This window comes from Nocardia sp. NPDC050713 (assembly GCF_040654315.1).
Lineage (GTDB): Bacteria > Actinomycetota > Actinomycetes > Mycobacteriales > Mycobacteriaceae > Nocardia.
Genome location: NZ_JBFAHS010000018.1, coordinates 76,107 through 189,850, shown reverse-complemented (window position 1 = coordinate 189,850; position 113,744 = coordinate 76,107). Strand labels below are relative to the sequence as shown.

At 68.4% G+C, this 113,744-nt stretch carries 100 protein-coding genes, 5 tRNA genes, 1 other RNA gene and 2 pseudogenes (2 of these 108 cut by a window edge); 60 read left to right on the top strand and 48 right to left on the bottom strand.

From position 1 onward, the window contains the following. A protein-coding gene (locus AB0H49_RS28750; RefSeq protein ID WP_357255890.1) for a cysteine desulfurase-like protein crosses the window boundary here: on the top strand, positions 1–804 show its 3' portion. Its footprint begins 399 nt before the window's first position; the window shows 804 of its 1,203 coding nt (coding positions 400–1,203); its start codon lies off the left edge, out of view; it ends in the stop codon at positions 802–804. A 7-nt stretch (positions 805–811) separates the two neighbouring features. Here AB0H49_RS28750 and AB0H49_RS28745 read toward each other — a convergent pair whose 3' ends face one another. Beyond that, entirely contained in the window at positions 812–1,816 is a 1,005-nt protein-coding gene (locus AB0H49_RS28745) for an NAD(P)H-quinone oxidoreductase (RefSeq protein ID WP_357255888.1), read from the bottom strand. 88 nt (positions 1,817–1,904) lie between these two features. Here AB0H49_RS28745 and AB0H49_RS28740 point away from each other — a divergent pair, with 88 nt between their 5' ends. From AB0H49_RS28740 to AB0H49_RS28730, 3 genes are all read left to right on the top strand, one after another. Beyond that, positions 1,905–3,080 (top strand): alpha-hydroxy-acid oxidizing protein, encoded by a 1,176-nt coding sequence (locus tag AB0H49_RS28740; protein ID WP_357255886.1) that lies wholly within the window; start codon positions 1,905–1,907, stop codon positions 3,078–3,080. 123 nt (positions 3,081–3,203) lie between these two features. Further along, the gene (locus tag AB0H49_RS28735) at positions 3,204–3,614 is read left to right on the top strand and encodes a MarR family transcriptional regulator (protein WP_354998987.1); all 411 of its coding nucleotides are present in this window, start codon (positions 3,204–3,206) and stop codon (positions 3,612–3,614) included. 24 nt (positions 3,615–3,638) lie between these two features. Continuing rightward, positions 3,639–3,726: transfer RNA gene (locus tag AB0H49_RS28730), tRNA-Ser, on the top strand. A 12-nt stretch (positions 3,727–3,738) separates the two neighbouring features. On the opposite strand, the gene AB0H49_RS28725 is transcribed toward AB0H49_RS28730, so the two are convergent. The 5 genes from AB0H49_RS28725 to AB0H49_RS28705 all read right to left on the bottom strand — a co-directional run bounded on the left by AB0H49_RS28725 (position 3,739) and on the right by AB0H49_RS28705 (position 7,609). Then, the gene (locus AB0H49_RS28725) at positions 3,739–4,962 is read right to left on the bottom strand and encodes a site-specific integrase (RefSeq protein WP_357255884.1); all 1,224 of its coding nucleotides are present in this window, start codon (positions 4,960–4,962) and stop codon (positions 3,739–3,741) included. After that, entirely contained in the window at positions 4,959–5,135 is a 177-nt protein-coding gene (locus tag AB0H49_RS28720) for an excisionase (protein WP_357255882.1), read from the bottom strand. Before AB0H49_RS28720 ends, AB0H49_RS28725 begins: the two co-directional genes overlap by 4 nt. A gap of 13 nt (positions 5,136–5,148) precedes the next feature. Next, entirely contained in the window at positions 5,149–6,825 is a 1,677-nt protein-coding gene (locus AB0H49_RS28715; RefSeq protein ID WP_357255880.1) for a replication initiator, read from the bottom strand. A 65-nt stretch (positions 6,826–6,890) separates the two neighbouring features. Next, positions 6,891–7,241 (bottom strand): helix-turn-helix transcriptional regulator, encoded by a 351-nt coding sequence (locus AB0H49_RS28710; protein WP_357255878.1) that lies wholly within the window; start codon positions 7,239–7,241, stop codon positions 6,891–6,893. Positions 7,242–7,243: 2 nt separating this feature from the next. Next, positions 7,244–7,609, bottom strand: coding sequence for a hypothetical protein (locus AB0H49_RS28705; RefSeq protein ID WP_357255876.1), 366 nt, complete (start codon positions 7,607–7,609; stop codon positions 7,244–7,246). A gap of 257 nt (positions 7,610–7,866) precedes the next feature. On the opposite strand from AB0H49_RS28705, the gene AB0H49_RS28700 reads away from it, so the two are divergent. Then, positions 7,867–8,616, top strand: a complete 750-nt coding sequence (locus AB0H49_RS28700) for a GntR family transcriptional regulator (protein WP_357255874.1) — start codon at positions 7,867–7,869, stop codon at positions 8,614–8,616. Between the two features lie 1,111 nt (positions 8,617–9,727). Here AB0H49_RS28700 and AB0H49_RS28695 read toward each other — a convergent pair. Continuing rightward, complete coding sequence (locus tag AB0H49_RS28695) at positions 9,728–10,552, bottom strand: phosphatase PAP2 family protein (protein ID WP_357255872.1); 825 nt, start codon at positions 10,550–10,552, stop codon at positions 9,728–9,730. Positions 10,553–10,693: 141 nt separating this feature from the next. Continuing rightward, the gene (locus AB0H49_RS28690) at positions 10,694–11,770 is read right to left on the bottom strand and encodes a nitric oxide synthase oxygenase (RefSeq protein WP_354998986.1); all 1,077 of its coding nucleotides are present in this window, start codon (positions 11,768–11,770) and stop codon (positions 10,694–10,696) included. Positions 11,771–12,248: 478 nt separating this feature from the next. Between AB0H49_RS28690 and AB0H49_RS28685 the strand changes: the two genes are divergently transcribed. After that, the gene (locus tag AB0H49_RS28685) at positions 12,249–13,301 is read left to right on the top strand and encodes an alpha/beta hydrolase family protein (protein WP_354998104.1); all 1,053 of its coding nucleotides are present in this window, start codon (positions 12,249–12,251) and stop codon (positions 13,299–13,301) included. A gap of 65 nt (positions 13,302–13,366) precedes the next feature. Here AB0H49_RS28685 and hisC read toward each other — a convergent pair whose 3' ends face one another. Next, the gene (gene hisC / locus AB0H49_RS28680; protein WP_354998103.1) at positions 13,367–14,443 is read right to left on the bottom strand and encodes a histidinol-phosphate transaminase; all 1,077 of its coding nucleotides are present in this window, start codon (positions 14,441–14,443) and stop codon (positions 13,367–13,369) included. A gap of 168 nt (positions 14,444–14,611) precedes the next feature. Between hisC and AB0H49_RS28675 the strand changes: the two genes are divergently transcribed. The 5 genes from AB0H49_RS28675 to AB0H49_RS28655 all read left to right on the top strand — a co-directional run bounded on the left by AB0H49_RS28675 (position 14,612) and on the right by AB0H49_RS28655 (position 20,234). Further along, a complete protein-coding gene (locus tag AB0H49_RS28675) occupies positions 14,612–15,328 on the top strand; it encodes a dienelactone hydrolase family protein (protein WP_354998102.1) in 717 nt (238 codons plus the stop codon). A 91-nt stretch (positions 15,329–15,419) separates the two neighbouring features. Continuing rightward, positions 15,420–15,509: transfer RNA gene (locus AB0H49_RS28670), tRNA-Ser, on the top strand. A 36-nt stretch (positions 15,510–15,545) separates the two neighbouring features. Beyond that, positions 15,546–15,618 (top strand) — tRNA-Arg (locus AB0H49_RS28665). Positions 15,619–16,038: 420 nt separating this feature from the next. Beyond that, entirely contained in the window at positions 16,039–17,445 is a 1,407-nt protein-coding gene (locus tag AB0H49_RS28660) for a hypothetical protein (protein ID WP_357255870.1), read from the top strand. Between the two features lie 2 nt (positions 17,446–17,447). Beyond that, entirely contained in the window at positions 17,448–20,234 is a 2,787-nt protein-coding gene (locus AB0H49_RS28655; protein ID WP_357255868.1) for a CHAT domain-containing protein, read from the top strand. Between the two features lie 6 nt (positions 20,235–20,240). On the opposite strand, the gene AB0H49_RS28650 is transcribed toward AB0H49_RS28655, so the two are convergent. The 5 genes from AB0H49_RS28650 to dcm all read right to left on the bottom strand — a co-directional run bounded on the left by AB0H49_RS28650 (position 20,241) and on the right by dcm (position 24,078). Continuing rightward, positions 20,241–20,969, bottom strand: a complete 729-nt coding sequence (locus tag AB0H49_RS28650; protein WP_354998099.1) for a maleylpyruvate isomerase family mycothiol-dependent enzyme — start codon at positions 20,967–20,969, stop codon at positions 20,241–20,243. A 60-nt stretch (positions 20,970–21,029) separates the two neighbouring features. Continuing rightward, a complete protein-coding gene (locus tag AB0H49_RS28645; protein WP_357255866.1) occupies positions 21,030–21,449 on the bottom strand; it encodes a RidA family protein in 420 nt (139 codons plus the stop codon). A 74-nt stretch (positions 21,450–21,523) separates the two neighbouring features. Next, positions 21,524–22,234, bottom strand: a complete 711-nt coding sequence (locus tag AB0H49_RS28640) for a DUF998 domain-containing protein (RefSeq protein ID WP_357255864.1) — start codon at positions 22,232–22,234, stop codon at positions 21,524–21,526. A 265-nt stretch (positions 22,235–22,499) separates the two neighbouring features. After that, on the bottom strand, positions 22,500–22,919 hold the full coding sequence (locus AB0H49_RS28635) for a very short patch repair endonuclease (protein WP_357255862.1): 420 nt from the start codon (positions 22,917–22,919) through the stop codon (positions 22,500–22,502). Between the two features lie 4 nt (positions 22,920–22,923). Then, a complete protein-coding gene (gene dcm, locus AB0H49_RS28630; protein ID WP_354998095.1) occupies positions 22,924–24,078 on the bottom strand; it encodes a DNA (cytosine-5-)-methyltransferase in 1,155 nt (384 codons plus the stop codon). A 303-nt stretch (positions 24,079–24,381) separates the two neighbouring features. Between dcm and AB0H49_RS28625 the strand changes: the two genes are divergently transcribed. Next, positions 24,382–25,632 (top strand): KasA/KasB family beta-ketoacyl-ACP synthase, encoded by a 1,251-nt coding sequence (locus AB0H49_RS28625; RefSeq protein ID WP_354998094.1) that lies wholly within the window; start codon positions 24,382–24,384, stop codon positions 25,630–25,632. A 141-nt stretch (positions 25,633–25,773) separates the two neighbouring features. After that, positions 25,774–27,690, top strand: a complete 1,917-nt coding sequence (gene fadD32 / locus AB0H49_RS28620; RefSeq protein WP_357255911.1) for a long-chain-fatty-acid--AMP ligase FadD32 — start codon at positions 25,774–25,776, stop codon at positions 27,688–27,690. Between the two features lie 4 nt (positions 27,691–27,694). Here the strand turns inward: fadD32 and AB0H49_RS28615 are convergent, their stop codons facing one another. Further along, positions 27,695–27,973 (bottom strand): antibiotic biosynthesis monooxygenase family protein, encoded by a 279-nt coding sequence (locus AB0H49_RS28615; protein WP_357255859.1) that lies wholly within the window; start codon positions 27,971–27,973, stop codon positions 27,695–27,697. A 156-nt stretch (positions 27,974–28,129) separates the two neighbouring features. Between AB0H49_RS28615 and AB0H49_RS28610 the strand changes: the two genes are divergently transcribed. From AB0H49_RS28610 to AB0H49_RS28600, 3 genes are all read left to right on the top strand, one after another. Then, positions 28,130–30,064: an ABC transporter ATP-binding protein gene (locus tag AB0H49_RS28610; protein WP_357255857.1), complete on the top strand. Its 1,935-nt coding sequence runs from the start codon at positions 28,130–28,132 to the stop codon at positions 30,062–30,064. Beyond that, positions 30,061–31,974 carry an ABC transporter ATP-binding protein gene (locus AB0H49_RS28605; RefSeq protein WP_357255855.1) on the top strand — a complete coding sequence of 638 codons (1,914 nt, stop codon included), beginning with the start codon at positions 30,061–30,063 and terminating at the stop codon, positions 31,972–31,974. The genes AB0H49_RS28610 and AB0H49_RS28605 overlap by 4 nt, the downstream gene beginning before the upstream one ends. A 103-nt stretch (positions 31,975–32,077) precedes the next feature. After that, a complete protein-coding gene (locus tag AB0H49_RS28600; protein ID WP_354998090.1) occupies positions 32,078–32,683 on the top strand; it encodes a putative glycolipid-binding domain-containing protein in 606 nt (201 codons plus the stop codon). A gap of 184 nt (positions 32,684–32,867) precedes the next feature. On the opposite strand, the gene AB0H49_RS28595 is transcribed toward AB0H49_RS28600, so the two are convergent. After that, positions 32,868–33,821, bottom strand: coding sequence for a prephenate dehydrogenase (locus AB0H49_RS28595; protein WP_357255853.1), 954 nt, complete (start codon positions 33,819–33,821; stop codon positions 32,868–32,870). A 58-nt stretch (positions 33,822–33,879) separates the two neighbouring features. Here AB0H49_RS28595 and AB0H49_RS28590 point away from each other — a divergent pair, with 58 nt between their 5' ends. The 5 genes from AB0H49_RS28590 to AB0H49_RS28570 all read left to right on the top strand — a co-directional run bounded on the left by AB0H49_RS28590 (position 33,880) and on the right by AB0H49_RS28570 (position 35,835). After that, complete coding sequence (locus tag AB0H49_RS28590; protein ID WP_354998088.1) at positions 33,880–34,419, top strand: tRNA adenosine deaminase-associated protein; 540 nt, start codon at positions 33,880–33,882, stop codon at positions 34,417–34,419. A 13-nt stretch (positions 34,420–34,432) separates the two neighbouring features. Continuing rightward, the gene (locus AB0H49_RS28585) at positions 34,433–34,909 is read left to right on the top strand and encodes a nucleoside deaminase (RefSeq protein WP_354998087.1); all 477 of its coding nucleotides are present in this window, start codon (positions 34,433–34,435) and stop codon (positions 34,907–34,909) included. A 66-nt stretch (positions 34,910–34,975) separates the two neighbouring features. Next, positions 34,976–35,066: transfer RNA gene (locus tag AB0H49_RS28580), tRNA-Ser, on the top strand. Positions 35,067–35,200: 134 nt separating this feature from the next. Continuing rightward, positions 35,201–35,461, top strand: coding sequence for a hypothetical protein (locus AB0H49_RS28575; protein ID WP_354998086.1), 261 nt, complete (start codon positions 35,201–35,203; stop codon positions 35,459–35,461). Next, positions 35,458–35,835 carry a PIN domain-containing protein gene (locus AB0H49_RS28570; protein WP_357255850.1) on the top strand — a complete coding sequence of 126 codons (378 nt, stop codon included), beginning with the start codon at positions 35,458–35,460 and terminating at the stop codon, positions 35,833–35,835. Before AB0H49_RS28575 ends, AB0H49_RS28570 begins: the two co-directional genes overlap by 4 nt. Positions 35,836–35,928: 93 nt before the next feature. Here the strand turns inward: AB0H49_RS28570 and AB0H49_RS28565 are convergent, their stop codons facing one another. Then, entirely contained in the window at positions 35,929–36,105 is a 177-nt protein-coding gene (locus AB0H49_RS28565; protein ID WP_357255848.1) for a hypothetical protein, read from the bottom strand. Positions 36,106–36,300: 195 nt separating this feature from the next. Between AB0H49_RS28565 and AB0H49_RS28560 the strand changes: the two genes are divergently transcribed. Further along, positions 36,301–36,501, top strand: coding sequence for a hypothetical protein (locus tag AB0H49_RS28560; RefSeq protein WP_067789709.1), 201 nt, complete (start codon positions 36,301–36,303; stop codon positions 36,499–36,501). A 146-nt stretch (positions 36,502–36,647) separates the two neighbouring features. On the opposite strand, the gene AB0H49_RS28555 is transcribed toward AB0H49_RS28560, so the two are convergent. Continuing rightward, positions 36,648–37,604, bottom strand: a complete 957-nt coding sequence (locus tag AB0H49_RS28555; protein WP_357255846.1) for an NADP-dependent oxidoreductase — start codon at positions 37,602–37,604, stop codon at positions 36,648–36,650. Positions 37,605–37,710: 106 nt separating this feature from the next. Here AB0H49_RS28555 and AB0H49_RS28550 point away from each other — a divergent pair, with 106 nt between their 5' ends. Further along, positions 37,711–38,685 (top strand): helix-turn-helix domain-containing protein, encoded by a 975-nt coding sequence (locus AB0H49_RS28550; RefSeq protein WP_357255844.1) that lies wholly within the window; start codon positions 37,711–37,713, stop codon positions 38,683–38,685. An 81-nt stretch (positions 38,686–38,766) separates the two neighbouring features. On the opposite strand, the pseudogene AB0H49_RS28545 reads toward AB0H49_RS28550, so the two are convergent. Beyond that, positions 38,767–39,156: pseudogene (locus tag AB0H49_RS28545) on the bottom strand (EamA family transporter); the annotation flags it as partial. 640 nt (positions 39,157–39,796) lie between these two features. Between AB0H49_RS28545 and AB0H49_RS28540 the strand changes: the two are divergent. Beyond that, positions 39,797–40,042, top strand: coding sequence for a hypothetical protein (locus tag AB0H49_RS28540; RefSeq protein WP_357255842.1), 246 nt, complete (start codon positions 39,797–39,799; stop codon positions 40,040–40,042). Between the two features lie 94 nt (positions 40,043–40,136). Here the strand turns inward: AB0H49_RS28540 and AB0H49_RS28535 are convergent, their stop codons facing one another. Further along, on the bottom strand, positions 40,137–42,434 hold the full coding sequence (locus tag AB0H49_RS28535) for an MMPL family transporter (RefSeq protein WP_357255840.1): 2,298 nt from the start codon (positions 42,432–42,434) through the stop codon (positions 40,137–40,139). 229 nt (positions 42,435–42,663) lie between these two features. After that, positions 42,664–44,961 carry an MMPL family transporter gene (locus tag AB0H49_RS28530; RefSeq protein WP_354998079.1) on the bottom strand — a complete coding sequence of 766 codons (2,298 nt, stop codon included), beginning with the start codon at positions 44,959–44,961 and terminating at the stop codon, positions 42,664–42,666. Between the two features lie 203 nt (positions 44,962–45,164). On the opposite strand from AB0H49_RS28530, the gene AB0H49_RS28525 reads away from it, so the two are divergent. The 4 genes from AB0H49_RS28525 to AB0H49_RS28510 all read left to right on the top strand — a co-directional run bounded on the left by AB0H49_RS28525 (position 45,165) and on the right by AB0H49_RS28510 (position 49,971). After that, the gene (locus AB0H49_RS28525; protein WP_354998078.1) at positions 45,165–45,758 is read left to right on the top strand and encodes a TetR/AcrR family transcriptional regulator; all 594 of its coding nucleotides are present in this window, start codon (positions 45,165–45,167) and stop codon (positions 45,756–45,758) included. Between the two features lie 36 nt (positions 45,759–45,794). Continuing rightward, positions 45,795–46,253 (top strand): Rrf2 family transcriptional regulator, encoded by a 459-nt coding sequence (locus tag AB0H49_RS28520; RefSeq protein ID WP_357255837.1) that lies wholly within the window; start codon positions 45,795–45,797, stop codon positions 46,251–46,253. Positions 46,254–46,321: 68 nt separating this feature from the next. Further along, positions 46,322–48,055 carry an ABC transporter ATP-binding protein gene (locus AB0H49_RS28515; protein WP_357255835.1) on the top strand — a complete coding sequence of 578 codons (1,734 nt, stop codon included), beginning with the start codon at positions 46,322–46,324 and terminating at the stop codon, positions 48,053–48,055. Next, the gene (locus AB0H49_RS28510; RefSeq protein ID WP_357255833.1) at positions 48,052–49,971 is read left to right on the top strand and encodes an ABC transporter ATP-binding protein; all 1,920 of its coding nucleotides are present in this window, start codon (positions 48,052–48,054) and stop codon (positions 49,969–49,971) included. The genes AB0H49_RS28515 and AB0H49_RS28510 overlap by 4 nt, the downstream gene beginning before the upstream one ends. Before the next feature lie 4 nt (positions 49,972–49,975). Here AB0H49_RS28510 and AB0H49_RS28505 read toward each other — a convergent pair whose 3' ends face one another. Continuing rightward, on the bottom strand, positions 49,976–50,608 hold the full coding sequence (locus tag AB0H49_RS28505; RefSeq protein WP_357255831.1) for a helix-turn-helix domain-containing protein: 633 nt from the start codon (positions 50,606–50,608) through the stop codon (positions 49,976–49,978). A gap of 98 nt (positions 50,609–50,706) precedes the next feature. On the opposite strand from AB0H49_RS28505, the gene tgt reads away from it, so the two are divergent. After that, positions 50,707–51,960: a tRNA guanosine(34) transglycosylase Tgt gene (gene tgt, locus AB0H49_RS28500; RefSeq protein WP_357255829.1), complete on the top strand. Its 1,254-nt coding sequence runs from the start codon at positions 50,707–50,709 to the stop codon at positions 51,958–51,960. A gap of 428 nt (positions 51,961–52,388) precedes the next feature. On the opposite strand, the gene AB0H49_RS28495 is transcribed toward tgt, so the two are convergent. Next, positions 52,389–53,171 carry a queuosine precursor transporter gene (locus AB0H49_RS28495; protein ID WP_354998072.1) on the bottom strand — a complete coding sequence of 261 codons (783 nt, stop codon included), beginning with the start codon at positions 53,169–53,171 and terminating at the stop codon, positions 52,389–52,391. A gap of 83 nt (positions 53,172–53,254) precedes the next feature. Here AB0H49_RS28495 and AB0H49_RS28490 point away from each other — a divergent pair, with 83 nt between their 5' ends. Next, positions 53,255–53,809, top strand: a complete 555-nt coding sequence (locus tag AB0H49_RS28490) for a DUF4190 domain-containing protein (protein WP_357255827.1) — start codon at positions 53,255–53,257, stop codon at positions 53,807–53,809. 82 nt (positions 53,810–53,891) lie between these two features. Here AB0H49_RS28490 and AB0H49_RS28485 read toward each other — a convergent pair whose 3' ends face one another. From AB0H49_RS28485 to AB0H49_RS28475, 3 genes are read right to left on the bottom strand one after another with little or no spacing between them, the layout of a single operon-like run. Then, the gene (locus tag AB0H49_RS28485) at positions 53,892–54,632 is read right to left on the bottom strand and encodes an RDD family protein (RefSeq protein WP_354998070.1); all 741 of its coding nucleotides are present in this window, start codon (positions 54,630–54,632) and stop codon (positions 53,892–53,894) included. 47 nt (positions 54,633–54,679) lie between these two features. After that, complete coding sequence (gene gluQRS / locus AB0H49_RS28480) at positions 54,680–55,627, bottom strand: tRNA glutamyl-Q(34) synthetase GluQRS (protein WP_357255825.1); 948 nt, start codon at positions 55,625–55,627, stop codon at positions 54,680–54,682. Between the two features lie 24 nt (positions 55,628–55,651). Further along, positions 55,652–56,197, bottom strand: a complete 546-nt coding sequence (locus tag AB0H49_RS28475) for a DUF309 domain-containing protein (RefSeq protein WP_354998068.1) — start codon at positions 56,195–56,197, stop codon at positions 55,652–55,654. A gap of 423 nt (positions 56,198–56,620) precedes the next feature. On the opposite strand from AB0H49_RS28475, the gene AB0H49_RS28470 reads away from it, so the two are divergent. Continuing rightward, positions 56,621–56,830: a DUF397 domain-containing protein gene (locus AB0H49_RS28470; RefSeq protein WP_357255823.1), complete on the top strand. Its 210-nt coding sequence runs from the start codon at positions 56,621–56,623 to the stop codon at positions 56,828–56,830. Positions 56,831–56,911: 81 nt separating this feature from the next. Here AB0H49_RS28470 and AB0H49_RS28465 read toward each other — a convergent pair whose 3' ends face one another. Continuing rightward, on the bottom strand, positions 56,912–58,558 hold the full coding sequence (locus AB0H49_RS28465) for a cytochrome bc complex cytochrome b subunit (protein WP_354998066.1): 1,647 nt from the start codon (positions 58,556–58,558) through the stop codon (positions 56,912–56,914). Positions 58,559–58,662: 104 nt separating this feature from the next. On the opposite strand from AB0H49_RS28465, the gene AB0H49_RS28460 reads away from it, so the two are divergent. Next, positions 58,663–60,183, top strand: coding sequence for a wax ester/triacylglycerol synthase domain-containing protein (locus tag AB0H49_RS28460; protein WP_357255909.1), 1,521 nt, complete (start codon positions 58,663–58,665; stop codon positions 60,181–60,183). Positions 60,184–60,352: 169 nt separating this feature from the next. Here AB0H49_RS28460 and AB0H49_RS28455 read toward each other — a convergent pair whose 3' ends face one another. Continuing rightward, positions 60,353–60,805 carry a hypothetical protein gene (locus tag AB0H49_RS28455; RefSeq protein WP_357255821.1) on the bottom strand — a complete coding sequence of 151 codons (453 nt, stop codon included), beginning with the start codon at positions 60,803–60,805 and terminating at the stop codon, positions 60,353–60,355. A gap of 162 nt (positions 60,806–60,967) precedes the next feature. Here AB0H49_RS28455 and AB0H49_RS28450 point away from each other — a divergent pair, with 162 nt between their 5' ends. The 4 genes from AB0H49_RS28450 to AB0H49_RS28435 all read left to right on the top strand — a co-directional run bounded on the left by AB0H49_RS28450 (position 60,968) and on the right by AB0H49_RS28435 (position 64,392). Further along, a complete protein-coding gene (locus AB0H49_RS28450) occupies positions 60,968–61,306 on the top strand; it encodes a type II toxin-antitoxin system RelE/ParE family toxin (RefSeq protein ID WP_354998063.1) in 339 nt (112 codons plus the stop codon). Continuing rightward, complete coding sequence (locus AB0H49_RS28445; protein ID WP_354998062.1) at positions 61,306–61,587, top strand: XRE family transcriptional regulator; 282 nt, start codon at positions 61,306–61,308, stop codon at positions 61,585–61,587. The genes AB0H49_RS28450 and AB0H49_RS28445 overlap by 1 nt, the downstream gene beginning before the upstream one ends. Before the next feature lie 133 nt (positions 61,588–61,720). Next, a complete protein-coding gene (locus AB0H49_RS28440) occupies positions 61,721–63,949 on the top strand; it encodes a hypothetical protein (RefSeq protein WP_357255818.1) in 2,229 nt (742 codons plus the stop codon). Further along, the gene (locus tag AB0H49_RS28435) at positions 63,946–64,392 is read left to right on the top strand and encodes a GtrA family protein (protein WP_354998060.1); all 447 of its coding nucleotides are present in this window, start codon (positions 63,946–63,948) and stop codon (positions 64,390–64,392) included. The genes AB0H49_RS28440 and AB0H49_RS28435 overlap by 4 nt, the downstream gene beginning before the upstream one ends. 37 nt (positions 64,393–64,429) lie before the next feature. Here AB0H49_RS28435 and AB0H49_RS28430 read toward each other — a convergent pair whose 3' ends face one another. Continuing rightward, positions 64,430–65,110, bottom strand: coding sequence for a hypothetical protein (locus tag AB0H49_RS28430; protein ID WP_357255816.1), 681 nt, complete (start codon positions 65,108–65,110; stop codon positions 64,430–64,432). A gap of 190 nt (positions 65,111–65,300) precedes the next feature. On the opposite strand from AB0H49_RS28430, the gene AB0H49_RS28425 reads away from it, so the two are divergent. The 3 genes from AB0H49_RS28425 (at position 65,301) to AB0H49_RS28415 (ending at position 68,554) form a co-directional block, all read left to right on the top strand. Further along, positions 65,301–66,137 carry an NAD(P)H-binding protein gene (locus AB0H49_RS28425; protein ID WP_357255814.1) on the top strand — a complete coding sequence of 279 codons (837 nt, stop codon included), beginning with the start codon at positions 65,301–65,303 and terminating at the stop codon, positions 66,135–66,137. 202 nt (positions 66,138–66,339) lie between these two features. Beyond that, a complete protein-coding gene (locus AB0H49_RS28420; protein ID WP_357255812.1) occupies positions 66,340–67,359 on the top strand; it encodes an alpha/beta hydrolase family protein in 1,020 nt (339 codons plus the stop codon). A gap of 529 nt (positions 67,360–67,888) precedes the next feature. Next, entirely contained in the window at positions 67,889–68,554 is a 666-nt protein-coding gene (locus AB0H49_RS28415) for a hypothetical protein (RefSeq protein ID WP_357255810.1), read from the top strand. Between the two features lie 335 nt (positions 68,555–68,889). Here AB0H49_RS28415 and AB0H49_RS28410 read toward each other — a convergent pair whose 3' ends face one another. From AB0H49_RS28410 to AB0H49_RS28395, 4 genes are read right to left on the bottom strand one after another with little or no spacing between them, the layout of a single operon-like run. Further along, positions 68,890–69,603, bottom strand: coding sequence for a HEAT repeat domain-containing protein (locus AB0H49_RS28410; protein WP_357255808.1), 714 nt, complete (start codon positions 69,601–69,603; stop codon positions 68,890–68,892). Then, the gene (locus AB0H49_RS28405; RefSeq protein ID WP_357255806.1) at positions 69,593–70,939 is read right to left on the bottom strand and encodes a putative toxin; all 1,347 of its coding nucleotides are present in this window, start codon (positions 70,937–70,939) and stop codon (positions 69,593–69,595) included. The genes AB0H49_RS28410 and AB0H49_RS28405 overlap by 11 nt, the downstream gene beginning before the upstream one ends. Positions 70,940–70,954: 15 nt before the next feature. Next, on the bottom strand, positions 70,955–71,242 hold the full coding sequence (locus AB0H49_RS28400) for a WXG100 family type VII secretion target (protein WP_357255804.1): 288 nt from the start codon (positions 71,240–71,242) through the stop codon (positions 70,955–70,957). Further along, positions 71,239–71,550, bottom strand: a complete 312-nt coding sequence (locus AB0H49_RS28395; RefSeq protein ID WP_357255802.1) for a WXG100 family type VII secretion target — start codon at positions 71,548–71,550, stop codon at positions 71,239–71,241. The genes AB0H49_RS28400 and AB0H49_RS28395 overlap by 4 nt, the downstream gene beginning before the upstream one ends. Before the next feature lie 63 nt (positions 71,551–71,613). Here AB0H49_RS28395 and AB0H49_RS28390 point away from each other — a divergent pair, with 63 nt between their 5' ends. Then, positions 71,614–72,042, top strand: coding sequence for a hypothetical protein (locus AB0H49_RS28390; protein WP_357255800.1), 429 nt, complete (start codon positions 71,614–71,616; stop codon positions 72,040–72,042). A 367-nt stretch (positions 72,043–72,409) separates the two neighbouring features. Here AB0H49_RS28390 and AB0H49_RS28385 read toward each other — a convergent pair. Continuing rightward, positions 72,410–72,497: transfer RNA gene (locus AB0H49_RS28385), tRNA-Ser, on the bottom strand. Positions 72,498–72,670: 173 nt separating this feature from the next. Here AB0H49_RS28385 and ffs point away from each other — a divergent pair. Further along, positions 72,671–72,765: signal recognition particle sRNA small type (ffs, locus tag AB0H49_RS28380), an RNA gene on the top strand. A gap of 222 nt (positions 72,766–72,987) precedes the next feature. Continuing rightward, entirely contained in the window at positions 72,988–74,277 is a 1,290-nt protein-coding gene (locus tag AB0H49_RS28375; protein ID WP_354998056.1) for an aminotransferase class I/II-fold pyridoxal phosphate-dependent enzyme, read from the top strand. A gap of 103 nt (positions 74,278–74,380) precedes the next feature. On the opposite strand, the gene AB0H49_RS28370 is transcribed toward AB0H49_RS28375, so the two are convergent. After that, on the bottom strand, positions 74,381–75,187 hold the full coding sequence (locus AB0H49_RS28370; RefSeq protein WP_357255798.1) for a methyltransferase domain-containing protein: 807 nt from the start codon (positions 75,185–75,187) through the stop codon (positions 74,381–74,383). Positions 75,188–75,325: 138 nt separating this feature from the next. Here AB0H49_RS28370 and AB0H49_RS28365 point away from each other — a divergent pair, with 138 nt between their 5' ends. The 3 genes from AB0H49_RS28365 to AB0H49_RS28355 all read left to right on the top strand — a co-directional run bounded on the left by AB0H49_RS28365 (position 75,326) and on the right by AB0H49_RS28355 (position 78,384). Then, entirely contained in the window at positions 75,326–75,910 is a 585-nt protein-coding gene (locus AB0H49_RS28365) for an HhH-GPD-type base excision DNA repair protein (protein ID WP_354998055.1), read from the top strand. 118 nt (positions 75,911–76,028) lie between these two features. After that, positions 76,029–76,745, top strand: a complete 717-nt coding sequence (locus AB0H49_RS28360; protein WP_357255796.1) for a hypothetical protein — start codon at positions 76,029–76,031, stop codon at positions 76,743–76,745. A 370-nt stretch (positions 76,746–77,115) separates the two neighbouring features. Then, positions 77,116–78,384 (top strand): ROK family protein, encoded by a 1,269-nt coding sequence (locus AB0H49_RS28355; protein WP_354998053.1) that lies wholly within the window; start codon positions 77,116–77,118, stop codon positions 78,382–78,384. A 185-nt stretch (positions 78,385–78,569) separates the two neighbouring features. Here the strand turns inward: AB0H49_RS28355 and AB0H49_RS28350 are convergent, their stop codons facing one another. Further along, positions 78,570–80,195, bottom strand: a complete 1,626-nt coding sequence (locus AB0H49_RS28350) for a DUF2207 domain-containing protein (protein WP_357255794.1) — start codon at positions 80,193–80,195, stop codon at positions 78,570–78,572. A gap of 341 nt (positions 80,196–80,536) precedes the next feature. Between AB0H49_RS28350 and AB0H49_RS28345 the strand changes: the two genes are divergently transcribed. Together AB0H49_RS28345 and AB0H49_RS28340 are read left to right on the top strand one after the other, a co-directional pair. Further along, the gene (locus AB0H49_RS28345; RefSeq protein WP_354998051.1) at positions 80,537–81,457 is read left to right on the top strand and encodes a neutral zinc metallopeptidase; all 921 of its coding nucleotides are present in this window, start codon (positions 80,537–80,539) and stop codon (positions 81,455–81,457) included. A 1-nt stretch (position 81,458) separates the two neighbouring features. Further along, positions 81,459–82,646: a neutral zinc metallopeptidase gene (locus AB0H49_RS28340; RefSeq protein ID WP_357255792.1), complete on the top strand. Its 1,188-nt coding sequence runs from the start codon at positions 81,459–81,461 to the stop codon at positions 82,644–82,646. A 140-nt stretch (positions 82,647–82,786) separates the two neighbouring features. Here AB0H49_RS28340 and AB0H49_RS28335 read toward each other — a convergent pair whose 3' ends face one another. From AB0H49_RS28335 to AB0H49_RS28320, 4 genes are all read right to left on the bottom strand, one after another. Beyond that, the gene (locus AB0H49_RS28335) at positions 82,787–84,088 is read right to left on the bottom strand and encodes an ammonium transporter (protein WP_354998049.1); all 1,302 of its coding nucleotides are present in this window, start codon (positions 84,086–84,088) and stop codon (positions 82,787–82,789) included. A 51-nt stretch (positions 84,089–84,139) separates the two neighbouring features. Then, entirely contained in the window at positions 84,140–84,829 is a 690-nt protein-coding gene (locus AB0H49_RS28330) for a TetR/AcrR family transcriptional regulator (RefSeq protein ID WP_354998048.1), read from the bottom strand. Beyond that, entirely contained in the window at positions 84,826–87,075 is a 2,250-nt protein-coding gene (locus tag AB0H49_RS28325; RefSeq protein ID WP_357255789.1) for an MMPL family transporter, read from the bottom strand. The genes AB0H49_RS28330 and AB0H49_RS28325 overlap by 4 nt, the downstream gene beginning before the upstream one ends. A gap of 120 nt (positions 87,076–87,195) precedes the next feature. Then, positions 87,196–88,020, bottom strand: coding sequence for a hypothetical protein (locus tag AB0H49_RS28320; RefSeq protein WP_354998046.1), 825 nt, complete (start codon positions 88,018–88,020; stop codon positions 87,196–87,198). 491 nt (positions 88,021–88,511) lie between these two features. Between AB0H49_RS28320 and AB0H49_RS28315 the strand changes: the two genes are divergently transcribed. The 4 genes from AB0H49_RS28315 (at position 88,512) to AB0H49_RS28300 (ending at position 96,392) form a co-directional block, all read left to right on the top strand. Beyond that, positions 88,512–91,442, top strand: coding sequence for a DNA polymerase III subunit gamma and tau (locus AB0H49_RS28315; RefSeq protein WP_357255787.1), 2,931 nt, complete (start codon positions 88,512–88,514; stop codon positions 91,440–91,442). A 334-nt stretch (positions 91,443–91,776) separates the two neighbouring features. Continuing rightward, on the top strand, positions 91,777–92,991 hold the full coding sequence (locus tag AB0H49_RS28310) for an acetyl-CoA C-acetyltransferase (protein WP_354998044.1): 1,215 nt from the start codon (positions 91,777–91,779) through the stop codon (positions 92,989–92,991). Between the two features lie 37 nt (positions 92,992–93,028). Continuing rightward, entirely contained in the window at positions 93,029–95,179 is a 2,151-nt protein-coding gene (locus AB0H49_RS28305; RefSeq protein WP_357255785.1) for a 3-hydroxyacyl-CoA dehydrogenase NAD-binding domain-containing protein, read from the top strand. A gap of 142 nt (positions 95,180–95,321) precedes the next feature. Then, the gene (locus tag AB0H49_RS28300; protein WP_357255907.1) at positions 95,322–96,392 is read left to right on the top strand and encodes an esterase-like activity of phytase family protein; all 1,071 of its coding nucleotides are present in this window, start codon (positions 95,322–95,324) and stop codon (positions 96,390–96,392) included. Between the two features lie 18 nt (positions 96,393–96,410). Here the strand turns inward: AB0H49_RS28300 and AB0H49_RS28295 are convergent, their stop codons facing one another. Next, the gene (locus AB0H49_RS28295) at positions 96,411–96,872 is read right to left on the bottom strand and encodes a MarR family transcriptional regulator (protein WP_357255783.1); all 462 of its coding nucleotides are present in this window, start codon (positions 96,870–96,872) and stop codon (positions 96,411–96,413) included. A gap of 252 nt (positions 96,873–97,124) precedes the next feature. On the opposite strand from AB0H49_RS28295, the gene AB0H49_RS28290 reads away from it, so the two are divergent. Beyond that, complete coding sequence (locus tag AB0H49_RS28290; RefSeq protein WP_354998041.1) at positions 97,125–100,724, top strand: protein kinase; 3,600 nt, start codon at positions 97,125–97,127, stop codon at positions 100,722–100,724. An 18-nt stretch (positions 100,725–100,742) separates the two neighbouring features. Here AB0H49_RS28290 and AB0H49_RS28285 read toward each other — a convergent pair whose 3' ends face one another. Together AB0H49_RS28285 and AB0H49_RS28280 are read right to left on the bottom strand one after the other, a co-directional pair. After that, positions 100,743–102,059, bottom strand: coding sequence for a class I SAM-dependent methyltransferase (locus AB0H49_RS28285; RefSeq protein ID WP_357255781.1), 1,317 nt, complete (start codon positions 102,057–102,059; stop codon positions 100,743–100,745). Next, the gene (locus tag AB0H49_RS28280; RefSeq protein ID WP_354998982.1) at positions 102,056–103,495 is read right to left on the bottom strand and encodes an FAD-binding oxidoreductase; all 1,440 of its coding nucleotides are present in this window, start codon (positions 103,493–103,495) and stop codon (positions 102,056–102,058) included. The genes AB0H49_RS28285 and AB0H49_RS28280 overlap by 4 nt, the downstream gene beginning before the upstream one ends. Positions 103,496–103,720: 225 nt before the next feature. Between AB0H49_RS28280 and AB0H49_RS28275 the strand changes: the two genes are divergently transcribed. Continuing rightward, positions 103,721–104,155 (top strand): SRPBCC family protein, encoded by a 435-nt coding sequence (locus AB0H49_RS28275; RefSeq protein ID WP_354998039.1) that lies wholly within the window; start codon positions 103,721–103,723, stop codon positions 104,153–104,155. Between the two features lie 81 nt (positions 104,156–104,236). On the opposite strand, the gene AB0H49_RS28270 is transcribed toward AB0H49_RS28275, so the two are convergent. The 3 genes from AB0H49_RS28270 to AB0H49_RS28260 all read right to left on the bottom strand — a co-directional run bounded on the left by AB0H49_RS28270 (position 104,237) and on the right by AB0H49_RS28260 (position 106,122). After that, positions 104,237–104,587: a VOC family protein gene (locus AB0H49_RS28270; RefSeq protein WP_354998038.1), complete on the bottom strand. Its 351-nt coding sequence runs from the start codon at positions 104,585–104,587 to the stop codon at positions 104,237–104,239. Positions 104,588–104,593: 6 nt separating this feature from the next. Beyond that, positions 104,594–105,421, bottom strand: a complete 828-nt coding sequence (locus tag AB0H49_RS28265) for a MerR family transcriptional regulator (protein WP_357255778.1) — start codon at positions 105,419–105,421, stop codon at positions 104,594–104,596. Positions 105,422–105,543: 122 nt separating this feature from the next. After that, positions 105,544–106,122, bottom strand: coding sequence for a hypothetical protein (locus AB0H49_RS28260; RefSeq protein WP_354998036.1), 579 nt, complete (start codon positions 106,120–106,122; stop codon positions 105,544–105,546). Between the two features lie 130 nt (positions 106,123–106,252). On the opposite strand from AB0H49_RS28260, the gene AB0H49_RS28255 reads away from it, so the two are divergent. From AB0H49_RS28255 to AB0H49_RS28245, 3 genes are all read left to right on the top strand, one after another. Next, positions 106,253–106,594: a YbaB/EbfC family nucleoid-associated protein gene (locus AB0H49_RS28255; RefSeq protein WP_354998035.1), complete on the top strand. Its 342-nt coding sequence runs from the start codon at positions 106,253–106,255 to the stop codon at positions 106,592–106,594. Between the two features lie 15 nt (positions 106,595–106,609). Beyond that, on the top strand, positions 106,610–107,218 hold the full coding sequence (gene recR / locus AB0H49_RS28250; RefSeq protein WP_354998034.1) for a recombination mediator RecR: 609 nt from the start codon (positions 106,610–106,612) through the stop codon (positions 107,216–107,218). 121 nt (positions 107,219–107,339) lie between these two features. Then, entirely contained in the window at positions 107,340–107,960 is a 621-nt protein-coding gene (locus AB0H49_RS28245; RefSeq protein WP_354998033.1) for a LysE family translocator, read from the top strand. A gap of 3 nt (positions 107,961–107,963) precedes the next feature. Here AB0H49_RS28245 and AB0H49_RS28240 read toward each other — a convergent pair whose 3' ends face one another. Then, positions 107,964–108,608, bottom strand: coding sequence for a hypothetical protein (locus AB0H49_RS28240; RefSeq protein ID WP_357255775.1), 645 nt, complete (start codon positions 108,606–108,608; stop codon positions 107,964–107,966). Positions 108,609–108,713: 105 nt separating this feature from the next. On the opposite strand from AB0H49_RS28240, the gene AB0H49_RS28235 reads away from it, so the two are divergent. After that, the gene (locus AB0H49_RS28235) at positions 108,714–108,968 is read left to right on the top strand and encodes a hypothetical protein (protein ID WP_357255773.1); all 255 of its coding nucleotides are present in this window, start codon (positions 108,714–108,716) and stop codon (positions 108,966–108,968) included. 64 nt (positions 108,969–109,032) lie between these two features. Here the strand turns inward: AB0H49_RS28235 and AB0H49_RS28230 are convergent, their stop codons facing one another. Further along, positions 109,033–109,239 (bottom strand): hypothetical protein, encoded by a 207-nt coding sequence (locus tag AB0H49_RS28230; RefSeq protein ID WP_357255771.1) that lies wholly within the window; start codon positions 109,237–109,239, stop codon positions 109,033–109,035. Between the two features lie 382 nt (positions 109,240–109,621). Between AB0H49_RS28230 and AB0H49_RS28225 the strand changes: the two are divergent. The 3 genes and pseudogenes from AB0H49_RS28225 to AB0H49_RS28215 all read left to right on the top strand — a co-directional run. After that, positions 109,622–111,406 (top strand): annotated as a pseudogene (locus tag AB0H49_RS28225) (circularly permuted type 2 ATP-grasp protein); the annotation flags it as partial. Next, on the top strand, positions 111,389–113,002 hold the full coding sequence (locus tag AB0H49_RS28220; RefSeq protein WP_357255905.1) for an alpha-E domain-containing protein: 1,614 nt from the start codon (positions 111,389–111,391) through the stop codon (positions 113,000–113,002). The pseudogene AB0H49_RS28225 and the gene AB0H49_RS28220, both read left to right, overlap by 18 nt. Then, positions 112,999–113,744: the 5' portion of a transglutaminase family protein gene (locus tag AB0H49_RS28215; RefSeq protein ID WP_357255769.1), read on the top strand. 169 nt of this gene lie beyond the right edge of the window; 746 of the gene's 915 nt are visible here — the first part of the coding sequence; the start codon lies at positions 112,999–113,001; its stop codon lies beyond the right edge, outside the window. The genes AB0H49_RS28220 and AB0H49_RS28215 overlap by 4 nt, the downstream gene beginning before the upstream one ends.

The window sequence follows — 113,744 nt, the reverse complement described above, 5'->3', positions numbered from 1 at the left end:
CGCTGGGCCGAGGTCGAGATCGAGACCTGCGAGATGCCGTCCTGGCAGTTCGAGGAGCTGATCGGGCCGACGGCACGACTGGTGGCGCTCACCGCGGCCTCGCCCATCGTCGGCTCCGCGCCCGCCGTGCGGGTGGCGGCCGACCGCGTGCACGAGGTGGGCGGTCTGCTCGTCGCCGACGCGTTCGGCGCGGCGCCGTACGCTCTCATCGATATCGACGAACTCAACGCCGACGTGGTCGCGCTGAGCGCGCCCGCGTGGGGCGGGCCGCAGATCGGCGCGCTGGTGTTCCGCGATCCCGCGTTCCTGGACCGGATTCCGTCGATGTCGTTGAATCCGTACGCGAAAGGCGCCGAACGGCTCGAGGTCGGCGGGCACCAGTACGCGCTGCTGGCGGGTCTCACCACGTCGATCGACTTCTTGGCCGGTCTCGACGAGCGGGCCACGGGCACCCGCCGCGAGCGGCTGGAAATCTCCATCACCTCGCTGCAGGACTACCACGACCAGCTGTTCGAGCACCTGATGGACGTGCTGGACAAGATCCCGAACCTGACCGTGATCGGCCGCGCCTCCACCCGCATCCCGACCGTCAGCTTCACCATGGCCGGGATGCAGGCGGAGAAGATCGCCGCCAAACTGGCCGACGCCCGTATCGGCACGCTCAGCGGCGTGCACGGCGGAAGCAGGCTGCTCGACGCGCTCGGCGTCAACGACGAGGGCGGCGCCGTGACCGTCGGACTCGCGCCCTACACAACCAAATTCGAGATCGATCAGCTCGGCCGCGCGCTCGGCGCGCTGGAGTGAGGCGGGATCAGCTCGCGTCCACCCGCAGGACGACCTTGCCGAACGTGTCGGCGGCGTCCAGCATCCGATGCGCCTCGGCGGCCTCCGCGATCGGCAGTTCGGCGTGGATCACCGGCACGATGGTGCCGTCGGCGATCAGCGGCCAGACGTGCCCGCGCACCTCGGCGATGATCTCGGCCTTGCTTCCCGCGCCAGTGGCCGGGCGGTTGCGCACGTTGGTCGCGTGCACCGAACCCCATTTCGACAGCAGCGCGCCCAGGTTCAGCTCGCCCTTCACCCCGCCCTGCATGCCGATCACCACCAGGTGGCCGTGCTCGGCCAGCGCCTCGACATTGCGGGACAGGTAGGCCGCGCCCATGTTGTCGAGGATGATGTCGGCGCCCGGCCCGTTCGCGCCGGACCGCTCGGCGCGGACCGCGGCGACGAAATCGTCCTCGCGATAGTTGATCAGCACGCTCGCGCCGAGTTCGGCGCAGCGCGCGAGCTTCTCGGCCGAGCCCGCGGTGACCGCCACCCGCGCGCCCTTGTGCACCGCCAGCTGGATGGCGTGCGTGCCGATGCCACTGCCGCCGCCGTGGATCAGCACCAGCTGACCCGCGCGCAGACCGGCCGTCATCACCAGGTTCGACCACACTGTCGCCGCCACTTCGGGAAGCGCCGCCGCCGCGGCGAGGTCCAAACCGTCCGGCACCGGAAGGACCTGTCCCGCCGGGACGACCACGCGCTCGGCATAGCCGCCGCCGGACAGCAGCGCGCACACCCGGTCGCCGACCCGCCAGTCCCGCACACCCTCGCCGACCTCGGCGACGACGCCCGAGCACTCCAAACCGATGATCTCGCTGGCGCCCGCGGGCGGGTTGTAGCGGCCTTGGCGCTGGAGCAGATCCGCGCGGTTCACCCCCGCGGCCACCACGTCGATCAGCACCTCGCCGTGACCGGGCACAGGGTCTGGGGCCTTGCCCCAGGTGAGTACTTCCGGTCCGCCGAATTCGGTCAACTCGATCGCGCGCATCAACCCATAGTGCCCGCCGACCGCTCGACGAACCACCGATCGGCCGAGGACCCTGCGGGAACGGACACAACGGACTAGCGTTCCCCGCGTGAGCAGCTTCATCGACTTCCAGAACGAGATCTACCTGGGCGGATTGGGCGGCATCGTGCCCGAATTGCCCATGACGGCCGCGGGTTTGGAAAGACGCGCGAAGGAAGTCCTCGGACCTGCCGAGTACGCCTACGTCGCGGGCAGCGCGTCGGCGGAACGCACCGCGGCGGCCAACCGCGCCGCCTTCGACAGGTACCGGATCATTCCCCGCATGCTGCGCGGCACCACCGGTCCCGGCGCGCGCGATCTCTCCGTGGAAGTGCTCGGCACCCGGCTGGCCGCGCCCGTGCTGACCGCGCCGATCGGCGTTCTCGAACTGATGCACGAGGGCGGCGAGGTGATCGTCGCCGAGGTCACGAAGGAACTCGGGATCGGGTCGGTGCTGTCCACCGCGGCCTCGTCCACCATCGAGGAGGTCGGCGCGGCGGCGGGCGAATGGTGGTATCAGCTCTACTGGCCGAACGATCCCGAGCTGGCGCGGTCCTTCGTGCAGCGGGCCGAGCGCGCCGGGGCGAAGGCCATCGTGGTCACCGTCGACACCCCGACCCTCGGCTGGCGGCCGCAGGATCTGGAGCTCGCGCACCTACCGTTCCTGCACGGCAAGGGCATCGCCAACTATCTGTCCGACCCGGTGTTCCGCGCGAAGCTGCCGACGCCGCCCGAGGAGAGCGAGGACGCCATGCGAATCGCGATCCTCACCTGGGTCGGGTTGTTCGGCAACCACAATCTGCGCGCCGCCGACCTCGCCCACCTGCGCGAATGGACCGATCTGCCGATCGCAGTGAAGGGCATCCTGCATCCCGACGACGCTCGCCTCGTGGTGGACGCTGGTGCCGACGCGGTGGTGGTGAGCAACCACGGCGGCCGACAGGTCGACGGCTCGATCGCGGCGCTCGACGCGCTGCCCGCGGTCGTCGCGTCCGTCGGTGACCGCGCCGACGTGCTGTTCGACTCCGGCGTGCGCAGCGGCTCCGACGTGCTGATCGCGCTCGCGCTCGGCGCCAAGGCGGTGCTGTACGGGCGGCCGTACGCGTACGGTCTCGGCATCGCGGGCCGCGACGGCGCCCGGCACGCGCTGCGGCTGCTGCTCGCCGACCTGGACTCGGCGCTCGGGTTGTCCGGATGCGCGAACGTCGCCGACCTGAATCGCGGCACGATCGCCGCCGTCCGGTGAACAGAACCGGGGTTTGCCCAGTTCAGGGCCGCTTAGAATAGGGCGGTGGAACCCGAACCAAGCGGTCGCACGGCCGAGCCCCGCTGGCTGAGCCCGACGGAGCAGCAAGCATGGCGCTCCTACATGGACGGCCATCAGCGGCTGATGACGGCGCTGAACAAGCAGTTGCAGCGCGACAGCGATCTCAGTCTCGCCGAATACCGAATCCTGGTGCTGCTCTCCGAAGCGCCGGGCCGCGCGCTGCGCATGAGCGAACTCGCCGACGGTGTGCTTTCCTCCCGCAGCAGGCTCACCCACCAGATCCGGCGCATGGAAGCGCAGCACATGGTGCGCCGCAACACTTGCGAAGAGGACGGCCGCGGCGTCGTCGCCGAGCTCACCGACGAGGGCATGCGCCGCCTCGAAGCGGCCGCCCCCGGCCACGTCGAAGCCGTCCGCACCGACTTCATCGACCTGCTCGTCCCCGAACACCTCGCCGTCGTCGGCGAGGTGTTCGCCCGCATCGACAAGATAATCGGCGAGCGAGCCGATTGAGCCGTCCGTTAGGATCGTGGGCCTGGAGACGTGGCAGAGCGGCCGAATGCACTCGCCTTGAAAGCGAGCGTCGCGAGAGCGACCGGGGGTTCAAATCCCTCCGTCTCCGCCACGGACGCCCAGGTCATGCTGTTGGCCTGCGGCGTCGCCGATTTCGAATCGGTCGAACACCCGCCGTCTTGTCACGACTTGTCACAACCGCGTTCAACGTCCGGGCCGCTTCGGCCAGCGCGTCGGGCTGGCTGTGGACGTAAGTCCGCATCGTGAACGCGGCGTCGCAGTGCCCGAGCCATGCCGACACGACCGCAATCGGCACGTTCTGGAGGTGCAGCAGAGTACCGCAGGTGTGCCGGGCATCGTGCAAACGGACGTGACGCACTTCGGCGGATTCACAGACCCGGTGCCATTCTCGCGACAACCTGCCCGGGTGCACCGGGTATCCGGCTTCGTCGCACACCACGTACTTGCCCGGCCCGTAGCAAGTGCCCAGCTCCAGCCGTTCCGCCGCCTGGGCAGCCTTGGCGCGTTTCAGTGCGTCCACGATCACCGGCGTGAGTGGCAAGGTTCGCTTCGACTTTTCTGTCTTGGTCTCCTTCTCGATGACCTCACCGTCGACCTGAATACGAGTGTTCGTGATGGTCACCGTTCCGGCGCTGAAATCCACGTCGCTCCAACGCAATCCGGCGATCTCCCCACGTCGGAGCCCGGATAGCGCCAGGTGCCATGCGTGCCCATCGCGGAGCCGATCCGCGACCGCCAGCACCTTCCGCACGTCGGCCGCGTCGTAGGTGTCCATCTCCTTCCGCGATCCCGGTACCCGATCAACCAGGTTCGCGACATTGCGCGCCAAACGGCCCTGCCCCATCTGCGAGTCGAGCACCTTGCCGACAATCCGCAGCATCGGGTTTACGGTCTGGGCATTCCACGTCTTGCAGGGCCGTCCGTGCGCGTAGACGAATTCGCCGTCTTGCAGATCGCTCACGAGGTTGTCGAGGTGAGCCTTGGACAATTGCTGAATAGGCAGCGGGCCATGGCGATCACGGAGTGGCTGGAGGGCATGGCGGTAGGCCGCTTTCGTGCTCGTACCGATCCGTTTGCCGTCGAGCCACTCCGCGCACGCCTGTTCGATCGTGACCACCGACCGAGCAACGTAGGTGCCACGTGACACCGCCGAACTCACTTCGGCCAGCGCATCGCGGGCTTCCTTTTCCGTGCGGTAGCGCTTGCGTGTCTGCCGACGTTTCCCAGTCACCGGATCGGTACCAGCCTCGGCGGTCACCTCATAGCGAATCGCGCCGCTCTTGAGCGTGATTTTCTCGATCTGCGGCGGCAGCTGCCTTCTACTCATGCCGCAGCCTGGTCGAGCCCGGAGATGTAGTCCGAGACGGCCTGCTCGGTGACGAAGCGACGACGACCGATCTTGACCGACCGCAACGCGCCGGAGCCGATCAGCTCGTAGTACTTGCTGTGCCCGATCGGGATCAGCTTGCGAACCTCGGCCTCGTTGAGCAATTTGGACATGGCGGATTCCTCCCTATGCTGCCATCTGAGTGTGCGAATCATGTTGCACTGCAACGGTTTCACGTGAAACGGAGTCGTCACCCGGTGGCCCTTCGTCACGCGCGAGCATGGCCGTCTCGTACTCGGCGCGTTGACTGATCTTGAGCGCGACCAACGCCATGATCAGGTGTGACCGAGGGGGCGCGTCCCGGTCACCCGGACCGACCGGAGTGATCCGCAGGTGTGAGGTATCGGGCGGGAAGATGCCGAGCGCGGCCAGTTTCTCGCGGACGAATTCCATGCGTTCGGCTTTGTGGTCGGGCAGGGTCTTGCCGCTCCATTTGCGGGAGTTGCCGCACCGTTTGCCCGGGACGCCGATCAGGTCACGGCGATGGTTCTTGCCCCGGCAACGACCCGGTTGGGTCTTGTCCGTGGCTCCCTTGGGGACGATGCCGTAGCGCAGCCACACCGCGCACGTCTTCGAACACGGGGTGCGTTGCAGTTCGGCGTGCAACCGGTCGTAATGGCGGTTGACCCGTGGACTGTCGGACTCCAGGATTTCGCCGACCGACTTGGTGAGGTACTTCGTCAGGTAGGCCACCTTGCGATCCATTTCCGGTGTCCCGGCGAGGATCTGAACCGGTTTGGACTCGGCCCCGAACTTCATGGTGTGGGCCGGTTCCAGGTCGTCCACCGAGTCGATGACCGTCATCGCGTCATCCCACCCCGTCAACGCCCGCCTGGTCCTCGGGTCCACGAAGGTGCCCGCCCGGTGATCCCAGACCGGCATGTGACCGTCGGTGTACACCTCGTTCTCGGGGTCGAAGTGCGGCCACCAGATGTTGCGGTAGGTCGCCGCGGTCACCGCGTAGAGCAGCTTGGTCGGGATCGAACCCCGGATAGCCAGATGGATGTGTGGCGCGCCGCGTTTCTGCGGCTCGACACTGGCCCAGTACTGCACGTCCCAGCCGACCGCGCGGCGAAGGTTGATGATCCAGTGATCGAACAACGTCTTCATGTGCATGATGTCTCGAGCAGCACCGGCATAGTCGTAGGACTCCGGATCGACCGGCGACCCATCCGAGACCCACGCACCGCGCTTGTCCTTGCCACCCTCGGGGTCCCACACCCGATTGATCCGGCCGTAGGACGGCATGGTCAGGGTCCAGAACGTCGAGGGCCGATACTTGCCGTTCGCATACGCCGTGCCGATCGTGGTCCGCGCAACCTTCTTACGCGGCAGGTCCGGCAGATCATCCCGCCGACGAGTCGACTTCGCCCGACGACGAGGTGCCGGGTCCAACAACGGGAGACGGCCCCGCACACCGAGCTCCCGCAACTCGACATCCAGATCGGCCACCAGGGTCTTGACCGCTTCGGCGAGTTCGTGATCACCCTCCCGGCGTGCGTCGTGGTAGTTGCTGAACAACTCGGCACGAGCCGCCAACACCTCCGCCTGGCCGCGAGTCACCACCGGTTCCGGCTGCACCGGCTCGTGCTCGGCACACCACCCCTCCCGCAGCTGGGTCACCCGCACGTACTTGTTTGCCTTCGCGCACGCCGGGCAGGTCGTCGCCACGGTCGCCTTGCACGGAGCACCGACGTAGGAGACACGACCAGTCTTCGGGTCAAAGGCCCGCATCGGCACCACCCGAGCGCACACGCCCTGTTCCTCGGCCACCGATTCGGCGATATCGCGAAGATCCGGCATCGCGCGACGCTCAGCAGCGGTCTGACGATTCGGCGCAACGGCACCGACCGGAGCGGAGGCGGCCGTCACGCCGTCACCCCCAGCACCTCACTGGCCTTCTCCAGCGCTTCCAGACGCCCGGTCAGCCGGTCCAGACGAGCAGCCACGATCAGCAACCGGTCCAGTACCTCGGACAGCGGCACACCCGCGCCCACCAAAGCAGCCGCAGCGGGCACCGCGCCATCGAGCGGCCACAGCTCGGCCATCGAGCGGCCCACCGCCGAGGCCACCGCATGACGGGTCACCGGATGCGGACGACGCCCCTGTGACACCCACCGCTGCACGGTCTTCGCATCCACACACACCCGCTCGGCCAGCAGTGCCGGAGTCATCCCGGCATTCAGAATCGCCTCACGCAGAACAGCATTCGCAGCCATGATCAGTGCCCCGCGTAGTAGACCTGGCCAGACCGCGACACCACAGTCGGGGCCGGAACGTTCGTCCGCCGCACCCGCTCCGGGCGAAGCTCGATCACCTCGGCCGCCACCTCCTGAGCCCCCGGCTCGATCAGGCCACCGAAGCAGTTGCAGCGCGTGACAGCCGTCTCCCGATCGCGGTGACCGTTCACGTACTCGCTGCCACCGCAGCGCCTGCACACCTCCCACACCGTGCCCGCGTGCATCTCGATGCACCGCGCCGACGTGCAGTTCTGCGTCAAGCAGTACAGGCACCAACCCGCCAAGTTCAGACGCGACGGACGAACGGCAAAGGACGGAAGTTGCTGGGAACGCTCTACACTGGACATGCTTCAGGGCTCCAATCCCATCGAGGCACTGACCGAGGTAGGTAGCCGCCTAGCCTCGGTGTCTGAAGCTCCCCGGTGACTGCGAATCATCGGGGAGCTTTTTCGATCCCCCACGTCGTGCCTGCGAAGCACTCCGTGTGTCTTTAGGTCTTCCTGAAGACCGTATGTCTAGTAGAGCACTGAGGTCGATGGAGGTCAAGTCTTCCTGAAGACTTATAATCAAATCCGGACGCCACCAGCGACAGACAGGGCACCCCGTGGACGGAACCAGCGCATTCGCACCGAAGTACCGGCGCATCGCGGAGGAAATCCGCCACCAGATCGATACCGGAGATCTTCGCCCAGGCCAGCAGCTACCAACGGAAACCGAACTGACCGAACGCTTTCGGGTGAGTCTCCCAACCGTCCGGCAGGCGTTGGGAGTGCTTCGGTCAGAGGGGCTGATCGAGTCGCGCCATGGCATCGGCTCCTTCGTCAAGGAGACTGACCGACTCCAGCGGCCGGGGTGGCGGCACTACGGACGAGCACGTGCGGATCAGAAGTTGCTCACCCCGCACCTGCGGCACGACATCGTGTTCGCGGGAATCGAGCCAGTGCCCACCCATGTGGCCGACCTCTTCCCGCCCGGCACCACACAGGTTGTGACGCGTCGCCGACACCTGTTCGATAAGGAGACCGGACGCCCCGAGGAAATCGGCGCGAGCTACATCCCTACGAGCTTCGCCGCGGGGACCTACATCGAGGAGCCGACAGTGGTTCCGAAGGCACTGTTTTTGTGCATTGAAGAGCTGTCGGGGAAGCGATACGCGAAGGCAGTCGATCGGCTCATCGCACGACTCGCGACGGCCGACGAACTGGCGATCCTTGAGCTTGCCAACGGCGCACCGGTGGTCCACGTCGTCCACTGCGCGAAGGCCGAGGACGGAACGGTTCTCGAAGTTGCCGAGTCGATTTGGCCCGCCGAGCGCACCGTCATCGTGAACGAATACCCAATCACGACTGACTGACCGTAGCGCTCACCAAGCGACAGCGGCCCCTGATTCGCTGGCCGTCACTGTGCGCGGGTTGTTGCTGAATTTCGCTATATAGAGTCAAGGCGCAGCAGCGGCGCGTGCCGCGCCGCCAGGGCGACATGGACTCTCACCCAGCGCACACAGCATCAGCCCGGAGCGTGGACGGGCGCACAGCTGCCCGAGTCTGAATTGCTGAACGAATCCGGCGAGCCCGATCCGGCTGGCCTCATGCCCGAGTCGGCAGGCGCCGGCGGGCCCCGATTCCGCTACGGAGGTACTGCCGCACGAGCTTCGCTCGCTTGCCTCATAGACCATCTGCCGCGCACCGAGCCGTGGTCATTCCCAGCCGATCCGATCTCAACCTCAAGCCCCGGTCCTACTCACTCGCTGACCGGCTGACCTGCGTGGATGAATTGCTGAATGAAATCCGGCGGCAGCCTTGGGAGTGGAGCGACCTTCGGCCGCTTGGCCCTGGACTGTGTTGGCCTGCATTGTGTTCACGCGCCCCTCCAGCGTCAAGGGTGGGCCGTTGGCCCATCAGCGAAGCTGACGCCCGTTGGGCGCCCTTGACCCTGGAGCCTCTACGCGCGAAGGGCAGGCCCTATAGGGCAGGCGGGTAGCCCGCCCCCGATGTGTGCAGGCCACCACAGACCAGCGCCAGTGATGGCACCCAGCGATGTCACGGAATCTGTCACATGTCACGCAGACGACCCCGGACATGACGAAACCCCCACGGAAGCTTTTCGCACTTCGCGTAGAGGAACGGACGTCAGCGAACTACCCGCAGACACCAAGATTTCGACTTGAAAGCGAGCGTCGCGAGAGCGACCGGGGGTTCAAATCCCTCCGTCTCCGCTCCGCTCATGGGTGGCCCATGCCCACGGAAAGCGTGGGCCTGGTTCGCTTCGCGATGTTTTGTGGGGGTGCAACCCCCACGCCCCGCCCGGCGGGCTTCGCCCCCGGACCCCCAGCTTGTGGTTGGGCTGAGCATGATTCGGATACTTGGCTCAGGGATGCGGAGACTCGAGTCGTCGAGCTGTCCGCTCAGGGCGAGGATCTTCCTTTCTCAGCTGGTGCCACGGCTGTCGCCTGCTCGAGCGCGGCGCTAGCTCGCGACTCGGAGGGTGTCGCGGGGTTGGGCCGATGGTGCCCAGGTCGATGCGGCGGGCAGGATTATGCGGTGCGCCACCGCGATTCCGGCTAGCAGCAGCACCGCGATGATGGCGTCGAGCCAGTAGTGGTTGCCGGTGCCGATCACGATGACGGTGGTGAGGGCGGGGTGGGCGAGGGCGAGCCAGCGCCAGCGGGTGCGGGTCGCGGCGATCATGGCGACGGCGAGCAGCAGGGCCCAGCCGACGTGGAGGGAGGGCATGGCGGCGAATTGGTTCGACATGCCGTCGGAATGTGATGGGCCGTAGACGGATTGACCGTGCAGGGCGGCGAGGTCGACGAATCCGCGTTCCGGCAGCATGCGTGGTGGGGCGAGTGGCAGCAGGACGTGCAGCAGCAGGCCCGTGCCGGTCAGCCCGACCATGAGGTTGCGCGTCAACCGGTAGTGCTGGGGGCGGAAGATCCACAGCCACACGATCACACCGACGGCGACGGTGAAGTGCGCTGTCGCGTAATAGAAGTTGGCCGAGAAGGCCAGCGGATCCCAACGTAGAAACGGCGCCTGCACGGTGGTCTCCGCCATCATCCCGAGCCGGTCTTCGACAGCGAGGAGATCGTGCGCGTTGCCGAAGGCGCGCGCGGTGTCGTCCGCCGTGATCAGCCGCCCGAACCGATAACCGAGATAGAGCACGGTGATCAGCGCCAGCTGCCGGATCGCCTCCCCGCCGCGGCCGTGCACCGCCGCCCGCCACCGTTCGAGCGTTCCGGCGACCGAAGCCCCGAGTTCCAGCCGCGGACCGGGAAAACCGACAGCCACCATCGCCCGTGGCCTCCTTCGCCATTGAACAAAACGCCCGAAACGTTTAACCGGAGGTACATACTCCGTTTACCGTAACAGCGTCTGCGCGTTGGCAAACCGGTCTGTGACCCGAGGAACAGCTCGGGTCGGACCGGCGGGGCCTCAGGTGGTTTCGCGGCGGACGAAGTTGGGGCGCAAGTTGTCGTCGGGCGGGTCGAAGTAGCGGTGGAAGGTCGGGGTGAGGCCGGCGGAGATCGGCGGGTTGATCCAGCTCCAATCGGTGGGGCAGGCGCGGCCCGCCGCCTGCTCCTTCGCCACGTGGTCGCAGAACTGTTTCGCGACGGTGTGATGGTCGACGATGTGCACGCCTGACTTGCGATAACTGTGCAGCACAGCGCGATTCAGTTCGACGAGGGCCTGGTCGCGCCAGAGGGTGCGCGGATGCGAGGTGTCCAGGCCCATCATGTCGGCGATCAGCGGGAGCATGTTGTAGCGGTTGGTGTCGCTGAGATTGCGCGCGCCGATCTCGGCGCCGACGTACCAGCCGTTGAACGGCGCGAACGGGTAGGTCACGCCGCCGATCTCCAGATTCATGTTGGAAACAGCGGGCACCGCATGCCATTTCAAGCCGAGCCCGGCGAACCAGTCGAAGTCGGGATGCTCGATGTGCACCTCGCGGGCCAGCTCCCTCGGCACGTCGAACCACCTGATCGGTTCGTCGGGCGTGCTGATCAGCACCGGCAGGATGTCGAACGGCGTGCCCGCGCCGCGCCAGCCGAGCTTCCTGGCGAACTCGGTGATCGCGACATTGGCGGCGTCGCCGGTGACCGTCCCGTCGCCGTTGCGGTAGCCCGCGTAGCGCAGCAACTGCGGACTGACGATGCGGTACTCGCGCCCGTCACCCTGTCGCGGCGGACCGACGGTGATCATGGACTGCACCGCGCCGCCGTTGGTCGCCATGTGCAGGTGCTGCCAGCACACCTCGGCCAGGTCGCGCGCCGAGCGCACCCGCCGCGCGTCGAGCAGTTTCAGTGAGCGCCAATGCTTTCGGCCGACACAGCGGGCGTGATTGCGCCAAGCCAGCTTGGCCCCGATCAAAATCTCCTCGGCGGTCTGTAGGTAAGTGCCGGTCTGGCGCAGCTGTTCCAGCGCGGTGCGGCGGCGCTGCGCGCAGAGGTGGGCGAGTTCGGGTTGTCGGTAGAAGTCGTCGCACTCGCGCAGGCGACGGGCCAGCGCCATATCCAAAGGCGCGGTGTCGGCGGTGGTTTCGAGCGGCGGTACGGGCAATACGTGGTTCACGATCTTTTCTCCGGTCGGGCATCAGGTACTGCGGCGAAACAGACGGACACAACGATCGAGCAGAGAATTCGCGCGCGGGGGCGCGTCGGACACACCCGTCTGGTCGGTGGCGCGCGGTCCGGCGTTAGCAAGACTCGCCGAATTAGCCTCTGCGTAGCCGGAAAACCGATCGGGCGGTGTGGACGCGGGCGCGCGGAAGGCCGACCTCTGCCGGGGTCACGGCTGTGTGCGGTCATCGCGGTCCCCATCGACGCCTGAAGAATCGCCCGAGTGGGAGCGTAAGGCCGGTGTGCTGGCGGTGTGCCCGAATTCGAAACAATCGTGAACGCCCGGATCGCGAAAGTGGCGCTCGTCACAAATCTTTCGAATGTGGGCAGGGACTCGAGATGGCGGCCCCCGTTCTGGCACCATGGCAAGCATGCTGTCTCGGCGTTGGGCGCGGCGACGGCTCGCAGTCGTCGCCATGAGCGCCGCATTGCTCATCGGTGCTTTCGGCGCAGGCGCGCCTCTCTCGATGGCCGCGCCCGACAAGCCGAGCACCGGCTCCTCCGACGGACCCGCTCCGGCCGAGCCCACCACAGCGGCGCCCGCCACGCCCGCGATCGAGCGCATCGAACCGATCACCGACCGCCGGGTGCGTGTATTCGTGAAGTCGCCCGCGATGAGCCGCACCGTGCAGGTGCAGGTGCTGCTGCCGCGTGACCAGAGCCGCAGCAGGCCAACCGTCTACATGCTGGACGGGCGCAGCGCCGAACCCGACACCAACAATTGGATCGAGCTCGGCAAGGCCGACCGGTTCTTCGAAGACAAAGACGTGAACGTGGTGCTCACCGTCGGCGGCCCGGCCAGCTTCTACACCGACTGGCAGCGGCCCGACCCGGTGCTCGGCACCAACCAGTGGGAGACCTTCCTGACCAGGGAACTCCCGCCGCTCATCGACGCGGAGTTCGACGGCAACGGGCGCAACGCGATCATGGGCGTCTCGATGGGCGCCGAGGCCGCGATGATGCTCTCCTTCCGCAGGCCGGAGCTCTACCGCGCCGTGGCCGCGCACAGCGGCTGCTTCTCCACGGGCACCGATATGGGCCAGGCCCAGGCGCGCGCCGTGGTGGCCACCTATCAGGGCGAGCCGGACAACATGTTCGGCGACGAGAACGACCCGGACTGGCTCGCCCACGACGTGCTGCTGCACGCGGAAGCGCTGCGCGGCAAGGCGATCTACCTGTCCGTCGGCAGCGGTCTACCGGGCAAGTACGACGCGCCGGGCAACCCGGACCTGGTCAGCACCATCGCCTTCGGCGGACCGCTGGAGGCGGCGACCAACGCGTGCACCCGCAGGCTGGTCGACCGGTTCACCTCGCTCCGGATTCCGGTAACCGCGAATTTCCGTGCCACCGGGACGCATTCGTGGCCGTACTGGGGCGACGAGCTCGCCACGTCATGGTCGACGATCTACCCCGCGATCCGCTGACGCGGCGCGGGGGTTCGCCGGTCTGACGCGCCGCAGTTCGCGGAATCGGTCCGGGCCCGCCGCTGTCAGAGAAAGCGGGCCAGGACGCCGGGATCGGTGGCGAAGGCGAGGAACTGGTCGTTCTCGTGCGAGTCGCCGACGGTGACCCGCACGCCGTCGGCGCCGTACGGCCGCACCAGCACGCCCGCTTCCGCGCTCGCCTCGCCGAACTCCGCGCTGCGCGCGCCCAGCGGCAGCCAGACGAAGTTCGTCTCGCTCGGCGGCACCGAGTAGCCCGCCGCGAGCAGCGCCGCCCGCATCCGGTCGCGCTCCAGGACCACCGCGTCGGTGCGGTCCAGCAGCTCGAGGCGCGCCTCCAGCGAGGCGATCGCGGCGGCCTGCGCCACCCGGTTCACGCTGAACGGGATGTGCACCTTCATCAGCGCCGCGATCACCTCCGGATCGCCGACCGCGTAGCCGACCCGCAGGCCCGCCAGACCGTACGCCTTCGAGAAGGTGCGCAGCACAACCACATTCGGCCGGGTGCGGCCCAGCTCGACGCCGTCCGGGCGGTCCTGCGGTGTGAGGCGCAGGTACTCGTAGTACGCCTCGTCCAGCACGACGAGCACGTGCGAGGGGACCGCGTCCAGGAAGCGGATCAGCGCCTCGCGGCCGTGCGCGGTGCCGGTCGGGTTGTTCGGGTTGCAGACGAAGATCAGCCGGGTGCGCTCGGTCACCGCGGCCGCCATCGCGTCCAGATCGTGCGTGAGCTCCGGCGTCAGCGGCACCTGCACGGCCGTCGCGTTGCCCACCTGGGTGACGATCGGATACGCCTCGAACGAGCGCCAGGCGAACAGCACCTCGTCGGTCGGTGCGGCGCAGGTGATCTGAACCAGCTCCTGGCACAGCGCGACGCTGCCGCAGCCCACCGCCACGTGCGCGGGCGTGACCCCGAGGAACTCGGCGAGCGCGGCGCGCAGGTCGGCCGCCTGATTGTCCGGGTACCGGTGCGCGAGCTCCGCGGCCTCGGCGATCGCCTTCGCCGCCGCGGGGAGCGGCGGCAGCGTGGTCTCGTTGCTGGCCAGCTTGACCGCGCCCGGGTGGCTGCGGCCGGGGGTGTAGGCCGGGATGGCGGAGAGGTCGGGACGGATGCGCGGTGTCACCCCTCCACCCTAATCGGCGACAGCAGGGAGTCCGGTCCCCACCTGAGGTCCGCCCACGAGCCGATTCCCCAGGCCGGAATCGCCCCTTCCGTACCGGAAAAGTTGCGGGTAATGGCTGCTCACGTGCAAATTCTCGCGAAGAACAGCGGCTCGCCCTACGCTGGTTTCATGTCGGGCATTTATGACGATATCGCCCCGCTACGCGGTGGCGACGACCTCGAGCAGCGCCCCACCGAAGGCAGCCGGGTGCCCATCACCGTGATCGAACCGGAGGGCAACTCGCGCGGCGGAATCGTGGTGCTGCACGAATCCCGGGAGTTCAGCGGCGCACTGCTGGAGTTCATGCGGGCGCTGGCGACCGAGGGTTGGACGGTCGTCGCGCCCAATCTCTTCCACCGGGCCAACGGCGAGGAGCCCCCGCACGAGGTTTTCGGCGACGAGCTCTTCGAAGATTTCGACGCCTGCTTCGACTGGCTGACCAGGCGCGGCGTCTTCCCCGACTGCATCGGCGTGCTCGGCTTCGACCACGCGGGCACCGCCGCCTTCCTTGTCGCCACCAACCGCCCGATCGGCGCCGCGGTCAGCATCGCCGCCGCGGGCATCACCGAACCGCTCACCGACGAGGCCGATGCCCTCTTGCGCGTCGCCCCCAACCTCCAGGCCCCCTGGCTCGGTCTGTTCGGCTCCGACGACCCGGCCACCCCGCCCGCCGACGTCGACCGGCTGCGCGACGCCGCCGCCCGCGCCTCCGTAGCCAGCCTGGTGGTCTCCTACCCCGGTCTGCACCACCGCGCCGACAACCCCGGCGCCGATGACGACGACAACGCCACCGCCATCGCTTCCCAAACCAGGATCTTCGACTGGTTCGACAGCAACTTACGCTGATAACCAGGCGTTTTGTTATCTGGTCGTTGGGTCATGTAACCTTCATGCTCGGCGGTTCGAAAGGACCGGTGCCCTCGAAGAGAAGGCTCCAGGAGGCGTGCCAGAGCGGCCGAATGGGACTCACTGCTAATGAGTTGTCCCTTCACGGGGACCGGAGGTTCAAATCCTCTCGCCTCCGCCACACCCGGTTCGCCGGGTGACAACTGAACAAAGCTATGCGCCCGTAGCTCAACGGATAGAGCATCTGACTACGGATCAGAAGGTTAGGGGTTCGAATCCCTTCGGGCGCACTCTTCAGAAGGCCTCTCCTTTGTACAAGGAGAGGCCTTCTCGCATTTCCGGCTAGGCCGATCGACGATGATGTCACGCCAGGCGGGAGGCTTGGGGGCGGGATTGCGCGGTCAGCGGGCCGTGATGGTCGCGCGCCGGTACGGGTCTCCGTCGCGGCCGACCGGTGGGTATGCGTAGTGGATATCCGAGAACGCGGGTAGCGGAGTACGCGTGCCCGAGGGGTGGGGGTGCGGGAGTCTTGGGGAGGCGGGCCGGGCGTGGGGATCGGGTCCTGGGCCGGTATCCACCGGTGACGCCCTGGCGCCCGCGCACACCGTCTGACCACGGCTTTCGAGTAGTCGAGTACTCGTGATCGCGCCCGCGAAACGCGCGACCATGAAGATCGAACTCTTCCGCAGACGATCGGACGGAGGCCAGTCATGCGGGACGTGGTCGTGTTGATCCCCGGAATCGGCGGTTCCGTGCTGGCCCGCGACGGCAAGGAGCTGTGGGCTCCCACGCCGGGCGCGGTCCTGCGCGGAGTGTTGTCCCTCGGACGCAGTATCAAGAAGCTGCGGCTGGACGGCGACGATCCCGCCGCCGCCGACGTGGACGGCGTCGTCGCGACGCGGGTCGTGCCGGATCTGCACATCGTGCCCGGTCTGGATTGGAAGATCGACGGCTACACCCGGTTCCGCAACCAGCTGGTCGAGCGGTTCGGGGCGGTCGAGGGCGAGAACTACTTCGAGTTCCCCTACGACTGGCGGCGCGACAACCGGGCGGCCGCGGCGAAACTCGCCAGGTCGGCGCACGACTGGCTGCGGAACTGGCGGGAGAAGTCCGGCGCCGCCGACGCGAAACTGGTCCTGATCGGGCACTCGATGGGCGGCATCGTCTCGCGGCTCTACCTGGAGCAGCTCGACGGATGGAAGGACACCCGCAGGTTGATCACCTTCGGCACGCCCTATTCCGGGTCGATCAACGCCCTCGACTTCCTCGCGAACGGGTTCCGCAAGAGCTGGGGACCGTTCGACGTCGACCTCTCCGACCTGCTGCGCTCGTTCACCTCGGCGTATCAGCTGCTGCCGTCGTACCGCTGCGTGGCAGGGCCGGACGGCAAGTGGCTGAATCTCGACGACGCCAGCCTGGATTGGAGTGGCACCGGCGTGGACGCCGCCCGGCTGCGGGATGCCGTCGAGCTGCACCGCGGCTTGCGCAAGCAGGTCGACGACCGGATCGCCGAAACCGGACCCGGTTACGAGATCCGGCCGGTCATCGGCGACTTCCAGCCGACGCGGTGGGCCGCGCGACTCACCGACGGCCGGATCGAGGTGCTGTGGGCGCGCAAGGCCGCGGGCGAGGACGGCGGCGACGGCACGGTCCCGAAGGTGTCCGCGATCCCGCACGAGCTGATGGACGGCTGGCGCAATGCCTCGTTCGTGAGCCAGAAGCACGGGTCGTTGCAGAACGACGATCCGGTACTCGACCATGTGGGCGGCGTGCTGCGTACCGCCGAATTCGGTGGCGTCGACGTCTTCCCCGCCGTCAAGGACCCGGTCGCGCTCGAGGTGGAGGACGTCACCACCGACGAGCCGATGGTCGTTCGCGCGAAAACGGTCGACCCTGCGGCGGCCTTGGTCGCGACGGTGAAGGATCTCGGCCGTGGCCTGTCCAGCAGGTATCCGCTGACCGAGGCGTCCGACGGTTGGCGACAGGTCACCCTGGCCAGCCTGCCCCCCGGTGACTACCGGATCACAGTGTCCGCCGACACCGTCCATCCGGTGACCGATCTGGTGAGCGTGGTAGACCTCGACGAGGTCGCCCGCAGTGCGGAAGGGCCGGGATAGCGATGCCGTCGGACCCCGCGCAGGCCTTCCACCGATTCGACATCAGTGTGCTGGATGCCGGTGGGCGCGTGTGGGTCTCGGCGTCCTCGCCCCAGGGCGCGGTGTATGCCGTGCCGCGCCCGCCGCCCACCTGGACCCTGCCGGACGGTTTCGAAGCGCCGTCCGAGTGGCTCAACGCGGTCGTGCGCAATGCCTGTTCCGGCGTCGAATCGACCGCCGTCGACATCGGGCGTGTCCTGACGCGACTGATCTTCGAAGTACCCGAGATCGACAATCTGTTCGCGCGAACCCGAGGCGCCGCCAGGCACGCCGGGGCGCAGGTGCTCGTCCGCGTCCAATCGGCGCCGCAGCACGTCAACGCCTGGCCGTGGGAGCTGCTGCTCGATCCGGAGGACGGCATCGCCGGAGGGGTCGACTTCCTCGGCTGCGCTCGGGATACGCACATCCTGCGGCTCGGGCGCTTCCGCACCTACCCGGTTCAGCAAGCGCCGGACCCGATCGAGGCGCCGTTGAACGTCCTGATCGTCATGTCGAGCCCGATGCCGAAGGTCGGTGAGCAGAACCGGGAGGCGCTGTTCGACCTGTACGCGGCGAAGCGCGCCTTGCTCGACGGGCTGCAACCGCTCGTGCGGCAGGGCAGACTGAACATCGTCGTCGAGGACCGTCCGTCGACCGAGCGAATCCGGCAGACCATTCGCCGCCAAGCCGACGGGTTCCAGATATTCCACTACCTCGGGCATGCCGCGCCGAACGGCTTCAAACTCGAAGACGCCAGCGGCCGTGGCCGTTTCGTGCACAACGCGGAACTCTGCAAAATTCTCTCCGAACTACCCGACCTGCGGCTGGCGGTCTTCGCGGGATGCGAGACCGCGCGGGCCCCCGCCGCTGCCGCGGACGACGACTGGCGCGGTCAGATGTCCACCGCCGATTACTTCGTGCGCGACGTCTGCCCGATGGTCATCGGCATGCAGACGGTGCTGCCGTTCGGCACCGAGAAGATCTTCACCAGTTCTTTCTACGAATCGCTCGCTGCCGGGCACACGGTGGCGACGGCGCTGCGCCTGGCCAGACAGGCGATCGCGACCGACGAGTTCTCCGGTGGGGCACTGCTGAACTGGGTGGTGCCGACGCTGCACGTCGGCGCCAACGAGCCGGGCGCGCTGATCGACAAGCGCACCCGCGGCAGGCCGATCGTGTTGCGGCCGCGCGTCTACCGCCCGTTCGGCATCGCGCAGGGCGACCCGAGGTTCATCTCGCGCCTGACCGAGCTGCGCCAAGCCATCGACGTGCTGGGCGGAAAGACGCCCGCCCGGCTATTGCACGTCAAAGGTGTCGCGGGCAGCGGTAAATCGGCGTTCGTGGACCGCGTGCTCGATGATCTCGACGACGAGGTGGTCCGGGTGTTCGTCGCCGCTCGCTGGCTGCTCGACGAGTCCAAGTGCAGGCGCCGGGATCACAACCCGGTCGGGATACTGCACGACGCCGTGGCGGCCGCGATGACGGACAGCGGCATGAAGCTGCCACGCGGCAGTCTGGCGAAGGACCCGATCGATCTGTGGGGAAACCTGCTCGGCAAGCTCGAGCACACACGCTTCGTGCTCGCCGTCGACGAGGCGGAACTGCTCGCGGGCGACGAGCGCGGCGCCGCCGCGTTGCGCGCGCTGAGTGACCTGCTGGACCGCCGCCTGCCCGCCAGGGTCGCGATCACCTCGACCAACGGCGTCGCCGGGCTGACCGACCGCCCCGACATGCCGTCGCGGACCAGGGAAATACGGCTGGACCTGCTGGCCTGGCCCGAGGTGTGGCAGTGGATCCGCAGCAATCAGCCGATCCTCGTCCGCTTCGGACCCGCCGTCCTCTCGCGCCTGTACGCCGATCTGTCGCGCCTCGAACAGTGGGACCAGCTCGCCGACCGAGTGCGGGCACTCGCCACACCTCCGTCGGCGGAAGCGCTCGCGGCCCTCGCACGCGAGAACGTCGAGGAGGTAACCGCACCGGTGGACGCGCAGGACCTGTTCACAGCGGCGACGGACCCGGGCAGGACGAAGCGCCCGCTGCGGCTCGCGCTGGCCGGGGCGGCGTCGGACACCGCCGGTGAGCTCGCGCGCACGATCACCCAGTTCGCCGGAGAACGCGGCGTCGCCGGGCGGGCGGTGCTGTTCGGAACCGGCGACAGCGCGGCCGTATTCGCCGAAGTGGTTCCCCTCGACGGCGTGACGGATCGAGATCGGTTCGCCCAGCAGGCGTGCGCGGACATCGTCGTGGTGGACGACGTCTCGGACGCGGCGATGCTGCACGGCCGGGACCACCTCGTCGTCGGTACCGCGGCCTCGGGGGTCGAGCACGCCGCGGGTGCTGCTCGGCGGCGCCTGTTGATCGCGGGTTCCGTCGACCATGCCGGGCCGGTCGATGTCGTCGTCGACCCCGTGCAGCCCGGCACGTCGGCAGAGATCGAAGCGGCCATCGCGGCGCTGATCGTCTGGGCGACAGCCCGCACGCTCGACGCCGTCCACGTCCGAACCCTGTTGCTGGAGACCGCCGAGAAGACGCGGCTCGCGGACGGGCGGGTCGTGCGACGGCTGAATGTGGCAACGGCGCTGGACACGCTGCGCAAACGCGACATCGTCGAAACGATCGGATCGGACAAGCTCGACCTGCCGCAGGTACTCGCCAGGACGGGCGCCCGATCGGATCAGGCCATCTCCTTGGTCGACAAGCTGGTCGAGAACGGCACGCTGGTCAAGACCGTCAACGATGGCGTCGAGTGGTTCACTCGGCCGGATCGGTGACGCCGCTCAGCGCCAGGCGGGGAGTTCCGGCAGCGGGCCGGACAGATCCCGGCCGGGGGAGCGGCCGGTGAGCCAGGCGAGCAGGGAGGCGGCCGGGCCGAGGACGGTGTGGGTAGGGGCGCCGGGGGTGAGGGAGGTGGTGAAGTCGAGGTCGGTGGCTTGGATGTCGAAAGGTGGGATGTCGGGGGTGAGGAGGTTGGCGATGTCGCCTGCGACGCGGGGTAGGGCGCGGGTGACGAAGGAGGCGGGCCAGTCGGCGGGACTGTAGGGGGCGGCGAGGTCTACGTGGTGGATTTCGACTTCGAGCAGCCGCATCCACGGGATTTCGGCCGCGGGGATGGCGCGGCCCTGGCGGGTGCGGACGGTGGCGGTCCAGGCTTCCGGCGGCGCTGTCGTGGCGAGGGCCGACCAGCGGTCGGCGGCGGCTTCGATGTCGCGAAGTTGTTCGGCGATCGGCCGCGGCGCGCCCGCGTCGATGTCGAACTCGCGCAGGAACGGGCTCGCGTATTGCGGTGTCTCGATGCCGGTGCGTGCCCAGATCAGGAGGTTGAGCAGGCTGTCGGCGTTGCGCGCGAGGTGGGCGAGCACGTGCCCGCGAGTCCACCCCGGCAGCAGCGAGGGGTCGATGACATCGCCGTCGCCCAGACCGCGTGCGGTGTCGAGCAACCGGGCGGTCGCGTCGGCGACCTGGTCGAGCAGTTCGTGCGGCGTGGGATCCTGCGCGTCGCTGGTCACGCTCTCGACCTTAGTGGGCGCGGCCGGGCGAGGTCCGTCGAACCGCGCACGGCCGCAGGACTACTCGGCGACGAGCCGGTCGAGGCGCTGATCGGTGACGACCGCGTCGGCTTCGATCTCGACCAGCAGGGCAGGCGTGATCAGGGCCTGCACTTGGTACATCGACGCGGCGGGCCGGATCGATCCGAACACTTCGGCGTGCGCGGCGGCGACCTCCGGCCACCGCGCGATGTCGGTGACGAAGATCCGCGTGCGGACGACGTCGGCCAGCCGCGCTCCGGCCTGGTCGAGCGCAACGGCGATGCGGCGCAGGGTTTCTTTGGTCTGCTCGCCGATGTCGTCGCCTCCGACGGCGGTCCCGCCCGGTCCCGCCGCGGTGGTCCCGCTGACCGCGACGAAGTCGCCGACGCGCACCGCCCGCGAGTAGCCGACGACGTCTTCGAACTCGGATTCCGAGGAGATGTTCACGCGCTCTGCCATGACGACAGCATGCTTCAGGACCAACCGGGGTTGCCACCATTGATTTCGAACAGCCCCCCAGCCACGCGAACCCGTCAAGGTCCGCCGACCGGTTCGGCCCACTCCCTGCCCTCGACGACCACCGCGACGGCCAGCGTGAGCAACCACAGCGACATCGACCCCACCTGGATCCGCTGGGCGATGCCGAGCGCGTAGTCGCCGGACAGGTTGTCGGCCACCAGCATCCACACCGTCGCCGCGGACCCGGCGACCAGCGCGACAACCCCGAACTCGCGCAGGATCCGCCAGCGGTGATAGCGGAAGGCCGCCAGGCTGAACGCGAAGACCGAGACCGCGATCGAGGTGACCGCGAGCGTGCTGGTCAGCGCGTGCGGCTGGTGCAGCTGCGGGAACAGCCCGTCCTGCTCGCCGCAACCCGGCTCGCCCGGGGTGCAGTCGCGCAGCGGGAGCAGCACGTCGGCGATGGTCGCCGCGCCGAAGCAAGCCAGCGCCACCCAGCCCACGGTGGTCAGCCTGCGCCGAGGGAAGATCAGCAGCGCGGCGAGCGCTGCGGGGATGAGCAGCGCGCCGACGATCTTGTCCGCCGTACCGAACACCTCGCGGTAGGGCTTGCCTTCGGCGTCGAGCTCGCTGAGGAAGGAGTTCACCGGGTCGGCGTCGATGGGCAGCACGAACTCCAGCACCCAGGACGAGTAGCAGAGCCCGGCGATCGCGATCGCGGCGGCGATCACCCAGGACGCGATCTGCGCGCGTCGTTCGGCGATCCTGCTCCCGTCGTCGGTCACCCTGCCCATTGTCGGCGAACCGTTCGGTGCGGAGTCCGAGGCGAAAGATGCGTGTTTCCCGCGGTTCGCACGACTTCGACACGCGGTGCACAGGCTACTGTCAGGTTGTCCGGCAAGTCTGGAGTGGAAGCGAGGAGGTTTCCATGATCGGATACGCGACAGCCGCAGCAGGTTTGGCGATGATGGCGACGATGGTGCTGTCGGGTTATCTCGCCGCCAACGCGCCGCGCACGCTGGTGCGCGTGCGCCACCGGTAACCCCTGCGTCAGCCGGGTTTCCGGCCCAGCGCGGCCTGCACTCGATCGGCCGCCGCGGCCGGGTTCTCGTGTTCCCAGATCCGCACCACCTGCCATCCGGCGGCGTGCAGGGTCGCGTCGGTGGCGCGATCGCGGGCGACATTGCCCGCGAGCTTGGTCGCCCACCATTCGGCGTTGTTCTTCGGATAGGTCGCGTGCTCAGGGCAGCTGTGCCAGAAGCATCCGTCGACGTACACCGCGACCTTGCGCCGCGGAAAGACCACGTCGGCGCGGCGGCGTTGGCCGCGAAGGGGCGCACGGTCCACGAAATAGCGCAGCCCCCGCCGGTGCAGTTCGCGGCGCAGGGCCAGTTCCGGCGCGGTCCCGCTGCGCCGCTGCCTGGCCAGCCGGGCGCTGGTCGCGGCATCGGTGCGTGGGCGTTCGATCATCGACTCAGGCCGCCCAGCCGCCCATGCGGTCCAGGTGGTTCTCCACGTCGGTGAGGAAACCGTCGGGGAACCGCAGCGAGCCCATGCCCGCCCGCCTCAGGAATCCCGCGGTGGCGCGCGCGGAGAGCAGGCGCGAATCGGTGAGGAAGTTCTTCAGGTCCTCGTACGGCTCGTGCACCGGCCAGGTGGACACCGGCACGCGGTAGGCCGTTCCGCCCCGGCCCCACGCCGCCGTCGGCCACGGCTGACCGGTCAGCAGGACCCGATCGTGCGGAATCGGATCCAGCGGCGCGGCGAGTCGCGCGCCGACCCAGGCCGCCATCCGCACGCTCACCGCGTTGCCGATCAGTTTCCAGCGGTGTCCATGCCGGATGCCGCGGACCGTGGTGGCGGGCGCGGTCCAGTCGGCGGCGAAGCCCTGCAACCGTTCTCCGTCGACCAGGCCGGGTGTCACGATCTCGCCCGACGGCAGTCGCACGGCGGGCGGGCTCGCGATGCCCAGCGCCGACCCGCCTTTCAGGGTGGGCACCGCGTTCACCGCCCAGCCGAGCCCGCGCACGCCCTCGGTCCAGTAGAACCCGCAGGGGTCGCTGTCCGCGTCACCGAGGTCGAGCGGTCCCGCGTCGTCGCCGAAGAGCACGCGGCGCGGATCTTCGGTGCGCGAGGCCAGCATCAGCACGCGCTGGCGGCGCTGCGGCAGGCCGAAAGCGCGCGCGTCGACGACGCGGTATGCCCAGGTGTAGCCGAGCTCGTCCAACGCCTCGGTGATGTGCCGCATGGCCGCACCGCGGCCCAATTGCAGCATGAACGGGACGTTCTCGATCAGCAGCCAGCGCGGCCCGCGCTTGCGGCGCACCAGACGGAACACCTCGTCGACCAGGCCCGAGCGCTGGCCGGTGATGCCCGCGGTGCGGCCCGCTTGCGAGAGGTCCTGGCAGGGAAACCCGGCCGCTACGAGTTCGGTGCCCGCGGGAATGCCGCGCAGCCGGGTGATGTCGGAATGCAGCGGGACGTCGGTGAAGTGCGCGGCGAGCACCGCCTGAGCGCCCGCGTCGATTTCGCAGAGCAACTCGGAACGCCAGCCGTGCTCGGCGAGACCGAGCTCGAGCCCGCCGATCCCGGCGAACAGCCCGACCATCCGCCCGCCCGTCACAGTCATCCCTTCTCGCGATTCCACGACGGGCGCCAACACGTCCGCGCTCCGTGTCCCGCACAGCACGTTACTCGAGCCCGTCCGCGCGGACCACCGGCAGGACCGCCGGTACGCGTCGACTCGGCGGTCGCGGCCACCGTGTCGATTCGCGCGTCTTGCTGCGGATTAGCTCGGCCTCCTCGATAATCCCAATCGGCCGAATCTAGATCACGGCTGCTTCTCCTGCTCTTCCGCTTGGCCTTCCGACGCCGACGGCGTCGGCGCGCAGTTCCCGGAACACCCATGCGAACGCCAGGAAAGTGAGTCCTGATGCAGTCTCCGTCCACCAAGCGTGGCAACTTCCCCGATGTCGTGGTGACCAGCCTCGCGGCGACCACTTCGATCGCGGGTGATGTCGACTCCACCTGGAAGGGGTTGTTGAACGGCGAGAGCGGCATAGATGTCCTCGAGGATCCGTTCATCGACCAGTTCGAGTTGCCGGTGCGTATCGGCGGGCACCTGAAGGTGGCCCCCGATACCGCCCTGTCCCCCGACGAGGTCCGCATGCTGGCGTACGTGGAGCAGATGGCCACCGTGCTCGCCCGCGAGGTCTGGCGCAACGCGGGCAGTCCCGAGGTGGATCGGGATCGGCTCGGCGTCTCCGTCGGCACCGGCCTCGGCGGGGCGGAGGCCATGATCGACCAGCGCGACAAGTTGCACAACGGCGGCTACCGCAAGGTCTCGCCGCTGGCGGTGCAGTGGATCATGCCGAACGGCCCGGCCGCGTGCGTCGGCATCGAAGTCGGTGCGCGGGCGGGGGTCTGCACACCGGTCTCGGCGTGCTCGTCCGGCTCGGAGGCGATCGCCAACGCCTGGAAGATGATCGTGATGGGCGACGCGGACATGGTCGTCACCGGTGGCGTGGAGGGCTCCATCCAGGCGCTTCCGATCGCGGCCTTCACCATGATGCGGGCGATGAGCACCCGCAACGACGATCCGAAGGCGGCCTCGCGGCCGTTCGACGTGGACCGCGACGGATTCGTCTTCGGCGAGGCGGGGGCGATGATGGTGCTGGAGACCGAGGAACACGCCAAGGCCCGCGGCGCGACCATCCACGCCCGGCTGCTCGGCGCGGGCGTCACCTCCGACGGCTTCCACCTCGTCGCTCCCGACCCGGAGGGCACCGGCGCCGCGCGCGCCATGACCAGGGCGCTGCACACCGCCGGTCTGACGAAAAGCGATGTCGCGCATATCAACGCGCACGCCACCGCGACCCCGATCGGCGACACCGCCGAGGCGCTGGCGATCGGCAAGGCGGTCGGCTCGCACGCGTCGGTCTACGCGCCGAAATCCGCGCTCGGCCATTCGATCGGCGCGGTCGGCGCGCTGGAGTCGGTGCTCACCGTGCTGAGCGTGCGCGACGGCATCGTCCCGCCGACGCTGAATCTGGAGAACCAGGACCCCGAGGTCGACCTGGACGTCGTCAAGGGCGGCGCGCGGCATGGCCGCATCGACTACGCGATCAACAACTCGTTCGGTTTCGGTGGGCACAACGTGGCGATCGCGTTCGGAAGGTACTGAGGCAAGGGGAAGGCAGCGGGTGATACTCGTGCCGCATGACTGCGATCCGCAGACCTGCTAGCCTTCCCGACGCTCCGCTGTCGATCTGTGTTCGGTGTCACCGCGCGATTTCGCGCAGTGCGTTGGAAAAGGATGGCGATGATCCCCGAGACTTTCGGCGAATATCTGGACGAGCAGGGCAACATCACGATCCTGGGTGACAAGACTCTGATCGACTTCGTCGACCAGCACACCACCGCGAACCCGGACGGTCTCGCGTACCGGTTCATCGACTACTCGCGCGAGCGCGACGGTGAGTACCAGGACCTGACCTGGAGCCAGTTCAGCGTGCGGCTGCGCGCGGTGGCGGCCCGGCTGCAACAGGTGGCGCAGGCGGGCGACCGGGTCGCGATCCTTGCGCCGCAAGGTCTGGACTACGTGATCTCGCTGTTCGCCGCGGTGTACGCGGGCGCGATCGCGGTGCCGCTGTTCGACCCGGAGGAGCAGGGGCACACCGACCGGCTGAACGCGGTGCTCGCCGACTGCGCTCCCGCGGTGATCCTCACCGTCTCCACGGCGGCCGCGGGTGTGCGGAACTTCTTCCGGCACCTGCCCGCCGTGCAGCGGCCGCGCATCATCGCCGTGGACGCGATCCCGGACGGCGTCGGCACCAGTTGGGTGCGCCCGGACATCGACATCGACAGCGTCGCCTACCTCCAGTACACCTCCGGCTCCACCAGGACGCCCGCGGGCGTGGAGATCACCCACCGCGCGGTGGGCACCAACTTGCTACAGATGATCGACGCCATCGGCGTGAGCGAGAACTCGCGCGGGGTCACCTGGCTGCCGTTGTTCCACGACATGGGCCTGCTGTGCGTGATCCTGCCGACCGTCGGCGGCGGGTTCATCACGATCATGTCCCCGAGCGCGTTCGTGCGCCGTCCCTCCCGCTGGATCAAGGAGCTGGCCGCGGTCTCCGACGGCGCCGGAACATTCGCCGCCGCCCCGAATTTCGCGTTCGAGCACGCCGCGGCGCGCGGTCTGCCGAAACCGGGCGAGGAACTGGACCTGTCGAACGTCATCGGGCTGATCAACGGCAGCGAGCCGGTCTCGGTGACGTCGATGAAGAAGTTCAACGACGCGTTCGCCCCCTACGGCCTGTCCAAGACCGCGATCAAGCCCTGCTACGGCATGGCGGAGGCGACCCTGTTCGTCTCGGCGACCAGGGCGCAGGACGAGGCCAAGGTGGTCTACGTGGATCGCGGCGAACTGAACGCGGGTCGGATGGTGCAGGTCGAGCCCGGCGCCGACAACGCCATCGCGCAGGTGTCGTGCGGCTATGTGTCGCTGTCGCAGTGGGCCGCGATCGTCGATCCCGAGACCGGCGTCGAGCGGGCCGACGGCGAGGTCGGCGAGATCTGGTTGCACGGCAACAATATGGGCATCGGCTACTGGGGCAGGCCGGAGGAATCCGCCGCGACCTTCCGCAACCGGCTGCACCGGCGGCCGGAGGGCAGCCGCGCGGAAGGCGCCGCGGCGGACGCGAACTGGATGCGCACCGGCGATTTCGGCGCCTACTTCGACGGCGAACTCTTCATCACCGGCCGCGTCAAGGACCTGGTGATCGTGGACGGCCGCAACCACTACCCGCAGGACCTCGAGTACTCGGCGCAGGAAGCGAGCGACGCGCTGCGCCCCGGCTTCGTGGCCGCGTTCTCGGTTCCCGCGAACCAGTTGCCCTCCGAGTGCTTCGAACAGGGCGGCGCGGCAAGCGGTTTCGACGCCGAGGACACCTCCGAGCAGTTGGTCGTCGTCGCCGAACGCGGCACCGGCGCGGCCAAGGCGGAGGCGGGCCCGATCGCCGACGCGGTGCGCGGCGCGATCGCGCAGCGGCACGGCGTGACGGTCCGCGACCTGCTGCTGGTGCCCGCGGGCTCGATTCCGCGCACCTCCAGCGGCAAGATCGCCCGGCGCGCCTGCCGCGCCGCCTATCTGGAAGGCACGCTGCGCGGCGGTTACCGGCAGCAGTCGTTCCCCGACGCGGTGGAGCGGGAACCCGAGGGCGCGGGAATTCGCTGATCCGCTACAGGCGGGTCTCGGTGGTGTAGTCGAACTCGCGCACGTCCGCGCCGACGATCCGGGTCTCCAGCCCGTCCGAGGGGCCTTCGCCGCGAAAGCGTTCGGCGTCGGCGCGGGTCGACCACCGCTCGTACACGTTGACCCGATCGGGCTCCAGCAGATCCGCGCCGAGACAGAAGTCGAGGCACCCCTCGGCCGCCCGCGCTTGTTCGACGACCACCCGGCAGCGCGCCAGGTAGTCGTCGCGATCGGTGACCCGTAGATATCCGGCGACGATCAGCATTCCCGCAGCTTAGACCGGCTGCGGGAATGCGGTGTGCGAAAAAATCGGTTGGCCGGAGCGAGCCTTGATGCGACCCTGAGATGTCGGATGCCGGTGCGAACATCGCCGGGCGGCCGATTCTCGGACACCGCGATCCACGAACCACGAGGGGGAGCCTTGTCAGTCACGCTGGAGTTGCCGTCGGCCGAATCGGACGCGGACAGACCCGAGCGGCCCGCCGCTACGACGCCGGGCCGCCTGCATTCCCTGCGGCGCTTCGCGCCATACCTGCGCCCGCACCGGGCCGCCCTGATCGGGGCGACCACACTGGCGGTGCTCGCGACGCTGACCGCGGTCGTCATTCCGCTGCTGATCGCGCGCATCATCGACGGACCCATCGCGCACCGCGATCTCGGCGGTGCTGTCGTGCCGGTGCTGCTGGTGCTGCTGCTCGGTCTGCTGGAGGCGTTCGGTATCTGGGGTCGGCGGTGGCTGGTCTCCAAGCCCGCGACGGCATTCGAGATCACGTTGCGCGCCAAGATCTTCCGCAAGCTGCAAGCGTTGGCGATCGGTCGCCACGATGCCTGGGAGTCGGGTCAGCTGCTCTCCCGCGCCGTCGACGACCTGGCCACCATGCGCCGGTTCGTCGCGTTCGCCGGGCCGTTCCTGGTGATCCACATCGTGGTGATCCCGGTCGGTCTGCTCGTGCTGTGCGCGCTGAGCTGGCGTGTCGGCCTGATCTTCGGCCTCATCGCGATTCCGTTGGTGTTCGTCGCGACCAACTTCGAGCGGCGCTACGCGGTGGCCTCCCGGCGCTCGCAGGACCAGTCCGGTGACCTGGCGACCACCGCGGAGGAATCCGTGCAGGGCGTGCGCGTCCTCAAGGCGTTCGGCCGCGGCCTGTTCTTCGGTTCACGGTTCACCACCCAGTCGCGCGAGCTGCAACAGACCGAACTCGCGAAGGTGCGCCTCGACGCCAAGCTCTGGTCGGCCATGATGGGCATGCCCCAGCTCGCCATCGCCTTCGCGCTCGGCTACGGCGGTTACGCGGTGGCGCACGGCACCATGACGCTCGGCACGCTGGTCGCGGCCATCACGCTGGCAACTTTTCTACAGTGGCCGATCATCTGGACCGGCTTCCTGCTCGCCGAGCTGAACGACGCGCGCACCGCGGCCGACCGCTACTGGGAGATCATCGACACCCCGATCGACATCACCGATCCCGCCGACCCGGTGCGTTTGCCCGAGCGCGTCGCGGGTGAACTGACTTTGGACAATGTGCGTTTCGCGTTCCCGCGCGGCGAAGACGAGGGCGAGGACGCGACGCCGGACGCGGAACGCGAAGTGCTGCGCGGCGTCTCGCTGACGGTGCGGCCGGGTGAAACCGTGGCGCTGGTCGGCGCGACGGGCAGCGGAAAGACCGCGCTGCTCAACCTGATTCCGCGGCTCTACGACGTGACCGGCGGCGCGATCACCATCGACGGCATCGATATCGCCGCGATGCGGGTCGCGGACCTGCGCTCGCTGGTGACGGTGGCGTTCGAGGACCCGGTGCTGTTCTCGGCGAGCGTGCGCGAGAACGTCGCGCTCGGCGATCCGGAGGCCACCGACGCGGACGTGCGCCGTGCGCTCGACGTCGCCCAGGCAACGGAATTCGTGGACAAGCTGCCGTGGGGTCTCGACACCAGGATCGGCGAACAGGGCCTGAGCCTGTCCGGCGGCCAGCGGCAACGGCTGGCCCTGGCCCGCGCGGTGCTCGGCCGCGACGGCGCCGGTGACCGCGGCAGGATCATGGTGCTCGACGACCCGCTGTCGGCGCTGGACGTGGAGACCGAGGAACGGGTGCAGGAGCGGCTGCGCACCGTGCTGGCGGGCGCGACCACGCTGCTCGTCGCGCACCGGCCCTCCACCGCGGCGCTGGCCGATCGGGTCGCGCTGCTCGCCGAGGGTCGCATCGTCGCCGAGGGCAGCCACGATCACCTGCTGCGCACCAGTGCCCGCTATCGCGAACTGATGGGAGGCGTGTCCGTGAGCGAGCGTCAGCGAGTGAACCATCAATACAGCGCGCCGTCGCGCACGACGCAGCCGAGCGCCAGCGAGGTGGAGTCGTGAACGCGACCGAGACGGCCTCGAAAGACGCCGCGAGCGAGCCGGATTCGGGGGCGCGCGACGAGGTCGCCGACTGGCGCGGTATCGCCAGCGAGGACAAAGAGGTCACCGAGACCGGAAACCTGGTGCTGGCCGGGCGGTCCCGGCGGCTGCTGCTCGATCTGGTGCGCCCGTACCGCAGGCTCGCGGTGCTCGCGCTGGTGCTGATCGTGGTCGACAACGCGGCCACCGTGTCGGCGCCGCTGTTCATCGCCTACGGGCTCGACACCGGCATCGCCGAAGGCGCCGAAGGCAATTGGACGCCGCTGACACTCACCGTCGCGGGCTACCTCGGCGTGCTCGGCATCAGCGTGCTCACCACCTTCACCTTCCTGCGGGTCTCGGGCAAGCTCAGCCAGAGCGTGCTGTTCGACCTGCGGGTGCGGCTTTTCGAGCACATGCAGCGGCTGAGCGTGAGCTTCCACGAGAAGTACACCTCGGGCAAGGCGGTCGCCCGGCTCACCGGTGACATCGAAACCCTCCAGGAGCTGCTGGAGAGCGCGCTGAACCAGGCGCTCAGCGCGATCCTCTCGGTGGTCACCATCGCGGTGCTGCTCGTGTACCTGGACCAGACGCTCGCGGCGATCGTGCTCGTCGGTTTCGTGCCGCTCGCGCTGGTCACCAGGTGGGCGCAGCGCAGGCAGCGCGCGGGTTACCGGCGCACCCGCGGCGCCATCGCCAAGGTCGTCGTGCAGTTCGTCGAGTCCATGGGCGGTATGCGCGCGGTGCAGGCGTTCCGCCGCGAGCAGCGCAACGAGGCGGTGCTCGCCGCCGAGGACGCGGAGTACCGGACCGCGACCACCGCCGCCATGCGCGGCATGGGCGACTACGCCGGACTCACCCGGCTGCTCGGCAACCTCACCACGGTGATCGTCATCGTGGTCGGCGCGTGGCAGGTGATCGAGGGCAATCTCGCCGTCGGCGTGCTCGCTGCCTACCTGCTGTACCTCAACGAGTTCTACGGTCCGCTGGACGAACTCGCCCAGGTGTTCAACTCCTACCAGTCCGCCGCGGCGGCGCTGGAGAAGATCTCCGGCGTGCTGGAGGAGGAGCCATCGGTGCCGGAACCGAAGGATCCGGCGCCGATGGGCAAGGCCGCGGGCGCGGTGCGGATGGACGGTGTGTGGTTCGGCTACGACTCCGCGCCCGGCCCGGAAGCGCTCGACGCGGAGACGTCGCCGGGGCGCGGGCCGGTGCTCCCCGAGTTCTCGCTGGAGATTCCGGCCGGGCAGGTCATCGCGCTGGTCGGTGCGACGGGCGCGGGCAAGTCGACCCTGGCCAAGCTGCTGACCAGGTTCTACGACCCGTCCGGCGGCACGGTCACGCTGGACGGGATCGACCTGCGCCGCATCTCCGACGCGGACCTGCGGCGCAATGTCGTGATGGTCACCCAGGAGTCCTACCTGTTCTCCGGCTCGGTGGCCGACAACATCCGGCTCGGCAAGCCGGAGGCCACCGACGCCGAGGTGCACGCGGCGGCCCGCGCGGTCGGGCTGTACGACTTCGTGGTGAAGCTGCCCGAGGGGTTCGACACCGACGTTCGCAAGCGCGGCGGCAGGCTCTCCGCTGGTCAGCGGCAGTTGGTCGCGTTCGCGCGGGTCTTCCTCGCCGATCCGGCGGTCATCGTGCTCGACGAGGCCACCTCCAGTCTCGACATCCCCAGCGAACGGTTGGTGCAGCGGGCGCTGGAGACGGTCTTGCGGGACCGGACCGCCGTGATCATCGCGCACCGGCTGTCGACCGTCGCGATCGCGGACCGCGTGCTGGTGCTCGAGCACGGCCGGATCGTCGAGGACGGCGCACCCGCCGAACTGATCGAAGGCGCGGGCCGGTTCGCCGGACTGCACGCCGCGTGGCGCGAGTCGCTCGTGTGATGCCCGCGAGTGGCCCGGAGGAGGTAGCGCGGCGTGACCACACAGGGACCCGCGAGCGCCGCAAAAAATCAGGGTGGCGGCTTTTTTCGCTTACGGTAGATACGTGACCAATCCAGCCCCTGCCCCCGACAGCAAACCGGCGGCACCTCGGTGGCCGGCGATTCTGACGTGGCGCGCGCACAACGCGACACGGATGGAGTCGGTGCGTGTGACGCTGAACGGCAATCGCATCCGCGCCGCCGGTCGCATGATCGGCGGCGCTTGTGCGGACCATCCCGCATTCAGCGCGTCCTATGACCTGGTCACCGACGAGAACGGCGTCACGAAACGGCTCTCGCTGCGCACGACCACGGCGGCGGGGGAGCGGCACGCATCGATCGCGAGGGACGAGGAGAACTACTGGCTGGTCGACGCGGGCGGCAGCCACGTTCGCTCCACTTTCGCGGGCGCGCTGGACGTGGACGTGGTGCTCAGCCCGTTCTTCAACACCCTGCCGATCCGCCGCTACGGACTCCAGCACGCGGTCGACGACCTGGAGGTGCCGGTGGTGTACGTGCGCCTGCCCGATCTGCTCGTGCAGGAAGCCAGCCTGATCTACAGCGCGGGCGCCGACGGGATCAGCGTGCTGTCGCCGGTCTCCAGCGCGACGGTCACCGTCGACGAGGACGGCTTCCTGCTGGATTACCCGGGGCTGGCCGAACGCATCTGAAGACGCGGCTCAGCCCGTCGCGAGGTCGCGGAGCAGCCCGAGGCTTTTGCGCCACGCCAGCGCGGTGGTTTCCGCGTCCTCCGATTCGGCCGTCTACGTGATGGCGACGAGGGTGCCGCCCCGGATCAGCAGTGCCCACCGGGTTGTCTGTGCGACCGGATCAGCAGTTCCTCTCGGACGGTGGTCACAAGTCCACGGCCGTGATCACGCCGCCGCGCTGCCCCGCCTCGCGCAGCCGGTCCAGCCAGTCGTGGTCGCCGGGGCGCACGTCGGTGATCTCCCAGCGGCGCGCGGTCTCGTAGCCGTTCCTCGCGTCGTGGCCCGCCCGCGTCAGATCCGCGAGCGAACCGTCCTCGGCCAGGGCGTCGCGGGCCGCGCCGAGCACCGTCAGCGTTTCCTCGAGCACCGCGAGCAGGGCGTCGGCGTTCGGTTCGCAGATCGCGCGCACCAGTTCCGGGGCGGTCCCCGCCACCCTGGTGCCGTCGCGGAACGAGCCCGCGGCCAGGCCTAGCGCGAGCGGCCCGCCGCCCGCGCCCGCGATGGCCAGCGCCTCGGCGAGCACGTGCGGTAGATGCGAGATCCGGGCGACGGCCCGATCGTGTTCCTCGGCGACCACCGGAACCACCACCGACCCGCAGTCCAGCGCCAGCGCCGCCACCCGCCGCCACGGGTCCGCGTGCGTGCCGGGATCGACGCCGACCGCCCACACCGCGCCGCGGAACAACTCGGGATCGGTAGCCGCCCAACCGGATTCGGACGTCCCGGCCATCGGATGCCCGCCGACGTAGCGTGCGGCCAGACCGTGCTGTCGTACGGCCGCCGCGACCGGCGCCTTCACGCTCACCACGTCGGTGAGCACGCAGCCGGGTGCGAAGGTGGCCACGGAGGCGAGGATGTGGTCGACGGCGGGCATCGGCACCGCGATCACGATCAGCGCGTCGTCGGCCGCGGCGCGGCCGAGCACGCCGGGCAGGTCGTCGTCGACGTCGAAACCGTCGGCCCGCGCGGCCGCCACCCCCGCCCGCGATCTGTTGTAGCCGAACGCCGAATAACCCGCCGCCGCGGCGGCGCGCAGCAGGGAACCGCCGATCAGGCCCGTCCCGAGGACACACACCGGTGCTTTCTGGTCGCGAGTCACCGGAACAGATTCGCATACGACTTCAACATTTGAGCTCGAGCCGACTACCGTTGCGGCCATGGCAGCACAGCGCTCGGGCACGAACAGGGCGGCGTCGGAAGATTACGACGACGTGGAAGGGTTCGCAGTTGCGGTTGTCCGCGAAGAAGGCAAATGGCGGTGTAGTCCGCTGAGCCAGGAAGCGCTCAGCGATTTGTCCGTCGCGGAAAACGAGCTGAAGGCATTGCGCAGCTCCGGAGCGGTCTTCGGGCTGCTCGACATCGACGACGAGTTCTTCATCGTGTTGCGCCCCGCGCCGAGCGGCACCAGGCTGCTCGTCTCGGACGCCACCGCCGCGATCGATTACGACATCGCCGCCGATGTGCTCGAGGCCTTGAATATCGAAATCCCCGATATCGAGCCCGACGAACTCGACGACATCGAACCGTGGGAAGAGGGCGATCTCGCCGTGCTCGCCGACCTCGGTCTGCCCGAGCCGGTGCTGAGCGTGATCCTCGCCGAGACCGACCTGTACCCGGACGAGCAGCTCGGCATGATCGCGCAGCGCCTGGGCTTCGCCAACGAACTCTCGGCGGTGCTGGACAAGCTGCCGCGGTGATCGTGGTGCGCGCATGAACGTGCTGCCCGAGAACCCGCTCGTGTCCGACCTCGCGATGATGCGCGCCGCGCTCGACGCGGCGGCGGCCGCCGATCCGCGCGACGTGCCCGTCGGCGCGGTGGTCTTCGACGCGTCCGGCCGGGAACTGGCCCGCGCCGCCAACGCCAGGGAAGCCCTTGGCGACCCGACCGCGCACGCCGAGGTGCTCGCGCTGCGCCGCGCCGCCGAGGTCCACGGCGACGGCTGGCGGCTGGAAGGCGCGACCTTGGCCGTCACCCTCGAGCCGTGCACGATGTGCGCGGGCGCGCTGATCTTGGCCCGCGTCGGGCGGCTGGTTTTCGGCGCGTGGGAGCCGAAGACGGGCGCCGTCGGCTCGCTGTGGGACGTGGTGCGCGACCGACGGCTCAACCACCGCCCGCAGGTCCGCGGCGGCGTCCTCGAACCGGAATGCGCCGCCCTCCTCGACGACTTCTTTCGCACCCAGCGCTGACGGCCGCCGCACCCCCGCTCGCCAGCCGATTTAGCGATCCGGACCCGGTCGGGTAACCTAGTCGGCGGTGGCGTGTCCGAGCGGCCTAAGGAGCACGCCTCGAAAGCGTGTGAGGGGTAACCCCCCTCCGAGGGTTCAAATCCCTCCGCCACCGCCAAAGCCCCTCACCCCACATTCGGGTGAGGGGCTTTCTATTTCCAAGTGCACGAACACACCGTCACGACTCGCCGCCTGCCCGCCACTTCGGCTTCTGCGGTATGACTCGGTCATACCGCTGGGTAGAATGGCTTCATGGCCAAGATCACCATCAGCATTCCCGACGACATCGCCGAGAAGGCGAACAACGCGGTAGCCGCTGGACTGGCGGGTTCGGTGTCGGCGTACTTCACTCAGCTCGCGCAGCGCGAGCCGGATTGGGCTGCTGCCGCAGAGATCGTCGCTGAGCTTGCCACCGAGGCCGGTGTCACCGACGCCGACCGCGCCGAGGCCGCCGCCGCATTCACCGCTGCCGAGAACGCCGCCGCTGCTGACGCTCTCGGCGGTGCCGCGTGATCGTCGTTCTCGACTCCGGCGCACTGATCGGGCTGGAGAAGCGCGGCGCGGGAGCGGTGGCCGCCCTCGAGTACGCGCAGCGCAACACCTACGACGTCATCGTGCCCGCAACGGTTCTCGCGCAGTGCTGGCGCAACAGTCCCCGCCAGCACGCGGTGTCTCGGCTCTTGAAGACTCGCGCCGTCCGTGTGGTGGACCTCGCCGAGGCACACGCCTACGCGGTCGGGAAGTTGCTCGCTGACACCGGTACCGCCGACGTGGTGGACGCGCACGTGATCGTGCTGGCGCGGGCACTGCGGGCAACGCTGGTACTCACCTCCGACCCCGACGACTTGAAAGCCCTCGATCCGGCGGTACGGCTACACGTCGTATAGGAGCGGTCTCGTTTTGTCGGGCCGATGCCCGTTGTTGTCGAAGTCGAAAGGCACTGCCGCGGGATCGGCTCCGCCGCAGTGCCTTTCGAGACCTCAGCGGGTGACGAAGATCAGCGCTGCCACCAGGATCCAACCGACGGACGAGATCAGTGCGCCGATCGCGAGATCCCGGCTGTTCCGGTCCTCCTTCGGCATGCGGAACAGCGCGAAGATCGCCAGCGGGATGGCGAGAAAGACCCCGCCGAAGAAGCCGGTGATCCAGGCGGCCATGACTCCCCCCGGCGGCGACCCGCGAGCCAAGGGGTAGTGCCTCGGGCGCGGCCTCCGCGCACCAGCGGATGAAAGGGCGATTCGGGCGGTAGAACCGCGAATTCCGGGTATACGCCGAACAGATGGAAGCGGGAAGGGATGTGACGCCTAATGCGCCGCCGAGCCGTCCGCGTGGGAACGATGCGCGAGAGTTACATGAGAATCGGAAGTGTGATTGTCCTGATCTGGCTGTTGATCGGTGTGGTCGCCGCGGCGCAGCGGGACTACTTCGACAGCGGTCCGGTGAACTGTGCCGGATTCGGCACCATTGCGGTCACCGTGATCGCGGGCCCGCTCAACTACATGGGCGTGAACCCGAAGATCGCGGATTGCAATGTGCCGGAACCGAGTCCGTAATCGGCGCGGTCAGCGCGTCCGGTGACGGAATCGCGGCCCCGGTGGTCCTCGCGTGACCTCCGGGGCCCGACTTCGGTCAGTGCACGAGTTCCGGCACGGCCTGCTCCGGCGAGGATCTCGAGCAGGCGCCGACGCCGCAACCACGGCTACGTAGCGGGCTCGGCCACCTGGAGCACGATCTTGCCGCGTGTGCGTCCCGTCTCGCCGTAGGCGTGCGCCTTCGCGGCCTCGGTGAGCGGCAGCACCCTGTCGATCTCCGCTCGAAGTTCGCCCACCGCGACGAGCTCGGCGATGGCGGCGAGACCCGCCGAATCCGGTTCGACAACCGGCCAGTCGGCACGGACACCCCGCGCGTCCGCATCCGCCGCATCGGGCAGGCCATCCGGTCCGGCCAGCGTCACCAGGCGGCCGCCACGCCGCAGCACCGGAAGCGAGCGGACACCGTAATCCCCGCCGACGCTGTCGAGCACGATATCGACATCACGCAACTCGGCGGCGAAATCGACGGCGGTGTAGTCGATTACCTCGTCCGTGCCGATCGCGCGCAAGAACTCGTGCTTGTCCGCGCGCGCCGTGCCGATGACGTAGGCGCCGTGCGCTTTGGCGATCTGGACCGCGAGATGTCCGACACCGCCCGCCGCGCCGTGGATCAGAACCCGCTGTCCCGCACGCAGTTCAGCGGTGTCGATCAGCGCTTGCCACGCGGTCAGACCGGCAAGCGGCAGGGCCGCCGCCTCGATATGGGAGATGTTGCCCGGCTTGCGTGTGAAGTGACGCGAAGGCGCGACGACGAATTCCGCGTACGCCCCGGCCTGGCGCGGGAAGGCGGGCATGCCGAAAACCTCGTCGCCGGGTGCGAACCGGGTGACGCCGGGCCCGACGGCCTCCACGGTTCCCGAGACGTCCCAGCCGACGATCGGCACTTCGCCCCAGGTGACGAAGGCGCCGCTGGCCCGAGTCTTCCAATCGACCGGGTTGACACCGGCTGCGTGCACTCGCACCAGGATCTCGGTCAGGCCCGGCTCCGGGCGCTCGATCTCGATCGGGGTGAGCACCTCGGGCGCGCCCCATTCGCGGGCGGTGACGGCGAGCATGGTCGGCATTCGCGCGGTCCTTTCTATCTGCTCGTTCGGTGGGCGGAGACCAGATTGCCGTCCGTTTCCTGTCCGCAGTGCTGGCTGGACGGACAATATGTGACAGGATCTGGCCATGACCGCTCGACCGCACCGCGTCGTGGTGCTCGCCCTCGACGGCGTACCGCTGTTCGAATTGGGTATGCCAGCCCGGGTATTCGGCCAGGCATTCGACGCCGAGGGGCACCCGCTGTATCAGGTGATCGTCTGCTCGGTCGACGGTGCGCCGGTCCGCTCCGACGCGGGCATCATGCTGGCCGTCGAGCACGGACCCGACGCGCTCGAGCAGGCTGACACGGTGCTCATACCGCCCCCGTGCGACAGCGATGACTCGCATGTCGGCGGACCGCTTCCGTCGCGCCTCGCTGACGCGTTCGCCCGGATCAGACCGGACGCCAGGCTGGTGTCCATCTGCACCGGCAGCTATGTGCTCGCCGCCGCGGGCGTTCTCGACGGCCGACCGGCCACCACACACTGGATGCGGACCGAGGAGTTCCGCCGCGCCTACCCCCTGGTGCGCCTCGACGAGGACGTGCTCTTCGTGGACAACGGTGATGTGCTCACCTCGGCGGGCGCGGGCGCCGGCATCGATCTATGCCTGCACCTGGTGCGCCGCGATCACGGCACCGCGATCGCGAACCAGGTCGCCCGCCGCTGCGTCGTCCCGCCCTGGCGCGACGGCGGCCAGGCACAGTTCATCGAACGTCCCGTGCCCGAGCCGACGATGACCTCTACCGCCGCCACCCGCGCCTGGCTGCTCGATCGGCTCGGAGAGCAGATCTCGCTGGAGGAGATGGCTGCCCACGCGCGCATGAGTGTGCGCACCTTCACCCGCCGTTTCCGTGACGAAGTGGGCTCGACGCCCGGTCGCTGGCTGCTCGCTCAGCGTCTGGAACGCGCCCGCGACCTGCTGGAGAACAGTGATCTCAGCATCGATCTCGTCGCCCACCGCGCCGGTTTCGGAACCGCCAATTCGCTGCGGCAGCACATGCGTTCGGTTCTCGGCACCTCCCCGAACACCTACCGCCGCACCTTTCGGCGTACGGCCTGACCGATCGCCTCGCCGCGCCGTTTCGTCCTGCGCGCGCAGTCCCGAATCGGCCGCGAACCAAGCCGAGGCAGCCGCGGCCACGACCACCATCGCGACGCCGCCCCACTGCGCCCCGCGCAGACCTTCACCGAGCAACAACATCCCCGCCAACGCGGCGACCGCGGGCTGCAAACTCATCCACACCCCGAACACCGACGCCTCGATCCGCCGTAGCGCGGTCAGTTCGATGGCGTGCGGCACCAGCGACGAGCACACCGCGACGACCGCGACCCCGGCCAGCAGCGCCGGGTTCAGTAGCGCCGAACCACCTTGTGTCACAAGGAAAGGCAGAACGAGCACGCCGCCGAACGCCATGGCGAGCGCGAGTCCGTCGTGGCCCGCGGTGTGTCGGCCGACCACCGCGCCGCAGGCGATGTACGCGCCCCATCCGGCGCCGGCGAGCAGGGCGAAGAGCACGCCGGTCCACGACATCGGCCCGCCGGCATCCATGAGCAGCAGCACACCGGCGCCTGCCATGAGCGCGAGCGCCGCGTCGCGGGGCTTGCGTGATCCGAGCAGGGCGACAGTGAGCGGCCCGAGGAATTCGATGGTGACCGCCACGCCGAGCGGTATCCGCTCGATCGCCGCGTAGAAGCTGAGATTCATTGCGGCGATGGCGATTCCGAGCCCGGCGATGCCGGGAAGCGCGCGCCGGTCGACCCGGAGAGCGGGCCGCCAGAGCAGCAGTGCGATCGCAGCGGCGACGACGATGCGCAGGCAGGCGACCACGTCCGCGCCCGCGAGCGCGAAGAGTTGTTTGGCCACGGCTGCCCCGAGATGAATGGACACCATCGCGCCGAGCACGAGCATCGGCACGGGCACCCGATCGACGGGGCTTCGAGTGGGAAGCGGGAGAAAGGTGCGCGGCGGTTTTTCGACCGAAGTGACGACCACGGGCGGAAAGGTAGGTGTGCGAAGTAAAAGTAAATTGACTGTCCGGTTGCCGCGCAAGCCTTCCCCGGTGGCGAAATGTCGGCCGAATTGTGGTCGAGCGCACTGGGAGTAACCGGTGGGCATAGGGGTATCTCCCCCCTTACGCCACCTGGCGCGATTGTGGAAGGAAGCGATGACTATGCGCGAGCGAGTGACTCACGGGCGGGCTGCGCGCGAATCCGGGATGCGGTGGTTCAGTCTGCTGCTCCTGGTGTGGTTGGCCGTCGGCATGATCGCCGCAGGCCAGCGTCAGTACTTCTCCAGCGGACCGATCAATTGCGCCGGATTCGGCACGATCGCGCTCACCGCGGTCTCCGGCCCCCTGAATTACCTGGGACTCAACCCCAAAATATCGAACTGTGTCATGCCGCGGCCGAGCGAGTGACTCGGTAGCAATCCGGTAGCACCGGACGGTCGGACTATCGCGAGAACGGCTCCACACCCGAACGGGTGCGGAGCCGCTTCGACCGCGCGAGGCGTCAATCGCGAACGGCGACGGATTCTCGCGCCGCGGCCGATTCGGCACGCAGCGCGTGCAGCCGCGCGCCCTCCACGTCGATATCGGGCACGATCCGGTCCAGCCACTTCGGCATCCACCACGCCCACTCGCCCATCAGCACCAGCAGCGAGGGGATCAGCACCATCCGGACCAGGAACGCGTCGAGCAGCACACCGGCCGCCAGCGCGAAACCCATGGACTTGGCGGTCGGATCGGATTCCAGCAGGAACGAACCGAACACCGAGATCATGATGATCGCCGCCGCGGTGACCACGCGCGCGCCGTGGTGGTAGCCGTTGACCATGGCCTCCTTGGGCGACGCTCCGTGCACATACTCCTCGCGCATGCGCGTCACCAGGAAGACCTGGTAGTCCATTGCCAGACCGAACACCAGGCCGATCAGCATGATGGGCAGGAAGCTGACGATCGGGTGCGGATCGTCGATCAGCCCGAGCTTGCCTTCCTGGAAGATCAGCACGGTCGCGCCGAACGTGGCGGCCATCGAGAGCAGGAAGCCGAGCGCGCCGGTCAGCGGCACGAGTATGGAGCGGAACACCAGGATCAGCAGGACGAACGCCGCCCCGGCCACGATCGCCATGTACGGCACGATCTTGCTGAGCAGCACGTGGTCGATGTCGGCGTAGATGGCGGTGGTGCCGGTGATGCCGTACCGGATGCCGTACTCGGCGTTCAGTCCCGCCTCGGCTTCGCGGGCGTCGCGCACCAGGTCCTTGGTGTCCTGGTTGTTCGGGCCCGCCTTCGGCACGCCGTCGAGCAGCGCGCCGTTGCCGTCCTGGCTCGGCGTCGGCTCGGTGACGTAGTCCATGTCGGGGTAGGACATCAGCTTGTCGCGCAGCGCGGTCAGCGCTTCGGCCCGGCGCTCCTGCGGCACGTCGGTGAGGTCGACCGCGACGTTGAGGACACCGTTGCTGCCCTCGCCGAACCCTTCGGTGCGCAGTTCGTAGGCCTTACGCACGGTGGAGGTCTTGGGCATGCTGTCCTCGCCCGGCAGACCGAGGTTCAGACCTGCGGCCGGTGCGGCGAGCAGCCCGAGCACAAGGATGCTGAGCACCAGCGTGACGACCGGGATGCGACCGATCAGCCGGGCCACGCGCATGCCGTTGGTGACGACGGTGTCGTCTTCCGGATCGTGCTGGGCGATGAGCGGCAGCTTCGGCTTGAAGAGGAACCGCCCGAGCGCGCCGAGCAGCGCGGGCATCAGCGTCAGCGCGACGAGCACCGCGAAGGCCGCCGCGACCGCGCCGCCGAGACCCATGAACGTCAGGAATCGAACGCCGACGATGCTCAGGCCGACCAGCGCGATGATCACGGTCAGACCGGCGAACACCACCGCCGAACCCGCCGTGCCCAACGCGGTGCCCGCGGCTTCCTCGGCCGAATCCTGCACGGCCAGTTCGTGTTTGTACCTGGACACGATGAACAGCGCGTAGTCGATGGACAGCGCGATGCCGATCATCGAGGCGAGGAAGGTGGTGAAGCTGGGGATGGACAGCACCGAGGTGCCCAACAGGATCAGCGAGGTCGCCGCGCCGAGGCCGACGATCGCGGTGACGATCGGCACGAAGGCCGCCACGATGGCGCCGAAGGCCACGATCATCACGATCAGCGCGACGCCCATGCCGATCATCTCCGACTTGCCGCTCGGGACCTGTTGCTCGATCGCGATGGTGCCGCTGAGTTCGACGGTCAGCCCGGCGGCGCGGGCGTCGTCGGCGACGTCGTAGGCGGCCGCGCGGTTCTCCGGCGTGATGTCGGCGAATTCCTCGAGGGTGAACGGCACGCTGACAATCGCGACGGTGTCGGGCGCGGTCTTGTTCAGCACGTTCAGCGGGGCGCCGCTACACGTGGAGACGTTCGGTTCCGGCACGAGGCAGCCCATCTGCTGGGCCGCGGCGATCGGGTCGGTCAGCGGCTTGCCGTGGTCGACGATGTCGAGCTGGTCGAGTCGGCTGATCAGCGCCTCGATCGCCTGGTGGTTGGCCGGATCGGTGAGCTTCTGCCCTTCGGGCGCGCCGATCACGTAGGTGCCGGTGACGGCGTCGAACTCGAACGCGGCCGACATGCCGGGGAAGTGTTCGTCGAGGATCTCCGTGGCCCGTTCGGACGGCAGGTTCGGCAGGCTGAAGTCGTCGGTCATCGGTTCCTTCAACTGGGCGCCGAGCGCGCCGAGCAGCAGGAACAGGACGAGCCAGACCGGCAGGACTATCCACTTGCGGCGAAAGGCGAACTTTCCCCACCGGTATAGATACACGGACAACGGGTTCTCCTCGCGGTTGATCGGGTCGAGCCGGTCCGGGAACGAACACGCGGGCTCACCCGCCCGCGCTCGCGAATTACCTCCGCCGCGCCGATGCAGGCGGTCTACCGAGCAAAGAGTCGAACACCCCGAGTCTGCTGCGTACCGGGCACGAGAGCAAGAACCCCCGGAAACACGTCGGCCCCGCACCCAAAGGCATGGGTGCGGGGCCGACGGTCGGCGAATCCGATCAGCTCACGGTGACCGGTTCCTTCTTCAGCTCGACGGACTTCTGCTGCAGATCACGCAGCTTCGTACCCTCGACATCGATATCCGGCACGATCCGGTCGAGCCACTTCGGCATCCACCAGGACCACTTGCCCATGATCACCAGCAGCGCCGGGACCAGCACCATGCGGACGATGAAGGCGTCGAACAGCACGCCCGCCGCCAGCGCGAAACCGAACGACTTCGCGGTCACGTCCGACTCCAGGATGAAGGAGGCGAACACCGAGATCATGATGATCGCGGCGGAGGTCACCACGCGCGCGCCGTGGTGGTAACCGGCCACCACCGCTTCCTTCGGCGACTTGCCGTGCACGTACTCCTCGCGCATGCGGGTCACCAGGAATACCTGGTAGTCCATGGCGAGACCGAACACGAGGCCGATGAGCATGATCGGCATGAAGCTGACGATCGGCTGCGGATCATCGATCAGGCCGAGCTTGCCCTCCTGGAAGATCAGCACGGTCGCGCCGAAGGTCGCGGCCATGGAGAGCAGGAAGCCGAGCGCCGCGGTCAGCGGCACCAGGATCGAGCGGAACACCAGGATCAGCAGGATGAACGCGGCGCCCGCCACGATGGCGAGGTACGGCGCGATCTTGCTGAGCAGCACGTGGTCGACGTCGGCGTAGATGGCAGTGGTGCCGGTGATGCCGTACTCGATGCCGTACTGCGCCTTCAGTTCGGCCTCCGCGTCGCGGGCGTCGCGCACCAGGTCCTTGGTGTCCTGGTTGTTCGGGCCCGACTTCGGCACGCCGTCGAGCAGCGCGCCCGCCTTGTCCTCACCGCTGAACTGCGGCTCGGTGACGTAGTCCATGTTCCCGTAGGACGCGAGCCGCTCGCGCAGGGCGTTGACCGCCTCGTCGCGTCGCTCGGGCGCGACGTTGCTCAGGTCGACCGCGACGTTGAGCACGCCGTTGCTGCCTTCGCCGAAGCCCTCGGTGCGCAGCTCGTAGGCCTTACGCACGGTGGAGGTCTTGGGCATGCTGTCCTCGCCGGGCAGACCCAGGTTCAGACCGGCCGCGGGCGCGGCGAGCGCGCCGAGCGCGACGATGGACAGCACCAGCGCGGCCCACGGGGCCTTGCCGATGAGACGGCCGAAGCGCATGCCGTTGGTGACGATGGCGTCGTCCTCCGGGTCGTGCTTGGCGACCAGCGGCAGCTTCGGCTTGAACAGGAACCGGCCGAACGCGCCGAGCAGCGCGGGCATCAGCGTGGTCGCGGTGATCACGGCGAAGCCCGCCGCGATCGCGCCGCCCAGACCCATGAAGGTCAGGAATTCGACGCCGACGATGCTCAGACCGGCCAGCGCGATGATCACGGTCAGACCGGCGAACACGACAGCGGAACCGGCGGTGCCGAGCGCGGTGCCCGCCGCCTCTTCCGGCGAATCCTGCACCGCCAGTTCGTGCTTGTAGCGCGAGACGATGAACAGCGCGTAGTCGATGGACAACGCGATGCCGATCATCGAGGCGAGGAACGTGGTGAAGCTCGGGACCTCGATGAACGAGGTGCCCAACAGGATAACCGAGGTGGCCGCGCCGAGGCCGACGATCGCGGTGACGATCGGCACGAAGGCCGCGACGATGGCGCCGAAGGCCACGATCATCACGATCAGCGCGACGCCCATGCCGATCAGCTCGGCGGTACCGCTCGGCTGCTCCTGGGTCTGGGCGATGGAACCGCTCACCTCGACCGCGAGGCCGGAGTTCCGCGCGTCGGCGCCCACGTCGTAGGCGGCCTTGCGGTTTTCGTCGGTGACGTCGGTGAACTTCGCGATGCTGAACGGCACGCTCATGAACGCGACGGAGTTCGGGTCGTCCTTGCCGAGCACGTTGAGCGGGGAGCCACTGCACTGCGAGGGATCGGGGTTCTCCAGGCAGCCCATCTTCTCCGCGGCGTCGATCGGGTTCACGATCGGCTTCTCGTGGTCGACGATGTCGAGCTGGTTGAGCTTGGCGATGAACGCCTCGACCGCCGCGCGGTTCGCGGGATCGGTCAGCTTCTGACCCTCGGGCGCGCCGATGACGTAAGTTCCGGTGACGGCGTCGAACTTGAAGGCCTCGGACGCACCGGGGAAGTGCTTGTCGAGAATGTCGTTGGCTCGGGCGGAGGGCAGCTCGGGCATGCTGAAATCGTTGCTCATCGGTTTGCTGAGCTGCGCGCCCAAACCACCGAGGAGCACGAAGAGGACAAGCCAGACCGGAAGCACTATCCATTTCCGGCGGAAAGCGAACTTTCCGAATCTATAGAGGTAAACGGACACGCGGGTACTCCTAGCGGTGACTGGTACGTGCTGGATCGTGGCGCGTAGACAGCACTTTCGCGGGACTCCCTGCTTGTCCCCGCCTCCACTGACGCTTTCTGCCTACCGTGCGGTAGGTAGACTACCGACCGAGTAAGTGGAGGTACAACCTCAATTTTGGTGGCGACGTTAGCGCCGCGCAGCATCGACGAGAGGATCATCCAATGGCCGGACCCGACGCACCCGACAGCGTTATCGCAGGTAGCGGCACTAAGATCGCGATCCGCGACGCCGCTGTGAAGCTATTCGCCGCCAAGGGTTTCGAGCAGACGAGCCTTCGCGAGGTCGCGGATGCGGTAGGAATCACAAAGGCTTCGCTGTACTATCACTACCCCTCGAAGCTGGATCTGCTATTGGCGATCATCGATCCGATCATCGACCATCTGCGTTCGGTCGTCGAAGACATCGACGCGGTTCCGTACAACGCCGAGGGGGTGCGGGCGGTGTTGCGTGCGCACCTGCGCGGGCTCATCCGGCACCGCGACGCGGGGGCGCTGTGCGTGCGCGACGCGGTGGCGATCGTCAACGCGATGGCCGACCGATATCCGGACCTGATGGACAGCAACCGGGTGCTGCGCGATTGGCTGGCCGGTCCGGACCCCACCGACGAGGCGCGGGTTCGTGCCTGCGCGGCGCTCGAGGTTCTCGGGGTGGCGTTGATTTCCAAGGAACTGGTGCCCGGCGCGGACGACTCGCTGCTGGAGAACACGCTCCTGGACTCGGCCACCTGCGTGTTGACCGCCTGCGGCACCGCGTAGATTCGTGCGCGTCGTCGAACACGCCTGGGAGTAGCCGTGCACATCACCGCGAAGGTCGATTACGCGGTGCGAACCCTGCTGGAGATCGCCCGGGCCACGCCCGACGCCAAGATCAAAGCCGACGCGATCGCGTCCGCGCAGCGGATTCCGCCCAAGGTGCTGGAGACCGTGCTCGGTGAGCTGCGCCGCGCCGAGCTGGTCGTCAGCAGGCGCGGACCCGACGGGGGATATTCGCTGGCCAGGCCCGCGGCCGAGATCTCCATCGCCGACGTGATCCGCGCGATCGAGGGCCCGCTCGCCTCGGTGCGCGGGCAGCGGCCCGAGGACGTGAAGTATCCGGGCGCGGCCGAGCCTCTGCAATCGGTGTGGATCGCGCTGCGTGTGAACATCCGCGCGGTGCTGGAGAACGTGACCGTCGCCGACATCGTCGCCGACCGGTTGCCCGAGTTCGTCGACGCGCTCACCGGCGACCCCGGCGCCTGGGAGCGGCGCTGAGCTGCGGTTCCGCCCAGAGAAAATCGCCACGACGGCTGTCACCGATTGCCGGTAGCCTGCCAAGCATCATGTTGATCAGACTGCTCAGAGCTCATCTGTACCCCTACCGCGCGCAATTGGCGGGGGTCGTTGCGCTCCAGTTGGTTTCGGTCATCGCGATGCTCTACCTGCCGAGCCTGAACGCCGATCTGATCGACAACGGCGTCACCAAGGGCGACATCGGCTACATCTGGACGACGGGGCTGTGGATGCTCGCGGTCACGGGCGTGCAGATCGTCGCGTCCGCGTTCTCGGTCTATCTGGGCGCACAGGCCGCCATGGGCGCGGGCCGCGACCTGCGCGGCGCGCTGGTGCACCGGGTCGGCACCTTCTCCGCGCGCGAGGTCGGCATGTTCGGCGCGCCCTCGCTGATCACCCGCAACACCAACGACATTCAGCAGGTGCAGCTGCTCATCGTGATGTCGGCGACCATCCTGGTGATGGCGCCGATCATGTGTGTCGGCGGCATCGTCATGGCGCTGCGCGAAGACCTGAGTCTGTCCTGGCTGCTGCTCATCGCGGTGCCCGCGCTCGGGTTGTCGATGGCGCTCGTCGTGGCCAGGATGGTGCCCGGCTTCCGCGACATGCAGGAGCGCATCGACGCGGTCAACCGGGTGCTGCGCGAGCAGATCACCGGCATCCGGGTGGTGCGCGCGTTCGTCAGGGAGCGGCAGGAGACCTGGCGGTTCGGCATCGCCAACACCGAGCTCACCGAGGCCTCGCTGCGCGTCGGCAGGCTGACGGCGCTGATGTTCCCGCTGGTCATGCTGATCAGCAACGTCACCGCGGTGGCGGTGATCTGGTTCGGCGGGCACCTGATCGACTCCGGCGAGCTGCAGATCGGCTCGCTCACCGCGATGTTGTCCTACATCATGCAGATCCTGATGGCGGTCATGATGGCGTCGTTCCTGGCCATGATGGCGCCGCGCGCCGCGGTCTCGGCCGACCGGATCGGTGAGGTGCTCGCCACCGAGTCCTCGGTGCTGCCGCCGCGGCTGCCGCAGCCGTTCGAAGGCGACCCGGCCTCGGTCGACTTGCAGTTCTGCGAGTTCGCTTTTCCCGGCGCGGAGAAGCCGGTGCTGCGCGCCATCCGTTTCCAAGTGGAGCCAGGGACCACTACGGCCATCGTCGGTTCCACCGGTTCCGGCAAGACGACGCTGCTGAACCTGATACCGCGGCTGATCGACGTCACCGACGGTGCGGTGTACGTGGGCGGCACCGACGTCCGCCACCTCGACCTCGAAGTGCTGCGCGAACAGATCGGCCTGGTGCCGCAGAAGGCGTACCTGTTCTCCGGCACCGTCGCGAGCAACCTGCGCTACGGCAATCCGGACGCCACCGACGAGGAACTCTGGCGCTGCCTCGAGATCGCGCAGGCCGCCGACTTCGTGCGGGAGATGCCGCAGGGTCTGGAGACGCCGGTGGCGCAGGGCGGCACCACGGTCTCCGGCGGCCAGCGCCAGCGCCTCGCCATCGCGCGGGCGCTGGTCCGCAGACCGCGCATCTACCTGTTCGACGACTCGTTCTCCGCCCTCGACGTCGCCACCGACGCCCGGCTGCGCGAGGCGTTGAAGCCGGAGACCGAGAACGCCTCGGTGATCATCGTGGCCCAGCGCATCGCCACCATCCGGGACGCGGACCAGATCATCGTGCTCGAAGACGGCGTGATCGCTGGCATCGGCACCCATGAGCAACTGCTGCGCGACTGTCCCGAATACCAGGAGATCGTGGCGTCTCAGCTGAGTGCGGAGGAGGCGCGATGAGGCCAGGAGCTCCCGCTCCCGGGGCACCGGACGCCAAGGCCAAGTCGTTCGGGCCGTCGCTGAAGCGGCTGCTGCGCAGGCTCGCCCCGGAACGGTTCTACGTCGGGTGCATCATCGGCCTCGCGGTCACCTCGGTGGTGCTCAACACCCTCGGTCCGTATCTGCTCGGCAAGGCGACCAACCTCGTCTTCGACGGCGTGGTCGGCAAGAACCTCGAGGCGATGCGCGGACTGTCCAAGGAGCAGGCCGTCGAGCGGCTGCGGGCGAGCGGCAACGACACCCTGGCCGACATGCTCAGCGCCATGAACGTGGTGCCCGGCGTCGGCGTGGATTTCGGCGCGGTGGGCCGGGTCTTGGTGCTCGTGCTCGCGCTCTACGTCGGCGCCTCGGTGTTCGGCTGGTTGCAGGGCTACCTGCTCAACATCGTCATCAACCGGACGGTGAAGCGGCTGCGCGGCGAGGTCGAGGACAAGATCCACCGGCTCCCGTTGCGCTACTTCGACTCCCAGCCGCGCGGTGACGTGCTGAGCCGCGTCACCAACGACGTCGACAACGTCTCGCAGAGCTTGCAGCAGACCATGAGTCAGCTGATCATGTCGGTGTTCTCGGTGCTCGGCATCCTGATCATGATGTTCTGGATCTCGCCGCTGCTCGCGCTGATCGCGCTGCTCACCGTGCCGGGCGCGATCGTCGTCACCGCGCAGATCGCCAAGCGGTCCAAGCCGCACTTCGTGGACCAGTGGAAGTACACGGGCCTGGTCAACGCGCAGGTCGAGGAGGCGTACACCGGCCACGAGGTGGTCACCGCGTTCGGCCGCGGCCGCGAGGTCGGCAGGGAGTTCGACGAGCGCAACCAGGCGCTTTACGAATCCAGCTTCAAGGCGCAGTTCATCTCGGGCCTGATCATGCCCGCGATCATGTTCCTCGGGAACGTGAATTTCGTGCTGGTGGCGCTGGTCGGCGGTCTGCGGGTGGCCACGGGCCATCTCTCGCTCGGCGAGGTGCAGGCGTTCATCCAGTACTCCAGGCAGTTCAGTCAGCCGCTGACCCAGATCGGCGCGATGGCGAACCTGCTGCAGTCGGGCGTGGCCTCGGCCGAGCGCATCTTCGAGATCCTCGACGCCGAGGAGCAGAGCCCGGATCCGGTCATGGAGAACACCCGGCCGGTGGATCGCGGGCGGGTCGAGTTCGAGGCCGTCTCGTTCCGGTACGAGCCGGAGAAGCCGGTCATCGAGCGGCTCTCGCTGGTCGCCGAGCCCGGACACGTCGTCGCGATAGTCGGGCCGACCGGCGCGGGCAAGACCACGCTGGTGAACCTGCTCATGCGCTTCTACGAGCTGGACGCGGGCACGATCACCATCGACGGCGTCGACATCACCGAGATCACCCGCGATCACCTGCGGTCGCGGATCGGCATGGTCCTGCAGGACACCTGGCTCTTCCGCGGCACCATCCGGGAGAACATCGCCTACGGCAATCCCAATGCGAGCGAGGCGGAAATCCTCGCCGCCGCACGGGCCGCGTACGTCGACCGGTTCGTGCACGCGCTGCCCGACGGCTACGACACGATCATCGACGAGGAGGGTTCGGGCGTCAGCGCGGGTGAGAAGCAGCTGATCACCATCGCCCGCGCCTTCCTGGCCAAGCCGTCGATCCTGATTCTGGACGAGGCGACCAGCTCGGTGGACACCCGCACCGAACTGCTCGTCCAGCACGCCACCGCGGCGCTACGCCGAGACCGCACGAGTTTCGTCATCGCCCACCGGCTTTCCACGATCCGCGACGCCGACCTGATCGTCGTCATGGAGGCGGGCCGGATCGTCGAGCACGGCACGCACGAGCGACTGCTCGACGAGCGCGGCGCCTACTACCGCCTCTACAGCGCCCAGTTCGCGGCGGCCGCGGCGGAGGCTTGACGGACTAGTCGCAGAGTTGGGGGAGGAGGGTGGTGTAGGCCCAGTCCTCCCAGTGCTGCGCGGTCCAGCCTCTGTTGCGGACCAGCAGGAGGAACAGTTCGGTGCTGAGTAGGCCGTAGAGCAGGTCGGCGGCTTCTTCCGGCGAGACATCTCGGCGCGCACCGGGTTTGGTCATCATGACGGTGGCGGTGTGCAGCTGCACGGTGTAGCGCGGGTCCGGTTGGTCCGCGGGCCACATCGCCGCGACTTCCGGGTCGGTGGCCGCGGCCGTCTCGATCACCTTGTGTATGGGCGCGATGCGTTCGAGCACCGGGCGGGTGCCCGCGATGTGCGCGCGCAGATGCTTTTGCGCGGTCGCGGCAGCCATGGCGGTGCGGAACCACTCCCGTTCCATGGTCGCCACCGGTTCGTCGTCGCCCGCGATCGTGACGTCGACCAGTTCTTTCAGCAGCGTGCGCTTGTTGGTGAAGGTGAAGTAGATGGTCTGCACGGCCACGCCCGCCCGCGCGGCGATCTCTTGCAGGTTGGTCGCGCCGTAGCCCTGCTCGACGAACAACTCGCCGGCGGCCGCGAGTATTCGCCGCCTCGTCTCCTGGGCTTTGAGGGCTCGCTTGTTCGTCCCCTTGACGGCGCTCATGACCGAAGTCTATATCTGATTAGAGTTGAACTCTAGTAAGGAATCCCTTCGACCAGCGCCCCGGGCGCGGCGCGGGGCGCACAGGGGCGCCTGAGAGGATGAAGGGCGTGTCAGCACCGGAATCGTTCTCCTTCACCGTCGGCGCCCGGCTGGACGGACGGCACGGTCGCTCGGGTGTCATCCAGACGCCGCACGGTGCGATCGCGACGCCCGCGTTCATCCCCGTCGGCACCAAGGCGACGGTCAAGGCGGTGCTGCCGGAGACGATGAGCGAACTCGGCGCGCAGGCGCTGCTGGCCAACGCCTATCACCTCTACCTGCAACCGGGCGCCGACATCGTGGACGAGGCGGGCGGACTCGGCGCGTTCATGAACTGGCCGGGGCCCACCTTCACCGACAGCGGCGGCTTCCAGGTGATGTCGCTGGGCGTCGGCTTCAAGAAGGTGCTCGCGATGGAAGCCGTCGACGTCCGCAGCGACGATGTAATCGCGGCGGGCAAGGAGCGCCTCGCCACCGTCGACGACGACGGCGTCACCTTCCGTTCGCATCTGGACGGCTCCAAGCACCGGTTCACCCCGGAAATCTCCATGGGCATCCAGCACCAGCTCGGCGCCGACATCATGTTCGCCTTCGACGAGCTCACCACGCTGCTGAACACCCGTGGCTACCAAGAGAAGTCGCTACAGCGCACGCACGAATGGGCGCAGCGCTGCATCGATGAGCACGAGCGGCTGACCGCGGCCCGCACACACCGCCCCTACCAGGCGCTGTTCGCCGTCATCCAGGGCGCGCAATACGAAGACCTGCGCCGCAAGGCATGTCGCGAGCTGGAGGCGATCCGCGGCGCGGGCGGAACGGGTTTCGACGGTTACGGCATCGGCGGCGCCCTGGAGAAGCACAACCTCGGCGCCATCGTCGGCTGGTGCTGTGACGAACTGCCCCCGGACAAGCCGAGGCACATGCTCGGCATCAGCGAGCCGGAGGACATCTTCGTCGCGGTGGAGAACGGCGCGGACACCTTCGACTGCGTGAATCCCTCGCGCGTCGCCCGCAACGCGGCCATCTACGTCGCCGAGGGCCGCTTCAACATCAATACCAGCCGCTTCCGCCGCGATTTCACCCCGATCGACGAGACCTGCGACTGCTACACCTGCGCGCACTACACCCGCGCCTACATCCACCATCTCTTCAAAGCCAAGGAAATGCTGGCCGCCACACTGTGCACGATTCACAACGAGCGCTTCACCGTTCGGCTGGTCGACCGGATCCGCGCCAGCATCGACGACGGCAGCTTCGACGAGTTCAAAGCCGAAACGCTGGGCCGCTGGAAGGGGCGGATTCGCACGCCCTGATCCCCGGTGCGGTCAGCGCACGTGCTGGCACCGGCGTACGGACTGGCTCGGCAGATGCGCCAGCCGCAGCGCACGCGCTAGCCGCGCAGCCGCGCTAGCCCCGGCGCAGGCGCTGCTGGGTCGGCTGCACGCGTTGGCTCCGTCCGCACGACCCCCTCCGGTTGCACACGCTCGCCCCGCCGATGCGCTGGTTTCGGCGCATGCACTGGTCCGGCAGACGCGCTGCCGCGGCGCACGTGCTGGGCTCGGTTGCACGTTGCGGAGCCCGGCGGCACGCGCGCTCGGCTGGCCGCACGCAAGCGTTCGCCCGGCCGCATGCGCTGGCCCCGGCGCATGCACTGGTCCGTCGGGCGCCATCGCGCAGCGTGTTTCGGGCGGACCTCCGCCTGCGCTCCGGCCGTGTGCGGAGTGGGGTGTAGGACCGCGTCCTAAGCGTGCAGCGGGTCGACGGCGCGCGGCGCGTAACCGGGTTCGTGCTTCTTCAGTAGTGCGATCACCCGGTAGGTGAGCGGCATGACCAGCACCTCGACCAGCGTCTTCCACAGGAAGCCGATGATCACGTAATTCACGAACTGCTGCCAGGTTTCGATGCCGATGGCGGCCGCGGCGATCGAGCAGAAAATCAGGGTGTCGGCGAATTCGCCGACCACGGTCGAGCCGATCAGCCTGGCCCACAGGTATTTCTCCTTGGTCCGTTCCTTGATCAGCACCAGCGTCGCGGAATTCAGCAGCTGGCCGACGAAATACCCGGCGAGACCCGCGATCACCAGCCGCGGCACCGGACCGACGATGGATCGCAGCGCCTCCTGGTTCTCGTAGAAACCGGCGGCGGGCAGGCGGAGCACGATCGCGAAGCACAGCACGGTCAGCACAAGGGCGCCGAACCCGTAGTAGATGGCGCGCCGGGTGGCGCGGAAGCCGTACACCTCGCTCAGCACGTCGCCGAGGACGTAGGCCAGGGGAAAGAGGAAGAACGCGCCGTCGGTGACGATCGGCAGGATCTGGAACGGTCCCACCGTGACCGATTCGTCGCGGAAGAATTCGACGCCCTTGGTGGCGCAGATATTCGAAATGATCAGCGTCGCGGTGAACAGCGCGACGATCGGTGTGTAGTACCCCCGCGCGACCTGGGCGAATGCCGCGTGGTCCGGCGCGGGGTACCCAGACCCGTCGTGTTCTTCTGATTTATGCACATCACTCACGGGCATCATCCTCCCAGCAGGGGCCGGGTCGCGTGGGACGGTCCGGTCATGAAGGACAGACCACGTCCGTCTGCGCCCACTACGCTGTACCCATGACGAATCCCGGCGATTCCGACGAGTGGTGGAAGCAGTACGGCGGCCAAGGCGTGTCGCCGGACTCCGGCGCCCAGGGCTCGGTACCGCAGTATCCGAACTCCGAACCGACCGGGTACCCCTCCGCCCCGCAGTACCCGCAGCAGCCGCCGCCCTCGCAGCCGCAATATCCGCAGCAGTCGCAGTACCCGAACTACCAGCAGCCCGCGGGCGGCGCACCGTACCAGTCGGGACCGGCGCCCTATCCGCAGCAGCCGAATTACGGCTATCCCCAGGGCTATCAGCCGTACGGCGCGCCACCGAGCCAGGGCTCCAACGGTTTGGCGATCGCCGCGATGATTGTCTCCATCGCGGGCGTCGCGTCCTGCTGCTTCCTGCTGCCGAGCATCATCGGCCTGGTGCTCGGTGTGGTCGCGCTGAACCAGATGAAGCAGTCCGGCAACTACGAAGGCAAGGGCATGGCCCAAGCCGGCGTGTGGGTCGGGGTCGGCGGCATCGTGCTCGGCATTCTGTACTGGGTGCTCAACATCATCGGTGTGATCGCGGGGGCCTGAGCCGCGAAAACGACTCGCGCCGAAGACGACTCAGGGGCGCTCCCGTTGCCGGGAGCGCCCCTGAGTGTTTGCCGGGGGTGGGTCAGCCCTTGACGACCTGGGTGCCGCCCGCGAACTTGTCGTGCCAGCCCTGCTTGTTCGGGTCCTGCTCGATGGTGACGGCGATGTAGATGCCGAGGCCGAACGAGACCAGCCAGCCAAGGCAGTAGACGACACTGGCCGCGAGGAACACGTTGCGCTTGAGCGAGGTGACCGGGTCGATCTTGGCGCCGCCGGGCCCGACGACCCGGAGGCCGAGGATCTTCTTGCCGAGGGTGGTGCCCTGCGTCACCTCCATACCGACGAAGTACGCGGTGATCAGAGCGAAGTAGACCGCGTACGCGAGAATCTGGGTTCCCAGGTTCGCGGGCAGGAAGAGCAGGAGCATCGTCAGCACGATGGCCGATGGAATACCAGCGATGATGTTGTCGATCAAACGGGCTGCGAAGCGCGGCCACAGCTCACCGGGCTGCGCGCCGCCGAAACCGCCTGCGCCATAGCCCTGCTGCTGCGGGTACTGCTGCTGGCCGTACGGATCCTGGTTGTATTGCGGCTGCTGACCGTACTGCGGCTGCTGCTGCCCGTAGGGGTCCTGACCGTACTGGGGCTGCTGGCCGTACTGCGGCTGCTGCTGGCCGTACTGCTGCTGGCCGTAAGGGTCCTGACCGTACTGCGGCTGCTGCCCGTACTGGGGCTGCTGCCCGTACTGCGGCTGGCCCTGGGGGTACGGCTGGCCGTACCCGCCCTGGGGATTCTGGTTGGGGTCGTACCCACCGCTCGTCATGCTTTTGTCCTCGTGGTGATCGGTTGATCAGTGGTCGATTCGGTACGTTACGGACACCCGCTGGGTTGCAACAACCCGTCGGCGGCCACGATCCAAGGTTCTCGCGGTAACCGCGCCGGATCGAAATGTTCGAGGAGCTGCGACGGGGTGCTCGCGGTGTAGCCGAGCGAGTCGGCGAGCAAGCTCACAACCTGTTCGGGCGTGTTGCCCAGGGCGCGTCGGTCGGCGAGCGTCACCGCGCCGTCGCGTTTGGCCAGCCGTTGACCATTTTCGTTGAGTACCAACGGCACATGCGCGTAGCGCGGAATGGGCAGGTCGAGCAGGCTGGCCAGGTAGGCCTGGCGCGGGGTGGATGGCAGCAGGTCGTCGCCGCGCACCACCTGGTCGATGCCCTGCGCGGCGTCGTCGACCACCACCGCGAGGTTGTAGGCGGGGGTGCCGTCGCCGCGGCGCAGCACCACGTCGTCGACCGGGCCTCGGTAGCGGCCGTGCAGGTCGTCGATTACTTCGAACTCGGCGGCCGCGGCACGCAGGCGCAGCGCGGCGGATCTGCCCTCGGCCCTGCGGCGCGCGCGAGCCTCGGCGCTCAGGGTGCGGCAGATCCCCGGGTAGGCGCCCATCGGCCCGTGCGGTGCGGTCGCGGCCTGCTGAATTTCCCTTCTGGTGCAATAGCACTCGTAGGTCAGACCGGCGGCGGTGAGTCGTTCGATGGCGGCGTCGTAGTGCGGCAGGCGTTCGGATTGGCGCACCACCGGGCCGTCCCAGTCCAGTCCGATGGCCGCGAGATCGGCGAGCTGGCGCTCCGCCGCGCCTGGGCGCACCCGATCGAGATCGTCGATCCGCATCAGGAACCGGCGTCCGCTCGATCGCGCGAACAGCCAGGCGAGCAGTGCCGTGCGCAGATTGCCCAGGTGCAGGTCGCCCGACGGGCTCGGCGCATAGCGGCCCGCGCCTCGGGCGAGTGAGTCGAGCTGGGCGGCGGGCACGACTGCCATGGTAGGCGTCCACACCGACGGCGCTCAGACGCGCAGCCGCGGCTTGAGGTCGTCCTCGGTGATCGCCGCGCCGGAGTCCAACGCGGCGAGCAGCGTTTCGGCGCGCGCGATCAGTCCCGCGCCATCGATGTCATAGGGCAGAGCGCGGTTTCGGAGTTCTGTCGAGTCGTCCGCACCCTGGTCGTGACAATCGTCGTCCGAATTGCCGCTATCGCCTGGTTCGTAGGCCCGCAGTCGGCCGACCGCGCGACCGAGCAGGGTGCGCGCTCCCTTCGGATTACCGCGTTGTATGTGTGTCAGACCGACCGCGTATTGCGCCAGACCCTGCCACAGCATCCTTTCGGCGAACGGCCCGTTCTTCCATGCCGCCTCCAATACCTCGTGTGCGTTGAATGCCAGACCGTCATCCAAGAGTTGCTGGGCGAGGGTAAGAGTTTGCTGGGGCGGCAGATTCAGATCGTCCGGAATTCGCGGCACGCCCTCGCTACCGAGCGGTAGCGGGCGGCCGAACCGGTCTCGTGGGCGGGGGTTGCGGGCGCGACCTGCCTCGTCGCGTGGACGTTCGACCATAAGATCCATGATCCACGCCGTGTCCAGGCGACGCCGCGAGAGGGTGGCCCTCGGTGCCTCGATCGACGGATCACAGACCAATCACGCTGGAACAAATGATTGCCCTCCGCGGCTTTTCGCCGGAAAGCTCAGGGCTGGCAATGTCCCCGCAACTTAATGCCTTCGCAAGCTTGGCAAATGGGATGGTTGAACTGGCAAGAGACCGGCAAATCCTTCGAAGAACCTGCTAGGGTTTAGCCCGCGGGGGCAACCCGCGGGGCGTATTCGTCCCGAACTTCAGTGCGATACCGCGCACCGATACTGTTGCGCGCTACCACCAAGCGCACCACGGTATTCGGCGTTCCCTGCGCCCGGATACCGGTGCTAGTTAGAACAATCTCGGTTGGAAATTCTCGTTCTCGACGCAGCAAAGGAGCTAGTGCCGTGGAAGTAGATTCGACGGGCGCTGTGTGGCGTAAGAGCACATACAGCGGCCCCGACGGGAACTGCGTGGAAGTGGCATTTCTCGACGGCGGCAATGTGGCTGTCCGCGACACCAAGGACAAGGGCGTCGGCCCGGTCTTGGCATTCACCCCGGGTGAGTGGGACGCATTCCTCAGCGGAGTATCGGCGGGGGAGTTCGACAAGGCCTGAACGTCAGGTCCGACGAGCAGTCAGCACGGGCCCCGGGTCCAATCGGCTCGGGGCCTTCGCGCGCTCGAATTCGACTGCGAGCTATTGGGTTTCGTCGCGGCCGTGTCCGTTTCCGGTGATGCGATCCTGATAGCTCCGCAACACCGCGAGTTGCCGGTGTTCCTCTTCGTGCTCGATGGCGCGGTTGCGGTTGGACTCGGCCGTCGGATCGGCGCGGAAGAAGCTGCCCGTGCCCGGCTTGCCCGCTGAACCGAGGCGGTTCATCTTCTTCGGCACCGCCGCGCCTTGGTACTCCAGCGGGATCGGGTGGCCGTGCTCGTCGACCGGGCCGAGCGGCTGGTGCACCTCGATGTACTCGCCGTGCGGCAGGCGCTTGACCACGCCGGTCTCGATGCCGTGGTCGAGCACCGTGCGATCGCTGCGTTGGAGGCCGAGGCACAGGCGGTAGGCGATGAAGTACGCGATCGGCGGCCCGATGAGGACACCGATGCGGCCTGCCCAGGTCGTCGCGTTCAACGAGATGTCGAACTTGTAGGCGATGATGTCGTTGACGCAGGAGATCGTGAGGACCACGTAGAACGTGATGGCCATGGCGCCGATCGCGGTGCGCACCGGCACGTCGCGTGGGCGCTGGAGCAGGTTGTGGTACGCCTCGTAATCCTTGGTCAGGCGCTTCTCGATCCAGGGGTAGGAGATCAAAAGGACGAACACCAAGCCCATGGTCAGCGCCACCCAGAACGAGGCGGGGACCGTGTAGCGACCCAGATACAGCTCCCACGGCGGCATCAGACGCGCCAAGCCGTCGGTCCACATCATGTAGAAGTCCGGCTGCGAACCGGCGGAGACCTGGGAGGGGTTGTACGGCCCGAGGTTCCAGATCGGGTTGATCTGGAACAAACCGCCCATGAGGCCGACGACGGCGAGAGTGAAGGCGAAGAACGCGCCCTGATCGGCGGCGAACACCGGCACGATGCGCGCGCCCACCACGTTGTTCTCGGTCCGTCCCGGCCCGGGGAACTGGGTGTGCTTCTGATACCAGACCAGCGCGATGTGCGCGGCGATCAGTGCGAGCATGATCCCGGGGAAGAGCAGCACGTGGGCGATGTAGAGGCGCGGGATGATGATCTCGCCGGGGAAGTCGCCGCCGAACATCAGCCAGTGCATCCAGGTGCCGATGACCGGGATTCCGATCGTGATACCGGAGAACGCGGCGCGCAGGCCGGTGCCGGAGAGCAGGTCGTCGGGCAGCGAGTAGCCGAAGAAGCCCTCGAACATCGCCAGGATCAGCAGCAGCGAGCCGATCACCCAGTTCGCCTCACGTGGCTTGCGGAAGGCGCCGGTGAAGAAGATGCGGAACAGGTGCACGATGATCGAGGCCGCGAACAGCAGCGCCGCCCAGTGGTGGACCTGGCGCACGAACAGACCGCCGCGCACCTCGAAGGAGATGTTCAGCGCGGTCTCGTAGGCCCGTGACATCCCGACGCCGCGCAGCGGCTGGTAGGCGCCGTCGTAGGTGACGTGCGCCATCGACGGGTCGAAGAACAACGTGAGATACACACCCGACAGCAGCAGGATGATGAAGCTGTAGAGCGCGATCTCACCCAGCAGGAACGACCAGTGGGTCGGGAAGACCTTGTTGATCGACCGCTTCATGAATGCCGCGCCGCGATATCGCTGATCCGCCGCATCAGCTTGTTCGCCAACTGTTCGCGCGAGTCCGTTCGCCATGGCCGACACTCCGCTCGTGCGTGTGTGGAATGGGTCTACTACAGACGGTAGCAGCGTTGCCGCGCGGAATCGATAGTTTCTATAGGGTCTCCCACGTGAGTTCGATGGCGCCGCAGGACGCGACCATGTTCTGGCTGTCGGCCCGGACCCGCAACGATCTGTTCCTGCTCTACAGCTTCGCCGACACGGGCGTGTCGACCGAGACGCTGCGCACCGCCGTGGCCGCCCGCAGCGCGCGGATACCGGACCTGCGGGTCCGGCTCCGTGAGACGCCCGGCGACCTCGGCTATCCGTCCTGGGTGCCGTGTGAATACTCGGCAAGTCAGTTCATCGAGCACCCGCTGCCGCGCGCGGACTGGGCTGCGGTGCAGGCCGCGCTCGGCGATCTGCTCGCCACCGGTGTCGACGCCACGTCGCACCCGTGGAAGTTGCACGTCTTCCGGGGCGTCGCGGGCGCGCCGATGCGGGCCTCGGACGACGAGCTCGCCACGGTGGTGGTGCTCCAGATGTCGCATGCGCTGGCGGATGGGATGCGGGCGGCGGCTGTCGCGCGGGAGTTGTTCTCCGGGGAGGACATGGTCGGCGGGGCGGGGCGGCCGAGCGCGTCGGGTGCTGCCAGCGGTGGGCAAGCGACAGGACGCGCCGTAGATAACGGCGCTGGCAGCCGGGCGCGAGCGGCCGAGGGGTTCGCGGCGGAGCTCGGGGCAGGGCGAGGCGCCGATCGGGCGGCGGACGGCGACCTGTTCGGCATCATCGCTGAATCCTTTGCGCGCCTGCGAGATTCGGGGATAGCCGGGGCCGCATGGGGTGCCGCTCGGTTACCTGCCGGAATGGTTCGTACGGCGGTTCGTGGGTTTCGCGCGTATCGGGCGCAGACAGAGTTGGCCGAGCTGACGGCGGCCGGAACGGTACCGCAGCCGGGGCCGGGCTTCGCGCCGAGTGCGGTGAACAAGATTGGGGCGGCTGGGATTATCGATCATCGGGCGCGGATGATCGTGTGCGACGCCGAGGAGCTTCGCGTACAGGGCTGGACGATCACCGTGGTGGTGTTGACCGCCGTGTCGGTTGCCCTCGCCGAATACCTTGCGGCGCAGGGTGAACCGGTTTCGCGGCTCGGCGCGCAAGTGCCGATGGCGCTGTCGGGTGAGTCCGTGTCTCGCAACCACTATCGGAGCCTCGGCGTCGAGCTGTGCACCGACGAACCGGATCTGCGCCTGCGAGCCGACCGAATCGCCGCCGCGCTCGCCGAACGTCGGCTGCGGGCCCAGCATCCGCTGCTGTCCGCGCAGGATCGCGTGACCGCCGTGACCCCGGCCCGCATCCTGCGCCGCGATGTCGACCGCTATCCCGTCGACAGCGTGCCCGACTCGATCGCCGGTCACACGGTCGTCTCCAGCGTGTACCGCGGACCCGCCGATCTCACCTTCGGCGGCGGACCCGTCCGCTGTACCGGCGGCTTTCCCGCCCTAGGCGCGGTCATGCACCTCACCCACGGCGTGCACGGCCTCGGCGACACCGTCACCGTCTCGATCCACGCCGATGCGGCGGTCGTCGATGTGGATTCATACGCGGGCCTGCTCCGCACGGCGCTGCGCGAGGTGGCGGCGAGGCTCGCGGCCCGCTGAACAGTGAACATGCGGCCCGGTCTCGCGGCTCGTCCCGCGCGGCGCACCTTGCTACGGTCACGCTCGCCGCTGCCGCTGCCGCTGCCGCTGCCGCTGCCGCTGCCGCTGCCGCTGCGCGATAGTCGCACGACTGTGGTGACCGTCGAGACGAGGACAGTCGGCGCTGCCGCTACTCGCCTTCCGCGACGAGCCCATCGAAGACCCGCGTGTAATACGCGACGAAGAACCGCCGCCCCATCAACCGCGCCATCGCCAACCCCACCTGGGAGGACGGGCGCAGCGCGGTGTTGTCCCACACCCCGTGCACATCGCTGCCGCCGTCGTCGGCCGGTCGGATCGTCAGCTCGTGGAAACTGCCCGGCGCGAGGTAATCGCTGTCGACCACCCGCATGCGCACCGTCCCCGGCGTCGACCAGTCGTAGCGCCAGCGCGCCGTGATCTTCGGAAAGTCCTGCCCCTCCAGCACGTCCGCGGTGTGCTCACCCACCTCGAACACCCGATACTGCCGCGCCGACAGCGCGGGCCACCGCCGCGGCCGCTCCGCGGAGAAATCGGTGTACAACTCGACGACCTGCTCCGGCGAAGCCACGGTATGCAGGTCGAACTCGAACCGAGTACGCATCTCCCTCGCTAACCACCGAAGCTCGCAGAGCCCGAGTCTAGGCCCGCCGACCACCTTTGACTCGAGACTTCGGCCTGCCACAACGGCGTCCCGTTCTCGAGGCGGTTCCTCGAATCCGTCGAACAAGGTACGCTTGCATACAAAAATTTGTATATTGTCCGCGTGAAGCCGATCAGGTTCGTTGCCACCGCGCTCGACGACCTTCGCGAGTTCCCTCTCGCCGCACGCCGAGAGTGCGGGTACCAACTCGACCGGGTTCAACGTGGTCTGGACCCGACGGACTGGAAGCCGGTGTCGACCGTCGGACTCGGCGTTCGTGAGATCCGGGTCCGGGACCACAACGGCGCGTTTCGTGTCATCTACGTAGCGAAGCTCGCCGACTACATCTACGTCCTGCATTGTTTCCAGAAGAAGACCCAACAGATCCCGGCGGCGGATCTGGATCTGGCGGCCAAGCGGCTGAAGCAGGTCGTGGCGGAGTGCGAGAAGGGAGAGCGCTGATGGCGGACGAGACGTTCGACAGCGTGTGGGATGCGATCGAGGACACCCCACAGGAGGCGGAGAACATGCGACTGCGGTCGCGGCTGATGATCGAGCTGACCGAGCGGATCACCGCGCAGGGCTGGACGCAGGCCGCGGCGGCCGATCGGCTGGGCGTCACCCAACCACGGGTCTCGGATCTGGTGCGCGGCAAAGTTCACCTGTTCAGCCTGGACTCGCTCGTCAACATGGTGACCGCGGCAGGCATGCACGTCGAGATGACGGTCGAACCGGCCGCGTGACGGGCGCTGCCGGACGACGTCCGTCCCTGACCCGTGCACGGCCGGAGCGAAGGCGGTGACGCCCACGCGGGGCGTGCTGGGGCTCATCTTGCGTTCGGTCGTGGGCGGTTGCCTGTAGGGTCTGGGACTCGTGGTGGACAGTGGAACTCTCGCTCCGCGCGAGGTGTACAAGTGGGGCTTCATCACGGCGCTCGGAGTGGTCGCGGGGTATGTCGCGGTTCTGCTGGCCAACGCTCGGCATTTCTATACCGACGACACCGAGTCCCAGTACGCCCCGCTGTGGGTGATGATGGGCAGGCGGCTGCGCGACGGTGACTTCCCGATGCTGGTGCCGGAGCACTGGATGGCGGGCAACTACACCATCGAAGAGGCGGGCCTGCTGAATCCGCCGCAGCTGCTGATCGATCTGATCGCGCCGTCGGTGGACAATCTCGCGCTGTACGCCACGGTAGTCAAGCTGATCTTCGCGATCGTGCTCGGCCTCGGCGTCTACCGGATTTGCCTGGCGTACGGGTCGCGGGCGCCGTGGGCGGCGCTGGCCGGCGTCGCCATCCCGTTCAGCGGCTGGCTGCTGTTCTTCGACGAGGGCAGCTGGATGACCGCGTTCACCGGCACCGCCTGGTTGGCGCACGCGTGGGCGTCGGGCGTGCGCTACGCGCGCGGTCGCTCGGGGCCGATCCCCACCTTCGTCTTCCTGTACCTGGCCATCTCGGTGCAGTACATCTTCCCGGCGGTCGAGGCCGGGATCATGATCGCCGCGGTGGCCGTCGGCGAACTGGTCCACCAGCGGAAGTGGCAGCCGTCGCTGCGCCTGCTCGCGGTGTCGGCCTGCGCGGCGCTGGCCGGGCTCGCGACGTACCTGCCGAGCATGCTCTCGGCCAAGGTCACCTGGCGCGGCACCGCGCAGATCAACAACGAGCAGCTGCTGACCGTGCCGTGGTCGGAGTCGTTGAACGCCAGTCTGCCCAGCACCCTGCCCGCGTTCACCACTTGGTGGGGTTACGTGCAGCCGATGCCGGTCGTCTACATCGCCTGGTTCGTCATCCCGGCGCTGGCCTTCGTCGACTGGCGCAAAGCGCTGGACTCGGCGCGCGAACTCACCGCACCCGCGCTGTTCACGGCGATCATGCTGATGTGGACCGCGGGTCCCGGCGCCATCGGCCCGCTGCGCTGGCCCGCCCGCGTGCTGCCGATGGTGGCGCTCGGGCTGCTGGTGCTCGTCTGCGTGCTGCTCGGCCGCTTCGCGACGTTCGCCGATTGGCGCAGGCGCGGGTTGATCGCGGCGGGCTTGATCGGCTTGCTGTTGCTGCGCTCGGTTTCGGCCGCACCGCAGGAAGCGGTGTGGCACGTGGTCGCCGCCCTCGCGGTGGCGGCACTCGGCGCGGCCGTGGTGTGGCTTGCCCGTAGTCGTGGCGCCGCGGCGGCGTGCGCGCTGGTGCTCGTGTCGATCTTCCCGATCGCCTACCTCCAGGTGTGGTCGGCCCAACCGACCCCGCTCGGTTGGAACCTGCCGGAGCAGCGCTCGGAGATGAAGGCCGCCTTCCCAGATTTCCCCGGCACCACGCTGCAACTGGGCGACCGCGCCCTCATTCCGCGCGCGGAACGCACCCTGGACGGCGCGTACGGATCGCTGGTCTTCGGCAACTATGCCAAGGACTTGGAGCTGACCTACGTCAGCGGATACACGCCGAACGGCCATTTCCAGTTCGGCGAGCTGCTGTGCATGCTCTGGGACACCAGCGTCTGCCCCGACGCCTTCCGCAGGGCCTTCGCCGTCGAGCCGACCACCGGCAAGACCATCGTCGACCTGATGAAGGTGGACCGGGTCGTGCTGCACACCGCCCTGTACCCGGACGCGCGCAACCAGCCCGCACCGCAGGGCTGGAAGTGGGTCGACTACCCCGGCCACGAGAAGTACATCGCCGTGCTCGAACGCGAGAACGGCTTGCTCTCGACCGTCGACGGCCGCGTCTCCGCCACCGACGGCGTCACCGCCACCTCCCTCGCCGAATCGGACACGACCAGCCGCGTCCGGGTGAGCTCGGAGCGCGGCGGCCGGGTGGTGTTCGCGCGGCTGGCCTGGCCCGGCTACCGCGTCACCCTCGACGGTCGCGAACTGCCGGTGCAGAACGTCGCGAAAACCTTTGTCGCCGTCGATATTCCGGCGGGCACTCAGAACGCCGAACTGGAACTCGCCTGGCGGCCGCCCGGCTGGCAGATCGGCGCGGCGAGCGCACTGGCCGGGTTGCTCGGTGTCGGCGTGCTGCACTGGCTGTACCGGCGCGGCCGCAGGGAAGACGAGTCCGCTCCGACCCCAGCGGACGAGACCGGCGTGACCGAGCTGGCGGACGCCGTCCGATGAACTCCGTCGACCAGGCCGAACTCGATCCCGGGCCGCTGCTGCGCGTCGTGCGGCGGCAGGAGATCGCGTTCGCCATGGTCGGCATGGTGAACACCGGACTGGGCATCGCGTTGACGGTGATGTGGCTGGCGATCTTCGACGGCCGCGTCTCCGCCGCGCTCGCGCCCGCCGCCGCTTACAGCATCAGCATCGTCATCGCGTTCGTGCTGCACCGCACTCTGGTCTTCCGGGTGCGGGGGCAGGTGCTGCGCGATTTCTGCGCCTTCGTCGCGGTGAATTCCGGTGGGCTGCTGATGAACATGGTGCTGCTGCAAGCGGCCGTATCACTGCTGCACCTGCCGAGCATTCCGTCGGCGGTCGTGGTGATGGCGCTGGTCGCGGTCGCGAGTTTCTTCGGCCACCGGCATATCTCGTTCCGGCGCAAGGCCGCTGAGGCGGTCTGACGAGGGCATAGGGGCGCTGGCTGCCCGGCCTTTCGCCCTACGCGGCCGAAGCGGGAACGCGTTCGGCGGTGGGGAGCGGTTCGATGCCGAGTTCGGCCCTGGTGGCCTTGACGACCGACAGCTCCTGCTCGGCGGTGCTGGCAATGGCTTTGTGCCACAACGTCCGGATGTCGTCGAGGTCCTCGATGGTCGCGTCGCCGTCGAGAGTCAGCGTCAGCTTCTGGACGGTGATGTTCGCGGCCGCGGTGAGCGTGCGCAGCAGGTCTTCACAGCGATTCGGGAGACGCGGGCTCGACAGGATGCGCAACCGGGTCACCGATCCGCCGCATTGCCCGATGCTTTCGTGCAGATCGAGGCCGAACCTGTCGATCTCCCCGATGTAGGCGAAGTCCTGGCTGGACAGCTGCTGCCGGACCGCGGCCGAGGTCTCCAGCAGGGCGGTGACTGCCGCGAGCACCGACTCGCGCCGCCACTTCTCGTGCTCACGCTGTTCGGCCGATTCCGTATTCCGTTGCGCCGCTTCGATCGCAGCCCTGCTGCGCTGCTCGGCCGCCGCGTTGACCGCCTCCACGTTCCGCTGCGCGGCCTCCAGTGCGATGCTGCCGCGCTCGTCGGCCGCGTCGATCGCGCGACGGTTCGTGCGGTTGGTGAGGAGGACGCCGACCAGCACGACGAAGGCGACGACCAGGGAACTGAAGAGGGGAAGCCACTGAGTCACCCCGGAATCATCGCAGCCGACATGCGTTCCCGGCGTCGGCCTCGCCGACAACGCGTTCGGATGTCGGCCCGCCCGCGATGACGGGCGGTTCGTTCGAGGTCCGTGGATGCGGCGGGGGACACCAGAATCGACGGCATTGACCTCGAGCAAGGTTGAGCTCTTAGCGTCGGCGCCGAGGAAAGGAAACACCGTGACAACACTGGTAACTGGCGCGACCGGCAACACCGGCCGCCATGTCGTGGCAGAACTCTTGCGTCGAGGCGAGCGCGTCCGTGCGCTCACCCGCGATCCGGCGGCCGCGAAACTCCCCTCGGGCGTCGAGCTGGCGACGGGCACCCACACCGCACCCGAGACCTTGGGCCCGGCGCTGGACGGAATCACCCGGCTGCACATCACCGTGACGGCCGGGCTCGCGGAGGTCGGCGAGGAACTGGTTCGCCGCGCCGTCGACGCGGGCGTTCGTCGCATCACCGTCGTGTGGGGCGGCGCGGTAGGCCCGGTCGAACAGGCCGTCGCCGACTCCGGTGTGGAGTGGACGCGGCTCGAACCGCAGGAGTTCATGTCCAACACGCTGACTTGGGTCGACTCGATCCGCGCCGAGGGCGTGGTGCGCGAACCCTACGACTTCCCGAGCGCGCTGGTGCACGAGGCCGACATCGGCGCGGTGGCCGCCGCGGCGCTGCTCGAGGACGGCCACGCGGGCCGCGCGTACAACCTCACCGGACCGCAGCCGCTGACCCTGCACGAACGTCTCGCGATCCTGTCCGAGGCGGTCGGACGCGACATCGTTTTCGACCGGATCACCCACGCACAGGCCGTGGACCGGCTCATGAGCACCGGCGTCTCCCGGGCCGACGCCGACTACGTCATCGGCTGGTACGCCGCACCGCCCGAGGAGTCCGCGACCGTCGACGACACCGTTCCCCGGGTGCTCGGCCGCCCGGCGCTGACCTTCGCCCAGTGGGCGGCCGAGCACGCGGATCGCTTCCGGAACTCCGCGCCGGCTCCGGCCGGCACGGCTCGATAACATCGACCGCCGACGTCCGATCGGCGGGGCCGACGCCGCAGGAGTTGGCCGAGACGGCACGGCGGCCGCCATCCGGGCCGCCGTGTTCTTCGCTGAATGGCCTTGCCGGGTAACGATTTCGGCTGCGCGAAAGACGTAGTTCCCGGACCACTTCGACGACAATATGGCCGGAAACGGCCCATGGACTGGAATCGACTATTCGATGAAGCTCTCCGCACTACGCAGTATCGCCGCTCCGCGGACCGCCGCTGTTGCACTGACCGCCGCGCTGTTCGTGCCGTTGACCAGCGGTACTGTTTCGGCCGATCCGCAGCAGCACTCGGCCGTCACCTCCGTCGTCAAAGAGGGGCGCACCTGGCACCTGAAGGTGTACTCGGCGTCGATGGACACCGAAATCGATGTGGATGTGCAGCGTCCGGCCGACGAGTCCGAGCCCGCGCCGAACCTCTACATGCTCAGCGGTCTGGATGGCGGCGAGGGAACTGCCAGCTGGCAGGCCGCCACGCACGCGCTCGAATGGCTGGCCGACAAGCCGGTGAACGTCGTCCTGCCGATCGGCGGTCGCGGCAGTTACTACACCGACTGGCAGCAGCGGGACCCGGTTCTCGGGCTGAACAAGTGGACGACTTTCTTCACCGAGGAACTGCCCCCACTGCTCGACCAGACGCTGAACTCGACGGGACAAAACGCGTTGGCCGGTCTCTCCACCTCGGGCACATCGGTGTTGCAGCTGGCCGAGGCCAAGCCCGGCCTGTGGAAAACCGTCGCTGCCTACAGCGGGTGCGCGCAGATCGCCGACCCGATGGGGCAGCTGTTCGTCAAGCTGGCCACCGAAACCTGGGCGGGGGGCGACACCGAGAACATGTACGGCCCTGCCGAGAGCCCGCTGTGGGCCGCGAACGACCCGGTGATCAACGCGGAGAAGCTGCGCGGCACGCTGCTGTACGTCTCGAGCGGCAGCGGCATCCCGGTGATGGAGGACGTCCAGTACTACCTGAACGCCGCACCCGGACCGATGGGCGCGGTCACCCTCAGCCTCGGTGTGATCATCGAAGCGGCCGTCAACGGCTGCACCGCCAACCTGAAGAACCGGCTCGACTCGCTGGACATCCCGGCGACCTACAAATTCAACCCGGTCGGCACGCACTACTGGCCGTACTGGGAAGAGGCGCTGCACGACTCGTGGCCGCTGCTCGCCCAGGGCATGGGGCTCGACGGCTGAGGCGGGCGCGCGAACGCGCCGGTTCGGTGTTCACCTCGCGGACGCCTTGGTCCGCAATGGGCAGTGGATAGACCCGGAGCGCGCCGAGATCGACGCCGTGAGCAGGGAAAGACGGACGGGCTAGCATCGCTGCGTACGGTGGAGCCGGAGGGGGAGTTCGATGCACGATGAACGGGCGAATTCGGCTGCGCCACCCGGCAAGCCGATCAACCGGTCCGATTCGGCTGGTGCAGCCGCGCCGTACGGGCAGCAATTGCCCGAGGGTGCATCGCAGTTCGGTGCCGACTGGCCACGTGCGCATCCTCCAGGAGCGCAGGTCGCACCCTACGGCCATGTGGCGCAGCAGTCACCCTACGGTGCAGCGCATTTCGGGCAGAGTCGACCGGCGCCGCAGTTCGGCCACGGCGCCCCGGGTCAACCGGCACCCTACGGTGCGCCGCAGTTCGGCCACGGCCTACCTGGGCAACCACGGGCGCCCCAACCCCCTCGGTCCGGGAACACCGCACTGATACTCGGCGGTGCCGCGGCAGTGGTCGTCCTCCTCGTGCTCGCCCTCGCCGCGGTGGTCGTGGTGGGCGGATCGGATTCGGGCGAGTCCACTGCCACTGCCGCGGACCTCGAGTCGATGACCTTCGTGACCGCGTCACCGACGCGCACCCCGGAGCCATGGCGCGGCGTGTACTCGATGGCGGGTGTGCACAATGCGTGCGACCTGGTGGACTTGTCTGTCCTGGCGCCTTGGGGGCGCGTGCTGGCGAGCCCGCCCTTGCACAAAGAGGAGCGGCCCGACGACAGTGGCGGCGGTTCGCTGCGCTGCAACACCACGATGGAGGCGGAGCATACGGTCCGAGCCGTGGTCGTGCCTGCCTCGATGATCACTTACGCCGAATTCGCCGACAAGTACGCCGACAGCGCGTCCACCTATGCCGATGACGTCAAATCGGGCATCCAGCTCGGCGGCCCGGACGCGATTCATGGCCCGGTGTCCGGGCTCGGCGCGGAGGCATATTTCGTTATGGTGAAACACAACTCCAACCCGCCGCACCACGTCATGTACGACCTGTTCGTCCGCGACAGCAATGTGGTCGTCAAGATCGACGCCCACGTCGGCTCCGACCACCCGATCGACCAACGCGACTTGGACGCCGCCTTCCAACGCCAGGCCCGCCAGATCCTGGACAGGCTCCGGACCTAGCCTCACTACCCCGCGGAACCGGGCATTCTGCTGCCTTGCGCGAGGTGCATTGGGCCCGGCGCTGGACGGAATCACCCGGCTGCACATCACCGTGACGGCCGGGCGCGCGGTAGGCCCGGTCGAACAGGCTGTTCGTATCTACCTCTTCCGGCAAGTTCGGCAGATGTACTGCCGCCTCGGGTAGCCACACGCGGACGCGGGACGGTGTTGTCAGGCAGCCGCCCGCACGGAATCGCGGGCTCGGGCACGGGCGAGGTGTCAGATCCGGGCTCGCGTCGCTCGCACGGCCGACATTCGGTCTGTACCGTGCTGTGCGCGGATGGGCGTGGGTTCGCTCATGCGGGCAACTTCTCCAGGGCACGCTGTGCTTGTTTGCGCACAGGCGGATGCGGGTCGTTGAGCAGCGGCTCGATCAGGTGGCGGACGCCGGTAGCCTTCATCTGCACCAAAGCTTTGATCGCGGAGCCCCGCGCCACACCGCCGAGATATTGCACTGCCAGCGCTCGGGCCGACGGTGTCTTGACCTTGCCGAGGTACTCGACAAGCGGGATCATCGAGCTTCCCTCGGGAAGCTCGGCGAGCAGTCCAGCGATCTGGTCGAAGTTCTTTGCGGTGGCGATCGTCCGAAGGCCGAGACATGCCCAGTCCTGCATCCGAGTTGGCAGCGGCGGCCTGCGCTGGACTTGCGCGATGAGCAGATCAATCGCTTGCTGGTTGCCGCGTGCGGCTGGGTCGATGAGGTTACGGATGAGCCCGGACCGAATAGCGGACCTATGCTCGGTTTCGGGGCCGGGAATCTTGGTTTCGAGGTTGGCGAGCCAATCGATGAAGATCGGAATGCCTTGGGGAATGGTCCGAGGTCCGTTGGACAGGTCATCGAGGGTGTAGCAGGGCACGCCGACGGAGGCGAGCTCTTCCATGATCCGTCGGTCGAATCCTTGTTGCCCATGGACGTACGCGGCGGGGAGATCGTTCATCCACTCGGAGCCGCCGCTTTCGCTGCCGTAGGGCATCCGCGCGTATTCGATGGGTGCGTACTCATGGGTCATTGTTGTCGTCCAATTCTTTCCGGATCAACGTGATCTGGCCTGTATCGATCATGCCTTGGATATCGGGATCGTTGATCTGTGTTCGGTGATCGACCACCAAGGTAAGGGTGTACCCGTTATCGCGCGCCCACTGCTCCTCGATGAGGATCTGTTCTTTATACGGCCCGATCTCGTTGGTGTTCTTGACCTCTGTGACTTGGCGATTCGCATCATCGATGTGGTCTGGGATCGCAATGTTTGGATTGCCATCGCGGTCGATGACGATGACCTGCCGCTTGGGCGCATCGGGGTCGACACCAGCGCGACGTTCCCCTTCACGGCCGGCTTCATTGTTCTGTCGAACATCGCGGTTGCCCACGTGCCTTGTACTGCGCGGCGTCCGGCCGAGTATCGCCGCCAGCCCCTTGGTCTCATCGGACACGAGGCTGTAGATCGCGTTGTTCGACCTCACCGCGTCGGCGACCTTGGTTTCGATGTCGCCCAAGCGTCCGGAAATGGCTGCGGCATACGTGATCTTGTTCGACTTGATGAGATTATCGAGCTTCGCCCTCAACGCTCGCCCGTTCGGCAGAACAAGGGCAGCGACCTTGTCGGCCTCATACGAAGCGACGATTCCGGCCAAAAGGTTCAGCGACGTCCGGCAGTCTTCCTTTGCGAGCTTGGCGGTCTCGGAAACGTGTTTGCAGGCGATGCCAAGGTAATTGGCCGCATCAGCCGAAGCTGCTATGGCTCTACACACCTCGGCGGTATCGCCTATATACCCAGCCAGCACCGGGTCCTCGTCGCGGGCTTCCTCTGGAAAGGCAGCTTTGATGTCCAGATATAGCGTGTTGGCGAAGTCCGACACCTTCGCGCCGTAGTTCGAGAGATTCACGCCGGCGGCGGCAATGCGGGCCTCATCGCAGTCGGCCCATTTTCTGGTCACGTACTCTTCGACCAGCGACCAGCGCTCAGGGTTGCCCTCCGTGGCACCCACGGACATCTTGGTGGGATGCAGGCTCGCTGCCAGGGTTGTTCCCTGCGGCGGATTCGGAATGGGTTCGTGCGGGCCGGGATGTGAATCATTCTCCGCGCCATCAAGGTTCTGACCGGCGATGTGGATTTGTTTTCCGAGCTCACGGGAAGCCATCGCTGCGTTCGATCCCGCTTCGAAGGCATCCGAAGCCGACTGATCGAAACTTCGCCCCCACTGTGGGCCGCCATATGGATACAGGCCGGCCGAGCGGGTGACATCGAGCTGCTTGTCGAGACCTTTGAGGTCTTCTTCCAAATTGAGACTCGCCTTGAAGAGCTTTTTAGCGACCGCATAGTAGATCTTCGGGTCAACGGTCGTCATCAGGTGGCTTTCTGGTCATGTGCGCATTTCCCGATTGGCCCGCTCGGCTTCGAGATAGTTGCGGTGCGCTACCGAAATGTGTTCACGCAGCGCCCGTATCTCGTCGACAAGTCTGGCCGCATCCTTTTGCCAATTTTCGTGGCTGTCGTAGTAGGCGTCGGCGGCATTGCCCGCGAACTGCGCCAACACGGCCTCGGTGGACCGTTTGACGCTGTCGTTGTATTCGCCTAGTGCAGTGATCTTCTCGTCGAGCAATGTGATGAACGCTTGCATTGCGTCGAGGTCATAGCGGCGGGGGGTCACGGCAAGTCGAGACTGGATGTCTTCGCGGTGATGGAGGCGCTGAACTGCTGGTCCTTGTCGATGACTTGTTGGGCCACCGATGTCAGACTCGTCGCATGCTGCCCCAGCTTATCGATCTGTGTACCGATCCGAGGATGAAGTTCGTTCCAGACCGCGCTTATGTGATCAGCTGCGGGACCCGACCACACCTCCTCGAGCCGGGCATGCTCAGCGCGGATAGTCGACAGAACTCCGTACAACAGCCCTTGGTACTGCCGCAGTTCGGTTGCGCCCTGGTGCAGAGCCGTGGGGTCGACTTGTAGACTCACGCTGCCCCCATATTCTTCACAAGATGTGAAAAGTCTACCCTCCGAACAAGGTTGGAACGCCCGTTGGACTGGAGAGCCGCAACCCCGCAGGATGTGCAGGACGACTTCGATTCCCTGCTGCGCGATGGTGTGAATGCGGTGGCGCGTGCTCTCGGCAACGCCGACTCGTTCACACCATTCATGCTGGTCATAGATCGGTCCGGGCGAAAAGGCATCCGGATGTCCGAGCATCGACCCGGCAGCGCCGACGAACAGACACTCACTGCGGCTTTGCAGGTGGGCACTGACCGCGCGGAGCTGCGCGCGCGGGCGACTGTGTTCGATGTCACTGTCTCCGTGCCATTCGCCGGCGCTGCCATCAAGGCGGTGCTCGAACACAGCTCAGGTCTGGCGATAGATGTGCTCGTGCCCTACAGCGCGACTGCGGAGCAGGTCCAGATCGATCTCAATGCCGCTGATGCCGCAGTCGGCACACGCAGACTCTGGCGCTGAATCTTACGGCCCGGACTTCGAGAGCGGATTCCTGGGGATGATTCGGACGCCGTCCAAGATCGTGTTCAAATCGGCCGAGTAACGCGGCCCCGCAAGCGCCCGCGCTAATCGCCGCGATAGCGGAAAGAACCAGGCGACGCCCGTGGCATCGCAGTGTGACCACGGCTGGACAGAGTATTCAGCAGCGCGCCTCGATGAGTGGACTCCCGCTAAACGACGCTTTTGGCGGCTCTGCACCGCGACGGTCGCATCGGGTCGTCGCCCGTGGGCTCACGCTCGGATAGTGCCAGACGGCGTGGATGTCCAGTTCCGGAACTGCGAACGGCCCAGGTCGGGAACGGGAAACCGTGTCCGACCTGGGCCGTTGTGGCGGAGGATAGGGGATTTGAACCCCTGAGGGCGTTAACCCAACCCGCGTTCCAGGCGAGCGCCATAGGCCACTAGGCGAATCCTCCGTGGAGCAGCATACCGGTTGCCCCCGGTCGGACACCAAATTGGGGCCGGGCGTCGGGGCGGGGGGTAAGGCTTCGCGCTGGTCGAGGCGGTTTCCGAAGGGGGAGGGCGGCAGGGATGGGCGAGGTGACTCGCCCCCGTGCGGACGGGGCGGCGAGGACCCGCTACACTGGCCGACGGATCCCGCGCGGCGCGCATCCTGTGAACTCCCCCAGGGCCGGAAGGCAGCAAGGGTCAACGGGCTCTGCCGGGTGCGCGGGGTCCCCTATATTTCCGGCCCATGCCGAAGATCGGGCGCTTGCCCTCAGTTCCGGAAGATCGCCGAGCGGACGCGGCTGTCGTCGAACCGCGGATGCCCGTAGCGCAGGCGGAGGTATCGGCCCAATTCCGAGCAACACACGGGTAACGTGGTCAACGGTCCACCGACGGTCGGACGACTTCGGTACGGACATCGACCCCACGCCACTTCGCTGCTTCGAAAGGCTGCTCAGGATGCCCCGGCAAACGCAGATCGGTTTGATGAGCCATGAGGAGCTCGTGTCCGAACACGAGTCCCAGACCGCGAACTACGCGACGCTCGAGACCGAGAAGCTCACGCTGGACCTGACGCGCGGAAAACCCTCGCCGGAACAACTCGACCTCTCCGCGGAACTGCTCTCGCTGCCCGGTGACGGCGACTACCGGGACGGCACGGGCACCGACTGTCGCAACTACGGTGGGCTGCACGGTCTCCCGGAACTGCGCGCCATCTTCGGTGAGCTGCTCGGCATCCCGGTGGACAACCTGCTGGCGGGCAACAACGCGAGCCTCGAGCTGATGCACGACGTCATCACCTACGCGATGCTGTACGGCACCAACGATTCCGAGCGCCGCTGGGCCGCCGAGCCCGCGCTGAAATTCCTCTGTCCCGCACCGGGTTACGACCGGCACTTCGCGATCACCGAGGCGCTCGGCTTCGAGATGATCCCGATCCCGATGCGCCACGACGGCCCGGACACCCACCGCATCGCCGAGCTGCTCGCCGCCGACCCGCAGATCAAGGGTCTGTGGGCGGTGCCGAACTACTCCAACCCGACCGGCGTCGTGTTCTCCGAAGACGTTGTGCGGGAACTGGTTTCGATGCCCGCCGCCGCGCCGGACTTCCGCCTGTTCTGGGACAACGCCTACGCGGTGCACCCGCTGACCGACACCGCCGCGCCCGTGTTCGACGTGCTCGGCATGGCCGCTGCCGCGGGAAACCCGAACCGGCCCATCGTGTTCGCCTCCACCTCGAAGATCACCTTCGCCGGCGCGGGCGTCAGCTTCCTCGGCGCGTCCACCGCGAACCTGGACTGGTACCTCTCGCACGCCGCGAAGAAGAGCATCGGCCCCGACAAGATCAACCAGCTGCGCCACCTGCGCTTCTTCAAGGACGCCGACGGCGTGCGCGCGCACATGCAGAAGCACCGCGAGATCCTGGAGCCGAAGTTCGCTCTGGTGCTGAAGATCCTGGAGGACCGGCTCGGCGCGTCGAAGGTGGCCTCCTGGACCGAGCCCAAGGGCGGCTACTTCATCAGTCTGGACGTGCTGGAGGGCACCGCGGCGCGGGTGATCGCGCTGGCCAAGGACGCGGGCATCGCGCTGACCGCGGCGGGTTCGGCCTTCCCCTACCGAAACGACCCGGAAGACAAGAACATCCGCATCGCCCCCAGCTTCCCGAAGCTCCCGGAACTGGAGAAGGCGATGGACGGCCTGGCTACCTGCGTGCTGCTGGCGGCCACCGAGAAGCTGCTCGGCAAGTAGTCGCCACCGGAACCGAAGACGGCCCTCCGCACCCGGTGCGGAGGGCCGTCGGCGTGTGTGGACGCCCTGGCGAACGAACGTCTGTGACGTCTGGCGAGAGAACTCAGTGCGGCTTGTGCGCCAGCACCGCGAACATCGTCACCGACAGATGGATGTCGCCACTGTCCGCGCCGCGTTCGAGATCGGCGAGCAGCTGGTCGCGCTGCGCCTCGGTGATGGCGCCCCGCGCCACCGCCATGGCCGAGATACGGGTGACCAGCGAGCCGGGACCCACGCTGCGGTCCTGCACCAGCGCGTGCGAGCCGATCTCGTCGATGACCAGGCCCGCCTGGGTCAGCAGGCCGGGCAGCCTGCGGCCGGAGAGCGGGTTCGTGGTCGCCGAGACCAGTGTGTCCAGCACCGCTCGGACCACCTGCCGGTCACCGGGGTGCACGATCGCGGTGTCCCAGTCGACGTCGACCACCACCGCGCGCCCGCCGGGACGCAGCACCCTGGCGATCTCGTTCGCCGCGCGACCCGGGGCGGTGAGGTGCTGGAAGACGCGCTCGCACAGCACCGCGTCGAAGGTGTTCGCGCCGAAGGGAATGCCGTAGGCGTCGCCGGAGTGGAATTTCGCGCGCGAGCCCAGCTGGTTCGCGCGGCGCTCGGCGGAGGCGAGCAGGTGCGGATCGGGCTCGACGCCGACCGCCTCGCCGGTCGGTCCGACCGCCTCGGCGAAGGCGAGAGTTTCCGTGCCGGTGCCGGAGCCGACGTCGACGGCGTGTTCGCCGGGTCGCAGCGCGAGCGCGTCGTGCGCCCAGGTGCGCAGCCGCCGGATACCGGGCAGCGCGGCCTGCAGGTCGCGCACGTCGACCAATTGATCCTGACCCGCGCTGTCGAAGCGATCCGGGCGTAGTGAATAGGTGTCCATGGGCGCGTGTCCGTCCCTAGGTATTGCCGTCGTCTGAGGCATGGCCAGAGCCTACGCGCGGCTGTGGCGTACCGCACAGTTGGACGCGGGTGAGATGATCGTCGGACGGAACGCGCCGACAAGCCGAAAGGAACGACGGTGACCGTCACACTGTGTCTCGCGCAGGAACCGGAGGCCGACAAGCTCCTGTCGGAGGACCCGTTCGCTCTGCTGACGGGCATGCTCCTCGATCAGCAGTTCCCACTCGAACACGCCTTCCGCGGTCCGAAGAAGATCGCCGACCGGATGGACGGGTTCGACATCCACAAGATCGCCGAGGCCGATCAGGAGGCGTTCGAGGAACTGGCCGCGACGCCGCCCGCCATCCACCGTTACGGACGCTCCATGGCGCGGCGCACCCAGGAACTGGCGCGCTACGTCGTCGAACACTACGACGGCGACACGGCCGCGATTTGGACGAACGGCGATCCGGACGGCAAGGAAGTGCTGCGCAGGCTGAAGGCGCTGCCCGGTTACGGCGATCAGAAAGCGCGCATTTTCCTCGCCCTGCTCGGCAAGCAACTCGGGGTGCGCCCGAAGGGCTGGGAAAAGGCGGCCGGGGCCTATTCGGAGAAGGATTCGCGACGCTCGGCGGCCGACATCACCGACGCCCAGTCCCTGCTAGAGGTGCGTGCGTTCAAGAAGCGGATCAAGGCGGAGGCGAAGGAGTCCGCGGCGAAATAGGTTTTCGCTCGGCGGTTGCCCATTCGAATCTCGCTGCTTTTTTCCCTCGTCCCGGATGCGCCGGTGCTCGATGCTTTCCCCTCGAACCAGCTCCATCGGATGAGGGATAGCAGTACGTATGAGAATCAGGAAGCTCGCCGTGGTCGCGGCACTCGTGACCATGGCGACCGGCGTGACCGCGGGAACCGCGGTCGCCGGTCCGGAGACCCCCGCCGGGGACGTCATCAACTACGTTGCCTCGCAGACCGAGACCGCGGCGATCATCAGCACCGACGCCGGCTCGATCGTCGCAGAGGACGACGCGCTGAAGATCAAGGCCGCGGACGGCACCGTGGTCGCGGGCACGCCGCTGAAGTTCCGGCTCGACGAGTTCGAGTTCCCGATCGCGGCGCAGATCTCGGATCGCACCGCGACGCTGACGCCGCAGCTCGATCTCGACCACGCGACCTACAAGCCGGTCGCGCTCCCGTTCGAGGACAAGGCGCCGTGGAAGTCCGAGTACGACCGTGAGGTCGCGGCCTGGACCCGGTTGACCAGCACCATCAGCATGGGCGCCACGATCGGCACGCTGGTCGGCGGCCTCGGCGGCGCGGCGGTCGGCTGCGTTGTCGGCGGCATCCTGGGCGGCGCGGCGGTCGGCGGCACCATCGTCGGCCTGTTCGGGCCCTTCCTGCCCGCCGCCGCCGTCGGCTGCGTCGCCGGTGCGGCCGCGGTCGGCGCGCTCGGCACCATCGCTGGCCAGATCTTCGTGACGGCGCCGGTCGCCATCGGGGCGCTCATCCAGTACTTCACGACGGTCAACGCCCCGTTCAACCCGCCGGCTCCGGCGAAGTAGGTCCGTTCGCGCTTCCTCGGTCGTCACCGCCGTGGAAAATTGCCCCGCCCAACGCCTTTCGCGTGGGCGGGGCTTCGACGTGCCCGCCGCTGACCAGGCGAAACGCTGTGTCCTCGAACACCGAGAATCGCGGAAGCTTGGTGCGCTGGTGAATTCGGTGTTACCTTTTTTTGCATGTCCAACAGCAGCCCCTCCGCCTTGCGGGTCACCTACGTGACCGCCGCGCTCGGCCTGCGGCTGCCGCTGACGCGGGAGCTGTGTCGCTCCCGTCGTCGCAGCTGAGCCGCCTTTTCGGCGCGCGCGCTGCCTCGTCGCCGCTCGTGTAGGCACGTCCCGTTTCTCGGACGGGACTTCAGCAAGGACTCTTCATATGTCGATCCCTACCCTGGAACGATCCGCTTCGCGGGTCGCCACCGGTCGTGTCCGTGTGCAGCGCCCCGTCGTCGCTCCGGAACTCCGCATCTCCGACAACCCGGCGGCCGCCGTGCTGCGCGCCGCGACCGGCGGACCCATCTCGCGCGACAATGCCGCGCGCGCAACGGGTTCGAGCATCGCGACGGTCAACCGTCAGGTGTCGGCGCTGCTGAACGCCGGACTGCTGCGTGAGCGTCCGGACCTGACCACCTCGGGTGCGGTCGGCCGTCCCCGGGTGCCGTTCGAGGTCGATCACGACACCTATCTGACCCTCGGCGTGCACATCGGCGCCGCCGCGACCAAGATCGTCGCCGCCGACCTGCGTGGCCGGATCCTCGGCGGTCTGGCGATCGCCACCCCGCAGACCGGCCAGGAATTCGCGACCACGACCGTCGCGCGCAGCGCGAAAGCCTTTCTGCAGCGCTGGCATCGGCGAAAACCGCTGTGGGCCGGCGTCGCGATCGGTGGCCGCGTCGACCCGCTGACCGGCGTGGTCGACCACCCCAAACTGGAATGGAAGGGCGCCCAGGTCGGCGCGGTGCTCGGCGACGTGCTCGAGCTGCCGGTCTCGGTGGCGCCGCACGTCGAGGCGATGGCGGGCTCGGAACTGCTGTTGCCGACCCCGGAACCGCGCGAGGGTCAGCAGCGCGGCAGCAGCCTGTTCTTCTACGTGCGCGAAACCGCTGGCATCGCGGTCACTCTCGACGGCCGCGTGCACACCCCGAGCAACGGCCCGGGTTCGATCGCGCACCTGCCCACCGGCTCCGACGTCGAGTGCACCTGCGGAAGGCGCGGCTGCTTGGAGGTCACCGTCGGTGACCGTGCCCTGCACGCGCGGGCGGTCGGGCGCGGAATCATCCCGGCGTACAACGGAACCGCGGGCTCGACCATCGCGGACCTGTACCGAGCGGCCGCGGGCGGTTCGGTCCCGGCGCGCGAGCTGCTCGCGGAGCGGGCCGCCATGCTCGGCAGCACCGTCGCGCTGGTGCGGGACATGCTCAACCCGGACCGCGTCATCCTGGGCGGGCAGGCGTTCACCGGCTACCGTCCCGGCATCGCGCACGTCGCCGAGGCGTTCCGGCGGAGTTCCACCCTCCCGCCCACCGACATCCGCATCAGCGGATTCGGCGGCAAGGTCCAGGAATTCGCCGCCGTGGTGACCTCGCTCAGCACGCTCTACGCCGACCCGCTCGCCGCCATGCGACGGACCGCGTTCGCCGACTGACAGCGGATCGCGTTCGCCGTCGCTGATTGGCAGCGGTTCGCGTTCGCCGATCAGCGCCATTGGCGATCGACGACCGACAGCGGTTCGCGTTCGTCGACCGACACCAACGCCCGGTTCGCCGGTGGCATTGCGTCGAAAACGCCGAAGGCCGGGTCCTCTTCGGAGAACCCGGCCTTCGGCGTGCGTCAGCGGGCCGGCGATCCGGTGAACAGTCCCTCGAGCGCCGTGATGAAGAACGGGAAGTGGGCGGCGAACCGGTGCAGGTTCTGGTCGCGTTCGAAGCTGCCGAACCAGTAGAGCCCGGGTTGTGCGTCGGCGGCGGGATTGAGGTCGCGGAACGCGCGAATCCAGTTGTCGGCGCGGCCGCCGACCACGGTGAACGGCAGCGCGCGGGAGAACACCGTCTCCTGGTCGGTCGGCGGAATCTGTTCGCGCCGAGTGGCGTCCAGACCGCGTTGCAGGGCGCGCACCTGGCCGGCCAACCTGCGACCGTCCTGGGTGCGCACCGGTAGGTACTTCGGCATCAGCACGGTCGCCACGCCCGCGAGCAGGATCGCGACGCCGACCAGCGCGGAGCCCGAGGTGACGGCCAATCCGACCGTGGCGGCGATGCCCGCGACGATCAACGCACCGCCGACCCAGACCGGAAGCCCGATGCGGGACCGGTCGGCGAAGGCGCCGCGGCGCACCGCGTCGTCGATCATGGCCTTGCGGATCGGCTCGGCCTGCGCCCGCCCGGGAGCGCGCAATTCGGCGACGGTGACCGCGTCGGCGCCCTCCGGCAGCAGCGCCGCGTACACCGCCTTCTCGTAATCGCGCAGCTGGTCGTCGGCGGCGTTCACCCTGGTGATGCGCCAGTCCTTTTCGCCGATGGGCGTGATCCAGATGTAGCGCCGCACCGCGAGATCCACGACGGTGGCGGCGATATCGATCGCGTCGGCGTGCTCGTCGAGCAGCACGCCCGCCTCACCGGGCAGGATGCCCTCCGGTGAGGTGAATTGCACCTGGTTGCCATCGCGCAGCAGCGGGTCGACGGTTTCGGAACCGCTTCCCGCCGCGGCGTTCTCGCGACGGGCGCGCAGTACGAACGCCGCCAGACCGGCCAGCGCGAGCAGCAGCACGCCGAAGGCGGCGAGCACCGGACCGGTCACCGAGAACGGACCTGGCGCGCTTTTGTCCTCGATGTCGGCGTTCGCGGGGACGGTGCCGGGCGGCAGTTGCAGGGTCAGGTCGATCGCGTCGCCCTTGTTCAGGTCGGTCTGCTCCAGCCAGAGCACGCCGTCGGCCTCGATGCGCACATCGGCGCACGGCCTGGTGTTGCCGGGCGGCCCGAGTTTGCAGTCCACGATGGCCATTTCGTAGCTCGGGCTGATCAGGGAGGCGCTGATGGACGCGATGTCGGTGTTCATCACGCCGAGCCAGTGGAAGACCTGGGTGCCGGGCGCGTCACTGACGGTGTTGTGGATCGAGTACTTGTAGCTGGACTCGCCGGGCTTGGCGTCGATGGTGAACTGATCGTTGGCGACCGTCGCGGTGCCCGCGCCCTGCGCGTCGATACCCGTGACCTCGAACCGCCGTTCCACGTCGTCCTTCAACTGAAGGCGAAGTGGCAGTGACATCTTGAACGATTCGCCGGGCGGCACGGTCACCGTCTCGTCGACCTCGAGTACGCCCTCGCGGCTGAGTTTCAGATCCGCGACGATGGTCACGCCCTCGGGCGTCGGTTCGCTCTGGGCACCCGGCGCGGTCGCCACCAATCCCGCGGCGGCGAGAATCAGCGCGCCCGCGGCGGCCCCCCGAAATGTCAGCATGGGTGCCTACTCTAGACAGGTTGCTATTCTTCGTCAGCGGCTGTCGACGATCATCTGAGGCGAGGGGGTACGGGGGAGTGACCCAACCACCGTACGGATATGGACCGGTTCCACCTGGTGGACACCAGGTTCCGCCGCCCGGCTACGGGCCGCGTCCGGGTTATGGCCCGCCGCCCGGTTACTCGCCGCCCCCGCCCGGTTACTCGCCGCCCCCGCCCGGTTACGGCCCGCCGCCCGGGTACGGTCAGCGCCCGGGATATGGTCCGCCACCTGGCTATTCGGCGCCGCCCGGCTACGGACAGCCACACGGCTACGGCCAGCCGCCCGGATATCGCCCGCCGATGCCGCCCCCGATGCCGTACGGCCCGCCGGGACGTCCGCCGCGGCCGCCGCGCAAGGGCGGCGGAAGCAGGATCGTCTCGCTGCTGCTCGTGGTGGTGTTCCTGGTGGCGGGCGCGTTGGTGCGCACCGCGATTCGCAGCGACCGCAACGACCGCGCCTCCGGACCCTCGCCCAGCTTCACCTACACCCCGGACGGCTCCCAGGGCCCCGCGGAGACGGGAAACAACCCGCTGCTCACCGATCCGAACGCGACGCTGATCCCGGCCGACTGCGATTACTCCCCGTGGAGCACGCAGGTCGAGACCGCGCGCAAGTTCTTCGAGACCGCGGCGGGCTGCCTGGAAGCGGCGTGGAAACCGGTGTTGCAGAAGGCGAATCTGCCGTTCACGCCGCCGACGCTGAACGTCAGCGCGTCCACCGCGGGTATCTCCACGCCGTGCACCGGCACCACCACCAACTTCGCCGCGTTCTACTGCCCGGCGAACAAGACCATCTACATGCCGATCAGTCAGTTGCAGACCGATCTGTTCAAGGACAACTGGGTGGTCTACCTGTCGGTGTTCGCGCACGAGTACGGCCACCACGTGCAGGCCGTGTCCGGCATCCTGCGCAAAGCCAACAGCGAGCGGGTGGACGCGGGCACGCGCAGCCAGCGCGGACTGGAGCTCTCGCGGCGAATCGAGTTGCAGGCGCAGTGCTTCAACGGCATGTACCTCGGCTCCTCCGAGGACGGCGGCGCGCTCACCTCCGCGCAGATCGGCGTCGCCAAGCGCGACGCGCAGGGCCGCGGCGACGGCCCGACCGACGCGCGCGACCACGGATCCTCGGCGAACAGCGGTGACTGGTTCGAAGAGGGCGTCGACAAGAACCGCACCAACCAGTGCAACACCTTCACCGCGCCCGCCAACCGGGTGAGCTGAGATGACCACGCCCCCATATGGTTACGGCCACCAGCCGCACTACCCGCCGCCGTACGGCCCACCCGGGTACGCGCCGCCGCCGGGATATCCGCCGCCGGGCTACCCGTACCCCGGGCACGCTCCGGCGCCCTACGGCCCGCCCGGCTATGCCGTTCCGCCGTACGGCCCGCCGGGATACGGGCGTCCCTACCCGCCGCCGCGACGCGGGGGCGGTGGATTCGGTGCGGTGCTGGGGGTGCTCGGCATCTTCCTGATGGTCGGCTCACTGGTCGCCGCGGCGATCGCGGTGGCGAGCAGCGAGAGCGAGAACGACCGCAGGACAACGGCGTACACGCCCAGCTACACCTATACCCCGACCATTCCGTCCACCTCCGCGGCGGCCACGACCACGTCGGCGGCACGCCCGACCACCAGGGCGAGCAGTTCGGTCCGCACCACTTCCGCGACGCCGACCAGACCCGCGGGGCCGCAACCGGTCGCGAAGCTCGGTGACCATCCGCTGTTCGCTCACGCGGACACGGGACTGAACAACATCCACTGCACGTTCTCCCGCTGGGCCCCGAATGTGGCGGCGGCCCAGGCGTTCTACCAGTCCGCCTCGACGTGCCTCGGGCAGATGTGGAAAGACCTGCTCGATTACGAGAATCTGCCGTTCTCGCCGCCGAACATCAGCGTCCCCGCGCGTGGCGTCGACGCGGTCTCGCCGTGCACCAGCTCGGGCGGCGACTACGCGGCGTTCTACTGCTCGATGAACAACACCATCTACATGCCGCTGGACAAGATCCAGACCAACGTGTACGGGGACAACTGGATCATCTACCTGATGGTGTTCGCGCACGAATACGGTCACCACGTGGAGGCGATCACCGGTATTTCGAAGCGCACGCACGAGGAGCGGTACAACGCTGGGCCGCGCAGCGCACGGGGTCTGGAGTTGTCGCGTCGCCTGGAGCTGGGCGCGCAGTGCTTCGGCGGAATGTTCATCGGCTCGTCCGCCTACGTCGGCTCGGTCACCGGAACCCAGGCCGAGTACGCAGTGCGGGACAACTACAAACGCGGTGACGATCCCGGTGACGCCCGCGACCACGGATCGAAGCAGAACTACGGTCTCTGGTACGAGTACGGCTACCGGAACAACCGAGTCCAGAAGTGCAATGCCTGGGCGGCCTCGGCCGACGCGGTGTCCTGAGCCGCCGTGCTGGTAGCCGTCTTTCGCCCCGGGACGTCCTCGAGACAGACCGACTATCGCCTTCGCGCCCGTGCGCGAGGATCGACCGCGGGGGGCATTCGGTCGGTCCGCGTGGGTGACGGCGACATCCGGTCGTCGGCCTAGCTCTCGTCCCGATCGTGCGGCGTGTGCCCGCCGCCGATACCGAAGTGCCCGCGCGGCGAATGCCCGTGCACCCCTTCGGCGTACGCGGTCTCCGCGTGCAGCGCGAAGTCGATGCCCGAGGTCTCGTCCTCCTTGCTGACCCGGAAGCCGATGACCTTGTCGATGCCCTTGCCGAGCGCGAACGAGACGCCGAAGGCGTAGGCCGCGACGACGATCGCGCCGAGCAGCTGCTTGCCGAGCTGGGTGAGCCCGCCGCCGTACAGCAGACCTTCCACGCCGCCGGTCATCACCTGGCTGGCGAGCAGGCCGATCAGCACGGTGCCGACCACGCCGCCGACGAAGTGCACGCCGACCACGTCGAGCGAGTCGTCGTAATTGGCCTTGAACTTCCAGCCGACCGCGAAGGAGCAGATCGTGCCCGCCGCGAGTCCGACGACGACCGCGCCGAGCGTGTCGACGTATCCGCAGGACGGGGTGATCGCGACCAGACCGGCGACGACGCCGGAGGCGGCGCCGAACGTGGTCGGATGCCCGTCGCGCACCCGCTCCACCGCGAGCCAGCCGAGCATGCCGAGGCAACCCGCGACCAGAGTGTTCAGGAACACCGCCGCGGCCAGGCCGTTGGCGTTCAGCGCCGAACCCGCGTTGAAGCCGAACCAGCCGAACCACAGCAAACCCGCGCCGAGCAGCACGAACGGGAGGTTGTGCGGGCGCATGGCGTCGACCTTGAAGCCGATGCGCGGCCCGAGCACCAGCGCGAGCGCCAGCGCGGAGGCGCCGGAGGCGATCTCGACAACCAAGCCGCCCGCGTAGTCCAGCGCGCCGAACTTCGCCAGCCAGCCGTCCGGCCCCCACACCCAGTGCGCGATCGGCACGTAGACCGCGAGCGTCCACAGTGGCACGAAGGCCATCCATCCGGAGAACTTGGCCCGGTCGGCGATGGCGCCGCTGACCAGCGCCGCGGTCAGGATGGCGAAGGTGAGCTGGAAGGTGGCGTAGAGCAGTTCCGGCACCGTGCCGCGCACCGTGGTCGGGTCGATGCCCGCCAGGCCGACGTGGTCGAGGGTGCCGATCAGCCCGCCGCCCGCGTCGGGACCGAAGGCCAGGCTGTAGCCGAACAACAGCCAGGTCACCGTGACGAGCGGGATGGCGATGAAGCTCATCATCAGCATGTTGAGCACGCCGGTGGAGCGCACCATGCCACCGTAGAAAATGGCCAGTCCCGGCGTCATCAGCAGCACCAGCGCGGTGCTGCCGAGCAGCCAGGCGGTGGCCGCGGGGTCGATGGTGGGTGGCATGGCGGTAACTCCTTCTACGCGGGCGTGCGTCGCGAAGAAGTTACCGAACGCTCACGATGTCTTCCGCCACTGTGGGAGGTTTTGGTCCAGCCAGGTATCGATCTCGTCCGGGCTCGGCGTGCCGCCGATCATGTTCAGCACCGTGTGCCCGAGGCAGGCCGCGCTCATGATGCGATCGGCGAGCTGCTCGTGATCGCCCCACGGCAGATGAGGTTTGGCGATCAGCAGCGAGGCGAGGCCGTGCGCGACGGTCCACATGTCCAGCACGATCGGCAGCGGATCGCCGGGGGCGATCGAGCCCTCCGCCATGCAGTCGCGCACGGTCGTCGCGAAATGCTGGAACGCGCCGCTGGTGAGCACCTGGTCCACTGCGCTGCCGCTCTCGGTGGGCCCGGTCGCCACCCGGTACTGCTCCGGGTGCTCCAGCGCGAAGCGCACGTAGGCCAGGCCCTGGTCGCGCAGCCGGTTCATCGGCGACACGGTGGGGTCGGTGGCCGCGCGCAGAGCCTCGGCCAGATCCTCGAAGGCCTTGGCCACCGCCGCCTCGATCAGCGCGTCCTTGTCGGCGAAGTGCCGGTAGATCGACGGCGCGCTGACGCCGACCAGCTTGCTCACCTCGCGGATCGACACCGCGTCGGCCCGGCCGGTGCGTGCGAGCAATTCCACTGTGGCGGTGAGGATCTCGGTACGCAACTGGGCGCCGGAACCGCGCGGTGATCGAGGTCGGCGGTGAAGGGTCATGAACGTCCTGCGTGCTCCGGTTCCCGTGCGCTGGTGCGGTGGTCGACGTCCTCGGTGAGGCCGATCCGGTCGTGCAGCCTGGCGAGCGGCTTCGGCGCCCACCAGTTGGCCGAGCCGAGCAGGCGCATCAGGGCGGGCGCGAGCAGGGCGCGGATGATCGTCGCGTCGACCAGCACGGTCAAGGTCAGGCCGAGACCCATCAGCTGCATGAACGAGACGTTCGAGGTAACCATCGCGCCCAACACGATAGCCATCAGCACCGCCGCGGCTGTGAAGATCCGTCCGGTGCGAGCGACGCCGATGGCGACCGCGCGGTCGTTGTCGTGCGTGCGCAGCCACTCCTCGCGGATCCGCGAGAGCAGGAACACCTCGTAGTCCATGGACAAGCCGAAGGCCAAGCAGAACATCAGGATCGGCATGGTCGGCACCATGTAGCCCACCGCGGTGAAGCCGAGCAGGTTCGACAGGTGCCCCTCCTGGAACACCCACACCATCGCGCCGAAGGCCGCCGCGAGCGACAAGGTGTTGAGTGCCAAGGCCTTGATCGGCAGCACGACGCTGCCGGTGAACAGGAACAACACGACGAAGGTCGCCAGCACGATGAGCGCGGCCGCCAAGGGCAGCTGGTCGCCCAGCGCGGCAAGCGAATCCGCGTTGACCGCCGCCGCCCCGCCGTACAGCGCGGGCGCGGGCGCGGGCACCGCCTTGACCGCGTCCAGCTGACGTTCGCCGTCCGGCGAGAAGGGATCGACGTAGCTGACGACGGTGAGGTAGGTGCCCGTGTCGTTGGCCATGCCGGGCGGCGCGATACCGACCCGCGCTCCGTTGGCGAAGGTGCCCGCGCTGGACAGCACGGCGGGCACGTCCGGAAGCTCGGACAGTCGCGCGGCGTAGGCGCCCACCGCCGCGGCGTCGCCGGTGTAGCCGTCCAGCACGATCGTGGTGCTCGCACCGGGGTCGGCCTGCGGGAAGTGCGCGCGCAGCTCGTCGCCCACCTGCCTGCTGGTCGAGGACGTGGGCAGCACCCGGTCGTCGGGGTAGCCGAACTTCACCGAGAGGAACGGCGCGCCGAGGAAGAGCAGCAGCGCGATGATCACCACGGCCACCGGCATCGCGTACCGCATCACCACCGTGACCAGCCGGTACCAGCCGGACTGCTCCGGCGGCACCGGGCCCGCGGGCGCCGGTCGGCGCAACAGCCGCCGCAGCGGGACGCGCAGGTCGAGCGCGTTGACCCGGTCTCCGAGCAGCACGAGCGCGGCGGGCAGGATCGCGATCGCGGCCGCCGCAGCGGTCACGACCACCGCGACGCCCGCGTAGGCGAAGGATTTCAGGAAGTACAGGTTGAACACGCTCAGCGCGGCCAGCGACAGCGCGACGGTGAGCGCGGAGAACAGCACTGTACGTCCCGCGGTCTGCACGGCGCGGATGGTCGCCGCCGTCGGGTCGAGGCCGTTGCCCAGTTCCTCGCGGTACCGGCTCACGATGAACAGGCTGTAGTCGATCGCCAGCGCGAGCCCGAGCGCGGTCGTCATGTTCAGCGCGTAGATGGACACGTCGGTGACCAGGGTGAACAGCCGCAGGATGGCGAGGGTGGCGGCGATCGCGAACAGGCCGACGGCCAGCGGAAGGGACGCCGCGACCAGGCTGCCGAACACCAGAACGAGCACGATCATCGACAGCGGTATCGCGATGCCCTCGGCGACGGCCAGGTCACGGGTCGTCTGCTCGTTGACATCGTGATAGATCGCGGCGATGCCGCCCTGGCGCACCGTGATGCCGTCGGCGGTGCCGGTGAGCTGCTCGGTCAGGTCGCCCGCGGTCTTCTGGACGGCGGTATCGTCGCCGGTGAGGAACGCGGCGATCAGTGCGCTCGATCCGTTGTCGGTGCTGCGCAGCGCGGTCGAGAAGGGCGGCGGCGTGGTCCAGTAGGACTGGACGGCCCGCACGTCCTCGTGCGCGCGCAGGGCATCGACCAGCCGGAGGCCCGCGGCGCGCGCGGCTGGACTGTCGACGCCGTCCTCGGCGCTCACCAGCAGTACGAAGTTGGGGGAGGAGCCGCCGAAGTTGTCCTCGAGCATCTTGGCGACCTGCGAGGATTCGGCGTCGTCGGAGGTGAATCCGCCGGACTTCAGGTGCGCGGCGGCGGTGGCGCCGAACAGACCGCAGCCGATCACCAGCGCCAGCGCGGTGATCAGGATGGCACGCGGGTATCGCGTGGTCAGTCGTGCGATCCGATAGAGCATCGAGGCTCCCCTCCGTGAGTTAACGGGGTTAGCGTAACGCTGTTAACTCACGGATGTCGAGGGGCCGAGACGGTGAATCGACGCCGCGTGGCAATTCGCCAGCGTGCTGGGAATCGCCTGTCAGCCGCGGTTCTTGCGGGTCAACGCACGCCTGCCGCGGCGGCCGGGGAGTGGCAGATCGTCCTCGACGGCGACCCATTCGGCGGTGGTGAGCCACAGTTCCTGCGCCCGCGCGTCGGCGGTGTCGTGGAAGACGCGCCGCCCGCGATCGTCGCGCAGGTCGCGCGCGAGGTTGGACCAGCGCGGCGGGCGGCCGTGCTCGTCGAGATGCTCGGCGAGATATCCGGTGACCAGCGTCCCGATCGCGTTGACCGGCCGTAGCGAGACCCGGTTGCCGTACTTGGCCGCGTGGAAACGCCTTGCCGCGCAGAGGGATTGCGGATTCGCGTTGGACGCGATCCAGCCGGCGCGCTGGGCGCGTTCGATCAGCCACAGATGTTTGACCGCGTTGGGCGCGATCACGCCGATGCGCTCCCTGATCAGCGTCGTCACCGGCTCCGAGGAAAGGATGTCGCGGCGGGTCGGGCCGGTGCCGTGCGTCGTCCAGTGCTCGTGCGCGAGGCGGGCGAGCACGCGACCGAAGTCGTCGATGCTGCGCTGGGCGCGGCGGCCGAGTCGCTCGATGCGTTCGGCCTCGCGGCGCATCTCGTTCTGCGCGGTGAGGGTGCGGATCGCGGCCATGGTCGGCACTTGGCCGCGTTCGAGCAGTTCCAGGATGGCCGAGGCGGTGCACGGATCGGCGGCAGCCGCCACCGGCAGCGAATCGCGTTTGAGCGCGAAATCCTGGGGGCTGATCGCACGGCTGAGCAGTCCGACGGCGGCTCGATCGTCCGCGAAGTCGGTATTCGAGAGCCAGGCGGCGGCGATGTCGTCACACGACGGCACGGGGAACGTTCCTCCGATATACGCGGTGGGAGTTCGGCGATGTCGCCCTGGGGCCGGGAGATTGCCAGGTTGTGCCCCGGTCGGGATGAGGGACCGGCCGGGGTCACCAACCTGATGAAGGTTTGGCTACCGAAGTTGCCAATAGCCACCGTAGCCAGCGCCGGGGGTAACTGTCACCCGGGTTGACTTATTCGTTACCTCCGTAAAATTTCGATAAACCGGGGCGTGAGTATGTATTTCCGCTGGCTGGAAGTTGAACGGACGGTTACGTACCTCGGTGGACGGTCTGCGGTTTCAAGATTGCTGTCGAGTTGCTAATTCGTGAGAGGAACGAAGCGGCGGAAGAAGTCCCGGAGAATTCTGTGATCCATCTCACAATTTGCCGGGTTTTGCGACACTGCGCGTGCGGGTGCGAAGGTCCGTGGCGGGCTGTCGGTCGTGACCCCCCGGTCGCCGCCCGCTTTGTCGGTGGTCGCCGGTAACCTCTGGCCGTGGCTCTGTACCGGAAGTACCGACCGGCAACGTTCGCTGAGGTGGTGGGTCAGGAGCACGTCACCGACCCGCTGAGCATCGCGCTCGACACCGGACGGATCAGTCATGCCTATCTGTTCTCCGGTCCCCGGGGCTGTGGCAAGACCTCGTCGGCGCGCATCCTGGCGCGCTCGCTGAACTGCGTGGAGGGTCCGACCTCGCGGCCGTGCGGCGTCTGCCCGTCCTGCGTCGCGCTCGGACCGGGCGGGCCCGGCAATCTCGATGTCATCGAACTCGACGCCGCGAGCCACGGCGGCGTCGACGACACCCGCGAGCTGCGCGACCGCGCCTTCTACGCACCGGCCGAATCCCGGTACCGCGTCTTCATCGTCGACGAGGCGCACATGGTCACCACCGCGGGCTTCAACGCGCTGCTCAAGATCGTCGAGGAGCCGCCCGCCCACCTGATCTTCATCTTCGCCACCACCGAGCCCGACAAGGTGCTGCCGACCATTCGCTCGCGCACCCACCACTACCCGTTCCGGCTGCTGCCGCCCGCGACGATGCGCGGCCTGCTCGGCAGGATCTGCGAGCAGGAAGACGTTCCGGTCGAGGAAGCGGTGTACCCGTTGGTGATTCGCGCGGGCGGCGGCTCACCGCGCGACAGCCTCAGCGTGCTCGACCAGCTGCTCGCTGGCGCCGGGCCGGAGGGCGTCACCTACAACCGCGCGGTCGCGCTGCTCGGCGTCACCGATGTCGCGCTCATCGATGACGCGGTGGAGGCGCTCGCCGCGGGCGATGGCGCCGCGCTGTTCGGCACCGTGGACAGCGTCATGGAGGCCGGGCACGATCCGCGCCGTTTCGCCGTCGACCTGCTCGAGCGCTTCCGTGACCTGATCCTGTTGCGCGCGGTCCCCGACGCCGCCGACCGCGGCCTGGTCTCCGGCCCCGGCGACGTGCTCGACCGCATGCGCGACCAAGCCAAGCGCATCGGCCCCGGCACCCTCACCCGCTACGCCGAACTGCTGCACGAGGGCCTCGGCGAGATGCGCGGAGCGACAGCGCCGCGGCTGCTGCTCGAGGTCGTCTGCGCCCGCATGCTGCTGCCCTCGGTCTCCGACACCGAATCCGCCACCCTCCAGCGCCTGGAACGACTCGAGCGCGGTTTCGCGGGCGGAGTCGTCGCGCCACTCCCGCCCGCTGCCTCGACCGCTGCCTCCGCCGCCGACGCAGGGCCCGTTTCCGCTCCCGCGCCTGCCCGCGCACCGGGCGAACCCCCGCGTCGTCGTGGTGCGGAGGCGCTCGCCGCGCTGCGCGAGAACAAGACGCGCGGAGCTGACTCCGGACCGGGCGGCGGCGAAAGTGGCGTGAGTGCGCCCATCGCCCAGCAGACGACGGTTCACTCCGCGCCGGGCTCGGCCGATGACGATGCCGGTGCTCGGTCAGGACACCCCGGCGGTTCCGTACCCGTCGAGGGCTACACGAATGCGCCCACCTCAGGCGGCGGACCGGTCGAGGAGCGCGGCGCGGCGGTGGATCGGTCCGGGCTCAGCGATGCGGATCGTCCGGCGCGGCGGTCCGACGATCGCCCGGCCGGGCAAGCCGAGGGCTCGGCGGATGCGCCCCTCGCTCAACGGGACGTCGTCGGTGCGGACGCCGCCGCTGCCGGTGCTTTCGCCGAATCCGGGCCGCGTGTGCGCGGCGACGTAGGCGCTTCGGTCGCGCCCAGCACCATCCCGGGCGACGCCGATGCCCAGGCAGCCCAGTCGGTTTTTCGGGTCGTCGAGGCCGACGACGCACCAACACGCCAGCCTGCGCCGAGTGATGGCCCCGCCGACGGCCGAACCGCGGGTCATCCCAGGCCGGGCGGCGCGGAGCCTCGGTCGGGGCGGCCCGCCGCTCCTCGGGATGCCGAGGGCTACGCGGAGGCGCCGACCGGGCGGTCCGCGAACCATGCGGGCGCCGCGGTCGCGCCCGGTGACGCCGCGGCCGAGGCGAGCCGTTCGGCCGACCGGCCCGCGACTCCGCGTGGTGCCGCGACGGGTCCCGCCGATCGCGCGGGATATGAAGCGCCGCAAGCGATTACGGATGCTACGTCCGATTATGGTCAAGTGACCGGGGAATCGGTGGCGGGCCGTCGCGCCGACGACGCGGCGGGTGCGCGCACCACCGCGAGCGCCGAATCGATGGTCGCGGCGTTGCCGGACGAGCCCGCGGGCGCGCAGGGGGACGAGCTGCTGCGGGCCGTGGAAGGGGCGTGGACGGAGATCCGGGCCAAGGTTCGGGAGTTCGGGCCGACGGTGCAGGCGTTGCTGTCCGGTGCCTCGGTGGCGCGGGTCGACGGCGCGGTCATCGTGTTCGCCCATCAGCACGCGCCGCTGGCGCAGCGACTGTCGGATCCGCGCAATGTCGAGGCCGTGCGGTCGGCGGTGCGCGCCGTGCTCGGCGGCGACCACGAGATCCGGTGGGAGGCGGGCGGCGCGGCGCCGCGTGCCGCTGCGCAGCAGGCGGGTCGCGCACGGGGAGGCGGGCAGGCGGCCGGACGCGGTTCGGGCAATCCGGCGGGACGCGGTGAGGGCGGCCTGCCTCGGTTCTCCCGACCCAGCCAGACCAGGGCGAACGCCGCGGGTGACACGCCCGCCCGGCAGCAGCGGCCCGCCGCGGCACCGCGGTCCGGCGACGACGACATCCCGCCGCCCGACTACCCCGACCTACCGGACGATCCCGGTCCCGGCGACTACCCGCCGCCGGATCCCGGCGACTACGAATCGACCTCCGGCGGCACGGGTTACGGCTCGGGCGGAGTGCCCGGCCCGTCGACTCCGGAAGAGGAGCAGGAAATGCTGGCCCAGGCCGCCGAACCGGTGGCTCCGGAGGCTCGCCACGACCCCGACGAGGTCGCCCTGGAATTGCTCAGGAGTGAGCTGGGTGCCACACGGCTGGATGGTTGACAACCACCGCCTCGAGCACGTTAAGTTAACCGGAGTTCGCACACGACGGTAGTATGAACGGGTGGCCGTGAGCTCCGGTGTGGCGGCGTTCTATGGTATGCCCAGGCGTACGGGCGTGTCCGGAACGTGCGTCCGCAGGTGCTTGCCAAGTTTTGTACAGCGTTATGCGGTGCGAGCGACGGGCCCGGAGACGGAACCTCGCGTCACCACGCTGGGCCTCGGGAGCACGGCAAACTGAATACGGACGGTCGGTCTCATGGCCGGTCGGCGAGGTTACCCGCGGCCGTGCCGCACAACGCGGTGCAGGCGCACCCCAAGGAAGGAACACTCCGATATGACCACAGAGGCCTACATTTACGAGGCCATCCGCACTCCGCGCGGCCGCGGCAAGAAGAACGGTTCGCTGCACTCGGTCAAGCCGATCGACCTGACTGTTGGTCTGATCCAGGAGCTGCGCAACCGCTTCCCGAACCTCGACGAGGACCGGATCTCCGACGTCGTCCTGGGTGTCGTCAGCCCGGTCGGCGACCAGGGCATGGACATCGCGCGCACCGCGGTGACCGTGGCCGGCCTGCCCGACACCGTCGGCGGCGTCCAGCTGAACCGCTTCTGTGCCTCCGGCCTCGAGGCCGTCAACATCGCCGCCCAGAAGGTGCGCTCCGGCTTCGACGACCTGGTCATCGCCGGTGGCGTCGAGTCGATGTCGCGCGTCGCCATGGGCTCCGACGGTGGCGCCTGGGCCCTCGACCCGGCCACCAACTACGACTCCTACTTCGTCCCGCAGGGCGTCTCCGCCGACCTGATCGCCACCATCGAGGGCTTCAGCCGCGACGACGTCGACGCCTACGCCGTGCGCTCGCAGGACCTGGCCGCCAAGGCCACCACCGGCGGCTACTTCGCCAAGTCCATCGTTCCGGTCAAGGACCAGAACGGCCTCGTCGTGCTGGACCGCGACGAGCACATGCGCCCCGGCACCACCGCCGAGGACCTCGCCAAGCTGAACCCCTCCTTCGCCGTGATCGGTGAGATGGGTGGCTTCGACGCGGTGGCGCTGCAGAAGTTCCACTTCGTGGAGAAGATCAACCACGTGCACCACGGCGGCAACAGCTCGGGCATCGTCGACGGCGCCGCGCTGGTGCTGATCGGCTCCGAGGAGGCCGGCAAGGCTTCGGGCCTGACCCCGCGTGCGCGCGTCGTCGCGACCGCCACCAGTGGCGCCGACTCCACCATCATGCTGACCGGTCCCACCCCGGCCGCCAACAAGGCGCTGGCCAAGGCGGGTCTGACCCTGGACGACATCGACCTGGTCGAGATCAACGAGGCGTTCGCCTCCGTGGTGCTGAAGTTCCAGAAGGACCTGAACATCCCGGACGAGAAGCTGAACGTCAACGGCGGCGCCATCGCGATGGGCCACCCGCTGGGCGCCACCGGCGCGATGATCACCGGCACCATGGTCGACGAGCTGGAGCGCCGCAACGGCCGCTACGCGCTGATCACCCTGTGCATCGGCGGCGGCATGGGCGTCGCGACCATCATCGAGCGGGTCTGACCCCAACCGACAGCATTTACCAAGGAGACACAGAGCTGTGAGCGAGACCAACATGATCGGTTGGGAGCAGGATTCGGACGGCATCGTCGTGCTGACGATGGACGACCCGAACCAGGGCGCCAACACGATGAACGAGCTGTACAAGACGTCGATGACCGCGACCGTCGACCGGCTCGAGGCCGAGAAGGACAGCATCACCGGCGTGGTGCTGACCTCCGCGAAGAAGACCTTCTTCGCCGGCGGCGACCTGAAGAACATGATGAAGGTCGGCCCGGAAGACGGCCAGGCCCTCATGGACGAGCTGGGCACCATCAAGGGCGCGCTGCGTCGCCTCGAGCTGCTCGGCAAGCCGGTCGTGTCCGCGATCAACGGCGCCGCGCTCGGCGGCGGCCTGGAGATCACCCTCGCGACCCACTACCGCATCGCGGCCGACGTGCCGGGTGTGCAGCTGGGCCTGCCCGAGGTCAGCCTGGGCCTGCTGCCCGCCGGTGGCGGTGTCACCCGCACCGTGCGCATGCTCGGCCTCCAGGGCGCGCTCATGCAGGTGCTGCTGCAGGGCCAGAAGTACCGCCCGGGCAAGGCCAAGGAAATCGGCCTGATCAACGAGGTCGTCGGCTCGATCGAGGAGCTGGTCCCGGCCGCCAAGGCGTGGATCAAGGCCAACCCCGAGGGCGGCGTGCAGCCCTGGGACAAGAAGGGCTACAAGATCCCCGGTGGCACCCCGTCCACCCCGGCCTTCGCGGCGAACCTGCCCGCGTTCCCGGCCAACCTGCGTAAGCAGCTCAAGGGCACCAACATGCCCGCCCCGCGCGCCATCATGGCCGCGGCGGTCGAGGGCGCGCAGGTCGACATCGACAACGCCTCGCTGATCGAGTCGCGTTACTTCGTCCACCTGCTGACCGGCCCGGTCGCGAAGAACATGATCCAGGCGTTCTTCTTCGACCTGCAGTCGATCAACAACGGCGGTTCGCGTCCGAAGGACGTGCCGAAGAAGGACATCAAGAAGATCGGCGTGCTCGGCGCGGGCATGATGGGCGCGGGCATCGCGTACGTCTCCGCCAAGGCCGGCTACGAGGTCGTGCTGAAGGACGTCACCATCGAGGCGGCCGAGCGCGGCAAGAACTACTCCGAGAAGATCGAGGCCAAGGCCCTCTCCCGTGGCAAGACCACCGAGGAGAAGTCCAAGGCGCTGCTCGACCGGATCAAGCCGTCCGCCGACGCGGCCGACTTCGCCGGCGTCGACTTCGTGATCGAGGCCGTCTTCGAGAACACCGAGCTCAAGCACAAGGTGTTCCAGGAGATCGAGGACATCGTCGACGCGGACGCGCTGCTCGGCTCGAACACCTCCACCCTGCCGATCACCGGTCTCGCGACCGGCGTGAAGCGCCAGGAGGACTTCATCGGCATCCACTTCTTCTCGCCGGTCGACAAGATGCCGCTGGTGGAGATCATCAAGGGTGAGAAGACCTCGGACGAGGCGCTGGCCCGGGTGTTCGACTACACCCTCGCGATCAAGAAGACCCCGATCGTCGTCAACGACAGCCGCGGCTTCTTCACCTCGCGCGTGATCGGCACCTTCGTCAACGAGGCGATCGCCATGCTGGGCGAGGGCATCGACCCCTCGACCATCGAGCAGGCCGGCTCGCAGGCGGGCTACCCGGCCGCGCCGCTGCAGCTGTCGGACGAGCTGAACATGAAGCTCATGCTGAAGATCGCCAAGGAGACCGAAGAGGCCATCGCCCGCGGTGACGCCACCATGGGCAAGAAGCGGCACCCGGCCATCGACGTCATCGAGTACATGGTGAACGAGGGTCGTCCGGGTCGCCTGGAGAAGGCCGGCTTCTACGAGTACGACGAGAACGGCAAGCGGACCGGCCTGTGGGGCGGCCTGCGCGAGCACTTCAAGTCGGTCACCGACTTCAACGTGCCGCTCCAGGACCTCATCGACCGCATGCTGTTCATCGAGGCGATCGAGACCCAGAAGTGCTTCGACGAGGGTGTGCTCGAGACCACCGCCGACGCCAACATCGGCTCGATCTTCGGCATCGGCTACCCGGCCTGGACCGGTGGTGTGCACCAGTTCATCGTCGGTTACCCGGGCGGCCAGGAGGCCTTCGTGGCTCGCGCCGACGAGCTGAAGGCCAAGTACGGCGACCGCTTCGAGGTTCCCGCCTCGCTGCGGAAGTAACGACGCCGCGTAGGTAGTCACGCAACGGCGAAGCCCGCCATCGCTTTTCGCGGTGGCGGGCTTTCGCCGTCTCCGGGCCGGATTTCCGATGGAGTTCACCGCGCGGTTCGCGAGTGCCGATACCGTGTGGCTCGTGCGCAGCATGATCGGATTCCTTCTCGTCCTCGCGGCCTCCGCCGTCGCGCTGCCCGTAGCGCAGGCCGAGCCGAACGTGCGGCTGCTGGGTCAGCGGATCCTGCCGCACGGCATGGACTTTCACGGCACTGTCGTCGGCGGGCTTTCCGGCATCGACTATCTGCCCGCCACGGGCGAGTACCTGCTGATCAGCGACGACCGCTCGGAACGCGCACCGGCCCGTAGTTACACCGCCCGCTTCCCGGTCGACGCGAACGGGGTCGGACCGGTGACATTCACCGGGACCCGGCCGCTGCGCACTGCGGACGGCGGCTTCTATCCGCCGAAATCCGTTGATCCCGAGGAGATCCGGGTCGATCCGTGGACCGGTGACTACTTCTGGACTCAGGAGGGTGAGCGCGCGGGCGATGTGCTCGCCGACCCCGCCGTGCGCGTCGCGCGGCCGGACGGGACGTTCGTGGCCGAACTGCCGATCCCGGACAACGAGCGGATGCGGCCGGATTCCGGGCCGCGCCGCAACGCGGTGCTGGAGGCCGCCACCTTCGCCGCGGGCGGCGCGCTGTTCGTCACGGCCGTCGAGGGGCCGCTGCTCCAAGACGGACCCGAGGCGACAGTGACCTCCGGCGCGATCTCGCGCATCACCGTGCGGGCACGGTCCGGGCCGCTGCTCGCGCAGTACGCGTACCCGATGGAGCCGGTGTTCGCCGAGTCGCGGCCCGAGCCGGGGCGCGGCGGCAACGGCGTCGCCTCGATCTTGGCCGCCGACCCGCTCGATCCGACGAAGTTCCTGGTGCTCGAGCGCGCGTTCGTGGACGGCGTCGGCAACAAAATCCGCGTGTACGAGGCCGACATCGCGGGCGCGACCAACGTGCTCGACGCTGCGCTGGGCGACGCGCGCCCGGTCGCCAAACGACTGCTCGTCGCCCTGGACGACGTCGGCCTTCCGGACATCGACAACATCGAGGGCATGACCTGGGGACCGCGGCTGCCGTCCGGCGAGCGGACGCTGGTGCTGGTCAGCGACGACAACTTCGCCGAGAACCAGATCACCCAGATCGTCGCGCTCGCGGTGCGCTGAGCTTTCGAAAAACCGAGCTCAGTCGGCGCGGAGTTCTTCTGTCGCTTCGAAATACGCGTCGGCGGCTTTGCGGAAATAGTCGAACAGCAGCTCGCGCTGCTCGGGCGCGTATCCGGCGATGATCTCGCCGACGCGCCGCCGGGCGGGGGCCAGCACGCGATCCAGTTCAGCGGGTTTTTCGACCAGCTCGACGGTGATCTTGCGCCGGTCGCCCGGAACCGGGACCCGCCGCACGTACCCGGCCTCTTCCAAACGGTCGACCAGCCGGGTTGTCGGCCCGGTGGTGAGTCCGGCGCGCGCGCCCAGTTCCCCTGGCGTCATCGGGCCGCCGAGTTCCAGGATGTTGAGTGCGTAGAGATCGGTGGCGCCGAGATCCACGGCCCGCGCTCCGGCCTGTCCGTGCGCCATCAGCGCGCTCAGATAGCGGCGATAGACCGTGCTCGTCTCCGATTGCTCCATCGGCACCTCCGGCTCGATCACTTCTCCAGTGAAGAGAAGTCTTCGACGAAGAAAGAGCCTACAAGCCCGGCGCCCGATCCATCGCCGAATGCTGCCGACGGGCCCATCACAGGTCGGGACGACACTGCGGCAATCTCCACCCAACCGGCCTCGCACCGCGCTACGTTGGAGTATGCGCAGACAATTCGGACACCAGGTCGGCCCCGGTGCCCGATGTCGGTGTGTCCCACGATCGCCGGTGACGCCGATTCGATGTGCATTCGAGGTGGTCACGTGAATCCACAGAGGGGTTCGGGCAAGATGAGTCCCGAACCGGCCCCGGCCGATTCGAATACGCGCGGCATGGATACGCAGCGCGGCGTCGATACCCAGCGCGATACACCACGCCCCGAGCTGGCCGGCATCGCCGACGAGCTCGAGGCGATGGGGCTCTCCGGCGCCGTCGAGATCGGCAGGGGTGGCTTCGGCGTCGTGTACCGCTGCCTGCAAGTCGCGCTGGAACGGGTCGTCGCGGTCAAGGTGCTCTCCTCCGAGATCGACATCGAGAGCCGCGAACGCTTCCTGCGCGAGGAGCAGGCCATGGGCAGGCTCTCCGGCCACCCCAATATCGTCGACATCCTGCAGGTCGACGTCACCGCCAGCGGGATGCCGATCATCGTGATGCCGTACTGCACACACGGCTCGCTCGAGCAGCTCATCCGCGAGCAAGGCCCGCTCACCTGGGCGGATTCACTGCGGGCAGGCGTCAAACTGGCGGGCGCGATCGAGAGCGCGCACCGCGCCAGGATCCTGCACCGCGACGTCAAACCGGCCAACGTACTGCTCAGCGGCTACGGCGAACCGCAGCTCACCGATTTCGGCATCGCCAGGATTCCCGGCGGCTTTCGCACCTCCAGCAGCCTGATCACCGGTTCGCCCGCGTTCACCGCGCCGGAGGTGCTCAAGGGCGAGGAGCCGACCGTCCGCTCCGACATCTACGGGCTCGGGGCCACGCTGTTCGCCCTGCTCACCGGTCACGCCGCCTTCGAGCGGCAGGCGGGGGAGCGGGTGGTGGCGCAGTTCCTGCGGATCACCAGCCAGCCGGTGCCGGATCTGCGCGAGCAGGACATCCCGCCCGATGTGGCCGACGCGATCGAACGGGCCATGGCGCCCGATCCGGCCGATCGACCGGAGTCGGCGTACGAGTTCGGCACACTGCTGCGCTCGGTGCAGGTGGAACACGGCCAGCTGCCCGACGAGATGGCGCTGCTCGAGCCCACCGTGTTGCTCGAGGAATTCGACAGCACGCGTCCGGTGGTGGAAGCGCACCCGTCCACGCGCACCCGTCCGGCGGTGACCCGGCGCAGCTGGCCGCTGACGTTGCGCCCCGCCGTCTCGCAGCACCCGGGCGGCTCGACCACCCTGCCGCCCACCGCCGCCACGAAATTCCACCCACCGACCCCGGCTCGCGATCCGGTGCCTCGACCCCGCTTGCTGGACATCCTGCGTGCGGGCGGGCGACGCAGGCTCGCGGTGCTGCACGCGCCTGCGGGATTCGGCAAGAGCACGGTCGCCGCGCAGTGGCGCGCGGAGTTGAGCGGCGGCGGGGTACCGGTCGCGTGGATCGGCATCGACCGCGACGACGACAACGAGATCTGGTTTCTCGCCCACCTCATCCAGGCCATCCACCGGGTGCGGCCCGACATCGGCGCCGGACTCGACCAGACGCTGGAGGAACGCGCGGGCGACGCGGTGCCCTACGCCCTCACCACTCTGATCAACGAGATCCACGAGGGCGGGGAGACCATCGTGGTGGTGGTCGAGGACTGGCACCGCATCACCGATCCCGGCACGCACCGCGCGATGGAGGCGTTGCTCGACAACGGCTGCCACCACCTGCGCTTCGTGGTGACCAGCAGGGAGCAGTCCGGCTTGCCGACCAGCCGGATGCGGGTGCACGACGAACTGGTCGAGATCGGGTCCGCGGCGCTGCGGCTCACCGTGGCCGAGACCAAGCAGATCTTGGTGGATCGCAACGGTTTCGAGCTCACCGAGGCTCAGGTGGAGCAGATCCACGAGGCGACCGACGGCTGGCCCGCCGCCATCCAGCTGATCAGCCTCTCGCTGCGCGGCAACATCGACCCGGAACAGCTGATCGCGACGCTTTCCGAAGGTAGTCACGGCATCCGCGAATACCTCGCCGAGAACGTGCTCGACGCGCTCGAACCGCGGATGCTCGACTTCCTCAGCTCGATCTCGGTGACCGAGCGCGTGTCGGCGTCGCTGGCCGCCGCCCTGTCCGACGACAGCGAGGCCGAGCTGCTGCTCGCCCAGGCCGAGCAGCGCGAGCTGTTCCTGCGGCGTATCGAGCACGACCCGGAGTGGTACCGGATACAGCCGCTGTTCGCCGAGCATCTGCGCGCTCGGCTGGAACGCACTCAGCCAGGGAGGCTGAAGGCGTTGCACCGCAAGGCTTCCCGCTGGTACGCCGAACACCAGCTGTTGCGTAAGTCGGTGGACCACGCGCTGGCCGCGACGGATTTGAAGATGGCGCTGGATCTGGTCGAGGGCGGCGGCATGGATCTGATCGACACCGCCCGGCTGGCCACCCTGCTCGGCACGGTGTCGAAACTGCCGGTGCAACAGGTGGCTTCGCGGTCCAAACTGCTGATGGCGGTGGCGCGGGCCAACGTGAACCTGCAACAGTCCAGCGCGGCGCGCAGCGCGCTCGGCAGGCTGTCGAACATGCTCGCGCGCGGCTCGTCCGGTGACGCCGACGTGATCCAGCAGCGATGCGAAGCCGCAGTGCTCGCCGCCGCCGACCAGATCGCGCGCGATCACACCGAGGGCGTGCTCGACCGCGTCGCGGACTGCCTCGAGCGCCCCGACGAGCTGCCCGCGTGGACGGTCTCCACCGCGGCGAACCTGACCTCGTTCGTGCGGCTGTGCCAATTCGATTTCGACGGCGCCCGCAGCATCCAGGAGTGGGCGACCCCTTACCACGCCAGCTCGAAGGACCCGCTCGGCGTGGTGTTCGGGCTCTGCGGTCAGGGCGCGGCGGCTTACGAGCAGCTCGACATCGCCACGGCGATGCAGTGCTTCCAGCAGGCGTGGGAGACGGCGCGGCTCCGCTCGGGTCCGCGATCGCACGCGGTGCGGGTGGCCTCGGCGTTGCTCGGCGAATTGAACTACCGCCGAGGCGATCTCGACGTCGCCGACCGGCTGTTCGACGAGAGTCACCAGCTGGTCACCCGGATCGGGACAGTCGACTTCCTGATCTCGACGTACGTCACCGGCGCGCGGGTCAAAGCGGTGCTCGGCGATCTGGCGACCGCCGCGGCCCGGCTGGACGAGGGCGACCGGGTGGCCGCCGAACAGCGCCTGGTCCGGCTCGCCGCGCACATCCGCGCCGAACGGCTGCGGCTCGGTCTACCCGTGGAGTACCTAGCGCACGGCGACGGGCATGCCGAAGCGCTCGGCGTTGTCCATCACCGGTTGGTCGGTTCCGCCGCGCTCACCGCCGAGGCCGAGGAGATCGCGGGCATTCGCGGCCTGCTCGCGCATAAGCCGCTGCGCTCGGACGACACGGCGGTGCGCCGCGCCCGCGCCCTGCACGGCCGGATGCTCGAACAGGACCGTCCCCGAGCGGAATTGGACACCGCGCTGCTGCTCGCCGAATGCCTCGCCGCGTCCGGCTGGGTCGGCGAGGCCACCGGCCTGCTGCTCCCCGCCGCCGCCACCTGCGCCGAACTGGGCTGGACCCGCCCGCTCCTGGACGCGGGCCCCGGCGTGGTCGCCATCCTGCGCGTGCTGCGCTCCGAAATGCACACCGCCCCCGAGCAGCTCGAGGATGCGGCGCTACCCGCCCTTTTCCTGGAGCAGCTCCTGGACTGAAGGGCGGGCAGCGTCAGCTCAGGCCTCCCACCAGGGGCGAAGCGGGACCGTCCACGCGCCGTTGGGGGGTAGCTTGACGCCGAGCACCTGGTGCAGCTGAACCACGTTGCGCTGGAACCCGAGTCGGCAGCCCGCCATGTAGAGGCCCCAGACCTTGGCGGTGCCCTCGCCGACCTCCGCGACGCAGGCGTCCCAGTTGGTGACCAGGTTCTTGCACCATTCGTGCAGGGTCAGCGCGTAGTGCTCGCGCAGGTTCTCCTCGTGCAGCACCTCGAGCCCGATGTTCTGGATCTCGGAGATGATGCGACCGGAGCCGATCAGCTCGCCGTCCGGGAACACGTACCGGTCGATGAAATCGCCCGCCTTCGTGGTGCGGGTGTTGTCCGGGCGGGTGATGCAGTGGTTCAGGAACAGGCCGCCGTCGCGCAGCTTGCTCTTGATGAACTCGAAGTAGAACGGGTAGTTGTGCACGCCGATGTGCTCGGTGAGACCGATCGAGGACACGGCGTCGAACTCGCCTTCGGGCACGTCGCGGTAGTCGGAATGCCGCACCTCGGCCAGATCCGAGAGACCTTCCTCGGCGATCTTCCGCTGTGCCCACTCGGCCTGCTCCGCCGAGAGGGTCGCGCCGATGACCTCGACGCCGCGCTTCGCCGCGTAGCGCACCATGCCGCCCCAGCCGCAGCCGATGTCGAGCAGCCGGTCGCCCTCCTTTAGGCGCAGCTTGTCGAAGACGAGGCGGTACTTGTTCTCCTGTGCCTGCTCCAGCGTCCAGTTCTCGTCGCCGTAGGCCGCGCAGGTGTAGGTCATCGAGGGACCCAGGACGTACTCGTAGAAGGTGTTCGAGACGTCGTAGTGGTGGTGGATGGCTTCCGCGTCGCGGGTCTTGGAGTGGCGCAGACCCTCGAACGCGATCCGGCGCCAGCGCGGCAGCGTCTCCTGCGGCGGCGGCGCGACCGGCTTGAGCCGTTCCCAGCCCAGCGAGCGCGCGATGGTGACCAGCGCGAGCGCCGACGGACGGCGGAATTTCAAGTCCTGCATCGCCTTCAGGACGTCGTACGGGTCGCCGGGGTGCACGCCGGTGGCGGTCATGTCGCCCGCGATGTAGGCGCGCGCCATGCCGAGATCGCCGGGCGCGGTGGCCAGGTAGTTGATGCCGCGCGGCGTCTTGATGTCGAGGGTGTAGTCCGAATCCTCCGGCCCGGTCGCGCTGCCGTCGTAGGCGGTCAGGCGAATCGGGACCTCGCCGTCGACGAGGGTCTCGAAGATCTCGGCAATGCTCAGCTTGGTTCCCAGGTCCGCGAACACGTCGGAACGGTCCTTGAATGTCGTCATTTCCGTTGCACCGCCTTCGAATACAAATCCAGCAAGCGCTGGTCCGGGTCGTAGCGTTTCTTCAGTTCGGTGTAGGTCTCGCCGCCGTACAGCGCCGCGAACTCGTCCTCGTCGTAGAAGGCGTCCGAGTACAGCGATTTGTGCCCGTCGAACTCGGTCACGGTGCGCTCGATGGCGCGGTTGGCCGCGCCCTTCGGCTGCCCGGGAACGGTGGGCACGGCCGACCAGAACCCCACGTTGACATAGGTGCGGTTCGGCTCGATCGGGTACAGCGGCCAGGGACGTCCGGTCGCGGCAGGCGCGCCCGTCTCCCGCAAGCGCAGCGGGCACAGCCAGATCGGCTCGATGGGAATCTCGCGCAGGAACCATTCGACGAAATCCGCGGTGCGCTCCACCGGGACCTCGATGTCCTGTACCACCCGCTCGCGCGGCGGGTTGCCTTTGCGGGCTTCCAATTTGTCGCCGATGTCGTATTTGTGGTCGAGGGCGACCAGCTTCCAGTAGAAGCTGCTGCGCCGATAGCGCTTCGGCCAGAACCGGCGGATCCTCGGGTTCTGCGTGCCGAAGGCGCGCGAGCACCAGAACCAGTCGGTGTCCCAGCGCCACAGGTAGTCGTGGATGGTCAGGCGATCGCGCTTGGGCCGCGCGCCGTCGTGCTGGATGGAGCGGTAGTAGATGTCCATCCCGGTGTAATCGCTGACCGGACCGGGCTCGTCGGTCTGCCTGCCGAGGGTCAGGTAGCTCTCCTCGGCGGTGAACACGACGCCGTCGAGGTAGTCGACCCGCTCGCCGTCGTAGGACTTCTCGTTCACGATCCGGGTGATCGCGGCCTCCAGTTCCCGCAGGTCGCGGAACCGCACGTGGCGCAGCGCGACGTAGGGCGGAACGGGCTCGAGCTCGATCTTCAGCCGGACGGTGTATCCCAGCGTGCCGTAGGAATTGGGAAACCCGCGGAACAGCTCCGCGTGCTCGCCCTCCGGCCGGGCGGTGATCAGTTCGCCCGCTCCGGTCAGCACGTCCATCTCCAGCACCGACTCGTGCGGGAGGCCGTTGCGGAACGAGGTGGACTCGATGCCGAGGCCGGTCACCGCGCCGCCGAGGGTGATCGTCTTGAGCTGCGGAACCACCAGCGGCGCCAGCCCGTACGGCAGGGTCGCGGCCACCAGGTCCTCGTAGGTGGTCATGCCCGCCACGTCGGCGGTCCGCGCGTCGGCATCCACCGCGACGACCTTGGTGAGACCCGAAACGTCCAGGCCGGGTGCGGTGTTCTTGGCCCTGGCCCGGAACAGATTGGACGTCTTCTTCGCCAGCCGCACGTTGGCGTCCGCGGGTATGGCGCGGTAACTCGCCAGAAGGCGATCCACACCCGCTCGGTGCGCGGCAAACCCTGATTCGCGTGCGGCCGGACTGTGACCGGCCTTCCCCAACAGACTCACTGCCACCCCTCGACGCTAGTACGCACCGTGATCTTCGACCACCGAGAAATGCTCGAGCCGGGAGAAATGTCACGGGAATGTTGCATCGGGAATACCCGGTGTTCGACGTGGCAGGGGCCCGGCCGAACACGCGGTGGGACAACGTGAGCCTGGACGCCACGCACGCGCGGGCGCAGGGCAGGATAGGGGGCGGTCGAGACACCGCATCCGGACAAGGAGCTCATTGTGGGACAGGTCAGCGCCAGCAGTTCGATCACCGTCGACGCGGATCCGAAGCGCGCGCTCGAGGCCATCGCCGACTACGAGACGGTGCGTCCGCGCATTCTCTCGCCGCACTACCGCGACTACAAGGTGGTCGAGGGCGGCAAGGGCGCGGGCACCGTCGCCGAGTGGACCCTGCAGGCCACCGAGAAGCGCACGCGCAACGTGCACGCCGTCGTCTCGGTGGCGGATTCGATTGTCACCGAGCGTGATTCGAACTCCACCATGGTGAACACCTGGACCGTGACGCCGGAGGGCGCTGGCGCCCAGGTCACGCTGCGCACCACGTGGAAGGGCGCGGGCGGCATCTCCGGCATCTTCGAGGGCATCTTCGCGCCGCTGGGCCTGAAGAAGATCCAGGCCGAGGTGCTGGAGAACTTGAAGCGCGAACTGGCCTGAGCGCGAAGCGAATCGAGTAGCGGCGCGGCCGGACACCCGAAGGGGTCCGGCCGCGCTGTCGTGTGCGGACTTGGCCGACGATCAAGCCTTGCCGATGTCGAAGAGGTTGCCCTCCGGGTCGGCCAGTGTGGTCCACTGACCGCCGTACTCCTCGAAATCGCCGATGTGCTTGGCGCCCAAGGTGATGGCGCGCTCGATGTGCTCGCGCCAATCGGCCGCGTGCAGGTCCAGGTGCGCTACGTTCTTGCCCGGCGTCTTGTCGGGCACTTTGATGAACATCAGCACCGGCGCGAGTCCGGACTCCCGTCCCACCGTCGCGAAGAACTCACTGGCTCCTTCGTCGACGCGCTGATCGAGCAGCTCCGCCCAGAATCCGGCGAGCGCCGCGGCGTTCTCGCAGTCGAAGGTGACGTGGGCGATGGACAACGTCATGGTCGTTCACTCCTTTTCTCGGAGCCCGCCGATGGGCCAGCAGACTTCGGTCCGGTATTCGTTCGGGTCGTCGGTGTCGTTCGGGGCCACCAGGTAGAGCTCGCGCACCGGCTCCGTCAGGGCGGTGTCGTGTTCGGCGACGTGGCTGCCCAGCGCTCCGTAGGTGCGGTCGAAGTCCTCGAAGGCGCCGCTGTGAACGGCGATGGCGAAGCGACGTGCGGGCAGTTCGACGACCACGAGTCCCGCGGGAGGCTCGATGGCGTCGCGGGACGGGATCGGCACGAAGGCCACCACCTCGCCCGCGTCGTTCTCGAAGAACTCCGGCGAGTAGGTGGCGCCGCTGACTCCCGCGGGCTCGACGCCCGCCGCGGCCAAGGTCTCGTAGAGCAGCGTGAACGCACCGCCGCACCAGGAATCGATACCGTCGCGCTCGACGAAGTCGACGAGGGCCAGCGCCGGAAACGCCGGGATCGAGCGGTAAATCACCGCGATCGGCGCGGGCTCGGTCAGCAGCGAACGCAGCGACGCCACCACCGCCCGGGTCCGCTGCAATTCCGCCTCCATGCGTTCCAGATGCGCACGCAGCGCGCTGTCCCTGGAGGTGACGTCCGGCGCGGCGAGTACGGACTTGATCTCGGGCAGCGGCATGTCGAGGCGGCGCAGCCGCCGGATCAGATGGGCCTGCGCCACCTGCTCGGTCGAGTAGCGCCGATAACCCGAGGCCGGGTCCACCTCGACCGGCTCGAGCAGTTCGATGTCGTGGTAGTACCGCAGCGTTTTGACGCTGAGGTAGGTCAGCCTGGCGAACTCACCGATCGAGACGGTCGCGGTCATGCGTTCAGCGAACACCCTCCAGCGACTGGAGAGTCAAGCGACCCTGTCACGCCCCCGCCTCGCTGACGCTCGGCTGCGGATGCCGGAGGCAGGCTGGCACATGGTTCGCTCACTCCGTTCGCTCACGCCAATGCGAAGGTCAACAGCAGGGTGTTCTGCACCGCGCCGCGCCACCACGAGTAGCCGAACCACACGCCGGGGGTCACCTCGCGGATCTCGTCGTAGACGGGCGGCGTCGGCGACGGGGCGTAGTCCAGCGCCCAAGCCGGGCGGCCGTCCAGCAACGCGGGCGCGCGGTACACGTCGGCCTTCCAGCCCTCCATGTCCCATCTGGTCAGACGATTCAGCAGCCAGCCGCCGTCGGGACCGGTGTAGAAGTTCTTGCCGAGCCACAGACCGGTTGTGATGCCCTGGGCGTAGTTCGGCCGGATCACCCAGCCGTCCTTGACGCCCATCGGGACCGCGCCTTGCGGCGCGTCGTGGAAGATCGCGTCCTGCTGCTCGGGCGAGCAGCGCAGCCGCAGCGAATCCAGGGTGGCCGCCTTGTCGTCGGGATACAGCACGCACCCGCCGCCGTAGTCGGACGCCGCGGGGACGACGTCGGAATCCGCAGGCTGCACATCGGAATCCGCGGTGGCCGCCGGAGCGCAGAGCACCGAAAGTGCCAGGGCGCCCACGAGGAGTACTCGGCTTGTGTTCATTACTGTCTCCAGAATTCACCGAACCGGTAACCGACCCAGGTCCAGGTTAGGTGGGTCGGGGTTGACTGTCTGGGTATATCCGGGAGGACTAGTCTGAACCGTGACAATCTCCCCTGAGAGAGGACGAGCAGTGCAGCCCGGTGGTCAGTTCGACATGCAGCAGTTACTCGCCCAGGCACAGCAGATGCAGCAGGCGGTGATGGAAGCACAGGCCGAGATCGCGGCCTCCGAGGTGGACGGACAGGCCGGCGGCGGTCTCGTCCAGGTGCGGATCAAGGCGACGGGCGAGGTGGTCTCGCTGACCATCGACCCGAAGGTGGTCGACCCCGAGGACGTCGAGAGCCTGCAGGATCTGGTGATCGGTGCGGTCAACGACGCGATGAGCAACGCGCAGCGGCTGGCGGCCGAGCGCCTCGGCCCGCTCTCCGGCGGACTCGGCGGCGGTTCGCTGCCCGGGCTGCCGGATTTCTGATCGAGGACGGGACGGTTGTACGAGGGTCCGGTACAGGATCTGATCGACGAGCTGGGCAAACTGCCCGGCGTCGGTCCGAAGAGCGCGCAGCGCATCGCGTTTCACCTGCTCCAGGTGGAGCCGCCGGAGATCGACCGGTTGCAGGCCGCGCTGCAGAAGGTGCGCGACGGCGTGCAGTTCTGCGTGGTGTGCGGCACCGTCTCCGACGGCGAGCTGTGCCGGATCTGCGCCGACCCGCGCCGCGACCGCAGCATGATCTGCGTGGTCGAGGAGCCCAAGGACGTCCAGGCGATCGAGCGCACCCGTGAGTTCCGTGGCCGCTACCACGTGCTCGGCGGTGCGCTCGATCCGCTCAGCGGCATCGGGCCGGATCAGCTGCGGATACGGGAACTGTTGACGCGCATCGGCAATCAAGAGGACGGCGTCGACGTCAGCGAGGTGATCATCGCGACCGACCCGAACACCGAGGGTGAGGCGACGGCCACCTACCTGGTGCGGATGCTGCGCGATTTCCCGGGGCTCGCGGTGACGCGGTTGGCCTCCGGCCTGCCGATGGGCGGCGATCTGGAGTTCGCCGACGAATTGACCCTCGGGCGAGCGCTTTCCGGCAGGCGCGCGCTGTAAGAGTGATGCTTGTGTGCGGTCCGGCTGCGCCCTTTGGGCGTACCTCCGCATTCGGCTCCGGCGGTGCGTGGTCCGCGAAAGGGCTTTCGCCCGGCCGCGCACTCTGATTACTGTGCGGGGGATGAGCATCGAGTTTCTGCTGACGACGCTCGTCATCGTCGCCACGCCCGGTACCGGCGTCCTGTTCACCCTCGCGGCCGGACTCTCGCGCGGCGTGCGCGCCAGCGTCGTCGCGGCCTTCGGCTGCACCCTCGGCATCATCCCGCACATGATCGCGGCGGTGACCGGTCTCGCCGCGCTGTTGAACACCAGCGCCGTCGCCTTCCAGACGCTGAAGTACCTCGGCGTCGCCTACCTGCTCTACATGGCGTGGAACACCTTGCGGGACAAGGGCGCTCTCGCCATCCCGGACGCCGGAACGGAACGGGCCGCGCCGCGAGCTCGCCAGGTGATCACCTCGGCGGTGCTGCTCAACATCCTGAACCCGAAGCTGACCATCTTCTTCTTCGCGTTCCTGCCCCAGTTCGTGCCCGCGGGCGCGCCGAACGCGCTGGCCCGCATGCTCGAGCTGAGCGGGATCTTCATGCTGGCCACCTTCGTGGTGTTCGCGGGATACGGCGCGTGCGCGGCGGCGGTGCGCACGTACGTCATCGCGCGGCCGGTCGTGGTGACGTGGATGCGGCGGGTGTTCGGCGCCTCGTTCGTGGCGCTCGCCGGGCGGCTCGCCGTGCAGAACCAGTAGGAGTCAGAACTCCACGCGGGTCCACGGGATCCGCGCCAGCTCCTCCCGTTCGCCGGTTGTCCAGGCCCAGATCAGGTTGGCGACCGCGGCGGGGTCCGCGAGGGTGGCGCCGTAGTGTCGTTCCGGACCGCCGTCGCGGTATTCGACGGTGTACTCGCCGGGCTTGCCCCGGTAGGTCTGGATGTAGTCGTGGTCGCCCCGCTCCACGATCAGGTAGGGATTCGGCGGCGCGAGCTCCGGAATCCACTGGTCCACAAGGGTTTTGGTGAGGTACGGGAACGCGCCGGCGCCGCCGTGGGTGACGGTGACCGGCACGTGCCCCGCAGGGTCGATCAGCCAGGCCAGCTGCGGATCGTAGATCGCGTAGTCGCGCGGCGTCGCGATATCGAACAGCAGCTGCCGCACGTAGCCGATCGCGTCGTACGGGCACGCCACGTGCAGCACCGACCCGTTCGCCGCCCCGCCCACCGACTCACCGCTGAGAAAGCTGTCCTCCTCCGGCAGCTCCAGATTCGCCTCGTTGATCTCGGCCGCCATCTCGGCGACCACCTCGGCCTCGTCCACCCCCTGCTGCCCGACCAGATACGCCTCCACCTCGGCCAGGTTCGCAGCGACACCGGACGGCAACAACACGTGGTCGTAGTTCACCCGGCCAGCGTACGGGGAGCTACCTACCGGCTCTCCGCCCGCCACGGGCCGGGACGTACGGACTGACCTACGATTCCTGCGACTACCAGCCTGAAGGACGGTCGCATGTCGGAACTGTTCGACTGGTCTTCGCCGAAGACCTACATCTCGCCGGTAGACATGGACGACTACCTGGCCATGCCCGAGGAGATGTCGCGCGACGTCGAGATCAAGGACGGGATGATCGTTCACCGCGAGTCGGCCTCACCCAATCACAACGCGATCGCGCGCAACATCGAACGCGCGCTGCTGGAGGGCCGAGCCAAACGTGAATCGGCCGAGCCGTGTCTGGGAGCAGCTCCGCGGCCATCGAGACCGTAGTGCCTTTCGATACCTATGCCACCTGGCAGGACCTGGACGACGGAATCGATTGATCCAGGGGCGGTCAGGCTTGGCGGCGGGTGGGGGTCGAGTCCGTTGTGCAGGCGCAGCCGCCCGCTACGTCGGCGCAGTCGACGATGAAGGTGTGGCGGGCGTGCTCGAAGGCTACGCAGTCGTCGTCGGTGCATTCGGGGACGCGGGTGGCGTGGACGATGAGGGTGCCGTGGCAGTGGTCTACCGCGGATTCGCAGGCTGGGCAGGTCGCGCGCATGGGACCTCCTGACGAGATCGGTTGGTGATTCGGTCTTAGCACTCGAGTCCGGACGACGGTGGGAGGCCGGGTGGGCGTGTCGGTGACCTGCGCGGGGTGGGATCGCCGCCGAAGATGTTGCGCGCCAGGCCCGGACGTCATGGCGGGGGCGGTGCGACCGGGTCACGATCGCCGTGTCAGGGCGGGTGGACCTACCGCGACTCGGGGCGATCCCGCGGATTCGCGTGCGAAGATGGCAGCACGGTCGACCGACGTCGGCGCACCCGGCAAGCTGGAGCTACGCCGGACCGCGTCCCCTACGGACCCGACCGGCGACCGGTGCGGCACGGGCCGGACGCACGTTCGTCATGGCGAAACGTCTGACAGCGGAGGTGAGGTCGGCATGGTCGCCGATGCGGTGCCCCCGGCGGCGACGGCCGCCGACGTGCGCGCGCAGATCGCCGAGCAGCTCGCCCGCTACCGGGCCGAGGGCGGCCACACCGGCGCCTACGACGAGGTCGGCAGGCCGACCGGCGGCTACTACGACGAGCTGGTGGACACCGACGGCGTCGTGCGGCAGATGTGGTCGGAACTCTCGGCCGACTTCGTCGAGATCGGCCCGGCCGGGCTCGGCAGGCTGGACACCAGGGTGCGCAGGCTGATCGATGACGACGGCATCACCTACACCGAGGTGATGCGCGCGGGCGAGGCCGCGATCCCGACGCCGTGGCGACTCGATCCGATCCCGCTGCTGGTCTCCGCCGACGACTGGACCCGGCTGGAGGCGGGCCTCGTGCAGCGCTCGCGGGTGCTGGACGAAGTGCTCACCGACATCTACGGCTCGCGCCGCACCATCACGTCCGGGCTGCTGCCGCCTGAGCTCGTGTTCGGCAACGTGGGTTACGTGCGTGCCGCGCACGGCATCACGATCCCCGGACGCCACCAGCTGTTCCTGCACGCCTGCGACATCAGCCGCTGGAGCGACGGCGAGTTCCGCGCCATCGCCGACTGGGCACAGGCCCCCTCGGGGGCCGGTTACGCGCTGGCCGACCGCCGCGTCGTCTCGACCGCGATCCCGGAGGCCTTCGAGCACTCCAGCCCGCGCCCGCTCACCCCGTTCGCCAGGGCGATGCGGCTCTTGCTGATCGAGGCGGCGCCGGTGGCCGAGGACAATCCCGTCGTGGTGGTGCTGAGCCCGGGCGTGCATTCCGAAACCGCCTTCGATCAGGCGTATCTCGCCTCGACGCTGGGTTTCCCGCTGGTCGAGAGCGCCGACCTGGTGGTGCGCGACGGCGCGCTGTGGATGCGCTCGCTCGGCACTCTCAAGCGGGTGGACGTCGTGCTGCGCCGGGTGGACGCGGAGTTCTCCGATCCGCTCGATCTGCGGCCGGATTCGCATCTCGGGGTGGTGGGGCTGGTCGAGGTGTTGCGCCGCGGCGCGGTCACCGTGGTGAACACGCTGGGCAGCGGGTTGCTGGAGAATCCGGCGCTCGCGGGCTTCCTGCCGCGGATCTCCCGCGCGCTGCTCGGCGAGGAACTGCTGCTGGACAGCGCGCCCGCGTACTGGGGCGGTGACGCGAGCGAGCGTTCGCATCTGCTCGCCGAGTTGGACCAACTGATCATCCGTTCGACGGTGGACGGGGCCACGCTGTTCGGGCCGGATCTGTCGGCGACGATGCGCGAGGAGCTGCGGCGGCGCATCGAGGCGGACGGCTGGAAGTGGGTCGGCCAGGAACCGGCCCAGTTCTCGGTGGCCCCGGCCGTGCACGGGTACGGCGGTCTGGCCGCGGCGCCGGTGGGCATGCGGCTGTTCTCGCTGGCCCGCCGCGGCGGTTACACGGCGATGGCGGGCGGCCTCGGTCAGCTGCGTCAGCGCACCCAGCCGGACCGGGCGGTGATCAAGATCGCGGCCAAGGACGTCTGGGTGCGGGCCGCGCCCGCCACGACGACCGCGGTCGGCGCCGAAGCGCCGCGCGAGGAGCGTGAGCGGCGGGTCGCGCCGATCGTCGAGGAGATCAGCTCGCCGCGCGTGCTCACCGACATGTTCTGGATGGGCCGATACTGCGAGCGCGCGGAGGCGGCGGTCCGCCTGCTGATCGCCACGCACGACCGCTACCAGGACTATCGCTACCGACCGTGGTTGGAGGGCGCGGAGGCGCTGCCGGTCCTGATGGCGGCGTTGGCCGCGACGACCTGCACGGCCGCGCCGGACGCGGTGATCGGGGACGGCGGCGCGAAGCTGGAGTCGCGCGGCGGGGAGCCGGGGTCGGGTGGTGGTGCGCCGGAGGCCGCGTCGGCTGGTGGGGAGCCGGAGTCGGGCGGAGGAGAACCCCAAGCCCTCGACGGGGGAGTGCGGTTGGGTGGCAGGGAGGCCGAGTCGGGCCGCGAGGATCAGGGCTCGGACGGTCGCAAGCTCGGGCCTGGCAGTGGGGAGCCGGGGTCGGGTGGCGGTGCGCCGGAGGCCGCGTCGACTGGTGGGGAGCCGGAGTCGGGTGAAGGAGAACCCCAAGCCCTCGGTGGTGGACCGGGGTTGGGTGGCAGGGAGGCCGAGTCGGGCCGCGAGGATCAGGGCTCGGACGATCGCAAGCCCAGGCCTGGCAGTGGTGAGCCGGGGTCAGGTGGCGGGGAACCCGAAGCTTTCGGTCGTGGACTGGGGTTGGGCGGCGCGGAGGCCGAGTCGGGCCGTGGAGATCTCGGATCGGGCGGCGGGAAGCCTGGGCTCGGCGGCGGGAAGCTGGGGCGGGGCGGTGCGAAGCCCGAGCCTCGCGGAGGGGAATCCCGAGCCTTCGGTGGCGGACTGGGGCCGGGTGGTGCACAGGCCGAGTCGGGCGGTGGGAAGCAGCGGGAGGCGGGTGGCGCCGAGCCCGCGTCGGGTGGCGAGATGGGGTCGGGCGGTGCGGAGTCCGAGTTGGGCGGCGCGGCAGACGGATTCACAGCCGCGAGCGCATCGGAGGGCAACGGTGGGGTGGCCGCGGTGGCGGGTGCGTCCCGCGAGGGGCACGACTATCTCGAAGCGTTGACCATCGATAGGGAGCTGCCCGGATCGCTGGCCTACGCGATCGACCGGTACGGCTCCTCGGCGCGCGCCGTGCGCGACCAGCTCTCGCACGACACCTGGATGATCCTCGGCTCGGTGGACCGGGCGCTGGCCGAGTATCGCGAGAGCGACGGCGACGAGACGGCGCTCTCGGCGGTGCATTCGCTGACGCTGGCCGCCCTGCTCTCGCTGTCCGGCATCGAGGCCGAGTCATTGGTGCGCGACATCGGTTGGTGCGTCATGGATATCGGCAAGCGCATCGAGCGCGGGCTGGCTGTGACGGCGCTGCTCTCGTCGGCGCTGACCGAGACCTATCCGGCGGAAGCCGAGCTGGTGGTCACCGAAGCGGTGTTGCAGGCGGCCGAATCGTCGGTGAGTTACCGTCGGCGACACCGGGATTCGGTGCGGATCTCGGCGGTCGCCGGATTGCTGCTGTTCGACAGGGGCAACCCGCGATCGCTGGCCTACCAGCTCGAACGACTCGACGCGAACTTCGCCGCGCTACCCGGCGCCTCGGGATCCTCACGGCCGCAACGGTTGCTGGCCGACGCGCAGCGCATGCTGCGCCGCGTGGATCCGGACGACCTGAACGTCACCGACGAGAACGGAAGGCGCACCGAGTTGGCCGAACTGCTCGACGGTGTGCACCTGCGGCTGCGCAAGGTGGCGGAATCCTTCGAGACGACGAAACTCTCGCTGCCGGTGGGCATTCAGCCGCTGTGGGGCAGCACGCGGGTGGTCGGATGATCGGCGGCGACGGCGCGACGCGGCGGTATCGGGTAGCCCATCGCACCACCTATTCCTACTCCGAGGAGGTCACCAGCTCCTACGGGCGCGCCTATCTGACCCCGCGCGAGTTCCCCGGTCAGCGGGTGCTCGCGCACGAGGTGCACGTCGACCCGGCGCCGTCGGACCGGTCCATCGGCACCGATGTGTACGGCAACACCACGCACTACTTCCACGTCACGGCCGAACATTGGGAACTGGTCGTCAGCGCGGAGTCGACGGTCGAGGTCGACCCGCCCGCCGAGCTGACGGACGATCCGGCCCGGCTGCCGTGGGAGTCCGCGCGGCCCAGTCATGCGAACGGCCCGCTGGCCGTGGAGTTCACCCTCGACCTGCACCCGCCGGAGATCACCGAGGAGATCACCGCTTACGCGGCGCGCTCGCTCACTCCGGGGCGGCCACTGCTCGCCGCGGTGACCGATCTGACCACCCGCATCTACACCGATTTCACCTACTGGTCGGGTTCGACGACCGTCTCGACCAGAGTCTCCGACGTGTTCTTCGCGCGCGCGGGCGTCTGCCAGGATTTCGCCAGGATCGCCGCGGCCTGCCTGCGGTCGCACGGGCTCGCCGCGCGATACGTCTCCGGTTACCTCGCCACGGACCCGCCGCCGGGCAAGGAGCGCATGATCGGCGCCGACGCCACCCACGCCTGGGCGGCGGTGTGGGTCCCCGGCCGGAACCCGTCCGAACGCGCGGGCCG

Excerpts from the sequence above, each read along its gene's own strand:
- AB0H49_RS28745 (WP_357255888.1), bottom strand. The coding sequence starts at position 1,816 with ATGCGCGCGATCGAGTTGACCGAATTCGGCGGACCGGAAGTACTCACC.
- AB0H49_RS28735 (WP_354998987.1), top strand. The coding sequence starts at position 3,204 with ATGGACGGCCATCAGCGGCTGATGACGGCGCTGAACAAGCAGTTGCAG.
- AB0H49_RS28725 (WP_357255884.1), bottom strand. The coding sequence starts at position 4,962 with ATGAGTAGAAGGCAGCTGCCGCCGCAGATCGAGAAAATCACGCTCAAG.
- AB0H49_RS28720 (WP_357255882.1), bottom strand. The coding sequence starts at position 5,135 with ATGTCCAAATTGCTCAACGAGGCCGAGGTTCGCAAGCTGATCCCGATC.
- AB0H49_RS28715 (WP_357255880.1), bottom strand. The coding sequence starts at position 6,825 with ATGCCGGATCTTCGCGATATCGCCGAATCGGTGGCCGAGGAACAGGGC.
- AB0H49_RS28710 (WP_357255878.1), bottom strand. The coding sequence starts at position 7,241 with ATGGCTGCGAATGCTGTTCTGCGTGAGGCGATTCTGAATGCCGGGATG.
- AB0H49_RS28705 (WP_357255876.1), bottom strand. The coding sequence starts at position 7,609 with ATGTCCAGTGTAGAGCGTTCCCAGCAACTTCCGTCCTTTGCCGTTCGT.
- AB0H49_RS28695 (WP_357255872.1), bottom strand. The coding sequence starts at position 10,552 with ATGGTGGCTGTCGGTTTTCCCGGTCCGCGGCTGGAACTCGGGGCTTCG.
- AB0H49_RS28690 (WP_354998986.1), bottom strand. The coding sequence starts at position 11,770 with ATGGCGCTGGCCCGTCGCCTGCGCGAGTGCGACGACTTCTACCGACAA.
- AB0H49_RS28685 (WP_354998104.1), top strand. The coding sequence starts at position 12,249 with ATGCTGTCTCGGCGTTGGGCGCGGCGACGGCTCGCAGTCGTCGCCATG.
- AB0H49_RS28675 (WP_354998102.1), top strand. The coding sequence starts at position 14,612 with ATGTCGGGCATTTATGACGATATCGCCCCGCTACGCGGTGGCGACGAC.
- AB0H49_RS28660 (WP_357255870.1), top strand. The coding sequence starts at position 16,039 with ATGCGGGACGTGGTCGTGTTGATCCCCGGAATCGGCGGTTCCGTGCTG.
- AB0H49_RS28655 (WP_357255868.1), top strand. The coding sequence starts at position 17,448 with ATGCCGTCGGACCCCGCGCAGGCCTTCCACCGATTCGACATCAGTGTG.
- AB0H49_RS28645 (WP_357255866.1), bottom strand. The coding sequence starts at position 21,449 with ATGGCAGAGCGCGTGAACATCTCCTCGGAATCCGAGTTCGAAGACGTC.
- AB0H49_RS28635 (WP_357255862.1), bottom strand. The coding sequence starts at position 22,919 with ATGATCGAACGCCCACGCACCGATGCCGCGACCAGCGCCCGGCTGGCC.
- dcm (WP_354998095.1), bottom strand. The coding sequence starts at position 24,078 with ATGACTGTGACGGGCGGGCGGATGGTCGGGCTGTTCGCCGGGATCGGC.
- AB0H49_RS28625 (WP_354998094.1), top strand. The coding sequence starts at position 24,382 with ATGCAGTCTCCGTCCACCAAGCGTGGCAACTTCCCCGATGTCGTGGTG.
- AB0H49_RS28615 (WP_357255859.1), bottom strand. The coding sequence starts at position 27,973 with ATGCTGATCGTCGCCGGATATCTACGGGTCACCGATCGCGACGACTAC.
- AB0H49_RS28590 (WP_354998088.1), top strand. The coding sequence starts at position 33,880 with ATGGCAGCACAGCGCTCGGGCACGAACAGGGCGGCGTCGGAAGATTAC.
- AB0H49_RS28585 (WP_354998087.1), top strand. The coding sequence starts at position 34,433 with ATGAACGTGCTGCCCGAGAACCCGCTCGTGTCCGACCTCGCGATGATG.
- AB0H49_RS28575 (WP_354998086.1), top strand. The coding sequence starts at position 35,201 with ATGGCCAAGATCACCATCAGCATTCCCGACGACATCGCCGAGAAGGCG.
- AB0H49_RS28565 (WP_357255848.1), bottom strand. The coding sequence starts at position 36,105 with ATGGCCGCCTGGATCACCGGCTTCTTCGGCGGGGTCTTTCTCGCCATC.
- AB0H49_RS28560 (WP_067789709.1), top strand. The coding sequence starts at position 36,301 with ATGAGAATCGGAAGTGTGATTGTCCTGATCTGGCTGTTGATCGGTGTG.
- AB0H49_RS28555 (WP_357255846.1), bottom strand. The coding sequence starts at position 37,604 with ATGCCGACCATGCTCGCCGTCACCGCCCGCGAATGGGGCGCGCCCGAG.
- AB0H49_RS28550 (WP_357255844.1), top strand. The coding sequence starts at position 37,711 with ATGACCGCTCGACCGCACCGCGTCGTGGTGCTCGCCCTCGACGGCGTA.
- AB0H49_RS28540 (WP_357255842.1), top strand. The coding sequence starts at position 39,797 with ATGCGCGAGCGAGTGACTCACGGGCGGGCTGCGCGCGAATCCGGGATG.
- AB0H49_RS28525 (WP_354998078.1), top strand. The coding sequence starts at position 45,165 with ATGGCCGGACCCGACGCACCCGACAGCGTTATCGCAGGTAGCGGCACT.
- AB0H49_RS28515 (WP_357255835.1), top strand. The coding sequence starts at position 46,322 with ATGTTGATCAGACTGCTCAGAGCTCATCTGTACCCCTACCGCGCGCAA.
- AB0H49_RS28510 (WP_357255833.1), top strand. The coding sequence starts at position 48,052 with ATGAGGCCAGGAGCTCCCGCTCCCGGGGCACCGGACGCCAAGGCCAAG.
- AB0H49_RS28505 (WP_357255831.1), bottom strand. The coding sequence starts at position 50,608 with ATGAGCGCCGTCAAGGGGACGAACAAGCGAGCCCTCAAAGCCCAGGAG.
- tgt (WP_357255829.1), top strand. The coding sequence starts at position 50,707 with ATGAAGGGCGTGTCAGCACCGGAATCGTTCTCCTTCACCGTCGGCGCC.
- AB0H49_RS28495 (WP_354998072.1), bottom strand. The coding sequence starts at position 53,171 with ATGATGCCCGTGAGTGATGTGCATAAATCAGAAGAACACGACGGGTCT.
- AB0H49_RS28490 (WP_357255827.1), top strand. The coding sequence starts at position 53,255 with ATGACGAATCCCGGCGATTCCGACGAGTGGTGGAAGCAGTACGGCGGC.
- AB0H49_RS28485 (WP_354998070.1), bottom strand. The coding sequence starts at position 54,632 with ATGACGAGCGGTGGGTACGACCCCAACCAGAATCCCCAGGGCGGGTAC.
- gluQRS (WP_357255825.1), bottom strand. The coding sequence starts at position 55,627 with ATGGCAGTCGTGCCCGCCGCCCAGCTCGACTCACTCGCCCGAGGCGCG.
- AB0H49_RS28475 (WP_354998068.1), bottom strand. The coding sequence starts at position 56,197 with ATGGTCGAACGTCCACGCGACGAGGCAGGTCGCGCCCGCAACCCCCGC.
- AB0H49_RS28465 (WP_354998066.1), bottom strand. The coding sequence starts at position 58,558 with ATGGCGAACGGACTCGCGCGAACAGTTGGCGAACAAGCTGATGCGGCG.
- AB0H49_RS28460 (WP_357255909.1), top strand. The coding sequence starts at position 58,663 with ATGGCGCCGCAGGACGCGACCATGTTCTGGCTGTCGGCCCGGACCCGC.
- AB0H49_RS28455 (WP_357255821.1), bottom strand. The coding sequence starts at position 60,805 with ATGCGTACTCGGTTCGAGTTCGACCTGCATACCGTGGCTTCGCCGGAG.
- AB0H49_RS28445 (WP_354998062.1), top strand. The coding sequence starts at position 61,306 with ATGGCGGACGAGACGTTCGACAGCGTGTGGGATGCGATCGAGGACACC.
- AB0H49_RS28435 (WP_354998060.1), top strand. The coding sequence starts at position 63,946 with ATGAACTCCGTCGACCAGGCCGAACTCGATCCCGGGCCGCTGCTGCGC.
- AB0H49_RS28420 (WP_357255812.1), top strand. The coding sequence starts at position 66,340 with ATGAAGCTCTCCGCACTACGCAGTATCGCCGCTCCGCGGACCGCCGCT.
- AB0H49_RS28410 (WP_357255808.1), bottom strand. The coding sequence starts at position 69,603 with ATGACCCATGAGTACGCACCCATCGAATACGCGCGGATGCCCTACGGC.
- AB0H49_RS28405 (WP_357255806.1), bottom strand. The coding sequence starts at position 70,939 with ATGACGACCGTTGACCCGAAGATCTACTATGCGGTCGCTAAAAAGCTC.
- AB0H49_RS28375 (WP_354998056.1), top strand. The coding sequence starts at position 72,988 with ATGCCCCGGCAAACGCAGATCGGTTTGATGAGCCATGAGGAGCTCGTG.
- AB0H49_RS28370 (WP_357255798.1), bottom strand. The coding sequence starts at position 75,187 with ATGGACACCTATTCACTACGCCCGGATCGCTTCGACAGCGCGGGTCAG.
- AB0H49_RS28360 (WP_357255796.1), top strand. The coding sequence starts at position 76,029 with ATGAGAATCAGGAAGCTCGCCGTGGTCGCGGCACTCGTGACCATGGCG.
- AB0H49_RS28355 (WP_354998053.1), top strand. The coding sequence starts at position 77,116 with ATGTCGATCCCTACCCTGGAACGATCCGCTTCGCGGGTCGCCACCGGT.
- AB0H49_RS28350 (WP_357255794.1), bottom strand. The coding sequence starts at position 80,195 with ATGCTGACATTTCGGGGGGCCGCCGCGGGCGCGCTGATTCTCGCCGCC.
- AB0H49_RS28345 (WP_354998051.1), top strand. The coding sequence starts at position 80,537 with ATGCCGCCCCCGATGCCGTACGGCCCGCCGGGACGTCCGCCGCGGCCG.
- AB0H49_RS28340 (WP_357255792.1), top strand. The coding sequence starts at position 81,459 with ATGACCACGCCCCCATATGGTTACGGCCACCAGCCGCACTACCCGCCG.
- AB0H49_RS28335 (WP_354998049.1), bottom strand. The coding sequence starts at position 84,088 with ATGCCACCCACCATCGACCCCGCGGCCACCGCCTGGCTGCTCGGCAGC.
- AB0H49_RS28330 (WP_354998048.1), bottom strand. The coding sequence starts at position 84,829 with ATGACCCTTCACCGCCGACCTCGATCACCGCGCGGTTCCGGCGCCCAG.
- AB0H49_RS28325 (WP_357255789.1), bottom strand. The coding sequence starts at position 87,075 with ATGCTCTATCGGATCGCACGACTGACCACGCGATACCCGCGTGCCATC.
- AB0H49_RS28310 (WP_354998044.1), top strand. The coding sequence starts at position 91,777 with ATGACCACAGAGGCCTACATTTACGAGGCCATCCGCACTCCGCGCGGC.
- AB0H49_RS28300 (WP_357255907.1), top strand. The coding sequence starts at position 95,322 with ATGATCGGATTCCTTCTCGTCCTCGCGGCCTCCGCCGTCGCGCTGCCC.
- AB0H49_RS28285 (WP_357255781.1), bottom strand. The coding sequence starts at position 102,059 with ATGACGACATTCAAGGACCGTTCCGACGTGTTCGCGGACCTGGGAACC.
- AB0H49_RS28270 (WP_354998038.1), bottom strand. The coding sequence starts at position 104,587 with ATGACGTTGTCCATCGCCCACGTCACCTTCGACTGCGAGAACGCCGCG.
- AB0H49_RS28265 (WP_357255778.1), bottom strand. The coding sequence starts at position 105,421 with ATGACCGCGACCGTCTCGATCGGTGAGTTCGCCAGGCTGACCTACCTC.
- AB0H49_RS28260 (WP_354998036.1), bottom strand. The coding sequence starts at position 106,122 with ATGAACACAAGCCGAGTACTCCTCGTGGGCGCCCTGGCACTTTCGGTG.
- AB0H49_RS28245 (WP_354998033.1), top strand. The coding sequence starts at position 107,340 with ATGAGCATCGAGTTTCTGCTGACGACGCTCGTCATCGTCGCCACGCCC.
- AB0H49_RS28235 (WP_357255773.1), top strand. The coding sequence starts at position 108,714 with ATGTCGGAACTGTTCGACTGGTCTTCGCCGAAGACCTACATCTCGCCG.
- AB0H49_RS28230 (WP_357255771.1), bottom strand. The coding sequence starts at position 109,239 with ATGCGCGCGACCTGCCCAGCCTGCGAATCCGCGGTAGACCACTGCCAC.
- AB0H49_RS28220 (WP_357255905.1), top strand. The coding sequence starts at position 111,389 with ATGGCGGCGTTGGCCGCGACGACCTGCACGGCCGCGCCGGACGCGGTG.